The 113258-nt window shown below is 66.4% G+C and carries 113 protein-coding genes, 2 pseudogenes and 1 riboswitch (1 of these 116 running past the window's edge); of the genes and pseudogenes, 64 read left to right on the plus strand and 51 right to left on the minus strand.

Annotated elements, in window-relative coordinates; genetic code table 11:
- The first annotated feature begins 10 nt into the window (after positions 1-10).
- Positions 11-379 carry a VOC family protein gene (locus tag ACEL92_RS12515; RefSeq protein WP_374025852.1) on the plus strand — a complete coding sequence of 123 codons (369 nt, stop codon included), beginning with the start codon at positions 11-13 and terminating at the stop codon, positions 377-379.
- A gap of 74 nt (positions 380-453) precedes the next feature.
- On the opposite strand, the gene ACEL92_RS12520 is transcribed toward ACEL92_RS12515, so the two are convergent.
- The 4 genes from ACEL92_RS12520 to ACEL92_RS12535 form a co-directional block, all read right to left on the minus strand.
- Complete coding sequence (locus ACEL92_RS12520) at positions 454-3369, minus strand: RND family transporter (protein WP_374025853.1); 2916 nt, start codon at positions 3367-3369, stop codon at positions 454-456.
- Complete coding sequence (locus tag ACEL92_RS12525; protein WP_374025854.1) at positions 3366-3800, minus strand: MmpS family transport accessory protein; 435 nt, start codon at positions 3798-3800, stop codon at positions 3366-3368. Before ACEL92_RS12525 ends, ACEL92_RS12520 begins: the two co-directional genes overlap by 4 nt.
- Before the next feature lie 266 nt (positions 3801-4066).
- Entirely contained in the window at positions 4067-4660 is a 594-nt protein-coding gene (locus ACEL92_RS12530; RefSeq protein ID WP_374026193.1) for a TetR/AcrR family transcriptional regulator, read from the minus strand.
- Between the two features lie 164 nt (positions 4661-4824).
- Positions 4825-5754, minus strand: a complete 930-nt coding sequence (locus tag ACEL92_RS12535; protein ID WP_374025855.1) for an alpha/beta hydrolase — start codon at positions 5752-5754, stop codon at positions 4825-4827.
- Positions 5755-5893: 139 nt separating this feature from the next.
- On the opposite strand from ACEL92_RS12535, the gene ACEL92_RS12540 reads away from it, so the two are divergent.
- The 6 genes and pseudogenes from ACEL92_RS12540 (at position 5894) to ACEL92_RS12565 (ending at position 11415) form a co-directional block, all read left to right on the plus strand.
- On the plus strand, positions 5894-7261 hold the full coding sequence (locus tag ACEL92_RS12540) for an aldehyde dehydrogenase (protein WP_374025856.1): 1368 nt from the start codon (positions 5894-5896) through the stop codon (positions 7259-7261).
- A gap of 81 nt (positions 7262-7342) precedes the next feature.
- Complete coding sequence (locus ACEL92_RS12545; protein WP_374025857.1) at positions 7343-8356, plus strand: GTP-binding protein; 1014 nt, start codon at positions 7343-7345, stop codon at positions 8354-8356.
- A gap of 27 nt (positions 8357-8383) precedes the next feature.
- Positions 8384-8795: pseudogene (locus ACEL92_RS12550) on the plus strand (acyl-CoA thioesterase domain-containing protein).
- 276 nt (positions 8796-9071) lie between these two features.
- The gene (locus ACEL92_RS12555; protein WP_374025858.1) at positions 9072-9302 is read left to right on the plus strand and encodes a DUF6400 family protein; all 231 of its coding nucleotides are present in this window, start codon (positions 9072-9074) and stop codon (positions 9300-9302) included.
- A gap of 1098 nt (positions 9303-10400) precedes the next feature.
- Positions 10401-10787 (plus strand): hypothetical protein, encoded by a 387-nt coding sequence (locus ACEL92_RS12560; RefSeq protein ID WP_374025859.1) that lies wholly within the window; start codon positions 10401-10403, stop codon positions 10785-10787.
- Positions 10788-10824: 37 nt separating this feature from the next.
- Positions 10825-11415: a zeta toxin family protein gene (locus tag ACEL92_RS12565; protein ID WP_374025860.1), complete on the plus strand. Its 591-nt coding sequence runs from the start codon at positions 10825-10827 to the stop codon at positions 11413-11415.
- 181 nt (positions 11416-11596) lie between these two features.
- Here ACEL92_RS12565 and ACEL92_RS12570 read toward each other — a convergent pair whose 3' ends face one another.
- A complete protein-coding gene (locus ACEL92_RS12570) occupies positions 11597-12484 on the minus strand; it encodes a class I SAM-dependent methyltransferase (RefSeq protein WP_374025861.1) in 888 nt (295 codons plus the stop codon).
- Positions 12485-12890: 406 nt separating this feature from the next.
- Between ACEL92_RS12570 and ACEL92_RS12575 the strand changes: the two genes are divergently transcribed.
- Complete coding sequence (locus ACEL92_RS12575) at positions 12891-14042, plus strand: diguanylate cyclase domain-containing protein (protein WP_374025862.1); 1152 nt, start codon at positions 12891-12893, stop codon at positions 14040-14042.
- 288 nt (positions 14043-14330) lie between these two features.
- On the opposite strand, the gene ACEL92_RS12580 is transcribed toward ACEL92_RS12575, so the two are convergent.
- The 4 genes from ACEL92_RS12580 to ACEL92_RS12595 form a co-directional block, all read right to left on the minus strand.
- The gene (locus ACEL92_RS12580; protein ID WP_374025863.1) at positions 14331-14831 is read right to left on the minus strand and encodes a DinB family protein; all 501 of its coding nucleotides are present in this window, start codon (positions 14829-14831) and stop codon (positions 14331-14333) included.
- Between the two features lie 308 nt (positions 14832-15139).
- The gene (locus ACEL92_RS12585) at positions 15140-16006 is read right to left on the minus strand and encodes an ABC transporter substrate-binding protein (RefSeq protein WP_374025864.1); all 867 of its coding nucleotides are present in this window, start codon (positions 16004-16006) and stop codon (positions 15140-15142) included.
- A gap of 40 nt (positions 16007-16046) precedes the next feature.
- Positions 16047-16790: an SDR family NAD(P)-dependent oxidoreductase gene (locus ACEL92_RS12590; RefSeq protein ID WP_374025865.1), complete on the minus strand. Its 744-nt coding sequence runs from the start codon at positions 16788-16790 to the stop codon at positions 16047-16049.
- Positions 16791-17024: 234 nt separating this feature from the next.
- Positions 17025-17807 carry a PhzF family phenazine biosynthesis protein gene (locus ACEL92_RS12595; RefSeq protein ID WP_374025866.1) on the minus strand — a complete coding sequence of 261 codons (783 nt, stop codon included), beginning with the start codon at positions 17805-17807 and terminating at the stop codon, positions 17025-17027.
- Positions 17808-18057: 250 nt separating this feature from the next.
- Here ACEL92_RS12595 and ACEL92_RS12600 point away from each other — a divergent pair, with 250 nt between their 5' ends.
- Complete coding sequence (locus ACEL92_RS12600) at positions 18058-18576, plus strand: DinB family protein (RefSeq protein WP_374025867.1); 519 nt, start codon at positions 18058-18060, stop codon at positions 18574-18576.
- Positions 18577-18599: 23 nt separating this feature from the next.
- On the opposite strand, the gene ACEL92_RS12605 is transcribed toward ACEL92_RS12600, so the two are convergent.
- The gene (locus ACEL92_RS12605; RefSeq protein WP_374026194.1) at positions 18600-19292 is read right to left on the minus strand and encodes a pyridoxal 5'-phosphate synthase; all 693 of its coding nucleotides are present in this window, start codon (positions 19290-19292) and stop codon (positions 18600-18602) included.
- 109 nt (positions 19293-19401) lie between these two features.
- A riboswitch (ZMP/ZTP riboswitch) is annotated at positions 19402-19481 on the minus strand.
- A 406-nt stretch (positions 19482-19887) separates the two neighbouring features.
- Here ACEL92_RS12605 and ACEL92_RS12610 point away from each other — a divergent pair.
- From ACEL92_RS12610 to ACEL92_RS12660, 11 genes and pseudogenes are all read left to right on the plus strand, one after another.
- Positions 19888-20343 (plus strand): DUF1942 domain-containing protein, encoded by a 456-nt coding sequence (locus ACEL92_RS12610; RefSeq protein ID WP_374025868.1) that lies wholly within the window; start codon positions 19888-19890, stop codon positions 20341-20343.
- A gap of 510 nt (positions 20344-20853) precedes the next feature.
- Positions 20854-21861, plus strand: coding sequence for a GGDEF domain-containing protein (locus tag ACEL92_RS12615; protein WP_374026195.1), 1008 nt, complete (start codon positions 20854-20856; stop codon positions 21859-21861).
- Positions 21862-22246: 385 nt separating this feature from the next.
- Positions 22247-23065 (plus strand): annotated as a pseudogene (locus tag ACEL92_RS12620) (DUF4436 domain-containing protein); the annotation flags it as partial.
- A 294-nt stretch (positions 23066-23359) separates the two neighbouring features.
- A complete protein-coding gene (locus ACEL92_RS12625) occupies positions 23360-23788 on the plus strand; it encodes a MarR family winged helix-turn-helix transcriptional regulator (RefSeq protein ID WP_374025869.1) in 429 nt (142 codons plus the stop codon).
- Positions 23789-23807: 19 nt separating this feature from the next.
- Positions 23808-24668: an LLM class F420-dependent oxidoreductase gene (locus tag ACEL92_RS12630; RefSeq protein WP_374025870.1), complete on the plus strand. Its 861-nt coding sequence runs from the start codon at positions 23808-23810 to the stop codon at positions 24666-24668.
- An 86-nt stretch (positions 24669-24754) separates the two neighbouring features.
- Positions 24755-25747: an amidohydrolase family protein gene (locus ACEL92_RS12635; protein ID WP_374025871.1), complete on the plus strand. Its 993-nt coding sequence runs from the start codon at positions 24755-24757 to the stop codon at positions 25745-25747.
- A gap of 172 nt (positions 25748-25919) precedes the next feature.
- Positions 25920-26531: a YbhB/YbcL family Raf kinase inhibitor-like protein gene (locus tag ACEL92_RS12640; protein WP_374025872.1), complete on the plus strand. Its 612-nt coding sequence runs from the start codon at positions 25920-25922 to the stop codon at positions 26529-26531.
- Between the two features lie 172 nt (positions 26532-26703).
- Positions 26704-27789, plus strand: a complete 1086-nt coding sequence (locus ACEL92_RS12645) for an IS630 family transposase (RefSeq protein WP_374021365.1) — start codon at positions 26704-26706, stop codon at positions 27787-27789.
- A gap of 170 nt (positions 27790-27959) precedes the next feature.
- Positions 27960-28430, plus strand: a complete 471-nt coding sequence (locus ACEL92_RS12650) for a MarR family winged helix-turn-helix transcriptional regulator (protein ID WP_374025873.1) — start codon at positions 27960-27962, stop codon at positions 28428-28430.
- Positions 28427-29293, plus strand: coding sequence for an alpha/beta fold hydrolase (locus ACEL92_RS12655; protein ID WP_374025874.1), 867 nt, complete (start codon positions 28427-28429; stop codon positions 29291-29293). Before ACEL92_RS12650 ends, ACEL92_RS12655 begins: the two co-directional genes overlap by 4 nt.
- A 95-nt stretch (positions 29294-29388) precedes the next feature.
- Positions 29389-30009, plus strand: coding sequence for a class I SAM-dependent methyltransferase (locus ACEL92_RS12660; protein WP_374025875.1), 621 nt, complete (start codon positions 29389-29391; stop codon positions 30007-30009).
- Between the two features lie 266 nt (positions 30010-30275).
- Here ACEL92_RS12660 and ACEL92_RS12665 read toward each other — a convergent pair whose 3' ends face one another.
- Genes ACEL92_RS12665 through ACEL92_RS12680 form a run of 4 tightly spaced genes read right to left on the minus strand, consistent with a single transcriptional unit; the run spans position 30276 to position 35113 of the window.
- Entirely contained in the window at positions 30276-31439 is a 1164-nt protein-coding gene (locus tag ACEL92_RS12665; RefSeq protein WP_374025876.1) for a cytochrome P450, read from the minus strand.
- A gap of 37 nt (positions 31440-31476) precedes the next feature.
- Positions 31477-33060 carry a bifunctional 3-(3-hydroxy-phenyl)propionate/3-hydroxycinnamic acid hydroxylase gene (locus ACEL92_RS12670; protein ID WP_374025877.1) on the minus strand — a complete coding sequence of 528 codons (1584 nt, stop codon included), beginning with the start codon at positions 33058-33060 and terminating at the stop codon, positions 31477-31479.
- Positions 33057-33995 (minus strand): fumarylacetoacetate hydrolase family protein, encoded by a 939-nt coding sequence (locus tag ACEL92_RS12675; protein WP_374025878.1) that lies wholly within the window; start codon positions 33993-33995, stop codon positions 33057-33059. Before ACEL92_RS12675 ends, ACEL92_RS12670 begins: the two co-directional genes overlap by 4 nt.
- Complete coding sequence (locus ACEL92_RS12680) at positions 33992-35113, minus strand: VOC family protein (RefSeq protein WP_374026196.1); 1122 nt, start codon at positions 35111-35113, stop codon at positions 33992-33994. The genes ACEL92_RS12675 and ACEL92_RS12680 overlap by 4 nt, the downstream gene beginning before the upstream one ends.
- Before the next feature lie 131 nt (positions 35114-35244).
- Here ACEL92_RS12680 and ACEL92_RS12685 point away from each other — a divergent pair, with 131 nt between their 5' ends.
- From ACEL92_RS12685 to arr, 3 genes are all read left to right on the plus strand, one after another.
- The gene (locus ACEL92_RS12685; RefSeq protein ID WP_374025879.1) at positions 35245-35964 is read left to right on the plus strand and encodes a TetR/AcrR family transcriptional regulator; all 720 of its coding nucleotides are present in this window, start codon (positions 35245-35247) and stop codon (positions 35962-35964) included.
- Between the two features lie 89 nt (positions 35965-36053).
- Positions 36054-36227: a hypothetical protein gene (locus ACEL92_RS12690; RefSeq protein ID WP_374025880.1), complete on the plus strand. Its 174-nt coding sequence runs from the start codon at positions 36054-36056 to the stop codon at positions 36225-36227.
- 152 nt (positions 36228-36379) lie between these two features.
- Positions 36380-36817, plus strand: a complete 438-nt coding sequence (arr, locus tag ACEL92_RS12695) for an NAD(+)--rifampin ADP-ribosyltransferase (protein WP_374025881.1) — start codon at positions 36380-36382, stop codon at positions 36815-36817.
- A gap of 27 nt (positions 36818-36844) precedes the next feature.
- Here arr and ACEL92_RS12700 read toward each other — a convergent pair whose 3' ends face one another.
- From ACEL92_RS12700 to ACEL92_RS12710, 3 genes are read right to left on the minus strand one after another with little or no spacing between them, the layout of a single operon-like run.
- Positions 36845-37216: a DUF2255 family protein gene (locus ACEL92_RS12700; RefSeq protein WP_374025882.1), complete on the minus strand. Its 372-nt coding sequence runs from the start codon at positions 37214-37216 to the stop codon at positions 36845-36847.
- A complete protein-coding gene (locus ACEL92_RS12705) occupies positions 37213-37467 on the minus strand; it encodes a hypothetical protein (protein WP_374025883.1) in 255 nt (84 codons plus the stop codon). The genes ACEL92_RS12700 and ACEL92_RS12705 overlap by 4 nt, the downstream gene beginning before the upstream one ends.
- A gap of 60 nt (positions 37468-37527) precedes the next feature.
- Positions 37528-37890: a hypothetical protein gene (locus ACEL92_RS12710; RefSeq protein ID WP_374025884.1), complete on the minus strand. Its 363-nt coding sequence runs from the start codon at positions 37888-37890 to the stop codon at positions 37528-37530.
- Positions 37891-38093: 203 nt separating this feature from the next.
- Here ACEL92_RS12710 and ACEL92_RS12715 point away from each other — a divergent pair, with 203 nt between their 5' ends.
- Both ACEL92_RS12715 and ACEL92_RS12720 read left to right on the plus strand, forming a co-directional pair.
- Complete coding sequence (locus ACEL92_RS12715) at positions 38094-38438, plus strand: hypothetical protein (protein ID WP_374025885.1); 345 nt, start codon at positions 38094-38096, stop codon at positions 38436-38438.
- 115 nt (positions 38439-38553) lie between these two features.
- A complete protein-coding gene (locus tag ACEL92_RS12720; RefSeq protein WP_374025886.1) occupies positions 38554-39006 on the plus strand; it encodes a hypothetical protein in 453 nt (150 codons plus the stop codon).
- 507 nt (positions 39007-39513) lie between these two features.
- Here the strand turns inward: ACEL92_RS12720 and ACEL92_RS12725 are convergent.
- Genes ACEL92_RS12725 through ACEL92_RS12735 form a run of 3 tightly spaced genes read right to left on the minus strand, consistent with a single transcriptional unit; the run spans position 39514 to position 41618 of the window.
- Positions 39514-40872: an FAD-binding oxidoreductase gene (locus ACEL92_RS12725; protein WP_374025887.1), complete on the minus strand. Its 1359-nt coding sequence runs from the start codon at positions 40870-40872 to the stop codon at positions 39514-39516.
- Between the two features lie 33 nt (positions 40873-40905).
- Entirely contained in the window at positions 40906-41286 is a 381-nt protein-coding gene (locus ACEL92_RS12730; protein ID WP_374025888.1) for a DUF4267 domain-containing protein, read from the minus strand.
- A 14-nt stretch (positions 41287-41300) separates the two neighbouring features.
- Positions 41301-41618, minus strand: coding sequence for an NIPSNAP family protein (locus ACEL92_RS12735; protein ID WP_374025889.1), 318 nt, complete (start codon positions 41616-41618; stop codon positions 41301-41303).
- Between the two features lie 98 nt (positions 41619-41716).
- On the opposite strand from ACEL92_RS12735, the gene ACEL92_RS12740 reads away from it, so the two are divergent.
- From ACEL92_RS12740 to ACEL92_RS12750, 3 genes are all read left to right on the plus strand, one after another.
- Positions 41717-42307, plus strand: coding sequence for a TetR/AcrR family transcriptional regulator (locus ACEL92_RS12740; RefSeq protein ID WP_374025890.1), 591 nt, complete (start codon positions 41717-41719; stop codon positions 42305-42307).
- Between the two features lie 207 nt (positions 42308-42514).
- A complete protein-coding gene (locus ACEL92_RS12745; RefSeq protein ID WP_374026198.1) occupies positions 42515-43444 on the plus strand; it encodes a LacI family DNA-binding transcriptional regulator in 930 nt (309 codons plus the stop codon).
- Positions 43445-43514: 70 nt separating this feature from the next.
- Complete coding sequence (locus tag ACEL92_RS12750; protein ID WP_374025891.1) at positions 43515-44951, plus strand: aldehyde dehydrogenase family protein; 1437 nt, start codon at positions 43515-43517, stop codon at positions 44949-44951.
- 440 nt (positions 44952-45391) lie between these two features.
- Here ACEL92_RS12750 and ACEL92_RS12755 read toward each other — a convergent pair whose 3' ends face one another.
- The 3 genes from ACEL92_RS12755 to ACEL92_RS12765 form a co-directional block, all read right to left on the minus strand.
- Entirely contained in the window at positions 45392-46207 is an 816-nt protein-coding gene (locus ACEL92_RS12755) for a PPOX class F420-dependent oxidoreductase (protein ID WP_374025892.1), read from the minus strand.
- Positions 46208-46292: 85 nt separating this feature from the next.
- Positions 46293-46523: a DUF167 domain-containing protein gene (locus tag ACEL92_RS12760; RefSeq protein WP_374025893.1), complete on the minus strand. Its 231-nt coding sequence runs from the start codon at positions 46521-46523 to the stop codon at positions 46293-46295.
- A 57-nt stretch (positions 46524-46580) separates the two neighbouring features.
- Positions 46581-46901, minus strand: a complete 321-nt coding sequence (locus ACEL92_RS12765; protein WP_374025894.1) for a hypothetical protein — start codon at positions 46899-46901, stop codon at positions 46581-46583.
- 157 nt (positions 46902-47058) lie between these two features.
- On the opposite strand from ACEL92_RS12765, the gene ACEL92_RS12770 reads away from it, so the two are divergent.
- From ACEL92_RS12770 to ACEL92_RS12780, 3 genes are all read left to right on the plus strand, one after another.
- The gene (locus ACEL92_RS12770) at positions 47059-47877 is read left to right on the plus strand and encodes an NlpC/P60 family protein (protein ID WP_374025895.1); all 819 of its coding nucleotides are present in this window, start codon (positions 47059-47061) and stop codon (positions 47875-47877) included.
- Between the two features lie 33 nt (positions 47878-47910).
- Positions 47911-48714 carry a HugZ family protein gene (locus tag ACEL92_RS12775; RefSeq protein ID WP_374025896.1) on the plus strand — a complete coding sequence of 268 codons (804 nt, stop codon included), beginning with the start codon at positions 47911-47913 and terminating at the stop codon, positions 48712-48714.
- 105 nt (positions 48715-48819) lie between these two features.
- A complete protein-coding gene (locus tag ACEL92_RS12780) occupies positions 48820-49527 on the plus strand; it encodes a DUF899 domain-containing protein (RefSeq protein ID WP_374025897.1) in 708 nt (235 codons plus the stop codon).
- 174 nt (positions 49528-49701) lie between these two features.
- On the opposite strand, the gene ACEL92_RS12785 is transcribed toward ACEL92_RS12780, so the two are convergent.
- A complete protein-coding gene (locus tag ACEL92_RS12785) occupies positions 49702-50016 on the minus strand; it encodes a DUF732 domain-containing protein (RefSeq protein WP_073873549.1) in 315 nt (104 codons plus the stop codon).
- Between the two features lie 269 nt (positions 50017-50285).
- On the opposite strand from ACEL92_RS12785, the gene ACEL92_RS12790 reads away from it, so the two are divergent.
- Positions 50286-50825, plus strand: coding sequence for an FKBP-type peptidyl-prolyl cis-trans isomerase (locus ACEL92_RS12790; RefSeq protein ID WP_374026200.1), 540 nt, complete (start codon positions 50286-50288; stop codon positions 50823-50825).
- Positions 50826-50982: 157 nt separating this feature from the next.
- Positions 50983-51630: a heme oxygenase (biliverdin-producing) gene (locus ACEL92_RS12795; RefSeq protein WP_374025898.1), complete on the plus strand. Its 648-nt coding sequence runs from the start codon at positions 50983-50985 to the stop codon at positions 51628-51630.
- Positions 51631-51721: 91 nt separating this feature from the next.
- Here ACEL92_RS12795 and ACEL92_RS12800 read toward each other — a convergent pair whose 3' ends face one another.
- Positions 51722-53155 carry an FAD-binding protein gene (locus ACEL92_RS12800; protein WP_374025899.1) on the minus strand — a complete coding sequence of 478 codons (1434 nt, stop codon included), beginning with the start codon at positions 53153-53155 and terminating at the stop codon, positions 51722-51724.
- A 243-nt stretch (positions 53156-53398) separates the two neighbouring features.
- Here ACEL92_RS12800 and ACEL92_RS12805 point away from each other — a divergent pair, with 243 nt between their 5' ends.
- A complete protein-coding gene (locus ACEL92_RS12805; protein ID WP_374025900.1) occupies positions 53399-54079 on the plus strand; it encodes a GAP family protein in 681 nt (226 codons plus the stop codon).
- Between the two features lie 55 nt (positions 54080-54134).
- Positions 54135-54905 carry a class I SAM-dependent methyltransferase gene (locus ACEL92_RS12810; RefSeq protein WP_374025901.1) on the plus strand — a complete coding sequence of 257 codons (771 nt, stop codon included), beginning with the start codon at positions 54135-54137 and terminating at the stop codon, positions 54903-54905.
- An 11-nt stretch (positions 54906-54916) separates the two neighbouring features.
- Here the strand turns inward: ACEL92_RS12810 and ACEL92_RS12815 are convergent, their stop codons facing one another.
- From ACEL92_RS12815 to ACEL92_RS12825, 3 genes are all read right to left on the minus strand, one after another.
- Complete coding sequence (locus ACEL92_RS12815) at positions 54917-56152, minus strand: osmoprotectant NAGGN system M42 family peptidase (RefSeq protein WP_374025902.1); 1236 nt, start codon at positions 56150-56152, stop codon at positions 54917-54919.
- A 221-nt stretch (positions 56153-56373) separates the two neighbouring features.
- Entirely contained in the window at positions 56374-56601 is a 228-nt protein-coding gene (locus ACEL92_RS12820; RefSeq protein WP_374025903.1) for a hypothetical protein, read from the minus strand.
- Positions 56602-57328: 727 nt separating this feature from the next.
- The gene (locus ACEL92_RS12825) at positions 57329-58210 is read right to left on the minus strand and encodes a CoA ester lyase (RefSeq protein WP_374025904.1); all 882 of its coding nucleotides are present in this window, start codon (positions 58208-58210) and stop codon (positions 57329-57331) included.
- Positions 58211-58372: 162 nt separating this feature from the next.
- Here ACEL92_RS12825 and ACEL92_RS12830 point away from each other — a divergent pair, with 162 nt between their 5' ends.
- Positions 58373-59296: a class I SAM-dependent methyltransferase gene (locus ACEL92_RS12830; protein ID WP_374025905.1), complete on the plus strand. Its 924-nt coding sequence runs from the start codon at positions 58373-58375 to the stop codon at positions 59294-59296.
- A 6-nt stretch (positions 59297-59302) separates the two neighbouring features.
- On the opposite strand, the gene zwf is transcribed toward ACEL92_RS12830, so the two are convergent.
- Positions 59303-60808, minus strand: a complete 1506-nt coding sequence (zwf, locus tag ACEL92_RS12835) for a glucose-6-phosphate dehydrogenase (RefSeq protein WP_374025906.1) — start codon at positions 60806-60808, stop codon at positions 59303-59305.
- Between the two features lie 163 nt (positions 60809-60971).
- Between zwf and ACEL92_RS12840 the strand changes: the two genes are divergently transcribed.
- The gene (locus ACEL92_RS12840; RefSeq protein ID WP_374025907.1) at positions 60972-61154 is read left to right on the plus strand and encodes a hypothetical protein; all 183 of its coding nucleotides are present in this window, start codon (positions 60972-60974) and stop codon (positions 61152-61154) included.
- Positions 61155-61258: 104 nt separating this feature from the next.
- On the opposite strand, the gene hrpA is transcribed toward ACEL92_RS12840, so the two are convergent.
- Positions 61259-65173, minus strand: a complete 3915-nt coding sequence (gene hrpA / locus ACEL92_RS12845; RefSeq protein WP_374025908.1) for an ATP-dependent RNA helicase HrpA — start codon at positions 65171-65173, stop codon at positions 61259-61261.
- 89 nt (positions 65174-65262) lie between these two features.
- Here hrpA and ACEL92_RS12850 point away from each other — a divergent pair, with 89 nt between their 5' ends.
- The 4 genes from ACEL92_RS12850 to ACEL92_RS12865 all read left to right on the plus strand — a co-directional run bounded on the left by ACEL92_RS12850 (position 65263) and on the right by ACEL92_RS12865 (position 68603).
- A complete protein-coding gene (locus tag ACEL92_RS12850) occupies positions 65263-66618 on the plus strand; it encodes an alpha/beta hydrolase (RefSeq protein ID WP_374025909.1) in 1356 nt (451 codons plus the stop codon).
- Positions 66619-66705: 87 nt separating this feature from the next.
- Positions 66706-67479 carry an enoyl-CoA hydratase/isomerase family protein gene (locus ACEL92_RS12855; RefSeq protein ID WP_374025910.1) on the plus strand — a complete coding sequence of 258 codons (774 nt, stop codon included), beginning with the start codon at positions 66706-66708 and terminating at the stop codon, positions 67477-67479.
- A 6-nt stretch (positions 67480-67485) separates the two neighbouring features.
- On the plus strand, positions 67486-67845 hold the full coding sequence (locus ACEL92_RS12860; protein WP_374026201.1) for a DUF3253 domain-containing protein: 360 nt from the start codon (positions 67486-67488) through the stop codon (positions 67843-67845).
- A gap of 80 nt (positions 67846-67925) precedes the next feature.
- Entirely contained in the window at positions 67926-68603 is a 678-nt protein-coding gene (locus ACEL92_RS12865; RefSeq protein ID WP_374025911.1) for a cutinase family protein, read from the plus strand.
- A gap of 10 nt (positions 68604-68613) precedes the next feature.
- Here the strand turns inward: ACEL92_RS12865 and ACEL92_RS12870 are convergent, their stop codons facing one another.
- Together ACEL92_RS12870 and ACEL92_RS12875 are read right to left on the minus strand one after the other, a co-directional pair.
- Positions 68614-69288, minus strand: coding sequence for an IF2 family translation initiation factor (locus ACEL92_RS12870; protein ID WP_374025912.1), 675 nt, complete (start codon positions 69286-69288; stop codon positions 68614-68616).
- A 26-nt stretch (positions 69289-69314) separates the two neighbouring features.
- A complete protein-coding gene (locus ACEL92_RS12875; RefSeq protein ID WP_374025913.1) occupies positions 69315-69872 on the minus strand; it encodes a CsbD family protein in 558 nt (185 codons plus the stop codon).
- 224 nt (positions 69873-70096) lie between these two features.
- On the opposite strand from ACEL92_RS12875, the gene ACEL92_RS12880 reads away from it, so the two are divergent.
- The 8 genes from ACEL92_RS12880 (at position 70097) to ACEL92_RS12915 (ending at position 75742) form a co-directional block, all read left to right on the plus strand.
- The gene (locus ACEL92_RS12880; RefSeq protein WP_374025914.1) at positions 70097-70351 is read left to right on the plus strand and encodes a hypothetical protein; all 255 of its coding nucleotides are present in this window, start codon (positions 70097-70099) and stop codon (positions 70349-70351) included.
- Between the two features lie 140 nt (positions 70352-70491).
- Positions 70492-70986, plus strand: a complete 495-nt coding sequence (locus ACEL92_RS12885; RefSeq protein ID WP_374025915.1) for a hypothetical protein — start codon at positions 70492-70494, stop codon at positions 70984-70986.
- Between the two features lie 16 nt (positions 70987-71002).
- A complete protein-coding gene (locus ACEL92_RS12890; protein ID WP_374025916.1) occupies positions 71003-72220 on the plus strand; it encodes a zinc-dependent alcohol dehydrogenase in 1218 nt (405 codons plus the stop codon).
- 17 nt (positions 72221-72237) lie between these two features.
- A complete protein-coding gene (locus ACEL92_RS12895; protein WP_374025917.1) occupies positions 72238-72483 on the plus strand; it encodes a DUF6480 family protein in 246 nt (81 codons plus the stop codon).
- Between the two features lies 1 nt (position 72484).
- The gene (locus ACEL92_RS12900) at positions 72485-72736 is read left to right on the plus strand and encodes a hypothetical protein (RefSeq protein WP_374025918.1); all 252 of its coding nucleotides are present in this window, start codon (positions 72485-72487) and stop codon (positions 72734-72736) included.
- Positions 72737-72845: 109 nt separating this feature from the next.
- Complete coding sequence (locus tag ACEL92_RS12905) at positions 72846-73061, plus strand: ferredoxin (protein WP_374025919.1); 216 nt, start codon at positions 72846-72848, stop codon at positions 73059-73061.
- Positions 73058-74461: an NAD(P)/FAD-dependent oxidoreductase gene (locus ACEL92_RS12910; RefSeq protein WP_374025920.1), complete on the plus strand. Its 1404-nt coding sequence runs from the start codon at positions 73058-73060 to the stop codon at positions 74459-74461. The genes ACEL92_RS12905 and ACEL92_RS12910 overlap by 4 nt, the downstream gene beginning before the upstream one ends.
- Before the next feature lie 12 nt (positions 74462-74473).
- Positions 74474-75742, plus strand: a complete 1269-nt coding sequence (locus tag ACEL92_RS12915) for a cytochrome P450 (protein WP_374025921.1) — start codon at positions 74474-74476, stop codon at positions 75740-75742.
- A 12-nt stretch (positions 75743-75754) separates the two neighbouring features.
- Here ACEL92_RS12915 and ACEL92_RS12920 read toward each other — a convergent pair whose 3' ends face one another.
- From ACEL92_RS12920 to ACEL92_RS12930, 3 genes are all read right to left on the minus strand, one after another.
- Positions 75755-76558: an MOSC domain-containing protein gene (locus tag ACEL92_RS12920; protein ID WP_374026202.1), complete on the minus strand. Its 804-nt coding sequence runs from the start codon at positions 76556-76558 to the stop codon at positions 75755-75757.
- Between the two features lie 131 nt (positions 76559-76689).
- On the minus strand, positions 76690-77013 hold the full coding sequence (locus ACEL92_RS12925) for a DUF732 domain-containing protein (RefSeq protein ID WP_374025922.1): 324 nt from the start codon (positions 77011-77013) through the stop codon (positions 76690-76692).
- 421 nt (positions 77014-77434) lie between these two features.
- Positions 77435-78739, minus strand: coding sequence for a PPE domain-containing protein (locus ACEL92_RS12930; RefSeq protein WP_374025923.1), 1305 nt, complete (start codon positions 78737-78739; stop codon positions 77435-77437).
- Between the two features lie 329 nt (positions 78740-79068).
- Between ACEL92_RS12930 and ACEL92_RS12935 the strand changes: the two genes are divergently transcribed.
- Both ACEL92_RS12935 and ACEL92_RS12940 read left to right on the plus strand, forming a co-directional pair.
- Positions 79069-80241 carry a glycosyltransferase gene (locus tag ACEL92_RS12935; protein WP_374025924.1) on the plus strand — a complete coding sequence of 391 codons (1173 nt, stop codon included), beginning with the start codon at positions 79069-79071 and terminating at the stop codon, positions 80239-80241.
- Between the two features lie 107 nt (positions 80242-80348).
- The gene (locus tag ACEL92_RS12940) at positions 80349-81341 is read left to right on the plus strand and encodes a class I SAM-dependent methyltransferase (RefSeq protein ID WP_374026203.1); all 993 of its coding nucleotides are present in this window, start codon (positions 80349-80351) and stop codon (positions 81339-81341) included.
- A gap of 10 nt (positions 81342-81351) precedes the next feature.
- Here the strand turns inward: ACEL92_RS12940 and ACEL92_RS12945 are convergent, their stop codons facing one another.
- Positions 81352-82857, minus strand: a complete 1506-nt coding sequence (locus tag ACEL92_RS12945; protein ID WP_374025925.1) for an FAD-dependent oxidoreductase — start codon at positions 82855-82857, stop codon at positions 81352-81354.
- A 59-nt stretch (positions 82858-82916) separates the two neighbouring features.
- Positions 82917-83741 carry a hypothetical protein gene (locus tag ACEL92_RS12950; RefSeq protein ID WP_374025926.1) on the minus strand — a complete coding sequence of 275 codons (825 nt, stop codon included), beginning with the start codon at positions 83739-83741 and terminating at the stop codon, positions 82917-82919.
- Between the two features lie 134 nt (positions 83742-83875).
- Here ACEL92_RS12950 and ACEL92_RS12955 point away from each other — a divergent pair, with 134 nt between their 5' ends.
- The 3 genes from ACEL92_RS12955 (at position 83876) to katG (ending at position 87958) form a co-directional block, all read left to right on the plus strand.
- A complete protein-coding gene (locus tag ACEL92_RS12955; protein ID WP_374025927.1) occupies positions 83876-85156 on the plus strand; it encodes an Ig-like domain-containing protein in 1281 nt (426 codons plus the stop codon).
- Positions 85157-85240: 84 nt separating this feature from the next.
- Positions 85241-85681 carry a Fur family transcriptional regulator gene (locus ACEL92_RS12960; protein WP_374025928.1) on the plus strand — a complete coding sequence of 147 codons (441 nt, stop codon included), beginning with the start codon at positions 85241-85243 and terminating at the stop codon, positions 85679-85681.
- Positions 85682-85717: 36 nt separating this feature from the next.
- The gene (gene katG, locus ACEL92_RS12965; protein WP_374025929.1) at positions 85718-87958 is read left to right on the plus strand and encodes a catalase/peroxidase HPI; all 2241 of its coding nucleotides are present in this window, start codon (positions 85718-85720) and stop codon (positions 87956-87958) included.
- Positions 87959-88076: 118 nt separating this feature from the next.
- Here the strand turns inward: katG and ACEL92_RS12970 are convergent, their stop codons facing one another.
- Complete coding sequence (locus tag ACEL92_RS12970; RefSeq protein ID WP_374025930.1) at positions 88077-88883, minus strand: DUF1906 domain-containing protein; 807 nt, start codon at positions 88881-88883, stop codon at positions 88077-88079.
- 557 nt (positions 88884-89440) lie between these two features.
- Between ACEL92_RS12970 and ACEL92_RS12975 the strand changes: the two genes are divergently transcribed.
- The 3 genes from ACEL92_RS12975 to ACEL92_RS12985 are packed head-to-tail and all read left to right on the plus strand — an operon-like array spanning position 89441 to position 92518.
- On the plus strand, positions 89441-90703 hold the full coding sequence (locus ACEL92_RS12975) for a glycosyltransferase family 4 protein (RefSeq protein WP_374025931.1): 1263 nt from the start codon (positions 89441-89443) through the stop codon (positions 90701-90703).
- Positions 90697-91455: a class I SAM-dependent methyltransferase gene (locus ACEL92_RS12980; protein ID WP_374025932.1), complete on the plus strand. Its 759-nt coding sequence runs from the start codon at positions 90697-90699 to the stop codon at positions 91453-91455. The genes ACEL92_RS12975 and ACEL92_RS12980 overlap by 7 nt, the downstream gene beginning before the upstream one ends.
- The gene (locus tag ACEL92_RS12985) at positions 91442-92518 is read left to right on the plus strand and encodes a prenyltransferase (RefSeq protein WP_374025933.1); all 1077 of its coding nucleotides are present in this window, start codon (positions 91442-91444) and stop codon (positions 92516-92518) included. The genes ACEL92_RS12980 and ACEL92_RS12985 overlap by 14 nt, the downstream gene beginning before the upstream one ends.
- 1 nt (position 92519) lies before the next feature.
- Here ACEL92_RS12985 and ACEL92_RS12990 read toward each other — a convergent pair whose 3' ends face one another.
- Complete coding sequence (locus tag ACEL92_RS12990) at positions 92520-93182, minus strand: class I SAM-dependent methyltransferase (RefSeq protein ID WP_374025934.1); 663 nt, start codon at positions 93180-93182, stop codon at positions 92520-92522.
- Between the two features lie 102 nt (positions 93183-93284).
- Between ACEL92_RS12990 and ACEL92_RS12995 the strand changes: the two genes are divergently transcribed.
- Positions 93285-93956, plus strand: coding sequence for a cutinase family protein (locus ACEL92_RS12995; RefSeq protein ID WP_374025935.1), 672 nt, complete (start codon positions 93285-93287; stop codon positions 93954-93956).
- 266 nt (positions 93957-94222) lie between these two features.
- On the opposite strand, the gene ACEL92_RS13000 is transcribed toward ACEL92_RS12995, so the two are convergent.
- Positions 94223-94429, minus strand: coding sequence for a hypothetical protein (locus ACEL92_RS13000; RefSeq protein WP_374025936.1), 207 nt, complete (start codon positions 94427-94429; stop codon positions 94223-94225).
- 259 nt (positions 94430-94688) lie between these two features.
- Here ACEL92_RS13000 and ACEL92_RS13005 point away from each other — a divergent pair, with 259 nt between their 5' ends.
- Entirely contained in the window at positions 94689-95537 is an 849-nt protein-coding gene (locus ACEL92_RS13005; RefSeq protein WP_374025937.1) for a 1,3-beta-glucanase, read from the plus strand.
- A 6-nt stretch (positions 95538-95543) separates the two neighbouring features.
- Here the strand turns inward: ACEL92_RS13005 and ACEL92_RS13010 are convergent, their stop codons facing one another.
- Positions 95544-96389, minus strand: a complete 846-nt coding sequence (locus ACEL92_RS13010; protein ID WP_374025938.1) for a class I SAM-dependent methyltransferase — start codon at positions 96387-96389, stop codon at positions 95544-95546.
- 29 nt (positions 96390-96418) lie between these two features.
- Positions 96419-96757, minus strand: a complete 339-nt coding sequence (locus ACEL92_RS13015) for a hypothetical protein (protein WP_374025939.1) — start codon at positions 96755-96757, stop codon at positions 96419-96421.
- A gap of 7 nt (positions 96758-96764) precedes the next feature.
- Between ACEL92_RS13015 and ACEL92_RS13020 the strand changes: the two genes are divergently transcribed.
- The 3 genes from ACEL92_RS13020 (at position 96765) to ACEL92_RS13030 (ending at position 98618) form a co-directional block, all read left to right on the plus strand.
- The gene (locus ACEL92_RS13020; RefSeq protein WP_374025940.1) at positions 96765-96944 is read left to right on the plus strand and encodes a hypothetical protein; all 180 of its coding nucleotides are present in this window, start codon (positions 96765-96767) and stop codon (positions 96942-96944) included.
- A 201-nt stretch (positions 96945-97145) separates the two neighbouring features.
- Entirely contained in the window at positions 97146-98156 is a 1011-nt protein-coding gene (locus tag ACEL92_RS13025) for an NADP-dependent oxidoreductase (RefSeq protein ID WP_374025941.1), read from the plus strand.
- Between the two features lie 207 nt (positions 98157-98363).
- Positions 98364-98618, plus strand: coding sequence for a hypothetical protein (locus ACEL92_RS13030; RefSeq protein ID WP_374025942.1), 255 nt, complete (start codon positions 98364-98366; stop codon positions 98616-98618).
- Positions 98619-98685: 67 nt separating this feature from the next.
- On the opposite strand, the gene ACEL92_RS13035 is transcribed toward ACEL92_RS13030, so the two are convergent.
- The 4 genes from ACEL92_RS13035 to ACEL92_RS13050 all read right to left on the minus strand — a co-directional run bounded on the left by ACEL92_RS13035 (position 98686) and on the right by ACEL92_RS13050 (position 102061).
- Positions 98686-100140 (minus strand): aldehyde dehydrogenase, encoded by a 1455-nt coding sequence (locus ACEL92_RS13035; protein WP_374025943.1) that lies wholly within the window; start codon positions 100138-100140, stop codon positions 98686-98688.
- 147 nt (positions 100141-100287) lie between these two features.
- Positions 100288-100698, minus strand: a complete 411-nt coding sequence (locus ACEL92_RS13040) for a VOC family protein (protein WP_374025944.1) — start codon at positions 100696-100698, stop codon at positions 100288-100290.
- A 4-nt stretch (positions 100699-100702) separates the two neighbouring features.
- Positions 100703-101149 carry a helix-turn-helix transcriptional regulator gene (locus ACEL92_RS13045; protein ID WP_374025945.1) on the minus strand — a complete coding sequence of 149 codons (447 nt, stop codon included), beginning with the start codon at positions 101147-101149 and terminating at the stop codon, positions 100703-100705.
- Between the two features lie 9 nt (positions 101150-101158).
- Positions 101159-102061, minus strand: coding sequence for an NAD-dependent epimerase/dehydratase family protein (locus ACEL92_RS13050; RefSeq protein ID WP_374025946.1), 903 nt, complete (start codon positions 102059-102061; stop codon positions 101159-101161).
- 89 nt (positions 102062-102150) lie between these two features.
- Between ACEL92_RS13050 and ACEL92_RS13055 the strand changes: the two genes are divergently transcribed.
- Together ACEL92_RS13055 and ACEL92_RS13060 are read left to right on the plus strand one after the other, a co-directional pair.
- Positions 102151-103836 (plus strand): ATP-binding protein, encoded by a 1686-nt coding sequence (locus tag ACEL92_RS13055; RefSeq protein WP_374025947.1) that lies wholly within the window; start codon positions 102151-102153, stop codon positions 103834-103836.
- A complete protein-coding gene (locus ACEL92_RS13060; protein ID WP_374025948.1) occupies positions 103818-104501 on the plus strand; it encodes a response regulator in 684 nt (227 codons plus the stop codon). Before ACEL92_RS13055 ends, ACEL92_RS13060 begins: the two co-directional genes overlap by 19 nt.
- Here ACEL92_RS13060 and ACEL92_RS13065 read toward each other — a convergent pair.
- From ACEL92_RS13065 to ACEL92_RS13085, 5 genes are all read right to left on the minus strand, one after another.
- Positions 104429-107503 carry an RND family transporter gene (locus ACEL92_RS13065; RefSeq protein WP_374025949.1) on the minus strand — a complete coding sequence of 1025 codons (3075 nt, stop codon included), beginning with the start codon at positions 107501-107503 and terminating at the stop codon, positions 104429-104431. The two genes, ACEL92_RS13060 and ACEL92_RS13065, sit on opposite strands and share 73 nt — an antisense overlap.
- Before the next feature lie 122 nt (positions 107504-107625).
- Complete coding sequence (locus ACEL92_RS13070; protein WP_374025950.1) at positions 107626-108966, minus strand: hypothetical protein; 1341 nt, start codon at positions 108964-108966, stop codon at positions 107626-107628.
- A 31-nt stretch (positions 108967-108997) separates the two neighbouring features.
- On the minus strand, positions 108998-110362 hold the full coding sequence (locus ACEL92_RS13075) for a wax ester/triacylglycerol synthase domain-containing protein (RefSeq protein ID WP_374025951.1): 1365 nt from the start codon (positions 110360-110362) through the stop codon (positions 108998-109000).
- A 29-nt stretch (positions 110363-110391) separates the two neighbouring features.
- A complete protein-coding gene (locus tag ACEL92_RS13080; protein ID WP_374025952.1) occupies positions 110392-111762 on the minus strand; it encodes a wax ester/triacylglycerol synthase domain-containing protein in 1371 nt (456 codons plus the stop codon).
- Positions 111763-111952: 190 nt separating this feature from the next.
- On the minus strand, positions 111953-113258 hold the 3' portion of the coding sequence (locus tag ACEL92_RS13085) for a wax ester/triacylglycerol synthase domain-containing protein (RefSeq protein WP_374025953.1). 62 nt of this gene lie beyond the right edge of the window; the window shows 1306 of its 1368 coding nt (coding positions 63-1368); the start codon falls outside the window, past its right edge; the stop codon is at positions 111953-111955.

The following is a 113258-nucleotide window of genomic DNA, read 5'->3' on the forward strand; positions in this document are numbered from 1 at the left end:
AAGGAGCATCATGCCCGTCACCGGCCCCGACTTCATCTCCCTCCAGGCGCGTGACCTCGACGCTTCGCAGGCGTTCTATGAGCGCTACCTCGGCCTCGTCCGCTCGCAGGCCGGGCCTCCGCACGCCGTCGTCTTCGAGACGAAGCCGATTACGTTCGCACTGCGCGACGTCGTCCCCGGCACCGACCTCGCAGCCGTTGCTCAGCCCGGCATCGGCGCCGCGATCTGGCTGCATGCCACCGATGTCCAGGCCATCCACGATGCTCTCGTCGCCGACGGTCACACCATCGTCTCCGCACCGATCGACGGCCCCTTCGGTCGGACGTTCACCTTCGCCGACCCCGACGGCTACCACATCACGCTGCACGACCGCGCCTGATCGGAAAACGCCGCCTTGCGCGAGTCAAATATGGCGGGTTAGCACTTGGTTGTCAGCGGAGCAGTCGGACTGGGTTATCTTGCAGGAGCGAGGGATTCGGCGTCCTCATGGGCGGCATTCTCACTCGGCTTGGGCCACGGCGATGGAACCGGGCGCTGCCGCACCCGTTGCGGCCACCAGAACCACTTGCCCAGCAACGCGGCGATGGACGGCGTCATCAGCGACCGGACGACCAGGGTGTCGAACAGCAGACCCAATCCGATGGTGGTACCGACCTGGCCGATGACCGTCAGCTCACTGACCGCCATCGTCATCATTGTGAACGCGAACACCAGTCCCGCCGAGGTGACGACCGAACCGGTGCCGCCCATCGACCGGATGATCCCGGTGTTGAGGCCGGCGTAGATTTCCTCCTTGAACCGCGCTACCAATAGCAGGTTGTAGTCCGCACCCACGGCAAGCAGGATGATGACCGACATCGCGAGCACCATCCAGTGCAGCTCGATGCCGATGAGATGCTGCCAGATCAACACCGACAGGCCGAACGACGCCCCCAGCGAAAGCAAGACCGTGCCCACGATGACCGCCGACGCCACCACGCCCCGCGTGATGAGCAACATGATGATGAAGATCAAGCACAGGGACGAGATCCCGGCGATCAGCAAGTCATAGGTGTTGCCGTCACTGAGGTCTTTGTAGACCGAGGCGGTGCCCGCGAGATAGATCCTCGAGCCCTCCAGCGGCGTGCCCTTGAGCGCTTCGTAGGCGGCCTTCTTGATGGCAGCGATGTGCGAAATGCCCTCCTGCGACATCGGATCGCCGTCATGGCTGATGATGAAGCGCACGGCATGGCCGTCGGGGGAGATGAAGTTCTTCATCCCCTTCTTGAACTCGGCGTTGTTGAAGGTTTCCGGCGGCAGGTAGAACGAGTCGTCGTTCTTGGACGCGTCGAACGCCTTACCCATGGCGTTGGAGTTCTTCTGCGCCTCGTTCTGCTGATCCTGCAGACCCTTCTGGGTCGAATACATGGTCAGCATCGTCGTTTTCATGGCCTTCATGTTTTCGATCATCGACGGCATCAGCGCCACCATTTGGGGCATCAGCGTGTCCAGGTGGTCCATGATCGGCAGCAGGCTCTGGATGTCGTCGGTCATGATGTCGATGCCGTCCAGGCCGTCGAAGACGGAACGGAGTGACCAGCAGACCGGGATGTCGTAGCAGTGCCGTTCCCAGTACAGGTAGCTGCGGATCGGCCGGAAGAAGTCCTCGAAATCGGCCATGTGCTGGCGTAATTCGTTGATGTCGATGGTCATGTCGTGCATCTTCTTGACCATCTGATGCATGTCGTTGGCCATCTGCGCGGTGATGCTCGACATCTTTTCCATGCTGTCGATGGTCGTCTGCATCATGTCGGCCTGGTGCAGCATGTCGGCCATCTGATCTTCCTGGTACTTCTGGTTCATCTGCTGGGTGACGCCCTGCATGCTGATCTGGAACGGGATCGAGGTGTGCTCGATCGGCGTGCCCTGCGGGCGGGTGATGGCCTGCACGCGGCCGATTCCGGGCACGCGGAAGACCGTCTTGGCGATCTTGTCGATCACCAGGAAGTCGGCGGAGTTGCGCAGATCATGGTCGCTTTCGATCATCAGCACTTCGGGATTCATCCGCGCTTGGGAGAAGTGCCGATCCGCGGCCGCGTAACCCTCGTTGGCGGGCAGGTCGGCCGGCAGGTAGTTGCGGTCGTTGTAGTTGGTGCGGTATCCGGGCAGGGTCAGCAAGCCGACGAGGGCGATCCCGATCGTCACCACCAGGATCGGTCCGGGCCAGCGGACCACGACGGCGCCGATCTTGCGCCACCCGCGAATGCGTTGTGTCCGACGGGGTTCGAGCGTCCTACGGAAGCGAGTCGCCACCGAAATAACCGCGGGCCCAAGAGTGAGCGCCGCGGCCACGACGACCACCATGCCGATGGCCAGCGGGATGCCCAGCGTCTGGAAGTAGGGCAGGTTGGTGAAGTGCAGACAGAAGGTCGCGCCGGCAATGGTCAGGCCCGACCCGAGCACCACGTGAGCGGTGCCCTTGTACATCGTGTAAAACGCGTCTTCGCGTGACTCGCCGACCGCGCGCGCTTCCTGATATCGGCCGATCAGGAAGATCGCGTAGTCGGTGGCAGCCGCGATCGCCAACGTGACCAACAGGTTCGTGGCGAACGTGGACAGCCCAATGATGTTGAAGTAGCCGAGGAAAGCGACCATGCCCCGCGCAGCGGACAGCTCGAGCACCACCATCAACAGCGTCAGCAACACGGTGACGACCGACCGGTAGACCAGCAGCAGCATGCCGATGATGACCGTGAAGGTGGCTGCGGTGATGAGTTGCAGGCTGCGGTCACCGGCCGTGTTCTGATCCGCGGACAGCGCGGCGGGGCCCGTGACGTACGCCTTCACCCCGTGAGGCGGGGTCAGGCTCTTGACGATGTTCTGGACGGACTCGACCGATTCGTTGGCCAGTGCCTCGCCCTGGTTACCGGCCAGGTACACCTGGACGTAAGCCGCCTTGCCGTCGTTACTCTGGGCGCCCGCCCCGGTCAGTGGGTCGCTCCACATATCCTGAACGTGCTCGACGTGTTTGGTGTCCGCGTCGAGCTTCTTGACCATCTGGTCGTAGTACGCGTGAGCGTCGGCGCCGAGGGGATTTTGCCCCTCGAGCACGATCATGACCGAGCTGTTGGACTTGTACTCCTTGAAGATTGCGCCCATGCGCTTGGTCGCGACGACCGACTGCGCGTCATCGGGCGTCATCTCCACCGAGCGCATCTTCCCGACCTCGTCCAGCTGGGGGACGACGGTGTTCAGCACTGCGATCAGCGCGATCCAGCCGATGATGATGGGAACCGCGAAGGTCCGGATGATCCGCGGAATCTTGTCCCGTACCGGTTCGTCGGCTACGGGAAGGGTGTCAGTGCGGGCGTCATCGAAGTGTGCGCTCATGCGGATTTCACCAAGCAGAAGGTCAGGGCGTGCACGCCGTTGGTTTGGTTCTCGGCCTTGACTTCGTCGTCGATGGTGATGCGACAACCCAAAGAATTACCGTCGCTTTGGGCCGAAAGGTTCGGGAAGACCGATGGGGCAGTCGTGCTGAGCACCAGCGTCCACGGCAAAGGCGCGCCGTCGACCCGCTTCGGGTCGGCGGACAAGTCCAAGTAGTTCACGTTGGCTGTGCTGGCCGAGCCGAACACCTCGTACTTGACGACCTTTGGCTTGAACGGCTTGGAATCGTCCAGCCGCGGACTCGTCATGATGCCCGTGTCGTGGGCTCCGAAGAACGACTTGACCCGGGCCACCGCGAAGCCACCGACCACAAGGACCGCGACGATCAGAAGTGGCAACCAAGCGTTGCGCACAACCTTCGAGATCTGCACCTAGGGAATTCCCTTCCTCATCGCCCGATCATGATGTGGTCAGTCGCGCGCGACGGATCACGCTGCGCCGCAACGGTTTCGACGGTCGCATCGGTTCCGTACAGGTTCGATGGTTCGAGCTAGCGATCTTCCGAGAACACCGATTGTCGCCCCCAGTGCGACCCGTGCCTTGGGACGCGAAAGCGTTCTCGAGTACCGCAAGGAGAGCATAGTACATACTGTGCATTTGTTGCACAGCATGCAACGATTGCGATCAGTGTTTCAGATCACTCCGTGAAAATGCTGTTGACCAGCGCGGCGGCGCGCTCGACGTGGGGCATCGGCGTGTCGTCGGCGTCTCCCTCGCCCCTCGACCACCGCTCGATGCCAGAACGCACCGCGGTTAGCGCCAGCGCGGCGATCAACGCAACGATCTCGTCGTCGGGTCGCATGCCCTGGCGGCGGGCGATCACGTCGGTCAGGTGAGTCTGAAACCGTTCCAGATCGGCGAGGAACGCCGCCAACACCGCCGGCGAGGTCTTGGCGAGTTCGAGCATGTGGGCCGCGTGTTCGCGGCGCGGAGGCACGTCGCGGAGATGGTGGGCGGCCAGCGTGATCAGCTCCGCCAGCACAACCGAGTACGGGGCCGGACCCGCGGCGACGAAGTCCGCTACCAGTTCGGGGGGGATGTCCGAGGGGCCGTAGGCGATCGCCGATTCTTTGTTGGGGAAGTAATTGAAGAAGGTGCGCGTCGAGACACCGGCTTCGGCGCAGATCTCGTCGATGGTGACCTTGTCGTAGCCGCGTTCCACCGCGAGGCGCACCGCGGCGTCGCGGATGTCCGCGCTCGTTTGGCGGCGGCGGCGCTCGCGTAGACCCATCTGATTGACGCCCACGGCGTCCATAGTTGCACATACTGCACACTTTGCAGTTAAAAGTGACGGCATTCGCCGACCGACCTTGTTTCGGGAATCACGTCGCCTGAGCTGCGTCGGGGCCAAACACGTTCGTGGGCGGGCCGGTTCGGCCGTTTTGGGCGTGCTGGCTATGCAGCGGACGCGGCGAGCGCGTTCCGAAGGTGATCGCACTGGCTGGCAAAGAATTTCACCGATACGGGCGCCTTGTCCGCTATCTGGTCGAAGGCGTGGAAGGCGCCGGGGGCGATCTCCTCGTGCACGGGGACGCCCGCCTCCCGCAGGCGCCGCGCGTATTGCACGCACTCCTCGTAGAAGAGGTCCAACGTTCCGACCCCGATCCACGCCGGCGGCAGCCCGGACAAATCGACCCGCCGCGCTGGGGCCGCGTCGTTGGCGTCGGCGCCGCTGAGATACCAGCGCCACGCCAATTGGTTGTCGGTTTCGGTCCACATGATGCGCCTCCGACCGCTGCGTTCGGCACCGGTCCGATCGTCGAGCATGGGATAAACCAGCATCTGGAAGGCGAGTTTGACGTCACCGCGGTCGTGAGCCCGGTGTGCAACCGCGGCCGCGAATAGGCCGCCAGCACTGGCTCCACCTACGGCGAGCCGATCGGAGTCAACCCATGGCTGGCGCGCGAGCCAGCGCAGCGCCGCGTAACAGTCCTCGACCGGGATCGGATAGGGATGTTCGGGGGCCACGCGATATTCCACCGCCGCGATCGCGACACCGGTGCGGGTTGACAGCTTGCGCAGGAACTTATCGTCGTGGGCGGCGCGACCCATGATGGTTCCGCCGCCGTGGATCCACAACATGGCCGGGGCGGCGTCGGCAAGATCGACCGGTCGATGCAGACGGACCGTGACGTGCTCGTTGACCGTCGCTTCCGGCACGTCGCGCAACCGCCCCTGGGTCCCCAGGAAGTTCATGATCGCCCGCTGGACTTTGAGCCCACGCTGCAGGGCATACCCACGTGGAAGAAACCGGGCAACCTTGCGCAGTCCGGGGTCCACCGCCTGCGACGAGGTAAAGGCGTTGTCGGGGAACCGTTTTGCCATCGAAGCCCTCAATCCCTTCCGCCGGCGGACACGCTGACCATACCGGACCGGCATCCTGTCCCGAGGCGTCTTTACCGCGCTGACCAGCGATTCTTGACGGTGTCTGATTGGTCGGGCCCGCCGCAGGGTATTCGCTGTCGTGGCTTCGACCCTTACCAAAATCATCAGCGTCCTGGATCCCCGCACCGGCGACACCGTCACCCAGGTGCCGATCACCGAGCCGGCCGACTGTGATGAAGCGGTCAGGCGCGCGGCGGCCAAGGCTAGCGACTGGGCCCGCACCTCGCCGGCCGAACGTGCCGCCGCCGTGGCGGCTGCGGCGGCAGACGTCCGGGCTGCGGCCGACGAACTCGCCGAACTGAACGAGCGGGAGACCGGCAAGCTGGGCGGCGACGCGCGCGGCGGCGTGGACGCGGGCATCGAAACGCTTCTTCAGTACGCCCAACTCGGTCCGCTGCACCGCGGGAGCGCCCTGCAGGGCGGCTGGTCCACAACCGACCTGATGATTCCCCAGCCGCGCGGCGTGGTCGCGGTGATCACGCCGTGGAACGATCCCGTGGCGGTGGCGGCCGGCCTGCTCGGCGCGGCCCTGGTCACCGGGAACACGGTGGTGCACAAGCCCAGCGAGCGCTGCCCCCGGACCGGGCGGCGGTTCGCCGAACTGCTGGCCGCCCGGTTGCCTGACGGTGTCCTCGAGATTGTGGACGGTGACGGCACTGTCGGGGAGCGGTTGGCGGCCGCGGAGCTGGTGGATGTCGTCGCGCACGTCGGCAGCAGCGCGACTGGCCGAGCGATCGCGCGGGCCTGTGCCGAACGAGGCGCCAAGGCCCTGCTGGAGAACGGTGGAAACGATGCTTTGATCGTCGACGCCGATGTGGATCCGGCTTGGGCGGCCGGCCAGGCGGCGCTCGGTGCCTTCGCGAACGCCGGACAGATCTGTGTCTCGGTGGAGCGGGTCTACGTCGTGCAATCGATCGCCGATGCGTTCCTGAACGCTCTGATCGACGAGGCGATCGCGTGGGCCGACCGCATCGGACCGCTGGTCGACGAGCGCCACCGCGAGCATGTGCACTCGCACGTCGAAGACGCCACCCGCGCCGGAGCCCACGTTCTGGTCGGCGGTGAGCCGCGACCCGGGCCAGGTTCGTTCTACCCGCCGACGGTGTTGACCGACTGCACGCCCGACATGCTCATCATGCGCGAGGAAACATTCGGTCCCATCGCGCCGGTCCAGGTGGTGCCGGACTTCGCCGCCGCGTTAGCCGAAGCCGCCGACGACCGGTACGGCTTGGCCGCCACCGTGCTGACCGGCAGCATGGCGCATGCCCAGGAGGCGTGGCGCAGCCTTCCGGTCGGCACCGTCAAGATCAACAACGTCTTCGGCGGGGCCCCGGGGGGAGCCTCCGAACCCCGCCGTGCCAGCGGCACGGGCTTCGGCTTCGGGCCCGAGCTACTCGACGAGATGACCGCCATGAAGGTGGTGCACTGGTCGGCACCCGGCGACTGAACGGGCGGATGGGCTGCAGCAGGGTGTGCATGCCGCGCTGGTTAGCATCGGACGTCCGGGCGTCGATGTGGAGGGTGAGGCGTGACTGCGATACCCGTCATCGCGCTCACTGGTCATCTGGGCGCCGGCAAGACGACGTTGCTCAACCATCTGTTACGTCATCCTGGTACGCGAATCGGTGTGGTGGTTAACGATTTCGGCGACATCAACATCGACGCCAGCCTGGTGGCCGGCCAGGTCGACGAGCCAGCGTCGATTGCGGGAGGGTGCATCTGTTGCCTACCCGACGGCGGTGGGCTCGACGACGCGCTCATCAAGCTCGCCGACCCGGCTCGGCGTCTCGATGCCATCGTCGTCGAGGCCAGCGGTCTAGCCGACCCGGTGGCTGTTGCGCGGCTCATCGGCTTCAGTGAGATCCGCGGGGTTCGCCCGGGCGGGATTGTCGACATCGTCGACGCCGTGAACCACTTCGACACTGTCGATTGCGGCGCCCTGCCGCCTGTGCGCTACGGCGCGGCGTCGCTGATCGTCGTCAACAAGCTCGACCAGGTGCCCGAAAGCGACCGGGTGGCGATGGTCCAACGCGTCACACAGCGTGCGGCGCAACGCAATCCGCGCATACACGTCGTGGCCACAACGGGCGGCAAGATAGCCCCGGAGCTACTCTTCGACGCGTCCGCCACGTCTGGCCAGGTCGGACAGCTCTCGTTCCTGGATCTGGCGCCCGAGCACAACCATGACCATGACCGCGTCCACGCCGACGCCGTCACCGTCCGCAGCTCCGGATGCGTCGACCCCGATGCCTTGTGCGACCTTCTCGAGGATCCGCCGCGGCAGGTGTTCAGGCTGAAAGGGATCGTGGCAGTGCGCCGCCGCGCGACCGTTCATAGCTATGTCGTCAATCTGGTGGGTAGCGCAATCCACATCGGGCCTGCACCGCGGGGAGCCCTGGCCAATCGTCTTGTGGCGATCGGAATGGATCTCGACGTCGACGTTGTGCGTGCGCGAGTCGAAAGCGCGCTGCAGCCTGTCCCTGGGCGGGCGCCGGCACAGGCCCTGCGGCGACTTGACCGCTACCGGCGCCTGAGTGCGTGAACAAACGATCCGGCAATATAAGTCGTGATGTCATCCTCGTTGAACGACGTGCTCGCCACGTTGGAGCTCGATAGAGTCGGCAAGGGCATCTTCGTTGGGCAGCAGCTGGCTGCGCCCGCCAATCATATTCTCGGCGGCCATATCTCGGCCCAGGCTTTGCTGGCGGCAAGCTACACCACACCAGGTCGTGTGCCGCACAGCGTCCACACGTATTTCCTGCGCCCAGGTGATTCGCGTCGGTCGGTGAACTTCGAAGTTGTCGACCTCCAGGAAGGCCGGACTTTTTCGGCGCGCGTTGTCGAATTGGCTTCTCTACGACCGCGCATCACCGAGTAGCGCCGGTTCGCTGGCGTTGGCGAGTGGGACGATGTTCAACCGCGACGGCGGACTGGTGTGCACGGTAACGCAAGAGATTTACTTTCCGCCGCACACCGCCTGAAGTTCGTCAAAAGCGTTGTCCTAGATGAATATTCGTCACAGTGACGTATTACGGGCGATAAGTGGGGCAGGGGTTTTCCGGGGCCGCCTCGGACTTGGGGAGCCTAATGGCGCGTGCCATCGCCGTAGCGTCGCCCCGTGGCCGGGGGTGGTCGGTGCTCGACGCCGAGTGTGACGAACGTCAACGGTAGACAGTGACGTAGCTCATAGCTTGATCGGAGTCAGCTCGGGAATCCTGACGGCTCGTTTGAATATCTATCCAATGGCTGGGAGCGCGATGGCCGACCTCGACTTTGCCTACGACCTGACCCTCGACGAGGCGCGCAGGCGCGGCGCGATGCTCGAAGCGATGGGTGATGACTGGGACCCGATCGCCGTGCTGCGCGACGAGGAGCGGGCGTACGACATGCTGTACTCGAATCTGGATGACGAGCAGCAACGGGTCTACGACGAGTTAGTCCGCGCCGGCATCCTGCCAGAACGGACGGCTGCTCGTGCTACCGATTGATCCGACCGCCGATCGCGGCCGCCGTGCATGGTTGCCCTGCCCGCGCTGCGATCACCGCGCCAGGTGTGGTGATTGTCGAAGCACTCGCAACTGCGATACGCACTGGCAGTACCTCCTGAGCAACAAGGGCACCCTGGTGCACCTGCAGTGCTCGGATTGCGGCCATCTCTGGTCGACCGACACGCACCGCCGCACGCGCCCCAGGCCCTGGGGCCACAGGGCGAGCTAGCACCGGCCGGCGCCGCATCTCAATAACTCGCGCTGCAATAACCCTGCGCCGCAACAGTATTCGTCACAGTGACGTATCGACAGTGATGAGCGGGGAGGGGGCGGGGGCGCCCGAGCCTTCTGGTGTTGGGCATTGGGCCGTCGCCAATGCCCGACGGTCGGCGCCGCACACCACTGGGCGCCCGCCGGGGTGGGTATGGGCGACACCTCAAAAGCGCCTGTGAGCCAGGCCAATGCGTCACAGTGACGTATTGGCCTCTGTGACCGCTAGGAGGCGGGAGTGGTAAGCGGCCACTTGTTGCACGCGTACTTGGGACGCCCGGTGGTCGGTGCCGAACTAGCTACTCGTCATCGCCTCACGGCTACTTGCGCGGCGGCGCGGCAGGTGCGGCTGCACGGAGGCCCGGGCGACTGGATAAAAGACCAGGTCACCGGCCACAATCGGTTGAACTCGGCGTTCGGTGCCGAACTAGCTACTCGTCATCGCCTCACGGCTACTTGCGCGGCGGCGCGGCGCGGCGCGGCAGGCAAGGCTGCACGGAGGCCCGGGCGACTGGATAAAAGGCCAGGTCACCGGCCACAATCGCTTGAACTCGGCATTCATTTGTGCCGATAAGCGACATTATGTCAAGTAAACTCCGCCGTATTGCTCTGTCGTTTCACCACTTTTCGCCACGCTCCCAGCAAACCGATCACGACTGCGCGACGTCATGCGATCAGAGTTCGTCAAGTTCCGGAGCACACTTCGGCTACCTCGTCGTCTGAGCCCCCAGCTTCGGGTGCAACCCTGCCGCCGGCAGCGACGGAGGAACGAGCCCGTCGCGTGTAGCATTCTGCTACGCTTGTTGCAGACTGCTACAGGAGGTCGTCATGAGGGACACCGCTGATCGGGTGACGCGTGTCGCCGCGGACCTCATGGACAGCGCCGCGGTCGAAGGATCCCGCCAGAGCCGCTCGGCGAAGCAGCAGCTCGACCATTGGGCCCGCGTAGGCCGCGCGGTGTCCAGCCAGCACAGCGCCGCCCGACGCAAAGTAGAAGCCGCGCTGGCCGGCGAGATGCCGTTGCGTGATCTGTCGGCCGCGGAGGGCGTGGTGTTCAACGCCGAGATCGCCGCCGCCGTCGAAGAAAGCCTCGCCAACACCCACTACGGCAAGACGCTGGCGGCGCGCGGTATCACCACCGTCGCAGTCAATGACAACGGTGACATTGTCCAGTACCGTCCGGACGGCAGCACGGCACTCCTGAAACAGAAATGACCGGCTCCCCCACGACGTTCGGCCACCTGTTGTTGCCTTGAACCGCCTCGATCTGGTCGTCGGATCCAACGGCGCCGGGAAATCGACCTTCATTGAACTGACCCTGGCCCCGCTGCTGCCCGGCAGCGCCGTCGTCAACGCCGACGAGATCGCCAAACACCGCTGGCCCCAGGCGCCCGCCAAACATTCCTACGAGGCCGCGCGTATCGCCGCTCAGACCCGCGCGCAGCTCATTGAGCTCGGAGAACCTTTCATCGCTGAAACGGTGTTCTCCCATCCGTCCAAGCTGGAGCTCATCGACACCGCCCAGGCCGCCGGCTACACGGTCATCCTGCATGCCGTGCTCATCCCCGAGGACCTGGCTGTGCAGCGTGTCCGCCACCGCGTCGCCGCCGGTGGACACGACGTCCCTAAAGTCAAGATTCGCGAACGCTACCGACGCCTTTGGGGCCTGGTGGCCACCGCCGCGCTGCGTGCCGACGCCGCCACGTTCTACGACAACAGCGCCGCACGCGGTCCGCGCATCGTCGCTCAACTCAGCGGAGGATTCATGGTCGGCTCCCCCGCCTGGCCGACATGGACCCCGACCGCGCTCACCGCGCACTGGCCCGCCGACGCTAACGACTGACCGGACAGCACACCAGATGCGCTGTGGGGCAGGCATTTAACTGCGAGCGCAATCCCGCGGGGCGCCGACGTCGCCATCGCCGATCTACGCGACGAGGCGGCCGTTCGCGACTCGCTTGATTCTTGCGGTTATCGCAATCTGTGTGGCCGCTGTCTAGATCGGATTCTTACAGCCGCGCCGGTCAAGGGCGGCGTTCGGCAGTGAGCACGCCCAGCCAGTCGTCGGTGGAACACCACGGTTGTCCGTTTGGGGCGTATCGCTTGGCGAGTTCGGGGACTCGCGCGTGGTCTCGGACGCTGAAGCCAACCAAGTCGAGTGCCCGTGTTAGTTCGGTCAGCGACAAGGCAGTACGCCAAGGTTCGCCGCGGCGACGTACCAGGCGCGCAGTGCGGCGTGCACCCACGAGTGGGTGTGTCCCGGTAACGATCTCGGGGTCGCCGTAATCGGTGACGAGAAGACTTCCGGGTGTGCAGATGCTATTGAGATCGGCCAGAGTGCGATCAATCGCGGTCCGCGTGAGGTAGACAGATACACCGATCCACACCACGAGGCACGGTCGGGTCGGGTCGAATCCCGCTTGGTGCAGACGCTCGGGCAAACGATCGGATTCGAAATCACATGAAACCCAGTTAATCCGCGGGTCGACAGCTCGGTGTGCACGTTCCAGGAGTCGCCGCTTTTCCTGTTGGGTGGTGGGTGCGTCGACCTCGAAAATGGTGGGCCCGGCATCGTTGATGGGCGTGCGCAAGCTGGTGGTGTCGAATCCCGCGCCCAGCAGGACGATCTGGTCGGTACCCGCCGAGATAGCCTGCCGGAGAACGTCATCCGTGTAGCGGACGCGCAAGACGATGTAGATATGTAAGCCGGGCAGGTAACCGTCCAGGGCACGCAACATCGCGCGCGCAACGGCCGGTCTGGCCAGCAGCGGTGCGTATCGGCCGGTGAACAGCCTCGAGTCTGGGTCGTCGAGCAACCGGCGACGAGGCGGTTGCAGCGACTCTGCGGCTCGCTGGATGGCACACGTCTGGGCGGTCAGGCTAGCTGCTCGATCTAGTCGACGGCGAGGCATAAGCCTCAATCTAACCCGTTCTGACCCAGAAACCGCATGTGCCGTCAGCGCCCGTCTGGCACGTCATCGTAAAGTGCAGACCTGGGCTGATTGGAGAGCGCCATAGTGTCGAGCCCTTGCGCGCTGCGCGCCGACCCCGGAGAAATCGGCCTTCTCCCCCTGTGAAGCTCGCATAAGCGATTCCCCGCGGCCCAGCCAGCAACTAGGTTTGGTCGCGTGGCCGCATACAGTCTTCGCGCACGCAGCGTCGCTGAAGGGTTGCTGGCGATAACGTGCGCGGCGGGAGCGGTGGCGGACCTGGTGGTCGCGTGTCTTATCGATGGTCGGACACAATCGTGTAAGGATCAGGCGCACTGGGTCGGTTCGCTGCTCGATCACCATTCGTTGGGTCAGCGGCCTAGCCACGATGGACCCCGGAACAGGCAACCGTGGTGAGGAAGTCGCAAAGGCGCGCATGGTGAGTACGAATAGTGATCGCGGTGGGCGACCGGCGCGGTTGTTTTTCCTGCGGTGGTGGTACCAACCCGACCAGTTCGACTGGCTCACCGGCTATTTGCGGGCCCGCGGGCTAGGGCCGCCGATGCGGGTTTTGATGACTCTCATCTCGGCGGCGCTGGCACTGATGCCAGTGGGCCTGCTCTTCTCGGCGCCCCGCTCCCCGTTAATTGCGGCTGTCGCCAGCATCATCGCCGTCACCACCGGGCTGACCTATGCCGTGCTGTGGTGTCGCCGCTGGCCTAGCCGAGTGCAGTCACTGTCAATGGCTTTGGTCGGCGGCGGCCTGATTGCGGTCGGATCTTTACTGCATGCCGACCCAGTGATTGCATTGATGGGATGCACGGGATTGGCCGTGACCGGCGGTTATTTGGCGTTCTTTCACAACAGCAAGGCCATTGCGTTGAATGTGGCGCTGGCAGTAATCACCGGCGCGCTGTGCGCGGCACGTATGACCCAAAGCCACACCCTCGCGGTCACGGCGGTGGGTTTGTGGTTGATCCTCGAGCTCAATGTGGCTTTCCCCCTGGCGATCCAGGCGGTGGTGCGCACGCTAGGCGCTGACGTCGTCCGCTCCGATCACGACCCCGTGACTGGGCTGTTAAACCGGCGCGCCTTCTACGAACGGGCCACTACGTTGTTGACCACACCATCCGCCGACTTACACCTGTTGGTGGTGATGATCGACCTCGACAACTTCAAAATGGTGAATGACAACTACGGTCACATCGCCGGTGACCAGGTGTTGGCGTCCGTCGGCTGGGCCCTGCGGCGGGCCAGCGCCACTGCCATCGTCGGTCGGTTCGGTGGCGAAGAGTTCATCGTGATCGACGCACTGCCCAACGACGCGGCTCACGCATTGCCGCCTCGATTGTGCGCGGCTATCGCCGAGTTGCCCCAACCGGTCACCGCCAGCGTGGGCGCTGCTGTCGTGCGCTGGAGCGGTGTTGAGGACCCCGCCTCAGCGATGGAAGCTTTGATTCGTGCCGCCGACACCGCGATGTACACCGCTAAACACGGCGGCGGCAATCAAACCTCCTTCTGCACACCAATTTTGGCCTGAGAAGAGGGTTGCCTCCAGGCATCGGGCGGCGGGATGTTCCATGCAGCACCAGCGAGCGACTACCTGGGAGACCACGAGTTCATCGAGACCTCAGTCCGCCTTGCCCAAGGCCGCTTTCGACTGGGTATGAGACCAGGTCAAGCATTCCTATGACGTCGTCGATCCCCGAGTAAGTCGACCGCAATAGGTATTTGAGCATCGCCGAGCGGTCTCGCGCATCCAGAGCCGGTTTTGGTGATTTCGTTTGCAGCGTAACGGTAGCCTGCGGTCGCAGCACGAGTTGGTGGCTCAAGCAATTTGGCGACGGATGTCATAGAAGTGGTGTTGCACATCGTGGAGAGTGTGGACTGCGAGCCACTTGAGCGAACGTGTGCGGATCTCGGGGTAGTTGTAGACGACGGTGCGGTCCCAGTCCTCAGCCGTCAGCCTTGCTAGAACGTTGGCGAACAGTAAGGCTGCATCGAGGAGCTGGCGCGCGACATCGGCGGGGTTTTGCTCGTTGTACCCGTCGTGCTCAACGCGTTCTTCGCGGCCCATCGGTAAGCACTCTGCGCCGGCGCAGCGGCGGCCAGCGAGGACGCGTTCGCGCTGGACGAGTAGCACATCGCGGATGTGGCATCCGTATTCCAGCGGTGACCACGTTGCGAGATCAGGCCGGCAACGTAGGTTGACCGCATCGCTTTGCAGGATCGCGGCCACCTGGCCGGCAAGCTGTCGAATGCTCTCAGGCGCACTCAAAACCTGGTCGAGCTCATAGGTGAAATCGCAGTCGGCGCAGTATTCCGTCACACTCGACATCCTCTCAGCCGATCACGACGGCCGCCCCAACTCCGGGTCTGCTCCAGCACTCAATCCGGCTGAGCGGCGCCCCAGGATGTGCTCGATGGCTTCAGTAAGCAAAGCACCTCCGATGTCCACTTAGGCTGCGCCGGACAACACATCCGTCGGACCCGATAGTGGTCCGGGCGCTACACGACTCTCGGTTGATGGGTCGTGGCCCACCGTAGAGCGCGGGGATCTGGCCGGTGCCGTTGTTCAGCGGGAACCTGTGCTGGTTGAGGTCGGTTGCGGGGGCCATGGCTGTTGTCCTAATCGGTTCACGGGGATGCAAGGTAGATGGCGTCAGCGCGCGCCGACGCGACGCCGAGTTCGGCGGCGACCGCATCCACCGCGTGCTGCGCGGCCTTGAGATCCACCCGACCGTCGCAGCTGTAGTAGGGGCGGATGTAGTGCTCGTGGTAGTGCTGCACCTCCTGATTTGTCATCCGATCCAGGAACGACGAGATGTAGTCAGCGGTTAGGTCGGGGTGCTCAGCCATCGTCTTCAGGGCCCGCTGGTTGGCTCGCACCAACGCTTGCACCGCCGGGCTCTTGACGGGATTGCGGGTCGGGTCCACCGCGATGCCCACGGTCGGGATCTGGAAGTGGTCGCCCACCCAGGCCAGCACATGGAAACCCTCTTCCTCGGCGACCTGCTCGGGTCCCAGGGTGCTGCCGACGTAGGCGGCGTCGACGGAGCCGTCGCGTAGGTGGCGCAGGTCCATCTGGTAGTCGCCCGGATGCCGTACCACGCACTGCACGTCGCGGTCAGGGTCCAGGCCGTGCCGACGCAGCACGATGCGGGCGAAGCAGCCGGGCGGGCTCTGCGGCGCATGCACGGCCAGCCGGCGGCCGCGCAGGTCCGCCATCGACGTCACGGTCGCGTTGCCGAGGAACCAGAACAGTGGTCGGTCTGTGTTGACACTCAACACGGCCCATTCAAAGCCGTCGGTCAGCCGCGACAGTGCGGCCCGGCCGAGCCCGATCGTCGCGCAGTCGCGGACCCGCGAGATGTCCCAACGGGTTCCGTCTCGAAGGGCGACGTGCAGGCCCTCGTCTTCGAAGTAGCCCTCTTGGTCGGCGACGTAGGCGACCAGCTCCTCATGGATACCGCGGCCGACGTAGGCAAGGTCGATCGTGTGCATCGCTGAAAGGTCCTTCCGGGAGCTGAGTGACCTGTCGCGGTCAATCCATCGTCAGGCCGCCGTCGACGGGAAGATAGTGGCCGGTGGTGAATTGGGACTCTTCGCTCGCCAGAAAGGCGCACGTCTTGGCCACCTCGTCGGGCGTCACGAGTCGTCCCATCGGCGCGGCCGACCCGAGGCTGCGCAACTGCTCCGATGTCAGCTTCTGGTTCATCGCAGTGCCCTGCACGGTTGCCGGCGCGACGAGGTTGGCGGTGATGCCGTGCGGCGCCAGCTCGAGTGCGACGTAGCGAACGAAACTGTTCATCGCCGCCTTGGCGACGCCGAGGTTGATCATGCCGGCGCGCGGATGCCGTGACGGCGCAGCGGTGAGGTAGATCAAACGCCCATATCCGCGCGAAAACATACCTGGGACAACGGCTTTAGTGAGAAGAAAGGCCGCGTGCAGCTCGCGATCCAGCTTCCCGCCCAACTGTTCCCACGTCAGATCGGCGAACGAGGTGATGTCGTAAGGGATCAGCGCGTTATGCACGAGCACATCGACTTGGCCCCAACGCCGCTCGGTATCACCGATCAGCGCGCTGACGTCATCGGATTCGGTGACGTCAGCCTTGACCGACACCGCCTCGCCGCGGGCCGCTTCGATGGCAGCAACCACCTCGTCGGCCTCTGCACCGCTCGACCGGTAATTGACCACCACCCGGAATCCGCGTTCGGCAAGGACCCGTGCGGTGGCTGCGCCGATTCCCCGGCTGGCTCCGGTGATCACCGCGACTCGTGCCATCAGCTTTTAGCTCTTACGGAAAGGCAACAGGGCTTCGGCGAGGTGCTCAACATCTCCGGCCGGTCGGGTTCGCCGCTGCGACATTTCAAGATCGTACGGCCAGATGCCCCGCCGGTACAGTCCGGAAATCGGGAGCGTCTTGCGCAATGAAATTGCAGCGTGGCTGGCCGATTGTGGCCAGATGAGCGCTGAACAGTTACCCCGGCGGTTGACTTGCGAGTGTTCGTTCGCCGTTTAGAGGACTAGCTCTCCGCGCGTGATGGTTACGGCCCGTCCGCTGAGGTCGACACGGCTGTCACGCAGGCGCACGTCGACGCGGCCTCCACGTGTCGAGAGTTGAAGGCCGGTCATGGCGGTCTTGTTCAGTTTCGGTGACCAGTACGCCCCCAAAGTGCAGTGTGCTGAGGCGGTGACTGGGTCCTCGCTGATGCCCGCTGCCGGTGCGAAATAGCGCGATACGAAGTCGCAGTCCGCACCGCCTGGCGCGGTAACGATGAGACCACGTGCATCCAAAGCGGACACCGCAGCGAGATCGGGTGTGAGGTCGCGGACCGCATCAGGTGAGTCCAGTTCGGCCAGAAGGTCTAATCGCCCGCGTGCCGCCGCGAGCGCCTTAGCGCCAACCGCAGCCGAAATGGTGGGCGAAACGGTAACCGGTTTTGGGTCGTCGGCGGGAAAATCCAGGGTGATGCGATGGTCAGGATCTCGGCGTGCGCCGAGCTGGCCAGCGCACGTCGCGAAAGCCATGGTGGTGGAATACGTGCCGAGTTCGTCGAGGACATGGGCGGCGCCCAGAGTCCCGCTGCCACAAAGTTTCAGTTCAGAATGCGGGCTGAACCACCGCAATTCCGGAAGGGGCTCGACCTGGCGGACGAAAGTGGTGGCAGGCAGATTCACCTCCGCGGCTAGCTGCTGGAGCCACTCATCCTGCGGCCACGCCGAACTGAATACGCACACCGCATTAGGATTGCCGGAAAACGGGCGGTCGGTGAAGCAATCGACCGTGAAGATTCGCATCACCCGATCATGCCGCCTGATAGCGTGGATCGTATTCGCCCTCGCGTCCTGTGTTTGATGTCGAGCCGGCCTCGGCCCGACCAGTAGACGTCGCCAAAACCTGACGCGCAATCCCCGTGACCTCCCCCTCCTGGCCCTGTCGCCCCGGTTGTCGTATCCCGATTGCCTCGTCGCGGATCGTCGAGCGTAGCCCGGCACATCCCCTAGCTCGGTCCACCCGGGACCGAGACATCACCCGAAAGAAGGACAGATGACCGCCGCATTGACTCCCGGCCGCCCATTCACCGGTTCCGAACGGCAACTGCTGCAGGACACCTTGCAACTCCAGCGCTCACAGCTCGTCGCCGCGGTCAGCGGTCTATCGGACGCTGAGGCCCGCATGCGCTTGGTGCCATCGCTGACGACACCGCTCTCCTTGGTGAAGCATTGCGCTGCAGCGGAACGGATTTGGTTTCAACGCACCCTGGCCGGCTGGCGCGCTGACGACTGCACCGGCCAAGCCGTCGGGGGTAACGCGAGCTTCCACGTCGGCGATCGTGAAACTTTGCCCGAAGTCGTGGCCGAATACCAAGCCGCATGCGCGATCTCCGATGACATCGCCGCCCGCCACGATCTCGACGATACCGCTAACCACACCCTCGTCGGTGCAGTGAGCCTGCGCTTCATCTACCTCGGTCTCATCGCAGAGATCGCCCGCCACGCAGGCCACGCAGACATCCTGGTCGAGCAGATAAGGGCAACCTCGGGGCGCGCTAACCAGATCAAATAACGTGGTACAACGGAGCGCGGCCTTCATGGCCATAATCGACGGCGATCCCAACGCTCGTCGTTGCGCTCGTAGCGCAGCCGCTGGTGGCGCCGGTCGGCAGCGCCCTGCCAGAACTCCACGTACTCAGCCCGCACAGCGTATGAAATCCATTCGGGTGGGATGATTTTGGGATTCTTGTCCAGCTTGCGGTGAGCGTGGGCGATCTCCGCATCCAGCTCTGCTCCATTGGTCAGTGGTTGACTTTGCTTCATCGTCAATGCCATCGCGCGGGACTCCAGGGGACGGGCCAAGAAGTCTTGCGCGTTGGCTTGAGCCCCGTCATTGATGACCGCGCCGCTTATCCGCACTTGTCGAACCAGCCCGGGCCAGTAGAAGGTCAGAGCCGCGACAGGATTGGCCGACAGTTCACGGCCTTTCTGACTTGACGCGTTGACTGCGAAGTGCCAGCCCCGTTCGTCGACGGCTTTGATAATCAGTACCCGGGCCTGTGGGAAGCCTCGAGAATCAACGGTCGACAGAGTCATCGCATGAGGTTCGGGAAGGGCGGCCTCGACTGCGTCCTGCAACCATTTGATGAACAACGTAACAGGTTCTGCTGGCGTGTCGTCGGTGTCGAAAGCGGGGGCAGTGCCGGTCAATACCGGCAGGCTTCGGAGGTACTCGCGGCCACCATCGCCGTCGGACCATCGCGGCGCCTTGAGGCGGTGCGGGGACATCACGGCGTGGCCGGAATCGTGATCACCCGGTGGCGCAGGCCAACGGTATCAGCGAGGGGCAGCTCGTCGGTGAGCGTCGTCGTGGGCACAGCTTCACTCCTCGAAGATCGAGGAGCACCCAGGCGGTCGATGCGTCCGAACCTTTGGCTTCCCGGTGGTGTCCCACCCGCGCCAGTCGCCAATTCAACAGACTGTACCCGACCATTTTATCGAGACCACCGCCTCGAAAGGCCGATCGCAAGTCGGGATCACTTCCCCTCGACCAGGTCGTTGAGGAACCTAGGCATCCGACCGGCGCCGAAGTCGCAAAAGCGAGGAGTAAGGACATCGATGCTAGATCAAATCCACCACGAGCTCGGCGGCCGAGTTTACGAAATCCCTCGATCTTCGACGCGCGAGATAAGCATGAGCTAAACATCGTCGCTCCCCCAAGCGGTAAGCAAGTCCAGCAAACAATGGTTCTGGCCGCCGGTCAACGAACGGGATTGACAAGCGATAGACGCTGAAACGGGAGGTTTGAAATTCCGGGCTTTGGATAGACATCAATGCAGCCGCCGCTGCTGGATAGCCGGCACCTCATGAAGGGAGCCCCGACGTGGCATTCTCACACATAGCGTCGAAAACGACGGCAGCGACAGCTGCAATCGCTGCGGTCGGAATCTTCGCGGCGACACCGGCATGGGCCGACCCACAAGTGCTGCAGTTCGGCCAGACGGCGGAGATTTCCAGTATGGGCGGCACGATCGACTACACCGTCAGCAACCTGCAGCCTAGCGGCCATAACGACGGCGTCTGGTACTCCGACGTCACGGCCAAAGGGGTGAGTGGAAACGCAACTCCGAACATTGCCGACTTCAACGCTCGCGCCGTCAACAGCTCGACGTTCGCGGTAATGAAGGGCAACCAGACCGACGGCCTTCCCGAGGGACCACTCCCCCTGGGTAGCCCTGTCACCGGGCGCATTTACTTCGACGTTCGCAACGGGACGAACCCGGACAGCGTGGTGTACCGGGACGCCGGCGGTACGGACAAGGTCGTCTGGAAAGGCTAACAATCACCAGGCGCCCGGGGGCTGTCATAAAGTTGATGTGCCTGCGGATAATAATTTCGCAATGTGGACCCATGCGCACCGCCCTTAAGGCTTTTGGGGGTCGCCCAGCATAGGGCTGGAAGGCAGCTGTCCGGCCAGGGCGGGGCGGGGACTGGCAACGGTTGCTGTGCACGCGGTTGGCGACGCACCGATTCACTCCCCGCAAGCTCTCCGGTGCGTAATGGGTTGAAGTGCGACGACGCTAGGACTCGCAATCCCCTGTCGCAAGGGGCCAGGCCGTAACGATTATTTCCTCGAACTGCGTCGTGGCCCGGCGGCGCGCCGACTCGGAAGTTTGCGACTTCCTTCCGCGTGTCGCGGCGTGCTTTAGTACCGTTTCAGATATTCATAAATGCGCGCTCGTCAGAATGCGATGTCAGAATTGGCCGGCGTCAGCACATGACCGGGAGAGTTGACCGGATGGGTCTTAGCCTCCGAGGCCCCTTCGGCCGTCGGGCAGGCCGGAATCGGTTGCGGTTGCGCGCTGACGCCGGCAGCGGCTTTTACGGCAAGCATCAGGTTCGGCTGCTGCGGATCTATTTGGGCGCCACCACGTTTCTTTACACCTGGGGGGTGGTGTTCAGCACCTTCATCCGAATTCACCCCGGGTTGAAGCCAGGGAACCCGACAGGAGGCATCGCGGCGATCGTGCTCGGCGCCGCGGCGTTGGCGTGGCTGGCCATCCGGCCCGCCAAACCCGGGCCGGCGACGGCCGTGGCGATCGTCGCGACACCCCTGGTGATGGCCTTCCACGTCGCGATCGTCGCCGAGTTCGTCTGCCTGATCGCCCCGATGTTTCTGGCGATGTACCTCCGTGGGTTCTACTCGCCGCGCCGGGGCGCCGTGCTGGTCGGCGCGCTCACCGTGGCGTGTGTCGTCGCGCTCGCGCTCGCACCCATGCCCAAGTTGTACATCGACTACCTGATCTTCGTGATCGCGATTGTCGGCGCCGCCGAGTCGTTCGGGCTGTTGACGCGAACCCTGGTCGCCGCGGCGTGTACCGATCCGCTCACGGGGCTGCTCAACCGTGCCGGATGGGAGATTGCCACCGCCGACCTGCTGGCACGAGCCCGTTCGACCGGGACCACCGTCACCGTCGTCGCGCTGGACATCGACAACTTCAAACAGATCAACGACACCGACGGACATGTCGCCGGCGATCGGCACTTGATCAGTCGCGCGGAGTTCTGGCGAGAAGTGGCCCCCACCAACGCCGTCCTGGCCAGGCTCGGCGGCGACGAGTTCGCGGTGTGCATCGCCGACCGTGCGGGCCGCAAGCCGATGGCGGCGGAGCAGTTCGTGGCGGCCGCGCGGCTACATACGCCGGGCACCAGCATCGGGACCGCGTCGGCCGGCGGCAAGAACGCCGATCTCGCTACGCTGCACGCCGCGGCGGACGCCGAGCTCTACATCGCCAAGCAGAAGCGGATTTCCGACGCTCGCGAGACCGATATGCACCGGCGCTACGAGTCCCGCTGAACTGCCTGTGCCGCAGCCGTTTCGTCCGGCCGTGAGGCGGGCGGGTGTCGCGGCGCCCGAGCGCGGCGGCGAATTCGGGTCGCTTGACTGGTCGCGGGTCAGCGTCGACGAAAACACCACTCGTCGGCCCTTCTGCCGTGACAACCGAGACGCGACCACCGCACTGCATCACTTGTCTGGTTGCTGTCGCAGCCGACGGTGACTCAACCGGTAAGGTCCGCGGCCCGCATACCTCGCACCCAACGGTGCTGCCCGCCCGGGCGCGAGGTGATCCGGCAGGCCGTCGACGGTAACCCGAGTTGTTGAGAGTGATTCGCCTGATGAGGTCATAACATTCTCAGCGGAAGACACATTGTGCCCGAAACCCTTGTAAGGACAGTCGCTTATGAAAGTGGTCGTCGGTGGCGTCGTTGCGTTCATTGCCGCATATGTCGTGACCGTTGCGCTATATGCCAGCACCGGGTTAGGTCGCCCCAGTCAAGTTACTGAGGGTGAGCCGGCCGCCGACGGCACTTCGGTGACCATCGACCTCCTCGAGGTTCAGCCAATCAACGGCGTCCTCACGGGCAACCTCATCGTTTCTCCCGGGCCGGAACTGCTGGACCCGCAAACCCACGTCCTCAAGCAAGATCTCGGTGTCACCGTCGCATCCGTTGTGACTCCCACCAAGCGCAGCTGGCCCAGAGGTGAGGCGCCGGGCGTCGTTCCAGTTTCCATGTCCATAACCGGCGATCCCGCGGAATACCCGTTCGATCATTACCGCGCGCGGCCAATTACGGTCGAACTCTTCCGCGGCGCTACACAACGGCCCGAACAGACCTCGGTCACCTTCGTTGACCGCCTGCGCGGATGGAAGGTGGTCGCCAGCAAGTCGGCTGCACCTGCGTCGTATCGCGTGAATGTGCAGCGGTCGCCGAGCACGGGCGCGTTGGCCGCCCTCATCCTCGGTGTTTTGATTTTGATTGCCGGGGTCGGGCTCTTCGTCGCCGTTCAGACGGCACGTGGCAAGCGAAAGTTCCAGCCGCCCATGACAACCTGGTACGCGGCGATGCTCTTTTCGGTGATGCCGCTGCGAAATGGGCTTCCTGACGCTCCCCCAATGGGATGGTGGGTCGACGTCACGGTCGTTGTCTGGGTGATTGTCATCTTGGCGCTCTCGATGCTGCTCTACATCTCTTGCTGGTGGCGGCACCTACGTCCTGAGGACGGCAAGCCGACAGCACCGAGCACGCAATCCACAGCGACGCCCCTACCTGGTCAGATATCTACGAGGAGCACCCGCATCCATCCTGTCCCTAAACCAATTCGTCCTGGGACCCGCCGCGTCGCGGGTCAACACCGGCGCTCAACGACGCTGCCCGATGCCCAACTCGAAGGACGCCGCAGAGCTGCAACGTAGAGCACCGCGGACGTGGATTGCCACTGCCGTGAACGGGCAAGTTGTTCAGGTGTTCAGGGCCAGATAGACAGTCCAGGCTACGTAGCCTAGGCTACGTATATGACCACTGCGTCCGCTACCGTCGCGGCTACCAATCTGCGAGTGTTGTTCAGCAGGTTGCGTAATCGACTTCGAGAAGTCGATACCGCGGCGGACCTGACACCGTCGCAGACGTCGGTGCTCATTCGCCTGTACAAAGACGGGCCCGCATCGACCAGTGAGCTTGCCGGTGCCGAACGTGTGCGTTCCCAGTCGATGACGGCGACCCTTGCCGGGCTCGATCGGCTCGGGTATCTGGCGCGTTCACCCGATCCCCATGACGGGCGACGTCAGGTGATTTCGTTGACAGCGTCGGGCCGTGCCCGGGCCGCGCACCGCCGCCAGGTACGGCAGGAGTGGCTGGCCGAGACCATGCAGGACCGCTACACCGATGCTGAACGTCACATCATCAACGAGGCGCTGGTCTTGCTGGAACGACTCACCGATTGACGAAAGGTATTTGAAAATTATGAAGTTCGGAATTCACTACATCGATTTTCTGCCTGGCCAGCCCGAGAAATTGGCTTCGACACTTGCCGCGACGGTCAAGGCCGCCGAAGACGGCGGTGTCGACATGTTCACTCTCGCTGACCACTTCTTCCAGATGGAGACCTTTGGAAGCGCTACAGATCCGTTTTTGGAGGGCTACACCTCGATGGGGTACCTCGCCGCGCTGACCGAACGGATCACCCTGTCGATGATGGTCACCGGCGTGACCTACCGTTATCCCGGTGTGTTGGCCAAAATCGTCACCACGCTCGACGTGCTGTCAGGCGGCCGTTCGATGTTCGGTATCGGGGCCGCATGGTATGACCGTGAGCACCATGCGCTCGGCATTTCGTATCCGCCGCTCAAGGACCGGTTCGAGATGCTTGAGGAGACGCTGGAAATTTGTCTTCAAATGTGGAGTGAGGACGACGGGGCATATCACGGCAAGCACTACCAGCTCGCCGAAACCATCTGCCAACCTCAGCCGATCCGGCGGCCACCCATCCTCATCGGTGGCACCGGTGAGAAGAAGACACTACGCCTGGTTGCCCAGTACGCCGACGTCTGGAATGGCACCTGCTCGCTAGACGAACTGCCGCATAAGCTCGACGTGCTCCGCCGGCACTGTGACACCGTTGGGCGCGACTTCTCTGAGATCCGGTTGACCGCAGGTAACTTCGATGATCCGTTCACCGCCGTCGACGACTACCTGCGCACACTCGACCAGTACGCCGCCTTGGGAATCGACACGATCAATACGGCACCCTGGCCAGGCAACCCGGACCCGGCAGGATGGGTCAAACGGCTCGGCGACGAGGTAATCCCCCGGGTGACCACCTAGCCGGCCTGGGTCATTATCCCCGTGGTGGCGGCGATGGCCCGGATGTCGCCGACCACCACCACCGCGCCACAACGCTAGGAGATCAGATGCGTGTCATCACCGTCGAAGAACACTTCCACCACCCCGAGGCGGTTGCGCGCGTCTTAGAGCTAAGCGGCCCGGCGTCATCCGTCCGCATCGAATCCGACCATCTACCACATCGCTTCACATATGACACGAACTCAGCCGAACAGCTCGGCGGCAGCCGTCTAGAGCACATGGACCGTGCTGGCATCGACATCCAGGTGGTATCACACGGCGCAAACAGCCCCGGCAACCTCGACCACCCCGACGCAATTGAATTGTGCCGCATGGTCAACGACGCGCTCGCCGCGCAGATCACACAGCATCCTGACCGATTCCGCGGGTTTGCCACCATTCCCTTGCACAACCCCGAGGCGGCAGCCGAGGAGATGCGACGCTGCGTCAACGAACTGGGCTTCGTCGGCACTCTAGTGATGGGAACCTGCGGCGGCCTGTTCCTTGATAACCGACGCTTCTCCTCGGTGCTGGCCGCAGCCGAAGAGGTTGACCTGCCCATCTACCTCCACCCAGGACCACCGTCCAAACAGGTCACCACCGCCTACTACACCGGAAATTGGCCCGCTACCGTGCAATTCATCTTCTCGAGGGGGGCGTTCGGGTGGCACGCCGAAGCCGGGATCCACGTATTGCGGCTCATCTTGTCCGGAGCGCTCGACCGCCACCCAAACCTCAAACTGCTCAGCGGGCACTGGGGCGAATTGATGGCCTTCTGGCTTAACAGGCTCGACTCATCATTCGGCTACACCGACCATCTGGACCGCCCGATCAGCGACTACTACCGCAACCACGTATGGGTAACGCCGTCAGGAATGTACAACCGCAACCAACTGAACTTCATCCTCGCCGAACTCGGCGCCGAACGCATCATCCACTCCGAGGATTTCCCCTACGCCGTACGCGAAGAGGTATCGATATTCCTCGAACAAGCCGACCTGACCGATGACCAGCACCACGCGATCGCCCACCGCAACGCCGAGCAGGTGATGCGCATCTAAAGCACCACGCGCCTCTCCGCGCTACCGACCAGCCGTCGCGGTACGCCTCCCAGGCCGCGATTCTGAATCGCTTATACCGCAGCGGATTCGGTCGCGGGTGAAAACCTCGCCGCTGTCCTTGCGCGGTGTCCGCGCCCAATGAACGAAAAGGCGCCGCCTAGCAGTTCACGGTGTGAGCCCTCATCATCCCACCAGTCACAACCCGGAGCCACGAACCACCATGCCGCCGAATCCTCTTGGCCTCGCACTGCGCAACAAGCGTGTAGGACACGCCAGCTTGGTCTGGGCCCGCCCCGACCTGCAAGCGCCCGAGACGTTCGCCCTCACCAGCCCCGCTTTCAGCCACAAGGGCCCTATACCGAAGCAGTACCGCGGCCGACTCTTCGGTCACAACACCTCCCCAGCCCTTCGCTGGACACCGCCACCTCAGGCCACCGTCGAACTGGTACTCATCGTCGAAGACGCCGACTCGCCCTTCGGAAGGCCCAACACCCACGGACTGGCGGCCGGCATCGACCCAGCCCTCGGCGGCATTCCGACAGACGGCCTCACCGACTCCCGCGCGAGTGGCGCAGCCAAGCTCGGCAAGGCCGGCCCTCGCCGAGGCTGGTTCGGTGCCATGCCCATCCGATCCCACGGCCCGCACAGCTACGTCTTCCAAATCTTCGCACTCGACAGAAGACTCGACCTCCCCCCAAAGTTCACACTCACCCAGACACTCCATGCCATGAGTGGGCGCGTGATCGCACGTGCCAAGCTGGAAGGCACCGCCGAAAAGGATTGACGACCCCGTACACGGCGTCAACCTCTCACTCTCATTCGCCGTGGATCACCTCAGGGGGTCCGGCCAGGTGGTGAGGTACTCAGGCAGAAGTTTCACCGCGTCGTAGATGTGCTGCGGGGTTTCTCCTAGTGTCGTGAGTCGTTAATTCATCATTAGCGTTTAAGCTTGGTGGGTGCCGAATCCTGTCGCACCCGTGGTGGATCTGACCGAAGACGAGCGGTCTGAGTTGTTGTCGTGGTCGAGGCGATCCAACAGTGCCAATGCGTTGGCAATGCGGTCGCGGATCGTGCTGGCCGCTGCCGATGGGCTGAGCAATACCGCGATCGCTGACAAGCTCGATATCAACATTTCCAGTGCTCGTAAGTGGCGGACGCGGTTTGTGACCGACCGGCTTGACGGGTTGCTCGATGAGCCGCGTCCTGGCCGGCCACGGCTGGTGGGCGATGAGCAGATCGAAGCGTTGATCACTGCGACGTTGGAGACCACCCCAGCGGATGCCACGCACTGGTCGACCCGATCGATGGCCGAGCATCTCGGGCTGAGCCAGTCGATGGTCTCGCGGGTATGGCGAGCGTTCGGATTGGCTCCGCACAAACAGGATTCGTGGAAACTGTCCAAGGACCCGTTGTTCGTGGCCAAGGTCCGCGACGTCGTCGGGCTGTATCTAAATCCACCCGAGCGGGCCCTGGTGCTGTGCGTGGATGAAAAGACTCAGATCCAAGCCTTGAACCGGACCCAGCCAGTGTTCCCGATGCTGCCGGGCACCCCCGCGCGCGCCAGCCACGACTACGTTCGTCACGGCACCTCCAGCCTGTATGCCGCACTCGACCTCACCACCGGAAAGGTCATCGGAGCCCTTCATTCGCGGCACCGGGCCACCGAGTTCTTGGCGTTTCTCCGCAAGATCGACGCCGAAGTACCCACCGATCTCGACGTGCACCTGGTCTTGGATAACGCCTCCACGCACAAGACCCCAGCGGTGAAGCGTTGGCTCACAGCACATCCGCGATTCGTCCTGCACTTCACCCCGACCAGCTCATCGTGGCTGAACCTGGTCGAACGGTGGTTCGCCGAACTGACCACCAAGAAACTGCGCCGCGGCACCCACACCTCGGTGCGCCAACTCAACACCGACATCCGTGCCTGGATCCAAACCTGGAACGACAACCCCCGCCCCTACGTCTGGACCAAAACCGCCGACCAAATCCTCGAATCCGTCGCCAACTACTGCCGACGAATTAATGACTCAGGACACTAGTTCGGACGTCACTTTGCGGAGTTCGTGGTTGTGGGTGGTTCGGATCATTGCTTCCCTTGCCTTGCATATCGCTCGATTTATCGCTTAGTATCTAAGCGATCGGTCCGAGAGATGAGAGAGGGTGCTCGATGGCGTCGGCGTCAAAGCAGAGCCGAGTCAGTCTCATTAACGTGCTGCTCGACTCGCTTGCGCGTCGATACAGCACAGCGGCAGTTCTTTTCCACCATGCGGTCGCCGAGCACCTCGGTCTGGGCCCCACTGACACAAAGTGCCTCGACCTCCTACGCGAGCGGCCGGCGATGACGGGAAGCGAACTGGCCGCAGTGACGGGACTGACGACTGGAGCGGTGACGGGGGTGGTGGCTCGGTTAGAGAACGCGGGTTATGTTCATCGGGAGCCGCACCCGCTGGATCGACGCAAACAAATCCTGCACCCTGTCGAAGCGCGCGTTCAGCAGGTCCACGATGTTTTTGAGCCGCTTCGTGACGACCTGAGGACACTGTTGGCGGAGTTCGACGCACACCAGCTTGAGGCGATCGCACGATTCCTCGCCGAGGGCACCCAAGTCACGTTCAAACATGCGGCGCTGCTACGCGCTCACCCGTTCGTTGCCGACGGCCACTCAGCGACACCGGTATGAGCACATTGGATGTGGCGGGGGCGCAGCTTTATTACGAAACGCACGGCGCGGGGCCTTTGATATTGCTGATTCCGGGTGCCAATGGTGATGCGACCGTATTCGAGTTACTCGCGGAGAGGTTGTCCACCCACTACATGGTGGTGATCTACGATCGCCGCGGTTTTTCTCGCAGTCGGCTCGACGGTCCGCAGGACTACTCGCGGCGGCTGCAAACTGATGCCGCCGATGCGCGAGACCTGATCGAGCTCGTTGGTGGTGGCAAGGCGGCCAACGTCTTTGGCACCAGTTCTGGAGCTGTGGTTGCGCTGCGCCTCTTACTTGATCATCCCCACCTCATCGACACCGTCGTGCCGTTTGAGCCTTGCGCCATGCGTCTTCAGCCTGACGGCCAGCGCTGGATCGACTTCTTTCACCACGTCTACGACCTCTATCGAAGCCAGGGAGTCGATCCCGCATTGACAAGGTTCCGTGAATCCACTTTCCCGCCCGTCGATCATGCGGCCATGCAACGGGCAAGGAGCTCGGGGGCACCGCACCTTCTGGCTAACGCGATCTATTGGTTCGAGCACGAGCTTCGCCAATACACCTCGGTTGATTTCGACGCCGGCGCGCTGCAGCGATGGGCGGAGCGCATCATCCCCGCGTTCGCCCGAGAATGCCGCGGCTATCCCAATTATTCGGTCAGCCAGCGGCTGAGCCACCTACTCCGGCGCGATGCACTCGAACTACCCGGAGGGCATGTCGGATTCGTCACCGACTGTGACGCGTTCGCCGGGGCCTTGCTTGCCCGGCTGCGCCAGGAAAATTCAATGCGGCTCGAACAGGGCCCAGCACAAGGCAATTGGCAGCTAGATGCGGAATGAGGGTAGCTGATATGGATGTAGGGTTCACGCGAAGATATGGGATAGAAGCACCCTACTGGCCGGCAGGATATGGTCTAGCCAGTGCGCTGCTGCTGATGCTCGCTCGCTGGTTCAGTCGATGGTGGCTTGTAGCGGCAGCGGCGTTCTTCGGTCAAGCAGCGCTGTACCTGCACACCACGTTGCGCGGAAAACACGTCGTCTGGCGCCGCGAGTTGGACCGACTCGAATTGACCGGCGATGAGCACCTTCTCGACGTTGGGTGCGGTAGCGGGGCAGTACTCATCGCCGCCGCCCAACGGCTCCCGCGCGGGGCGGCTGTAGGTGTCGACCTGTGGCGCAGTATCGACCAATCCGGTAACGATCCGGCACGCACATTGGCGAACGCACGCATCTGCGGGGTTGCCGACCGGATACGGCTCCACACCGCCGACATGACCGAATTGCCGTTTCCGAACGAATCCTTCGACGTCGTCACCTCGGCGCTGGCGGTACACAACATCCCCGATGCTCGTCGCCGCGAGCAAGCGGTAGCCGAGATGGTCCGTGTGCTCAAGCCCGGTGGCCAACTCGTATTGGTCGACATCATGCATACGGACCACTATGCAAAGGTGCTCAGGGATGCGATCGCCAACCTTGAGTGCCGGGGCCTCGGCTTCAACTACTGGTACGGCGGTCCGTGGGTGTCGGCTCGCGCACTTACCGGCACACGGAAATAACGGCCGCCCGGCGGACAAATGCCAAATTCGGGTCACGCCGGCACCGCCACAAATTTGCAATAGTGTTGGCGGTACTGGTGCTAATCCACGAGGACCATTGCGTTCGGCAGCAGACGGCTTCACCGGACGAATCATTTTGCTATATCACGACTCCGCGGCACGGACATGTTAGGCATGAGTGGCACTCCCCCGCCTGGCATCCCAGTACACCGGGGTACTAGCGTCCCGTACGATGGAATGGCCGCGCGGGCGGCGCGGCCGCCGAGTCAGGCCGCGATCAGCCGCACCGGCAGGTGTTCGTGGCGATGGATGATGTTGTTGATTGCCCAGGTGGGCTCCGCGGCTACCTCAATGCGCTCAACGGTTTCCGTCAGGGCTTTGAGCATTGCGGTGGTCTCGAGCCGCGCGAGGGCTTGGCCGGCGCAGGCGTGGGCGCCGTTGCCGAACCCGACGTGGCGTCCGGCGTCTTTGCGGATGTCGAAGACGTCGGGAGCATCCCACTCGCGTTCGTCACGGTTGGCAGAGGCGTAAATGACCAGCAGCCGGGCGCCAGCAGCGATGGGAAAGCCCTCGATCTCGGTGCTGTGCAATGCCTTTCGGGTGAACGCGCGGAGCGGGGATTCGTAGCGTATGACTTCGTTGACCGCATTGGGGATCAATGAGGGATCGCTCTTGAGCATTTCCCACTGGTCGGGGTGTCGGGCAAACAGGTAGATGGCGTTCGAGATGGCGCTGATGGTGGTGTCCAGGGACGGGGCGATGTAATCGATCATCAGCGGCGGCACTTCCTCGACGGCGAGCTTGCCCTCGTCGACCGCAGTCAGGAGTTCGTGGGCCATGCTGCCGGGTAGCACGTTGCGGTCGCGTACGACGCGACGGGCGAAGCGCAGCATTTGTAGGCTGCGCGGTAGCGCCCTGAGCGCCTGCAGGTTCGCCGGTCCGAGGATGTCGAATGTGGCCGCGCCCCAGTCGAGTAGGCGGGCCCGTTGATCGCGCGGCCACCCCACCAGATCGGGCACTACAGCCAGCGGCAGGGCCGTGGCGAGATCGGCGACCGCGTCCACGTGTTCCCGCCGCACGGCGTCCTCGACGATGGAGCGGGCTTGGGCGTCGACGCCGTCGCCGAGCGCGCGCAGGGCACGAGGCAACATGCGGTGTGCCAGGAGCTTTCGGCGCCGGTCATGGTCGGCGCCGTCGCTGTTGAGGGTGGTGCCGCGCGACAGTCGGTTGGTCAGCGGGTTGGCTGCTACTCCGTGCCCGGACAGGAATAGGCCGTCGTCGCGCAAGGTCGCCTTGCATGCGGCGTAGCGCGGCAGGGCGTAGAGGCGTTGGCGGGCCAGCCACACGACGGGCCCCAAATCGCGTAGGGCACGGTAGTGCGGGTGGGGGTCGAGAATGGCTGAGCGGGTGTAGATGTCGGGCCTGTACACCGGCACAGCCGAGGGGCGACGAAACACGGGATGATTCCTATTCGTAGTGGTCCGGGCCGGTACGCGATGAGGACTCCGACGCCTGGTCCACCAGGAACAGTGGGACGGCGCAGCACAGAGTGGTGAGATTGCGGCCGGCGATCATCACGGTGCGGTCGGGTCGGATCACTGCGGCCTTGACGTGATGGCGGTTCAGCCAGTGCGCCAACTCCGACCCTGCGGGGGCGTGGACCGCGCGGCCACCGCGTGCCGCCAAGATGTCCTGCTGCGGCGGGGTCAGCTCGACGGTGGTGATCACTCCGAAGCCTGAACCCAACGCCTCGTCGAGCCGCAAGCCGTTGTCCAGCAATGCGTTTGGGCAGAGCCGCCCGGTGATACGGCGGGTCGTCGGTGTGCGCTGGACCAGCGCCGAGGATCGTAGCGGCGGGGTCTGCGAATCGGTGACCTTAGCCCGGAGCCCGGGCACCAGGTGCACGCGGGGCAGCACGACGCTGCGCACAGCCGCACCGAGTCGGCCGCCGAAGGTCATGGCACGTCCGATGTTGAGCGCCAGGGCGATCATGGCCCGGGCGTGCGGCCGTCGTTCGCCTTCGTAGCTGTCGAGCACGCTGGGAGCAAGATCTCGGTGGTGGACGGCGGCGATCTTCCACGCCAAGTTCATCGCGTCGCGCAGTCCGGCACCCATGCCCTGGCCGATGAACGGCGGGGTGAGGTGGGCGGCGTCGCCGAGTAGGAAGATGTTCCCGCGCCGCCAGCGGTCGGCGATCTGAGCGCGGAAGGTGTACTCGGCGGCCCGCATGACGTGCAGGTCCGCGTCGGCAACGTGACGCGTCCACGGTGCGATCAGCGGCCGCAGGGTAGCCAGGGTGGCGTAGTCGTTGACCGATTCGTGATCGAGGAGCGCGAATTCCCAGCGGTACCTCGAGGGGCCGATCCGCATGTAGGTTCCCGCCCGCTCCCCGTCGCAGACCTGATGCACGCCGTCCCATTGCCGCAGGTCGGCAGCGGTGGTGATGTCAACGACCAGCCAGCGCTGGTCGAATTTCAGGTTGCGCATCGACGCGCCGATGGCGCCGCGCACCGTGCTGTTGGCACCATCGCAGCCCAGCACGTAGTCGGCGCTGATCACCGACTCGAGGTTGGTGATGCGGTCGCGGATCCGAAGGTGTAGCGGACCCGCCGCCGCGCTTGCGGTAACCCCGAGGACCTCGACGTCACCGCGGAACCGGGCGTGCGGATAACCGGCGAGGTTGCGGCGGAGCAACTCCTCGAGTTCGGGTTGGTCGAACATGCTTGCCGCTGGAAAGCCGTTCTGCGTCACGGGGGTGTCGCGCCGGAATTCGGCCAGTACCGTCAGGTTTCGGTCCACCAAACGCAGACCGCGGGCTGGACGGGAGATCGCGGCGAAGTCTTCGGCGATGCCGAGCCGGGCCAAGATGCGGTAGACCTCGTCATCGAGGTGCACGGCGCGCGGCTGCGGATAGACCTGCGGCCACCGGTCCAGCACCAGGGTGTCCACCCCGTACTGCGCGAGCAAGGTCGCCGCGGTAATACCGGTGGGTCCGCCGCCCACAATAGCCACCGAGATGTGCTCGGTGGGCGCGCCATCGGGGGTGTTCATGTGTGACGCACCGCCAACCGTTGGGCACCGAGATCGATGGCGCCGTCGTCGGTAGCAATCGAGGCCTTGACGACGTCGCCGTGCCGCAAATACTTCGGGTTCTTCGCCTGACGAGAGAAGAAAGCTTTCCACTTGACGGCCGGCGGTAGCAGGTTGCCGATGATCTCGATCGGCTTGGGCGGAGCGGTCAGCGCGGTGCCGGCCGGGGTGCCGGTGAGGATCAGATCGCCGGGCGCGAGGTCCTGGAATCGTGTCAGCGATTGCAGCGCTTGTAGCGGCCGGTAGAGCATGTCGCCGTCGACAACCGAATTCTGGCGTTCCTCACCATTGACGCTCAGCCGCAGCCGCAGGTCTCCGAATCGGGCCAACTCGGACGGGTCGACGAGCACCAGCGCCGGCCCCACCGGGGTGAACGTCGGGTACGACTTCGCCTCGTAGAACTGCGTTTGCGGGAGTTGGATGTCGCGAGCGGACACATCGTTGGTGATGGTCAGACCGGCGATGTACTCGGCCAGGTTCGCGTCGGTGATGGCGGTACCCACCGGGATGTCGCGCCCGATCACGAGTCCGATTTCGACCTCGTAGTCCAACAGCTGCACATGTGGCGGCCGGACGATCTCGCCGAAGGGTCCGGTGATGGAGGCCGACGACTTCCGAAAAAAGGTCAGCGGCACCGTCTTTGGGTCCATGCCGGCGTCGACGACGTGAGATTCGAAGTTGGTCATCTGGGCGACGACGCGGCACGGAGTGGTCACCGGTGATAACAGGTGCAGTTCGTCGAGGGCGACGGTGCCTGCGGTGGCGGCGGCCGCGTCGATGGCGGCTCTGTCGGCGAGGAGTTCGGCTGTGGTGGCGGCGCTGGTGTCGATGCGGGCGGCGCCGGTGGGGCTTTGCACCCACCAGCCGTCGGTGGTGCGGAGGACGGAAATGGTCACGAGATAGCTACTTTCAGTAAACCGATAAGACGGTTGAGGTCGAATTCGTTGTTCCCGCGCAGGGCGGTGAGCACCGAGGCCACCTGATGACGGGCCGCGCGGGGGTCGGTGTCGAGGAAGTCTTTGGTCGCCGGTGGCCCCCACTGCGCCAGGCCGGATGCGGTGAACGGGGCCCAGCCAGGTTCGAGGGTGTTGTCGAACATGTCCCCGTCGGTGAAGTGTTCGACGAGGAAGCCGTCCGGGTCGCGCCAGTAGTCGAACAGCTGGCTGCCCTGGATGTGGCGACCGATACCCCAGGACCGGTAGTAGCCGCGTTCACGCAGATACTCGCCACCGGCTGCCAGTGCATCGAGATCGCTGACTTCGTAGGCGGAGTGGATGTAGCGGTTCGCCGGACCGAGCGCCAGGGCGAGGGTGTGATGGTCGGCGGGGGTGGTGCCGCGGTCGCAGCGGACGAAGCTCATTGCCGGCCCGCGGGCGCGCTGGCCGGGGAAGAACAGAAAGTCGCTGACGATCATCCCGAAGGTGTCCAGATACCAGTTGAGTGTGCGCAGGTAGGTGGTGGACTGCAGCACGACGTGACCGAGGCGTTGCACGCGAGCGGGGACGCGAGGCGGCCGCACGGTGGCATTGATCCGCGCGTCATTGGGCCTGGTGTTGAAGACCTGCGGGGCCTGAGCGGGTAGGGCCGGCAACTCGTGAAGACCGGCGACGACCTTGACCGCCATGCCGCTGGGATCGGTCAGATGCACCGCCACGCCGCCGATCGATTCCGGAAGCGGCTGCAGCGAGGCGCCGGTTTTGTCCGCTAGCCGCAGCAGGTCGACCTCGTCGGCCGCGCGCAAGGTGAGCCCGGCGAAACGGGAGCGCGGCCCACGACGCAGCACGACGCACGCCGAACCGGCGTTGGTGCCGCGCAGATGCAGCTGCTGGGGATCACGCAGGGCGACGCCGAACCCGAAGGCCCGGGCGAACGCCTCCGCGCGGACCAGGTCGGGCTTGTCGAACTCCAGCCAGGCGATGTCGGCCACCCGAATGATCGGATCCGGCGACCGGCCGGGATGCTCGCCGCGCAACGCACCCTGATCGCTGTGCAGACCCGTGTGCCCGTCGCTCATCGGCGTCACTGTCTGTGCCACGCCCTGCCTCCTCCACTTCGAGCTGACGAAATCGTCACATACGTACAAAGGCTCAGTCAAGTATTCTGACGATATCCTCAGAAATGAGTCGAACTGATAACCTGTGGACCATGGATATGCTCGAGCGCGATGCCACCGAGTCGTCGAACACGCCGGTCAACCGCCTGGAACGGCGCAAGATGCGCACCCGCAATGCCCTGGTGCGGGCCGCGAAAGGGTTTATCGCGCAAGGTAAACTCAGCGTTCCCATCCTGGAGATCACCCAGGCCGCCGACGTCGGTATGGGGTCCTTCTACAACCACTTCTCGAGCAAGGAGGAGCTGTTCGCCGCGGCCGTGACCGACGCCCTCGATGATCTCGGCGCCCTGCTCGACGGCTTCACCGGGTCGATCTCGGACCCAGCCGAAGCCTTTGCCGCCAACTATCGCCTGAGCGGGCGACTGTTCCGCTACCGCCCTCTGGAGGCCGCGCTGCTGCTGGCGCACGCAGACTCGCTCATCCTGTCCGACCGCGGACTGTCTCCGCGGGCGCTACGCGACATCGCCGCAGCGATCGACCAGGGCCGGTTCACGATCGGCGATCCCGAACTGGGCTTGGCCATCGCCGGGGGCATGTTCATCGGCCTGACCACGCTGCTGCGTGAGCGTCCCGAACGTGACACCGACGCCACCGTCGACGCGGTCACCGAACGCCTCCTGAGGACGCTCGGCATGACGCCCAAGCAAGCCAGCACGTTGTGCCGCAAGCCGCTGCCCGACATCTCGTCACTGCGCGAATCGCCCGTCGACTGGCCCACCCCCATTGCACCCGACGCCGTCGACCCCACGTGAGATCCTTCCGGTACCGCCAAGGAGTCTGCGGGCAATCGCGTCGCACGTTGGAGTTCAACGGATTTCGGCATGACTGAGGAGACTTCGGCGTGGTCGGGCTGCTGCCTTACCTACCACTGCCCACCAAACGCATCACCGCGGTGATGCCCGAAATGATTGCCGGTGCGGAGGAGTCCCCAGATGTCTTCGCTGAGCGCGCCCGGCCAGCCATGCAGGCTCGGCTCGACGCCTTGACAGCACGGCGCACACCGCTCCTCGGATGAACGGTCCTCTGGTTCTGGCGTCACGCGCTGTGCCGCACCACGGATTGCTGCGCGTGTATCCATTCTCATCTTATGGCGGAGAGGGGGTCTTGCGGCAAGGCCCCCACCGGGGTGCAGAATCGCTCCGCAACTCACTCGACGGGAGGTTGTTGATGACGGAGATGGCGGACACACCGGAACGGTTCATAGCGCATGAGTCCGGGGCGTACTTCCACGGCACCAAGGCTGATCTTCGGGTCGGGGATTTTCTGATGCCCGGATACCCGTCGAATTATCGGCCGGGACACGTCGCGAACCACGTCTATATGACCAAGGTGCTCGACGGTGCAGTCCTGGCGGCGGAGATGGCTGCCGGGGACGGCCGGTGTCGCGTCTACATCGTGGAGCCGCAGGACCACGTCGAGGATGACCCGAACGTGACTGACAAGAAGTTTCCCGGCAACCCCACGCACTCTTACCGCAGCCGAAACCCCGTGAAGATCGTCGGCGAGATCACCGACTGGGTCGGGCATTCTCCTGAATACCTGCAGAAGTTCCGCGCCGGCCTAGAAGAACTCAGACGCAATGGAAATGCCGTGCTCTACGACTAAGCACTTACCCAGGCGGCTGTATGAGCATCACGTGGGCAGCAAGCGAAGAGTCGTCGCCGCGGCTTGGTCGCAGACCATGGATCTAGCTGGATGACTTCCGTACTTGTCGCGGTAGGCGTCGTCAACCTGAGCTCTCAGGATGGGCGGCCCAGCGCCGACGTCCTCGACACGCACGTCGACTTCCACGCCCGGGACGCGGACCCGTGCTCGCTTCGTCCGCACGATCAGGCCGAACCATCCGGTGTCTCGGCGGTACCACGAACGGACATACACGTCATTGGCGTTGCGTACCACCCAGATCGGTGTCCAAGGACCGAGTGTCCCGTCGTCGCGGCGGACGGCAATCTCGAGTTCGGGGGCACCCTCAAATCCGCGAAGCTGCTCCGTCGTCCAGGTCATGACGTCAAGGTTCGGCCGGCCTCTACGGGAACGCGATCGGCCCGTTCGGCACTGCTGCGAATGAGGCTGAGGATCGCGCGGGCCACGTTATCCGCCGTGTCAGAGGTTAACCCGCTGCTTGCTTCCAGGTGCTGGGCGCCGGCCACATCACCACGGACGGAGATGACGAGTTCAGTGCGGATGGTCGACGGGAACATCAGCGACAAGGAAGTGGCGTCGGCGAGTTCTGTGGGGGCGATGCTGGTGAGCACCAGGTTATGCCGGAACTGACGTTGACGATTGCCCCCGACCTTTGCGTCCGTTACCCGCTACTAGCCCATGGTCAAGATCGCGCCCGCGGCGACGCTGATCACCGCCACGAGGGCTACCAAAATGACTGTGATAGCCGCGCGCACGACTTCTTCTTCTGTGGGGCGCCAGCGCAACCTCATTTCTGCGGGAACGGTGTCCCCTAGCCAGGGCAGAGCGTTCATCCTTGCGACCGCCGAAATCACGTCGTCGTGCGCGTCAGACGCGGGTTTCTTGACTGGCTCGTGCGCAGCGATTGCGATGGTCATAAAAGCCCCCAGGCTCGCGGACGCCGATCGGCGTGAGGTCGAAAGCGTCGGGATTTTCCCAAAGTCGATGATAAGAGCGCGAATATCACGATTGCGGTAACTATCCTTAACGGTCACAGCACGGAGTCGTGCCTCGCGTCCGTCATGCTCGGCCGACGACGCCCGGTTACCGGCAGTGACGACGCCGGCCTCCCGCGCGCCAAGTCGCGCAGCCGGCCCAGCTACCCCCGACCAAGTTTGGGATTGGTAGCGGTGGGCGCACAGTTGACTTCGACTCCAGAGCGCCCCACCAGGGGGCCGCCCGACGGAATAGGAAAAGCATGATGCGACGGATCGCGCAGTTGGCGACCACCGCCCTGGTGGCCGGCGGATTGGGAGTCGCGGGTCTTGGGCTCGGCGCGGGCACCGCCAATGCCGATGGCGGGCCGCACCGCTGGTGTCCAGGCGAACCCTTGCCGCCGACGGGTAACCACGTCACCAATCCGGTCATTTGGGACAACAACATCTGCCACACCTACTACTACGTCTACTTCGGGCAGGGCAATGTCGCCCAAAACATTTGGGACGGCGACAACCCGCCGGCACCTCCGCCCCCACCGCCGCCGGCGCTCATCAACCGCGACAACTGCCAACAGATCCTGGGAATTTTCTGCCCCCACGCGTGATGGGCGCCGACTGCTGGGTGCTGTAATGGGCCCGATCGTCGATTAGGTTGATCGCGTGGCCGCGAACAGTCTTCGTACACGCAGGACCGCCCGATGGTTGCTGACGGTATGGTGCGTGGCCGCGTCCGCCGCGGGTCTGTTCGTCGCGTGGCGCATCGATGAGCGGGCGCAACCGTGTCGGAGTGTGCGGCAATTCATCGAATTCAACCGCGACATCCAGGACTCGTTGAAGGCCAAGACGCGGTTTGCACCGCCGGGCTCCTACGAACAAAGCTCGGTGCCCACTACCGCCGACTATCAGGCCTGGCTCGATGGCCTGCAGCGGCGAGCCGACGAGGTAACCAAGCCTGGCCTCTCGGCCCACGCGCAGCGAGCGGCGGCGTTGGCCCGTGAATTCATGAACGACGCCAACCAGATGAACGACGACATAGGCAGGCAAGACCCGCTGAAATCGGAACTGCCACCGTCGGCGAAAGCACTGGCCCGGGTTAACCAGGAGTTCGGCGCCGAGATGGCCACCCTGGCACGCGCCTGCCCCACCGATTCGGCAGAGACCTTGTGGCATTGACTCCGAGTTTCGCTGCAGCGCAGTACTTTCCGGCTCTCCATTCTCAGTCCAGTTGGCTGTAGCGCAGTCCTGATTGCGGTGTCTTAGAGTTGCCGGACTCGATCGCCGGAGCACCTGCGAGAGTCGACTGCGAGAGGAACGGCCGTCCTACCACTACTACTTCGGACGGCGTCGAGATCCCTTCACCTCAGCGCTCGTCTGCGATCCATCGAAGCCGCATAGAAACTATGCTCGGAACCGGCATATATTTCAACACTGATTGAAATAGTGGGTTGGTCGACTTATAGTCCTGACAGGGGGTCGGATGAGCGGAGGCCGTCATGTCACGTCTAGTCACGAAGGTCGTCGTTGCGGCGATCCTCGCATTCACCGCGGTTACAGCGACCGGATGCGTCCCGGCAGTCACGGTAGGACCACCGCTGGGTGTCGCAGCGGGGTAACGCCGCACGGCTCAGGGGCTCCCCGTCACGCGGGCGTGTGCTGAACGATGGCGAAACTTACTTTGTCTCACCGGCGCTGTCGCACATCATTCGCGCCAGCGAGCAGTCGCGACGGTACCAGTCGCCGATCGGGGTCCACGGCGCTGTGAATCCGGATCAGACGCTGCAACCCCGACTGGTCCAGCCCATCAGCGACCGCGGCACGGCCGTCAGCGAATGACGCTGCGGCAAGACCGATGTCCGCCGGCATCGCGGTGGCGCGAACCTGTGCCAACCCGTGCTCGGTGCGAGAGCCTGAGGCGTCGTCGGTAGCGAGACCGACCGCGTGCAGCAGGAAGGGTCCGGGCACCGCGGTCATCGCTCCCTCGCGAGTGGGCGCGTCGTTGCCCAGATTCCGTAACTCGACCACCGCTACCGGAGAATCGGCTGCGGCCGCGGTGGTCAGCGCATCGGTGGCGACGTCCACTGCGCGAGGTCCCAGCCACCGCCCGATTCCAAGCGCCGGAACCGGATTGGGCGGATCGAGGTGGATTTGGGCAAGCCGGGCCGCATCGGCGCGCGCCCAGCGGCTGTCCACTGCGGGCGCCGGCGCCCCTTCTAGAGCCCGCAGGAGTGGCGCGGCCGCGTCGTGGCCCTGCGGTGAGGCGAACGCCAGATGCACGACCGGAACGCCTTGCAGCGCAGGAGGGAACGCCGGTGCACCCGCCGGGGTGCGCAGCACGCTGAGGCTGGTCGAGAGTGCATCACCGATCTGGCTCATGGCGCTGACCCAGGCATCGGCGACCGGTCCAAGCGCGTCAATGCCCCACAGGCGGTAGCCAGCCCACGGATCTTGGGGTGCAACAAGTTCGACCGTCAACGCAGTGGCCACGCCGACTCCGCCCCCACCGCGAAACGCCCACAGCGCCTCGCGATCGACAGCGTCAGGTGCGTCCTCCGCCGCCCGTCGGATCCGCCCGTTGCCGTCGACATAGTCGACGGCCAGCAGCGCCGAACTGGCCATCCCGTACGGGCGGGTCAAAAACCCGACTCCTCCCCCGAACGTGTAACCGGCGACGGCCACCGTGGGCGAGGTGCCGGCCAGTCCGAACAGCCCGTCGCGTTCGGCAATCGCGTTGACTGCTGCCCAGGTTGCGCCGGCACCGACTCTGGCCACCCGGGCTTGCGCATCCACGCGCACCGCGTTCAACCCGGAGGTGTCCACCAACAACCGGTCGGGCTCGATCGGCGCGCCCGCCCCGTGCCCACTGGCCTGGACCGCGACCCCGAAATTGCGCTCTGCGGCCCACTGCACGGCCTGGGCGGCCTCTTCGGCGCTGCGCGGGTGAGCCACCGCCGCCGGGCGCTGTACCACCGTTGCGTTGTGCGGATTGGTCGCGGCCCGATACCCGGCGCTCCCCGGGTGTGACAACAGCTCGGCTCTCATCGGGGTTCCGTCCTTGTTCGATGTGGTGAGCTTCTAGGAAACGAGCAAGAGCGCGGTCGTAACGAGCATGACGGCGGCGGTGCCGCCGTGAATACCCCAGGCGATCGACTTGGAGCCGCCATTGCGCAACACAATGGCCGCATCGGCGCAGGGAATGATGGTGGCCGCCAACATAACCCAGCCAACCAGATGGGTCGCGCCCGCCACCATCAGGATGCTGACGATCAGCCCCATCGCAATGTCGCGAATACCCTTGACGCTCAAGTAGGCGCCCGCGCCCGGCTGGTCGAGATCGGGCAGGACCCCGTAACCGGCGGCGGCGACCCGCGGTGCGAGCAGAAAGCGCGCCCCGATGAAGACGATGGCTGCGGCGAGCAGTCCGGCGAGCGTATAGCCGATGATGGTGACAGTCATGTCGAGTACCCCTTCTAGTGGATTGGTGAAAATCTCGTTGCATCAAGCAATTTCGTCTCGACGTCGACGATTTCACCGACGTCGAAGCCGGCCATGTCGGCGACGAATTCCGGGCTGCTCATGATGCGTTGCGCGAGCTGCTCGGGGTCGGTGCCCGCTGGGTAGCGGATCAGCGCGACGAGCCGGTTAGCGGTACCGCTCCGCTCGGTCCACACACCGTGGGTGCGGACCCCGAATGTCTGGAACGTCGCCAGATGGCGGGCCCAGTGGACCGTTGCGTAGCGCTGCAGCGCACCCGGTGATCGCAGGGTGTAGATCCTGAGCTGGAACATGCCTTAACTCCCTCCGCGACGACTGCTAGCAACGCTAACCCTCGCCGCATCGCATGTCAATAGCGCCGCTAGATTTTCTAGTCGTGCTACCATAAGGTATGGCTTTTGAGGATCGCCGCCAGCGGGAGCGGGCCGCCCGGAGGGCGCTGATCGTGACAACGGCTCGCAGGTTGGCCGAAGCCGAGGGGTGGGATGCCGTCACCACTCGTCGACTGTCGACCGAAATCGAGTACAGCCAGCCGGTGCTGTACAAGCACTTCGCCGGCATGGAACAAATCGCCGACGCCGTCGCCGTGGACGGGTTCGGCGAGCTCGCCGACGCGATTCGGGCCGCCCGGTCGGGCGCCGGCGCGCCTCGCGACGTTCTCACCCGAATTGCGCAGGCATACCTCGACTTCGCCCGCGACAACCCGGCGGTATACGACGCCATGTTCACCCGCGCGACCGCCTTGCGCTTCGCCGACCACGAGACTCCCCCGGAGCTGACCGCAGGCTTCGCCGAACTACGGGAATCGGTGCGCCTGGTCGCCGACGAACAGGATGCGGACTCGCTCACGGAAGTGTTGTGGGCTGCGCTGCACGGACTCGTCACCCTCACCCGTACCGGACGACTGCGCCCCGGCCACGCCGCGGAACGTCTCGAACTGCTCGTCAAGCAATTCACCGGCAAAGGGAAACCGTCGCGCTGAGTCGCGGAGCTGGAGCTGTAACTCGCATTGACGTTCGCGGGCAGAACGTCTCGGGCTACCGGCCACCGTCCGCCGGGCACGGCCACCGCGGTCCGCCCTCAGCCGCGGCCTACTGCAAGTAAAGTGACCCGGATCTAGTGGTCGCAGGCTGCGCGGGAGGTCGATCTGAGCGTGAAGGGCAGGCCCACCAAGGCCGACGTCGCGCGGATGGCGAACGTCTCGACGGCGACGGTCAGCTACGTCCTCAATAACTCTGCCGGACGCACCATCTCGGCCCAGACCCGTGCCGCGGTTCACAATGCGGCCGCCGAACTGGGATACCGCCCTAATCTTGCAGCTCGCAACCTGGCCCGCGGGAAGAGCGGCGTGATCTTGTACATCGTGCCGCGGCTGGCCGGCGGTGAGATGCCCATGCAGGTGGGCACACACATGACCACAGAACTGACTCGACGCGGCATCATGCAGGTTCAGCTCTTCGAGACCGCGCACGACGATACTGTCGCCGACGCCATCAACCTACTTCAGCCGATCGCGGTGACAAGTTTATTTCCCCTGGGCCGCAAGGCGTCTCGTGCGATACGGGCCGCTGCCATCCCCCACATCTGTGTCCACACGCTACCGGGGCTGGGGAATCCGCAGTATTCGGTCGGACAGATGCGCGTCGATCATCTCGTCGCGCGGGGTCACCGCAATTTGGCGTTCGCGTACTCGGGCGATCGCCGCTGGAAGGCCCTTGGCGATTACTGGATCGACGGCGTCCGGCGCGCGGCGCGCCAGCACGGGCTGCCCGACGTCGCTGTCGCGGCGCCAAAGCCAGACGACAGCGCCGCGGTCGCCCGCGACCTGCACGCGGCGGGCGTAACCGCGGTCTGCGCGCAGAGCGACGACGTGGCCTTTATGGTGCTCGACGGGATCCGACGAGCCGGGCTGCGTTGCCCCGAGGATCTCGCGGTCATCGGCGTGGACGCAACGCCGTTGTCCCCCTTCAGCGTTCCCGCGCTGACGACTGTGGAGTTCGACCGCGCGGCGATCGCCGAAGTGGCGCTGGCCGCCGTGCTGACGGAATTGGGCGTCACCGACGCGCCGAGCCCGCCCGCTGGCGACATTGCGACGTTGATCGTCCGCCAGTCGGCCTAAGTCCTACCGAGAGGCCCCACCCCGATACTGGACACCCATCAGTTACGCGCGTAACCTCCGACGCGCAACGATGCATTCTGGCGACGAAGGGCCCACCTTGACGAGCACCATGATTCCGGTCTTCAACCCGTCCACCGAGGAGCTGATCGCGGAGGTTCCCGATTCTGACCAGGCCACCGTCGACGCGGCGGTTGCCCGCGCCCGCGAGACCTTTGAATCGGGGGTGTGGCGCAAGGCGCCCGCGTCACACCGGGCGAATGTGCTGTTCCGGGCGGCGCGCATCATCGAGGAACGCAAAGACGAGCTGGCCGCGCTCGAGTCCCAGGACAACGGCATGAACCTGACGGCCGCCGGCCACATCATCCCAGTATCGGTCGAGATGCTGAAGTACTACGCCGGCTGGGTCGGCAAGATCCACGGCGAGTCCGCCAACCTGGTCTCCGACGGCTTGCTGGGCACCTGGGAGACCTACCACACCTTCACGCAGCTGGAACCGGTCGGCGTCGTCGGCCTGATCATCCCGTGGAACGGGCCCTTCTTCGTCGCGATGCTCAAGGTGGCGCCCGCCCTGGCCGCGGGTTGCAGCGCGGTGCTCAAGCCTGCCGAGGAGACGCCCCTGACCGCGCTGAAGCTGGAAGAGATCTTCCGCGAGGCGGGCCTGCCCGACGGCGTGCTGAATGTCATCACCGGCTACGGCGAGACCACCGGCGCCGCACTGACCGCCCACCCGGACGTCGACAAGATCTCGTTCACCGGGTCGACGGAGGTCGGGCGCCTGATCGTCAAAGCGGCGGCGGGCAACCTCAAGCGGCTCACCCTCGAGCTGGGCGGAAAGTCGCCGCTGATCATGTTCGACGACGCCAACCTGGACAAAGCGATCCTGGGTGCGGGCATGGGCCTGCTGGCCGGCTCGGGGCAGAACTGCTCGTGCACCTCGCGCATCTACGTACAGCGCGGCATCTACGACAAGGTGGTCGAGGGCCTCGCCGGGTTCGCGCAGATGCTGCCGATGGGCGGCAGCGACGACCCGGATTCGGTGCTGGGACCTTTGATCAGCGACAAGCAACGCAAACGCGTGGAGGGCATCGTCAACGACGGCGTGGCCGCCGGCGCGCGGGTGATCACCGGCGGCAAGCCGATAGACCGCAAGGGCTACTTCTACGAGGCCACGATCGTCACCAACACCACGCCCGACATGCGGCTCATCAAGGAGGAGATTTTCGGCCCGGTTGGCTCGGTGATCCCGTTCGACGACGAGGACGAGGTCATCGCCGCCGCCAACGACACGCATTACGGGCTGGCCGGTTCCATCTGGACCGAAAACCTGTCACGCGCACACCGCATGGTGAACGAGCTTCGCGCGGGCCAGATTTGGGTGAACTCCGCGCTCGCGGCCGACCCGTCGATGCCGATCAGCGGACACAAGCAGTCGGGTTGGGGCGGCGAGCGGGGCCGCAAGGGTATCGAGGCCTACTTCAACACCAAGGCGGTCTACATCGGGCTGTGAGTTCGGCTCACACGGCGAGATTCCGCGCAATTTTTCGCCGTGGCGTTACGCCCGCGGACGTCCCGAATCACCACCACGTCGACTATGACCAGCCCGAATTGAGCGGGTAGCGTCTCGGGTTGCTTGCCGACCCGGAATACCCTGGCCGCGGCGTGCACGGCGATCGCAAGGCAACCGATCAGGAGCAACAGTTGCGCACGCCAGTGCCTGGTCACGCCGACAGGAATTGCGGTGAACATTCCCGCGACCACGCCAAGCCTCAGGACCGACACAATCCGCAACGATCGAATTTGGTATGACCGGCGCACGGAGTCCAGTTGCCTGCCACACGTTTACGCCTGTGACAGAGGCGGACCCGCGGACATCGGACGCCGCCCCCGGCAGGTCCCTGCGGCGCTAAGAGGTTTCCCGCTGAGCCGTGCTCAGGGTGACACTCGAACTCATTGGCCGGCAGCGGGATCGGAAATCGGAGTCAACTCTGCGTGGATCGTTCGGCCGAACTTGGACCGCATCAGTCGGTGCGCCGAGGGCACCAGCACGCCATGCAGGAACGGATATTTCCGCCGGAGCAGACGTGCCGCCCGCCGGTATTCGGCCCCTTCCAGCAGACGCACGTGGCCAGGCAGTGCGGATCCCGTCGGCGTGCCCGACGCAGTCGCCGGGCCGAATTCGACACTCGGGTTACGGCGAATGCGGTGCACTTTGACCGCCCGTTCGAAACTGCGAAAGTAAGCGCGATCCCCGTCCACCACAATGCTGACGGGGCTGGACCCCGGCCTACCGTCCTTGCGAAAGGTGGTGAGGCTGATCGTCTTTTGGCGCACAAAAGGCGCCAGCCTCGGACTGGTTGCCGTGCCCACGGAGCCCAGCACGTAGCCGAGTTGGCGCAACCTCAGCACGAACGCCGCGACCAGGGCGACCGACGCCCCGCCCAGCACCCACGCTTGCGTGGCGGAACCACCGACGTCGAGGTCGACGACGTGGTTGACCGTGTGCACGGTGTTCGCCACGAGAAATCCGGCGAGCGCCGTCGCCAGGGCGTCCGCCCAGACCAGCGCGAGTAGCAGTGTGACGCCCAGGCCCAGCTGGAACGCACCCACGTCATGCAAGAAGTGGCGGTGCGGAGCAAAACCAACGGAATCCGCGAAGGACGTCGGATCGACGAGGCACCAGATCCCGATCCCGGCCACGACCGACCCCACGGCCGCCGTCACCGCGATCAGGTATACCCCCGCAGGCCTACTCAAGCGATTCATCGTGCCGTCCTCCCGACGTTCCGTCCTAACTCTCTGGTGGCTAGACGGGACAGGACAGCGATATGTGACGCGCGGCCGAACGGCCTCAGGGATTCACGCGGAAGCGTTTGAGTCGCGAGGTCGTTCCGGAAACCAATTCGACCCGGCTCCTGTGCAATTCAAGATGGGCCGCCAGCAGCCGAACGACCGCGTCGTTTGCCTTGCCGCCAACGGCCGGCTCACGGACGAAAATCGTGAGCTCACCGTTGGGACCCACCTCCACCAGGGGTCCCTTGCGACTGCCCGGCTTGACCCGCACAACAACGGCGTCGTCCATGCCGCAAAAATTACCCGCCGCATACCCGCGTTCGTTGCAAAAGGCGCGAGGGCGGCGCTAGCCGGCGGGCGGTACCACCGGTGGGCGGCATTCGTTGGCGCCAGGATCCCACCACCACCCGTTGTCGCAGGCGAGCGGTTGTGGCCCGACCCCGAGTGGCCTGCACACGTTAGCCGTCGGGTCCCACCACTGGCCGGGGTCGCATGCCAGCGGTTGTGGCCCGACCCCCAGGGGCCGGCAGACCTTACCCGTCGGGTCCCACCATTCACCGTCCGCGCAGTCGGCCGAACTCACGGCAGGCGTCGCGATCGTCACGGCCGCCATCGACGCGAACGTCATCATGGCGATGACCACAAGATGGCGAAAGACCGTCCTCATCGTGGGCCTCCTCTCGTGATAAGTGCATTATCGAACGACGCCGGGGTTGAAGGTCAATACCCGCTATGGCCGCAAGCCGGATCGCTTCGGTCGGTAACGCGCTGCCACGCACGCCGGAAGGGAAAACTTCCCGGCTGCGCTGTTGTAGCGTGACTGCGTGAGGTACGCCCGGGCGCTGCTGTTCGTGCTCTGCATCGCGGTTCCAGCGCTCGCTAATCCTTTGGCGGACGGACGATCTCGCGCCGACGACGGTGAGTTTTCCTACCCGTTCTCATGCGACCGGGCTGCTCTGACAGCGGATTTCGCCAGTCGCGACGAGCTGCCGCAAACCCAGGATCCCCCGGGCGACTGGTACCGCACGGATGCCGAGGGGCATTACCTCAACCGGGGATGGGGCCCGGGGTCCGTCGCCCTGCCACCGCCGGACATCCCGCAAGGCGCGCATTGCGATGCCACCACCTGGAGACAGGAACGCATCCTCGCCGTGGCCATGCGCTACGTCTACTCCCCCGGCAACCCGCTCGGCCTGCAATACCGCCACCATCACATCCCCGGCTGGCAGCCGCCGACTTCGACCTATGCCGGCGCGCTCGGAGAGAATCCCGACCCCGACGGCCAACAGGGGCTGACCGCCTGGGATCCCGGACGCGGTCTGGACTGTTCGAATTTCACCGCCTGGGTCTACAACTACGGTCTGGGCATCAAGTTCGGCGGCGACGTCCACGAGCAGGCCGACGGCACCGCAGGGCCGATGGGCCGCCGCATCCCCCAAGAAGGTCCTTTCCGGCCCGGCGATCTGATCTATCTGCACCCCAATGGAAATGCGAGCCGCGCCTCGCACGTCGTCATCTATGTCGACGACGGCCACGTCATCGACAGCCGAGTCAACGCCCAGAACCGCCTCGGGGTCCAGGTCCGCAATCGATTGGGCTGGTATCGCGACGCCGTCGTCGGCGGTTGGCGGCCCATCGACTGATTCGCCCACGCGTCGGCGGGTAGCCTCGCGGGCGTGTCACTGCGCGACCATGGCGACCCCGGCGGCGCGCCCTCCGCGCCACCGCCGCTCCGGCCACCGGCCAATTCCACGCGCCCATCCGCCGCGGAACAGGCCCGCACCATTGCGGCGGCCACGAACACCGCCACGCTGGCCTCCTTGACCCCCGACGGCGACCCCTGGGCCTCGCTGGTCGCGTATGGATTGCTGGGCGGGGCCCCGGTGCTGTGCGTGTCCAACCTGGCCGAGCATGGTCGCAACCTGGCCGCCGACCCGCGGGCGAGCCTTTCCATCGTTGCGGGCGCCACCGAGCCTGACCCGCTGGCGGGCGCGCGGATCACGTTGGCGGGCATGGTCGATCACCCACTGGCCGACGAGCGGGACCGGGCGCGGGCCGCGTACCTCGACGCACTGCCCGAAGCCCGTCATTACGTCGACTTCACCGACTTCACCCTCTGGGTGCTGAACGTGCACAGGGTGCGCTGGGTGGGTGGATACGGTCGGATGGACTCGGCCACAGGCGACGAATACGCGGCCGCCTCGCCGGATCCGGTCGCGCCGGCCGCGCCCAGGGCCCTGGCGCACCTCAACGCCGACCACAGCGATGCCCTGACCGCGATGGCCCGCGCGTTCGGCGGCTATCCGGACGCCGACGCCGCGGTGTGTACCGATATCGACCGATACGGGATGGACCTGCGGGTGCACACGCCACGGGGGGTGGCCTACACCCGCGTCGGATTTCCGGAACCGCTGCAGTCCGCCGATCAATTACGTTCGGCGACAGCCAATTTGGCGCGGAATGCGGGCCGACCCGGATAACGGACGGAGCGGGTGGGCCGAACTCCGCCACGTGCGGCGATGAATTTTGCGCGCTCGACCAGTCAGACCTGTCGGACCAACGAATTTCGAGCAAAGGTGGATCCCATGTCCGCATACACGGCCCTGCCGCCCGTCGTCGATCACCCAACGTGGCGCGCGGCGCTGGACGAACTGCGCAAACGGGAGAAGGCCGCCACCCGCGAGTTGGATGCGATCGCCGCCCAACGCCGCCGGTTGCCGATGGTCGAGTTGCCTGACTACACCCTAATGGGCGCCGACGGGCCCATCCGCCTGGCGGAGGTGTTCGACGGCCGCTCGCAGTTGATCGTCTACCACCACATGTGGTCCGACGGCGCGGAGTGGCAGTGCAGCGGGTGCACAGGTTTCACATCGCAATTCACCCGCCTGGAATTCCTGGGCAACTACGACGCCCGGTTCGTCATCGTGACCAACGGACCGATCGACGAGGCGCTCGCCTACAAGCGCAAGGTCGGCAACCGCATGGACTGGTATTCGTCGTCCCAGAGCCCGTTCGCGGCCGACATGGACGCGCCCCCCGGCGGCGGGTTCGGCGTCAACGTGTTCCTGCGCGACGGCGAGACCGTCTACCGCACCTGGCATACCAACGGCCGAGGAACCGAGCAACTGAGCCACACATTCGGCCTCATCGACATCCTGCCGTGGGGCCGCCAAGAGGACTGGCTCGATTCGCCCGAAGGCTGGCCCGCACGGCCGATGTACTCGGGGTGGCTGGACTCCCCCGCCATCGCGGCCGCCTACGGCCCAACAAGCGGAGTCAACCATGAACGGTGAACGATACTCTGAGGATTACTCGTCCACTCGCTGCCTCGCTCAAGCGATCGGTCGTGAGCTGAACACCTAGGGCGCCACCCCTACTGTGCGGCAAGTGCCGAATTCGCAGCGACGCAGTGGATTTCGGAAGAGGGCACCGGGCCGCGGAAGAAATTGGGCCAGGGGTGCGTAGAGTCACGTGCACAGGGATGGGGCGTCGCACACGTTGCCTGGGCAATAGATGGAGTGGGCCGCATCCACCATGGTTCCGACGTCCAACAGGGTGACTCCCCGCGCGTTCAAATGGGCGTGCACGTCGTCGGCGATCTGTTGTGGCGTCCAACCCCACGTGAGGTCGTAACAAATCAGGTGGGCTTCCCCGATCAGCGCCTCCTCCGTCTGCGGAGGCCAACTGAGTCCTACGGCGCGCAGCTGCGCGAGGTAGGCGTCGTCTTGGGGGGTGTTCGCAGTCGCAATGGCGGTGCTGGTCACGAGGGCAGCCCCAGCCATCAGGGGAATGCTCAGTGCGGCAAGCCAGGGGGGTGAGGGCATGCGATTCATCCCTTTCTGCTGGGCGCCAGGGTTCGCGGGGCTCAAAGCAGCACGGATGAAGAATAACGAAAGTGTGGATACCGGGCTCGGTGTAGTTCGTATCAGCTTTGGCACCGGCATCCGTGCCTGCCTGTCTTGCGATCAGTTCTTTGCCCGGCGGCCCGAATTCGGGCCACTCGCTAACCGACGGTTAAGGGGTCTGTAGCGTCACGGCGGTGAAGTCCTCCCTGGTGAATTCCTCCGTCGCGGTCTGCGTCGCCGCGACCGTGCTGGCGATCGTCACGCCGGGCAACGCGGCGGCGGCCGGCTCATGCCCGACGGCGCCACCGCAAAGCGGCGGAACGCCCGACTGGACGCTGACCGGGACCACCGGCAGCGTCGCGGTCACCGGATCCACCGATACGACGGCGCCGCGCGTGGACGTGACCGCACCGTTCGCCGTGACCCAGACCCAGGTGCATACGCTGCACAGCGGAGATGGACCGGTGGTCCCGCCCACGGCCACGGTCTCCGTCTGCTACATGGGCGTCAATGGACGCGACGGGTCGGTGTTCGACAGCAGCTATCAACGCGGCACCTCCATCGACTTCCCGCTCAACGGCGTTGTGCCCGGCTTCCAGAAGGCCATTGCGGGACAGAAGGTGGGGTCCACGGTCGCCGTCGCGATGACCTCGGCGGACGGCTACCCGAACGGTCAGCCCAGCGCCGGCATCCGGCCGGGCGACTCGCTGGTCTTCGCGATCAAGATCCTGAGCGCGTCGGGCTAGCTCCGTCGAAAGTGTGTTGTGTTTTTCGAGTTCCGCGCGCGCCGCGTCGCGTCCGCGAACGACCGGTGTCCGGGGCCAGCGGGTGAGGGTGCTCGGCGCGGTACGGTTCCCTCGATCACCATCTCGCCGGCGATCGCCAATGTAATCTGAGCGGGACATGCGCCCGATCGACAGTCCCATACGCGGCCGTTTGTCGATCGCGATGAAGGAAGGCTCGGCGGCAGAACACGTCGCCGCCGAGCAGAGCCCCTTCATTTCCGAACTGTTGGCCGGCCGGGTGACCGCTCGCGGCTATTCGGAATACCTGCTTCGGCTACGTGGGGTGTACGCCGCCCTCGAGGACGCCATCCGGGCCCGCCGCACTGACCCCCTGGTCGCCGCCGTGTACGACCCGGCGTTGGAGCGCCTTCCGGCCATCGACGCCGATCTGATGCACTGGCGCACCGACGGCACGCGCGAGGTCGACTCCCCTGCGGTGACGGCATACCGCGAGCGGATCGAAACGCTGACCTGGGGTGGCTCGCTGGTGGCCCATCACTACACGCGCTATCTCGGGGACCTCTCCGGGGGCCGGGTCATCCACAATGCCCTCGATCGCACGTTTGATCTTCGCGGCATCGGGCTCGCATTCTACGAATTCCCCGTGCGGCCCAAGCCGTACAAAGACTCCTATCGCGCCCGCCTTGACGCGCTCCGCCCGAGCACGCGCGACATCGGCCGCGTCGTCGACGAGGTCAAATTGGCATTCGGGTTGAATCACGCCTTACTCGACGAACTCGCCGACTACATCCCCAGCCGGCCTTGACGTTCGGTCGCTCGAGCGGCAGGCATACATGGGGCCGCGCGGCTCGCCGCGGCCGCACAACTCCGCGCGGACCGAGCCGGCCCGCCATGCACTAAAAGTTGAGCCCCGAGAACATGATTCGGCCAGGATCGTACTTCTGCCGCACGGCGGCCAGCTTGGACAGGTTCGAGCTGAAATACCGCGATGGCTGTTGATTCGCCTCGATGTAGTTCACGTATCCACCGACCGAGTGCGGTTGCACCGCTTGGTGCGCGGTGTTGAGCCAGTTCGTCGCCGCCGCCGCGTCGCCGGTCTCGACGTACCACTGGACCAGCGCATACTGCCGGCGCCACGGGAAGGCGGTCGCCCCCGGCGCCACATCGGCGAGGGCGCCGTCAAGCGCGTGCATGATGGCCAACATGCGCCCGGCTCCACGGGGAAAGGCGTTGACGGCCTGGGCGATTCCCTGCGCAGTGGCCGCGTCGACGACGGGCAGCACGTCGGATCCACCGACGTACCCCAACGGTGCCGGGTTGAGGTTCCCGACGGCCAGGTACCGCACCAGGTCCAGGTAGTTGAACGTGTGGTTCTCGGTCCCCGTCGGTTGCAGGCCAACGATTTTGGTGATGTTGGCCCCGACCGCGGCGCCGGAACCGACCGGGCACGTCGCCATGATGCGGCAATGGGTTCCCATCGGGTCGACGGTGGCGTCCGCCAACGCCCAGCTGTTCCGGTCGGCGGTGCGCAGCCAGTTCTGCCAGCCGACCAACACCTGCGCAAACGCCTCCGCCGGGAAGTTGAGGTTGACCACGTCGAGATCGGTGGTCGGAAACGTCGCGAAGGTCAGCGACGTCGTCACGCCGAAGTTGCCGCCGCCGCCACCGCGCAACGCCCAAAACAGGTCGGGGTTGCTCGCGTTGGACGCGGTCACCGCCTGGCCGCCGGGCAGCACCACCGACGCCGACACCAGCTGGTCGCACAGCAGGCCCGCGTGCCGGGAGTTGGCGCCCAACCCCCCGCCCAGGGTGTGGCCTGAGGCGCCGACCGACGGGCACGTGCCCGTGGGGATGCCCCGGCCGGCGCCGGCCAGCGTCTGGTGCATCGCATACAGGCTCGTCGCGGGAGTCACCGTCACCTGCCCGGTGGCGGCGTCGTAGTTGACTCCCCCGGGCAGCTGACGCAAGTCGAGCACCATGACACCATTCGCCGTGGACGCCCCGATGTACGAATGCCCCCCGCTGCGCGGAGCGACCTTCAAATTGTGGGCTGCGGCGAACGCCATGGCCTTCTGCACGTCCGCCGGAGACGTCGGGGTGACGATAGCGGCTGGCGTCGAGCCGTTGTAGTTGGTGTTGAACACCTGCTTGGCCGAGCCGAAAGCGCCGTTGTCCGGTAACAGCACCTGCCCGCCGATGGCGGTGGACAGGCCCTCCCAGCCGGTCGGATTCGGCGCGGCGGTGGCGCGGGCCGGCCCGAGTACCGTGCCAGCAACCAACGCTCCGGCGGCTCCCCGCAGAAACGTCTGGCGCGATATTTCACGCGCCATTGCCGGGCTCCCGCGTCAGGCTCATGTCCCGCATTGTCAAACGTGCACTGGCCAAAGCCGCGGTGCCCCATGCCGTGTGACCGGATCGAGATCGATACGAGCCGCCCCGGTGATGCACCCACCAGCCTGGGTTGACGCCGCCTCAACCAGACACGCCGGTCTCCGGCTCGTATTCTCGGCAGCATGATCGCCGCCTCGATGTCCACGCCCGGCAAGTTCGCGCGGTAGGCCGGGTTCGACCACGTGGGTGCTCTTGTGGTGGCGCTTGCGGGCCTGGCGCTTCTCGATTCGTTGAACGTCCTCAACGTGGGTGTGGTCTCGGCGGTGGTCTTTGACAGCCGGTTGAGCCGCCGCTCGCCGGTTCCGGGCGCCCTGAGCTTCATTGCGGGCGTGTTCGCCGTGACAACCACATTCGGACTGTGCACGGTTCTGGGTCTCAGCTTCTTGACCCGTGTCGTCGGCTTCCACCTGACGCCGGCCGTCCGGTTCGGCGGCGAGCTGGCGCTCGGCCTGGTGCTGACCGGCCTGGCGTATTTTCCGTTGACGGCCCAATCGTCGGCTCCGGGTTGGGCGCTGGCGGCGATGCGTGAGCGTCCCTGGCTGCTCGGGTTCCTCGGGCTGGCGGTCGGGAGTGGCCAAGCGCCAACCGCCATTCCCTATCTCACCGGCCTGGCCATGCTCGCGGCCTTGCACCCGAGACCGGCGCTCTGGCCCTTGGCCATCATCGTCTACTGGGCGATCGCGCTGTCGCCGCCGTTGCTGATCCTTGGCCTGTCGATGAGAAAAACCATGCGGGCCAAGCGCATTCAGCGGCGCCTCGTACGTGTCCTCACCCGCTACGGCCCGATGTCGGTGCGGCTGTTGTTCCTGGTCTTCGGAATCGGGTTGGTGGCCGACGCGCTCGTCAATCACAGCGCGCTGTAGTGACCCACAACTCTTTCTCATCTCTTGCCCAGCGAGCTGGATTACCTTGGCGGTTGTGACCGATCGCCAAGAACGCGCCATGTCCTTCGGCTCGATCGCCGAGGACTACGACGGCTTTCGCCCGCGACCTCCGGACGAAGCGGTGGACTGGCTGGTGCCGTCCCGGTGCGAGGTCGCGGTCGACGTGGGTGCGGGTACCGGTCTGTTCACCCGGGCGCTGCGGAGCAGGGCGGCAGAGGTCATCGCCGTGGAGCCCGACGCGCGTATGCGGGCGGTGCTCACCGGGCGGTCGCCCGAGGTGCGGGCCGTCGAAGGCACGGGTGAGAACATTCCGCTTCCCGATGCGACCGTCGACGCGGTGTTCGTCTCTTCGGCGTGGCACTGGATGGATCCTCAGCGCGCCGTTCCCGAGATCGGCCGGGTGCTGCGCGACAACGGGCGATTCGGCCTGATCTGGACCAGTCGGGATCGTGAGGTGGACTGGGTTCGCGACCTGGACCTGCTTCCGGGCGAGGACACGCCCGAGTCGGAATCCCCCGACCGCTTCCGCCGGCGCCACGAAAACGTCGTGCTCCCCGATCCGCAGATCTTCCACAACGCGTGCCGCGAGACGTTCACATTCGTGCGGACCATGACCATCGACGATGTCGTCGCGATGGTCGGCACATACAGCAGGGTGATCATCGCACCTGAAGCTGAGCGCGCCGCGCGACTGGCCAATGCCCGCGCCGCCTTGACCGAGCGCTTCTCCGGCGCCGAAGCGATCGACGTCCCGATGAAGTCGCGCTGCTGGCGCGCGGACCGCATTGCCCGCGCCGGCCGATAGGGGTCAGCGCCTCAGGCCTGGGGGCCCTCCGACGGGGGCCAGTGCGATCCCGGCCACGCCTCGCCGGGCGGATCATGTTCCCCACGGGCGAGCGGCACCCACCGCTCGCTGGGGGCAGGCTGCTTGGACGAGGGGAAGTCCCGCAGCTTGCCCGAGGGCTTGGCGTCCCATTTGGCGAAGGTCAGTGGTGTCTGCAGCCAGGAGTGCAACAGGCAGTAGACCGCCTGTAACGAATCCAGGTGGGTGCGCTCCCAACCGTGGCTTCCGTCGAGCCCGAAGCCGACGAGGGCCGCGCGGGTGCCCGCTCCCGCCTCGATCGCCGCCGCGGCGTCGGAGCGATAGAACCGGAACACGTCTCGCGCGCAACGGATGTCCTGCTCTTGGGCCAGCCGGCACAGCTTGCGCGTCAGGTGGTAGTCAAACGGACCGTGCAGGTCGGCCATCGGTATCGTCACGCCGTCCTCGATGGAGTGCTGACCCGGCGCGCACACCGCGTTGTCCACCGAGACCAGTTCGGCGACGTCGGCCGGCAAGCCGTGGCTCGCCCCGTGGCCGACTTCCTCGGTGATGGTGATCATGACCATCGTGCGGTGCGGGAGCACCACCTTGTTCTCCGCGAAATTCTTCGCCAACGCCAGCGCGATCGCGACGCCCGCCTTGCCATCAAGGTGGCGGGAGACGATGTAGCCGTCGGCGGTCAGTTCCGGGCTGGCGATCAGCGCGACGAAATCACCGATCTGCAGGCCGAGACGGACCAGGTCCTCCCGCGAGTGCACCTGGCGGTCGACGCGGACCTCGACGTGTTCCCAGTCCGTGGGCTGCAGGTCGATCTCGTCACCGAACGCGTGCCCGCTGGCCTTGAGCGGCAGGATCGTGCCGGTGATGAACTCGTCGGGGTCGTCGGAAAAGATCCGCACCCGCGCGCCGGCCGCGAACCGGGCCGAAAAGGTGCCGACCGGAATCACCTCGAGACGCCCGTTGTCCTTGAGCCGACGGACCATGCACCCGATGGTGTCGGCGTGGACCACCAGCGCGCGGTCCGTCGTCGCCGACTTGCCAGGGAGTTCGGCGGTCAGCGCCCCACGCCGCGTCAGCGAAAACGGCACGCCGAAATCATCGAAGATGTCACCGATGAGCTGCATCACCGCGTCCGTCCGGCCCGCCGGACTTGGCGTCTGCAGCAGCGCGAGCAGCGTGTCGACCATCCACGTGCGGTCGGCCTCGGCCATGGCCGTGGTTTGGCGCACGGTATCTCCTCTCGAATCACTCGGGACCGGATTAACCTACCGCGTGGCCACCGTTGACCCGCTGGCCCGGGCTGCGGGACTCGCGCCGCAAGACGGCGCCCGTCCTCCGCTGCCATCACGGTAGAGCACTTCGGATCCAGGCGCCCGTTGGCGCAACCGGGTTCGGCCCGGCAAAAGGCGCAGGGCTTAGCCGATCGAGGGCTAGGCAGACGCGGTCGCCGTCACGGGTTCACGTTGGGGCAGGCCTGTTTGATCCAGTTGGTGATCAGGTCCCTGTTGCTGTTGAGATCGGCATCGTTGGGCTGTGCGCCGCCCGTGGTGACGAAGTGCTCGATCGCGGCCTTCACGGTGTCGGGTGGGCCGTAGTTCTCGAGCGTGTCGGCGTACTTGCGCGCTTTCTCGGGGTTGTTGGCCACCATCAGGTTGTCCTTGGCGAACGAGATATCCAAGCAGGTGGATTGGTCGAAGGACTGGGCTTGCGCGGGAGACGACGCCGGCGGCGTCGGCGACGGTGACGGGGCGGGCGGCTGCGAGCTCGAGGTCGGCGATTGGCCGGATGAAGACGCCGACGGCGACGAGTCGTTCGAGCATCCCGCCGTGATTATCGCGATGGCGACCAGTCCTGCGCAGGTAGTTCGGGCTCGCCGCATCGGACACTCCTTTGTCCCCCGACGGTCGTGTTTGCTGTATGCACCCTACCGGTCGCGGATATTGGATTGAAGCGGTTTGTACGCCTTATTTCGCCTCGCCGCCACACCGTGCGGGAAAGGGGCCGGGTGATGACCGCCCATTTGTTGACCTGGGAAACCCTTGACCTGCGAACGGTTTTGTTACACCCGTGGCCGACAACTCCGATTTGCGACGTGAAATGTCGCGGTGTTCGGATGCCCCCAGCGCGGAACACCGCGGTTGGATGGTTGAACCGATGACTACTTTGCGATGAACTCCGCAATTTGCTGTGGGATGGGCCCGCTCGACGGCTCGGTGCGACCCAGAAGGGTGGGCAACACAGGCGCCAACTATGCGATGTCCGCCGCCCGCCATCGGAATCCTGGTTGCCGCGTGCGGCGGCAGCAACGTCAGCGGACCTCGACCGCGCCCTAAGGGCCACCGGATCGAAGAGCAAGGAAACGAACGACAAGCTCGGCAAGGCCGACGAGCAATGAGCCAGGACGCCTAAGAGGCGGATGTCAGTTCCTCGATGATCTCGGCGAGGCCGAGGATCCGTTCGGCGTTGCGGACGTGCAGGCTCTCGATCATGCGACCGTCCACCGTGATCACACTCGTCCCCGCGGCCCGCGCCTCCCGGTAGGCGGCCACCACCTTGCGCGCGTCGGTGAGTTCCCGCTCCGAGGGACCGAACAGGTCGTTCGCGGGCCCGATCTGGGACGGGTGGATCAAACTCTTGCCGTCGAAACCCATTTCGCGGCCCTGGCGCGCCTCGGCCCGAAAGCCGTCCTCATCGGTGATGTCGTTGAATACGCCGTCCAGGATCACCTTCCCGGCCGCCCTGGCTCCCAGAACAGCCAAGGACAACGCGGGTACGACGGGCGCCCGACCCGGCACGTGCAAGGCGTGCAGGTCGTTCACCAGGTCGTTGGTGCCGATCACCAGCGCGGCCAATCGGTCACTGGCCGAGGCGATCTCTTCGGCCCGTAGGAAGGATCTCGGCGTCTCGATCATCACCCACAGCTGCAACGACTCCGGCGCGCCCAGCTTGCCCAACGTGGCGGCCAGCGCCCGGACCTGCTCGCCCGACTCGACTTTGGGCACCAGCACGCCGTCTGCGGTCGAACCGGCAACGGCCGCCAGGTCATCGTCATGCCACTCGGTGTCCAATCCGTTGATGCGCACCACGACCTCGCGGGGCGCGTAGCCGTCCGACGAGATCGCTTCGCACACCGTCGCCCTCGAATCGGCTTTGGCGTCGGGCCCGACGGCGTCCTCGAGGTCGAAGACGACCACGTCCGCGGGCAGCGATTTCCCCTTCTCCAGGGCCCGCGGCTTGTTGCCGGGCAGGTACAACGCGGAGCGGCGCGGGCGCAGGGTTGGTGCCATCGAGTGATTCGCTTCCTGTCGTCGGGCTCAGCGGGTGCGTGGTGAGCGCGGCATAGGCAGAAAGTACCCTTTGGCAAGGGTGTGGTCGCACGGCCCGTCGGCGGCGAACACCTGTTGGCGAAGTGGCCGCCGCGGCGGCCGAATTCCAGAAGGGAGCGGCGAGTGTCATCACTTGGTTCGGCGCGCACCGAGGGCGACAGCTGGGACTTGGCTTCCAGCGTCGGGGCGACCGCGACGATGGTCGCCGCCTCCCGGGCGCTGGCCTCACGCGAACCGGATCCACTGCTCGACGACCGCTTCGCCGAGCCGCTGGTACGCGCGGTCGGGCATCCCTTCTTCGTGCGCATGCTGGACGGGGAAGTCCCGCTCGACAGCGACGATATGCCCTTCACCCTGCAGCAGCGTCGCGAGCAAATCGCCGTGCGCACCAGGTTTTTCGACGATTTCCTCATGGCGGCGAGCGGGGCCGGGATACGTCAGGCCGTCATCCTGGCCGCCGGGCTGGACGCCCGCGCCTACCGGTTGGCCTGGTCCCCGGGCACGGTGGTTTACGAGGTCGATCAGCCCGAGGTCATCGCCTTCAAGCGCGAAACGCTGGCCCGGATCGGCGCCGAACCGACCGCCGAACGCCGGACCGTGGGTATCGATCTACGCGAAGATTGGCCGAAGGCGCTGTGCGGCAGTGGCTTTGACACGTCGGCGCCCACCGCTTGGATCGCCGAAGGTCTGCTCCCCTACCTGCCGCCGCAGGCGCAGGACCGGTTGTTGGACAGCATCACCGCGCTGAGCGCGCCGGGCAGTCGGCTGGCCACCGAGAACATCACCGACATGGCCGTGTTCAGCGACGAGCGAGCCCGGGCGATGCGGGCTGCCTGGCGCAAGCACGGACTGGACATCGACGTCGCCGATCTGGTGTGGCACGGGGAGCGCCAGCCCGCCGGGGACCACCTGGCGGCCACCGGCTGGGTGGTCACCCTCTACCCCAATGAGCAGCTATACGCCGAGCACGGCTTCGTCGTTCCGGACAACGAGATCATCAAGCGGTTCCGGCACGCCATCACCTACATCAGCGCCGAGCTGGGCTGAGCGCTGCTAGCGGTCGGGTTTGCGATCGCGCCATTCCCGCTCGAACGGTAGCCGCCACGCGTTCGGCGCGATCAATTGGTGAATGGCGTTGGGGCCCCACGTGCCCGGCTGGTACATCTTGGCCGGCGGTGGGTCGTCGAGCAGCTCCTGCGAACGCTCCCACAGCGATTCGATGCCCTCGGCGGTGGTGAACAGCGTGTGGTCACCGCGCATCGCGTCCAGGATCAGCCGTTCGTACGCCTCGAGCACATCGACGGCGGTTTCGATCTCCTGGGAGGAGAACTGCATGGACACCTTGTCCAGCTTCATGCCGGGGCCCGGCCGCTTGCCGTAGAACGACAGCGACACCTTGGAGTTGTCGGCGAGGTCGAACGTGAGGTGGTCGGGGCCTTGAGTGCCCACCCCCGAGCCCGGCGGGAACATCGTCCGCGGAGCTTCTCTGAACGCGATCGAGATGATGCGGATGCCCTCGGCCATCTTCTTGCCGGTGCGCAGATAGATGGGCACGCCGGCCCAGCGCCAATTGTCGATGCCGACCTTGAGCGCGATGAACGTCTCGGTGTCGGAATCCTTTGCCACGCCTTTCTCGTCGCGGTATCCGCCGTATTGGCCGCGCACCACGTTTGAAGGCTTGACCGGCAGCATCGACCGGAACACCTTGTTCTTTTCCTCACTGATGGCGAAGGGCTCGAGCGCCGTCGGCGGCTCCATCACCACGAACGCCATCACCTGGAAGAGGTGGGTCACCACCATGTCCTTGTACGCGCCGGTTTCCTCGTAGAAGTTGGCCCGCTGATCCAGCCCCAGCGCCTCGGGGATGTCGATCTGAATATGGTCGATGAAGTTGCGGTTCCAGATCGGCTCGAACAGACCGTTGGCGAAGCGGAACGCCAGGATGTTCTGGGCCGCCTCCTTGCCCAGGAAGTGGTCGATCCGAAAGATCTGGGATTCCTCGAACGTCTTGTGCACGAAATCGTTGAGCGCGACCGCGCTGGCCAGATCGGTCCCGAACGGCTTCTCCATCACCACTCGCGAGCGGTCGACGAGCTTCGCCTCGCGCAACATGGAGATGACTTCCCGCGCGGCCTTCGGCGGCACCGACAGGTAGTGCAACCGCCTGACATTGGAACCCAGGTTGGCTTCGGCTTGGGCAACGGCCTCGGCCAGCGCTTCCGGCCCCCGCCCCTGCGGAACGTAGGTGATGATCTTCGCGAAGTTGGCCCACTGTTCGTCCGAGAGCTGGCGGGTAGCGAACGAATCGATCGCCTCTTTTGCGATCTCCCGGAACTCGTCGTCACTGATGTCTTCCAACGACGTTGCGACGATCTGAATGTCCGGTGCGAGCTCGGACTGGTCCAGGTAGGCCAGCCCGGGGATCAGCTTGCGTTTCGCCAGATCCCCAGTCGCGCCGAAAAGGACGATGACGTGCGGGTCGAGCGGCTCGGTTTCGTGGCGGCGCGGACGCCCGCCGGCCGCCGGGTACGAGATGGTCTGCGGTTTCTTGTCGGCCACTCTTGCGATGATTCCATCGCCGGGGCGTTATGTCGCGTCCGTCACTCTTTGGCGCGTTCGACGCGGCGTTTGCGGGCCCGGAACGGAAGTATCACACTTACCTACCGGTTACCCCCCGGCTAACGGGGTATTGGGTACCGGCGGGCGGTACCCAGCACAGTCGATGGAAAGCGATATGACGAAACCGGACAAGGACCTACGGGGTCACTCGGAGGAGCTGGAAGACATCGTTGACCAGCTGGAGGAGAAGGTCGCCGACGATCGTGAGGCCGAAGGCGTCGCCGGCAAGCCCAGCGACCGCGAGCGCGCCCCCACTCGAGGCTCCAAGGAGGAGCCACCCGACTGACGCCTAGAAAGCAGGCGGGGCGCCGAACCAGGCGACATGTCCGTCCGGCCGTATCAACACCGGGTCGGGCGCCGCGATCACACCGAGCGCGGGCCTCAGCAGCGTCAGTCGCGCAGGGCGTCGATGGCGCGGTAGATCCGCTGTTCGCTCACCGGCCGTGGCGTACCCAGCTGCTGCGCCCACAGGCTCACCCGCAGTTCCTCGATCTGCCGCGCAACGTCGCGCACGTCGTCCGCCGCGCGCCGCGCGGGTGAAAGTGCCTGTGCCAATTCCTCGTAGGCGCGCTGCACGGCGTGCACCCGCTGCATCCGATCGCGGTCCGCCTCGATCCCGTAGGGCAGCCGCTCGAGGCGCCGGCGGATTGCGGTCAAGTAGCGCGCGAGGTCGGCCAGGTGGGCGCGACCCGTGGCGGTGACGAACCCCGGCGGCAAGAGTCGATCCAGCTGAGCGCGGACGTCGGCGATCGCGTCGGTCTGCGTAGGTGGGGGGCGGCCGGGCAGCAGCAGCCGCACTTCCTGCGCGGCGGCCAGCACCTGCTCCACGCGGGTCACGACGTCGGCGGTCGTCGGCACCAGGGCCGCGGCCACGCGGTCGCGCAGCGCGGCGAACTCGTCCCGGTTCCACACCGGCCCGGGCAGCAGCGCGTCCGTCGCGGCGTCGGCGCAGTCCTCGAGCAGCGCGGTCAGGGAACCGTCCGGGTTCGCGCCGAGCGAGAGCCGAGTCCGTGGACTCAATTGCCGCTCAACGGCTTTGACCGGAGACGGCACGCTCAGCCGTACCAACCGGCGCATGCCGGGCCCGATGGCGCCGTCCCGCTCCGCCGGGGTCGCGAACACCCGCAGGTCGACGGCGCCGCCCGCGTCGACGAAACCGGGAAAGCCACGCACGGCGCGTCCGTCGACCGTTCGCTCGACGACCTGCGGCAGGGCGTCGAGGTCGTCAGGCCAGGCGCGCAGCCCGGTTCGTTCCAGCTCGCCGGCGACCGCGCGGGCGACGGCCCGGCGCGCCGGCGCGGCCAGCCGTTGCTGCAACGCCGCCAAATCCTTTCCGCGGGCGACCTCGGTGCCGTCACCAGACTCGACGGCGAACGTCACCCGCAGGTGCGCCGGAAGCTTATCCAGGTCGAAGGCGTCGACGGGAATCAAAATGCCGGTCCGACGGCGCAATTCGCGCTGCAACGCCTCCAGCAGCGGCTCCCCCGCCGGGTCGATCCCGGCCAGCACGGCGCGCGCAGTGTCGGGAGCGGGAACGAAGTTGCGGCGCAGGTCCTTTGGCAGTGAGCGGATGAGCGCGGTCACCAGCTCCTCGCGCAGCGCCGGCACCTGCCAGGCGAACTCGTCACCGCCCAGCCGGGCGAGCACGTCGATCGGCACATGCACCGTGACGCCGTCGTCGGCGGCGCCCGGCTCGAACCGGTAGGTCAGGGGCAGCGTGACATCGCCGGAATGCCAGGCGGTCGGCCGCTCGGCGTCGGCCGTTCCGCCGGTGCGCAACAGGTCTTCGCGGGTGAAGGTGAGCAGCTCCGGTGTCTTGTGGCGTTGCTTGCGCCACCACGCGTCGAAGTGGCGCGCCGAGACGACATTCGCGGGCACGCGTGCGTCGTAGAACGCGTAGACCTCGTCGTCGCCGACCACCAGGTCGCGGCGGCGGGCCCGCTCCTCGAGCTCCTCGAGCTCGGCGCGTAGCCGCGCGTTGTCGCGGAAGAAGTGATGGCGGGTCTGCCAGTCCGCCTCCACCAGCGCGTGCCGGATGAACAGTTCCCGCGCCACCGCCGGCTCCACCCGGGCGTACCCCACGCGGCGGCGCGCGATCAGCGGCAGGCCATACAGCGTCACCCGCTCGTAGGCCATCACCTCGCCCCGTTTGGCGTCCCAATGCGGCTCACTGTAGGTGCGCTGCACCAGGTCGCCCGCGACGCGCTCGACCACCTCGGGCTGGATCCGCGCGGCGGTACGCCCGTAGAGGCGGCTGGTTTCGACCAGCTCCGCCACGACCACCCAGCGCGGCGGCCGCTTGGCGAGCGCGGATCCCGGCGCGAGGACGAAGCGGGAGTTTCGCGCGCCCAGATACTCACGCCCGTCCTCTCGGCGCATGCCCACATGCGACAGCAAGCCGGCCAGCAACGCCGCATGCACCCGCGCCGGGTCGGCCGGCTCCGCGGATTCGGCGTCTTCGACGATGCCCAGGTCGCGGGCGATGCTGCGCAGTTGCCCGACCAGGTCCTGCCACTCGCGGATGCGCAGGTAATGCAGGAATTCGTCTCGGCACATCCGGCGAAAGCCATTGCCGGTGAGCGCTTTTCGTCGCTCCCGCAAGTAGCGCCAGAGGTTGAGGTAGGACAGGAAGTCCGAATGGTCGTCGGTGAAGCGGGCGTGCTTTGCGCGCGCCGCCTCCTCGCGGTCAGTGGGACGCTCCCGCGGGTCGGGAATGGTCAGCGCGGCGGCCAGCACCAGCACCTCCCGCACGCATCCCTCGGTCTGCGCCTGCAGGATCATCCTGCCGAGCCGGGGGTCGACGGGCAGCCGCGCCAGCCGACGGCCGGTTTCAGTGATGGCGCCGTGGGCGTCGAACGCCCCCAACTCCTGCAGCAACTGCACACCGTCGCGGACGCTGCGCCGGTCCGGCGGATCGAGGAACGGAAAGTTCTCCACATAGCCAGGCGGCGGGCCGAGCCGCAGCGCGGCCATCTGTAGCAGCACCGCGGCGAGGTTGGTCCGCAGGATCTCGGGCTCGGTGTAGCGCGGACGGGCCGCGAAATCGTCCTCGGAATACAGGCGGATGCATACGCCGGCCGCGACGCGGCCGCAGCGGCCCGCCCGTTGCGCGGCGGACGCCTGCGAGATGGGTTCGATCGGCAGCCGCTGCACCTTCAGGCGGCGGCTGTACCGCGAGATGCGCGCGTTGCCGGGGTCGACGACGTAGCGGATGCCGGGCACGGTCAGCGACGTCTCGGCCACGTTGGTCGCCAGCACGACCCGGCGCCCGGTGTGGGGCGCGAAGACCTTCTGCTGCTCGGCGGTGGGCAGCCGGGCGTACAGGGGAAGCACCTCGGTGTCCTTCAGTCCGCCCAAAGCCTCTGCGGTGTCCCGGATTTCGCGTTCACCCGAGAGGAACACCAGGACGTCCCCGGGAGGCTCGGCCTCCAGTTCCCCGACCGCGTCGACGATCGCCTCGACCTCGTCGCGGGTCTCGGTGCGCACGATCTCATGGTCGGGGTCGTCCGGGTCGTCGTCTGGGCCGCTCGACACCGGCACTTCCAACGGCCGGTAGCGGATCTCGACCGGATACGTCCGCCCGGAGACCTCGACGATCGGCGCGCCGCCGAAGTGGTCCGCGAACCGTCGCGGCTCGATGGTCGCCGAGGTGACGATCACCTTCAGGTCGGGACGGCGCGGCAGCAGCTCGCGCAGGTACCCCAGCAGGAAGTCGATGTTCAGGCTGCGCTCGTGGGCCTCGTCGAGGATCAGCGTGTCGTAGCGCAACAGCCGGCGGTCGCGCTGGATCTCGGCGAGCAGGATGCCGTCGGTCATCAACTTGATCAGGGTGCGGTCGCTGACCTGGTCGGTGAATCGGACGGTGTAGCCGACGGTTTCGCCGAGCGGGCTGCCCAGTTCGTCAGCGATGCGCTGCGCGACGGTGCGCGCGGCCAGCCGCCGGGGCTGGGTGTGGCCGATGGTTCCCAGGATTCCCCGGCCCGCGTCCAGGCAGATTTTGGGCAGCTGGGTGGTCTTGCCCGAACCGGTTTCGCCGGCGACGACGACGACCTGGTTCGCGCGCACCGCGTCGGCGATCTCCTGCCGCCGCTCGCTGACCGGCAAGTCGGGGTAGGCGATCGCCGGCACCGCGGCCCGCCGGGTCATGACGAGCGCCTCGGCCCGCGTGATCTGCTCGGCGAGCTGCCGCAGGGTCTCGGGTTTCGCGCCGCGCAGATTCCGCAGACGCCCGCCCAGGCGCGCGGCGTCGCGAGTGGTCAGACCGTCGAGGCGGGCGTGCAGTTCCGCGACGGACAATTCGGACACTGTGGCCAGGATAGGCGCGCGGCTCGTCGACGGTCGGGCGAGGTCACACGGGATTCGCCCCCGAGCGGCGGGGGTAGTCCAGAGCGGCTATGCACTATCCGATCGCGGCCGCCGTGCGGGCGGCCGAATACACCAACCCCCTGTGGCGGACATCGCTGATGCGGGGCGTCGTTCCGATGGCCGTCGAGGTGATCACGGTGCTGGCGCTGGTGTACGCAATCGGATGGCGGGGCCGCCGCTGGCGGTGGTTGTGGGTACCGACGGCGGCGGCCGCGGGCGTGCTGTTCGGTGTCGTCGCGCACTGGTATTACGAAATGCTGGGGCTGGCCAGCGAACCGGCTCCGTGGCCGATGTGGCTGTGGGTGTCGGCCACCGGGTTCGCCGCGGTGATCGCCGTGGCCGGCTGGGGCGGCGCCAGCTGGTGGCGGCGCAACGCGTCGGTGTTCACGGTGTCGTTTTGCCTGCTGAGTGCGGGGCTGACCATCAACGGCTGGCTGGGTTACTTCCCGACCGTCTACACCGCGTGGGGCCAACTGACCAATGCGCCGCTGCCCGGCCAAGCCTCCTGGAGCGACGTTCAGGCGCTGCAGCGCCAAGCGATCAGGCCCTCGCGCGGTGTCGTCGTCGCAGTGGATTCGGGCGACGAGGCGTCGGGCTTCCGGCACCGGAAAGAATGGGTGTACCTGCCGCCGGCCTGGTTCAGCACCCCGCCTCCCCGGTTGCCGGCGTTGCTCATGCTCGGTGGCGAGTTCAACACTCCGGCCGACTGGATTCGCGCCGGCGACGCGATCAGCACCCTCGACGCCTTTGCCGCGGCGCACGCCGGCAACGCGCCGATAGCCGTTTTCGCGGACGCGACCGGCGGGTTCGCCGTGGACACCGAGTGCGTCAACGGGCCGCGCGGCAATGCCGCCGACCATCTCACCGCCGACGTCGTCCCCGCCGTCACCGCCCAATTCGCGGCCGCGAAATGGGGGGTCGTCGGCTTCTCCTCCGGCGGCACGTGCGCGGTCGACCTGGCGGTCATGCATCCCGGTACGTTCGGCGCCTTCGTCGACATCGGGGGTGACATCGCGCCCAACGCGGGCACGCATTCTCAAACCGTGGACCGGTTGTTCGGCGGTGATGCGCAGGCCTGGTCGTCGTTCGATCCCAGCTCGGTCATCACTCGCCACGGCACGTACTCCGGTGTGTCCGGTCTCTTCGCGGTTCCGGGCGGTGCCGGGGGCCCGGACGGAACAAGGGGTGGGCGTTCGCGGGCTGTCGGACAGGCGGCCGCGGAGTCGCTCTGCGGTCTCGGCGCCGCCCACGGCCTCGAGTGCACCATCGTCGAACTGCCCGGCAAGCACGATTGGCCCTCTGCCACAACCGCTTTCGCCGTGACGCTGCCATGGCTCGCGGGCCGGCTGGAAACTCCCGGCGTCCCCGCCACCGCCATGCCCTGACCGGGTGCGTTGAACGCCGGGCCCCGTCGACGAGTGCACCCGTGTTGTGCTGCGTCAGGCCCGCGATCGGCGCCCTAGGGTGAACCCATGAGCCTCGTCACCTATGAGCTGGCCGACCACATCGCAACCATCACCCTGAACCGACCCGAGGCTCGCAACGCCATCAACGGCGCCCTTCGCCAGGACTTGAACGCGGCGTGGGAGCGGTTCCGCGACGACCTGGACGCGTGGGTCGCGATCCTGACCGCCAACGGCAGCGTCTACTGCGCGGGCGGCGACCTCAAGGACGGGGAAGGTTCGGTCGGTACCTTCGGCGGCACCTTTTGGGAGAAGCCGACGATCAACTCCTTCGAATCCGGGATGGAGCTGTTCAAACCCACCATCGCGGCGGTGCACGGGCCCTGCATCGGCTACGGCGTGACCGGGGTCCTGTTCTGCGACTTCGTCATCGCCAGCACCGAGGCCAGCTTCTGCTTCCCCGAGGTATCGATCGGCGTGCCGACCATCGTCGGGGCCATCCGGCTGCCCCAGCGGATCGGCTGGGCCAATGCCATGGAGCTGCTGCTGACCGGCAAGCCGATGAGCGCGGCGCGGGCCAAGGAGGTCGGTCTGGTCTGGAAACTCGTGGACCCCGACGACCTGCAGGCCGAAGCCCGGGCGTGGGCGCGGACGCTCACCGAGGCCGCTCCCCTCGCTCAACGCGCCACCAAGGAGGTCGCGTGGCGAACGACGGACATGGGCTGGATCGAGGCGGTGCGCTTCGGCGAGACCATGCGCAAGGTCGCCGGAGCGACGGAGGACGTCGCCGAGGGGCTTCGGGCGTGGGCAGAGAAGCGCAAGCCGCAGTGGCGCGGCCGTTAGCCGGTGATGTCCCGATTGCGCGCCGAACTCGGCCGCGTCCGTGATGGTGGCGGACCCGGTGCCGACCACGCCGAGATCGCTCTCGGGGATGGGCCGATCGGCCAACGGCTGGAATCGTCGATCCGCGCGTTGACCGAGCATCGCGGCCCGCGGAGCAGCATCTGCCCGTCGGACGCCGCCCGGGCCGTGGGCGGCGAGAACTGGCGCGACTTGATGGCCGACGCCCGGGACGCCGCGCGGAAGCTGGCGAAATCGGGCGACGTGCAGATCACGCAGCGCGGCGAGGTCGTAGATGCCGACGACGAGTGGACGGGGCCCATTCGCATCCGGCTGCCACCGGCGGACAAGCCCTCCGACGCAGGATGATTCGGCGTGCCGAGGCCGGGTCGGCGCCGCGGCGCCAACCGCCGGGACCGCGGTGACCCGCGGTGTGAAAGGATTTCGCCATGAGTGCACGCAGATTTGGTCGCATTGTCGGTGTCTCGGTGGCGACGACCTGGGCAGCGCTGAGCGTCCCCGTCTGGGAACCATCGGCCCTCCCCACCGCCGCGGCGGACGCTTGCTCCGACGTCTCGGTGGTCTTCGCCCGCGGCACTCACCAGGAGCCAGGTCTGGGCAACATCGGGCAGGCGTTCGTGGATTCCCTGACATCGCAACTCGGCGGCAAGTCCGTCGATGTCTACGCGGTGAACTACCCGGCCAACGACGACTACCACAACAGCGCGAACGCCGGGTCCAACGACGCGAGCACACACATCCAGGACACCGTCGCCAGCTGCCCGAACTCGAGGATCGTGCTGGGCGGATACTCGCAGGGCTCCACGGTGATCGATCTGGCCACCAACGCGATGCCGCCCTCGGTCGCCGATCATGTCGCCGCCGTCGCGCTCTTCGGGGAGCCCACCAGCGGGTTTTCGTCCATGCTGTGGGGCGGCCAGCCGCTTCCGACGATCAATCCGGCGTATGGATCCAAGACCCTCAGCCTGTGTGCCCCCGACGATCCCATCTGTTCCGGCGGCGGCAACATCATGGCGCACGTCTCCTACATCGAGGCCGGGATGACCAACCAGGCCGCGACGTTCGCCGCCAACAAGATCAATCAGGGCACGCCGGCGCGCACCTGAGTTGCGGGAGTCAGTCTTTCGCCCGCTCCTCTTGGCGCTTCTGCTTCTCTGCGTCCGCCAGCTCGGCGACGCGGTCCGCCTCGGCGCGCTTGGCGGCGGCGTCGCCCAGCTTGTCCTCGGCCTCGTCGATTTTCGCTGCGGCGGCCTTCGACACGGCCTTCTCGGTGGCCTGGGTCCGGGTCTCCACCTGGCGTTTGGCCGACTCGACCGTCCGCTTCTGCCGGTCAGCCGCCTCGTCGGCGCGACGTTTGGCCGCCGCGCTCTGCTGCTGGGCCGACTGCGTTGCCGCGCGTTTGCGTTGTTCGGCGGTCTCGCGCGCCTCTTTGATCTCCTGCTGGGTGGCCGCCTGGGCTTCTTGGCGCTCGGCGATCGCCTCGTCGCGGGCGCCCTTCAGCTTCGCGTCGGCCTGTTCCTTCCTGGCCGCGGCCTTCGCGTCCAACTGCGCGGCACGGCCCAGCGCGTCGCTGCGTTCGACGAGCGCCGTCCCTCGCTCGACCAGGTTCGGGTCGGCCAGCGCGTTACCGACGGTGGCGTCGAGCATGCCCAGCGAGCGCTCGAACAGCAGGCGCGCGGGCGCTTCGGACGGAATTCGGGTGACGACTCGGTCCTCGATCACCTGCAACGGGAAGCGGGCCAGTTGGTAGTGAAACCGTAGAACTGCCAACGGAACTTCGGATATCTTCATCGACTTCTCCTATGTCTGGCCCGCCGTCAGGGCAGGTCGGCTTCGTCGGTCACGTCCTGAGCTTGGCGCCGCAGGCGGTCGGCCTCCGACTCTTCGTTGCGGGCCACCTGCACCGACGTCTGGTGCTCGGCGACGGCGTCGACAACCTCCTCGGACGCTTCCCGGATCTCGGTGCGTTCTTCGGCCTTCGCCCGTTGCGCTTCTTGCTGTGCGTCCAGTTCGGCCTGGGTGATCTCGGCGGTCGCCCGCTGCCGCGCGGCTTCCTCGGCCGCCCGCTTCTGAGCCGCCTCTTGGGCCTCGATCGACTCCTTGGCCGCGACGGCCTGGGCGTTCGCGGCGACCCGCTGTTGAGCCCCTTCCACCTTGGCTTCGGCCGCGGCGTCCTGTGCCCGCTGGGCCTGGGCCTCGGCGACGGCCTCCGCCGCGTTGGCCTCCTTGCGCTCGTGCGCCTGGGTCTGCTCGAGCTGTCCCTCGGCAGTCAGCGATTCGTTGCCAGTCACGGCGCCGACGACCTCTTTGGCTTTGCCTTTGACCGAATCGATCAGGCCCCTGCGCGCTTCGTCGGCTTTGTTGTGCTCGCTCATCGAAACTCTCCTTGCGGCGTTAGCCAAGAATTGCGTTCGTTCCTGTCACGCCCAGTGATTCCACAGATACGGCCGCCCAAACACGCCTGTGATCTGGGTCACCGCGTGGGGTGGTCCGCCTTGACGTCGTCGAATACATGAATTACTCAGCGCTTCAAAGGAAGTCGGGCTCGGGATGGGGATCGCCCCGCGCTGCGAGTTGGTGATCGGCTACCGTCGAAGGCATGTCCAAGGTCTCCGGTAACGACCCCATCGACGACGTCACCCCTGGCGACATCATCGCCGTCGACCGCGGCTCTGGCGAAAAGCCCTACAAAGTGGTGTTCAAGGACGCCACCGAAGGCGGCTACCTCGTGACGTTCGAGGCCGGCGACGGGGAAACCTTCCAACTCGACATGGCCGCAGGCACGACGGTGACCAGGTCACTCGAGGCGAAATGGGAATCGGCGCAGAGCCCCACTCCGCGCACCGAAGCCTAGACAACGGCCCCGTTGGGCCTCAATACCACTCACCCGCAACGCGATCGCGGCGGGATGTGCCGCCAATCGGCGCGGTAACCCCGGCACCTTGTTTGGGCCCGTTCTGGGCGGGAATGCAACGGCCCAACGAAGGGAGCGGCGTGAGCTATCTGGATTTCGCCAAGGAACAGGTGTTGGGAGCGGTCAAGACGGTCACCGCGGCGCGGCCCCGCCACGCCACCGGGCAGACGGTCACCATCGCGTGCCCCGTCGAGCGGATCGAACAGTTTTGGCGAGACCCCGAGCAGATGTCGGTGGTGCTGGGTGATATTGCCGAGGTCAAGCGCAGCGGGCCCGCGCGCTACAGCTGGCGGTCACTGACCGGGCCGAAAGTGGTGTGGGAGTCGGAGTTGATCCCGGAACCCGAGGGGCTTCGGTTCGTCGGCACCCGGGACAAGAACCAGATAACGGTCACCTACCGGCCCGCCACGGGCAAGTTGGGCACCGAGGTGACCCTGCGCGTCAGCGCACCGGCACCCAGCTTGCTGGCGGGCGCGGCGACCTACACGGTCCTGTACCGGCTGCGCGCGCTGATGCAAACCGGTGAGGTGCCGACCCTCCGCGTCAACCCGAGCGCGCGGAAGTCCGCGCGGTAAGCGAAAGGCAGCGAGCATGCGCGCACTGTGCTGGAACGGCGTCAACGATCTCTCGGTGGAGACGGTCGACGACTCCAAGATCCTCAATCCGCACGACGCTATCGTCGAAGTCCGGCTCACCACCACGTGCGGATCGGATCTGCACTTCATTGACGGTTATCTGCCCGGGATGCGCGAAGGCGACGTCTTCGGACACGAATTCATGGGTGTCGTGGTGGAGACGGGACCGGAGGTGCGCGAGACCAAGGTCCGCGACCGGGTGGTGGTGCCGTCATTCATCGCCTGTAACCAGTGCTGGTATTGCGAACACGAGCTGTATTCGTGCTGCGACACCACAAACCCCAACGCAGAACTGCAGCAGCCCCTGCTGGGTTATCCCTCGGGCGGAATCTACGGCTACACCCATCCGTTCGGCGGGTACGCGGGCTCGCACGCGCAGTACGTTCGCGTACCGTTCGCCGACGCGAATTGCTTTGCCATTCCGGGAGATATCAGCGACGAACAGGCGCTCTTCCTCTCCGACGCGGCGCCGACCGGGTTCATGGGCGCCGACTTCTGCGACATCGCCGGAGGAGACACCGTCGCGGTCTGGGGTTCCGGTGGCGTGGGCTTGATGGCCGCGCGCAGCGCGCTGCTGCTCGGGGCGGAACGCGCGATTGTCGTCGACCGAATCCCCGAGCGACTGGCCTTGGCGCAGAACGAATTCGGATTGGAGACGATCGACTACACGGCGGTCGAGAGCGTGCATGAGACGCTACGCGAGATGACCGGCGGGAGAGGCCCGGACGCCTGCATCGATGCGGTCGGCATGGAAGGCCACGGCACCGGCGTGCAGCAGCTCTATGACCGTGCCAAGCAATTCCTGCGGATGGAGACCGACCGTGCCAACGCGCTGCGGCAGGCGATCCTGGCTTGCCGCAAGGGCGGGGTCGTCTCAGTCCTCGGTGTCTACGGGCTGACCGACAAATTCCCGACAGGCGTGCTGACCAACAAGGGACTGACGCTCAAGACGGCCCAACAGCACGGTCAGCGCTACATGTCCCGGCTGTTCGACTACGTCGAGCAGGGCGACCTGAATCCCGCCAAGCTGATCAGCCATGTCATGCCGCTTGAGGACGGGGTGCGCGCCTACGACCTGTTCAAGAACAAGAAGGACGACTGCGTCCGGGTGGCGCTGCGGCCCGGTATGAAAGCCGGCGCATCCGACGGTGAAAGCCACAGTGAAAGTCCATGAAAGGACGGGTGTCAGCGATGACCGCGCAACCCCCAAACCCCGACCCGGTGCAAACCCCCGGCTTGGAGCCCGGTGGGGGCGTCCCGCCGGGAACCACTCCCCCCGCCGCCCCGCAAACCGCGGGCGTGGGCGAACACCAACCCCCCGCGACCCGGCGGTTCACCCCCAGCTCCGTACTCACGGTGATCGGCGTCTGCGTTTTCGCCGTGGTGTTCCTTGCGGTTGCGGTGCTGCTCGTGATGAAACTGGTTGGGGCGTCTTGACATGAGCGTCAGCGCCGAGGATGTCCAGCGGCTGCTGGACCGCCAGGACGAGGACGCCGTGCTCGTCGCCATCGAGGGCCGCATCGACGTCGCGTCGGCGGCGGAACTGGAATCACCGGATTACCGTGGCGCCCTGCAGATCGCGACGCGCCAGGAGGTGCTGGAGCGCGCCGGGGGTTCGCAGCTCTCCGAGCGTGAGCTGACCGAGCAGGCCGAGGAGCTCGACACGGCGTTCCGCAACCTGGGTGCCTGACTGACGCACGCACGGGGGGCGAATCTTTCGTCAACCCTGTGATGGACACCCGCGGCGAAGTAGTCTGCCCTCAGGCAAGGGTGGTAGCCGACGGGCGGAAGGTCGGGGCATGCGGCTGGTCGTCGATCTCAACAAATGCCAGGGCTACGCGCAGTGCGTCCCGCTGGCGCCCGACGTACTGCAACTCGTCGGTGAGGAAGCGCTCGCCTACGACCCCAATCCCGATGATTCCGCGCGACAGCGGGTATTGCGCGCGGCGGCTTCCTGCCCGGTGCAGGCGATCATCCTCGAAGTGGAGCCCCCGGCGGACCGGGACACCGAATGAGCACGGGTTCGCTGGTCAGCCAGCTGGTCGACACCTTCAGGGCGGAGGGCCGGATCGTCATCGTGGGCGCCTCCCTGGCCGGCTTGCGCGCTGCGGAAGCGCTGCGGGAAAAGGGCTTTCGGGGCCAACTGACGATCATCGGCGACGAGCCCCATGAACCCTACGACCGACCGCCGCTGTCCAAACAGGTGCTGAAGGGCTGGGTGCCCGCCGACCACACCAAGCTGCCCCGCCTGCGGCCCGTCGACGCGCACTGGCGGCTCGGCGTGGCGGCGGTGGGGCTGGACCGGTCCAACCGCCAGGTGTTGCTGGCCAACGGCGAAAGGGTCGACTACGACCGGCTGCTGATCGCCACCGGCACCAGGGCGCGTCCCTGGTTCAACCCCGAGGAGGCAGCGCTGGAGGGGCTGTTCGCCGTCCGCACCTGCGACGACGCGGCGAAGCTGGCCGCCGCGCTGCAGGGGCGGCCGCGCCGGGTGCTCATCGTCGGCTCGGGTTTCGTGGGATCGGAGATCGCGTCGGTGTGCCGCGACCTCGACCTTCCGGTCACCGTCGCCGAGCGCGGCAAGGCGCCGCTAACCGGCGCGCTGGGCGGCGTGATCGGCGACATCGCCGCGCAGATGCAGATCGAGGCGGGAGTCGACCTGCGCACCGGTGTCGCGGTCGACGGCCTCGACGGCGACGCCGACGGCCACGTCCGCGCGGCCCGCCTGTCCGACGGCACGGTCCTCGAGGTCGACGTCGTGGTGGCCTCGCTCGGCTCGATCCGCAACGTGGAATGGCTCGACGGGGCGCAACTCGCGAGTGGGTTCTGGGGAGTTGCGTGCGACGCCGGCTGTCGCGCGTTCGACATCAACGGCGTAGTGACCGACAACATCTTCGTTGCCGGCGACGTGGCGCGTGCCCCGCATGTGCTCTACGAGTACCAGTTCATGTCGCAAGAGCATTGGGACAACGCCGTTTTCGGTGCCGAGGTAGCCGCCAACAACATGATCAGCGTGGAGACGGGTCGGCGACCGCACCTGCCACTGCCCTCGTTCTGGTCCGGACAGTTCGGCGTCAACATCAAGAGCGTCGGCGTGTGCTCTTTCGGTGACGAGATCGTCTTCACCCAAGGGTCGGTCGAGCAACGCCGCTTCGCGGCAGCCTACGGCCACCGCGGCCGCGTCGTCGGCGCGGTGACGTTCAACCACGGCAAGTGGCTGCCGTATTACGCCTCGCTCATCGAGCGATCCGCACCGTTTCCGCCACCGGCGCCGGGCTACGACCGGCCCGCCATCTTCGAGCCGATGCCAGCCCGATTCCCCGATCCCCGCGAACGCACGGACATCCCCGACGTGGTGCTCACCGGGCACGACCCGACCTCGCGGGGCGCCGAATTCCGGCCCCGGATCCGCTGACGGGAGACGACATTGGACGCCGCGACCGCCTGGGCCGAAGCGATGAAGTTCGAGAACCGGCCGGACCCCTACCCGTATTTCGAGCAACTGCGCAAGACTCCGGTGGCCAAGGTCGCCGACAAGACCTACGTGGTCACCGGCTACCCCGAGTTGCTCACCCTGGCCCACGATCCGCGAATCAGCTCCGACATTCGCCGCAGCCCAGCGGATTTCGGCGTTGAAAAGCCCAACCCCGAACCCGGCAGCGGACACATGCAGGCCTACGGCCGCGAGCCGAGCATCATCGTCTCCGACCCGCCCGATCACGACCGGGCCCGGCGCCAGGTCATGCGCCACTTCGGCCCGCCGCACTCCCCCGACGTGATCCCCGACATGGAACCGCTTGTCGTGCGGCTGGCCAACGACCTCCTCGACAAGGCGAACGCCCGCGGAGCCACCCGCATGGACGTGGTGGAGGAATTCGCCTACCCCATCCCCGTCGCCGCCATCTGCAAAATCCTTGGTGTCCCCGTCGAAGACGAGCCGATGTTTCACGCCTGGATCTTCGACTTCATGATGGGCCTCGACCTGGGGCCCCAGGGCGCCACCGAGGAAGGGCGCGCCCTGGCGGAGCGAGGCCGCGCAGGCACCGCCGCCTTGCTGGCGTATCTGGGCGACCTAGTGCAGAAGTATGCGGCGTCCCCGGGTGAGGGCTTGCTGTCCAAGCTGTTACACGACGACGGGCCGGACGGCCCGATGCCGTTGAAGGAGGCGACGTCCAACGCGATGCTGCTGCTCGTGGCCGGTCACGACTCCACGGTCAACACCATCAGCAATTGCGTGATGACGCTGCTGCGCAACCCCGGCTCGTGGGATCTGGTTCGGCAACGCCCCGAGCTCATTCCGCGCGTCATCGAGGAGGTGCAACGGCTGCAGTCGGCGGTGCAGTTCTTTCCCAGCCGCAGTGCCACCGCCGACATCGAGGTCGGCGAAACCGTGATCCCCGCGGGTTCGGCGGTGTACTTGATCTATGCCGCGGCCAACCGCGACCCGCGCCGCTTCGACAACCCGGATCGCTTTGATCCGCTGCGGTCCGACAATGAGCATTTCGGTTGGGGCAGCGGCATTCACACCTGCATGGGCGGCCCGCTGGCGCGGCTGGAGGTAAACCTGGCGCTGGAGACCTTCGTGCGGCGCGTCGACTCTCCGAAGCTTGTGGTCGACCCGCCGCCATACCGGCACAATCAGGTGTTCCGCGGGCCACGCCATCTCTGGGTGGACTTTGTGGCGGTCGCCGATTGAACGGCTAACGCCTTACCGGTCGATTGTCACGCGGTCGCCGACGTGGATGACGCCGTCGGTCACCACCGCCAGATATGCACCCGCGCACGGCTGAGCGCCGTGACCGCCCGTATCCCAGCGGTTTTCAGCGGCGGGTGTGCGGAGAGCCTGCGGAGCGCGTGGCAGTGGGCCGTGCTCGAGCGTGGGTACGACGCAGCGCGACGTGGCGGTCAAGACGCGCAGCCGCACCTCGCCGGCTGTGATCTCGCCGCCAACCCAGTCGTTCTCGACATAGGGCGGGCAACCGGGCGGCGTCGCGAACACGAGGTTCGGGCGATACCGCAGGGCCTCGACGCCGATGTGTTCGAGGGTGGCCGTCGTGATCGCGTGCAGCGGTGCTTCGTCGGTGAAAGACTCGCCGGGCGTCGCCTGCGCGATCTCCAAGATGCGCCCGCCGACTTCGGCGTCCAGGCCCAGCTCTAGCAGCTGCTCGGGGTCCGGGCGCACCAACGTCGCGCCGTCAGGGCGCTGGGTGACCAGGCGGACGGATCGCCCCAACAGCTGCGAAAGCCGATCATCGATCCCTGGGTCGTCGGCCGCCACACTCGTCCCGTCGGGCAGTTCGATGTTCACCCCGCCGGCGTGGCGATTGGCGGTGCACGTCAGCAGCCCGCGCCAGAGCCGGGCATTCTTGGCGCTGGCCACATGCCCGGTGGCGGCGTCGAGCAGTGCCAGCCGCCGGTCCCCTTCGGCGCCGTGCTCGTCGACGAACATGCTCTGTACGGTTTCGCCGAGCATCGACTTCACGGGGTAGCGGAGCAGGTTCTGGACCCGCATCTCGCCCACGGCTTGGCCTGAAAAGGCCGTCGGCTGCTCCACTGGCCATCCCCACTCAGCGATCCTGCCGGCACTGTCTGATTCAGACTATGCGGGCAGGACGCGAAACCCAGGGGGAGGTAGGAAACCGATCAGCCGGGGCAGTAAGTCGACTCCGCCGCGCTGACCCAGCCGGTCATGTCAGCGAACGAGAAGCCCTTCGAGCTCATACCGGAATGCAGGTCGGCGGCAATCGCATCCGGCGTCTTACCGGCCATCCGATCGGAGCACACCGCGTGCCCCAGCGCGATCATGTCGGAATCGCTCGACGATGGCCACGTGAACCCGAGGTTGTGCAATTTCGCCAAGTAGGCGTCGTCGGTGCTGTCGGCCGAGGCGATCGCGGCGCTCGCGGTCAGGGCAGCGCCAACCAGCACGGGAATTGTCAGTTTGGCCAGCCAACGCTGTGGAAGCATTTCGCGCCCTTCTTTTCGTCGGTGTTGAGGTGGGGTCAGTATATGAGCGAGCGGTACGGACCAGTATTAAAACTAAAAAAATTACTATGCCCTCGCTCGGCCGGCCGCGGGGCCACTTTTTCGGCGCACTGAATGCGCCTTTCGATGGCAGTGCCCCGCAGGTGAACCCAGTCGCTGAGTGTTTCAAAGCCAAAGGCATTGGTACGCCTGGAAAGGTCAGAACTTCGGCGCCGTTATAGCCAAAGGATGCCGTATGGGTGACGCTGGCGTTATCGGCTGAATAATTGGCAACCGAGGGTCATCGATGCCGAAATGACGCACCGGTATACAAAAAATATGCGAAACAATTGCCCGTGGCATCTGTCGATTGGGCGCCGTTGTGTCATCCTGAAAAAAGCGCACTCGATCGGTGCGCGACGCCTCAGTGCGGGAGCAGCCGCTGTTTCTGCTCGACGAATTCGTCCTCCGTGATGATCCCCGCGTCCCGCAGGGAGGCCAGCTCGCGCAGCTCGGCGGCGATGCTGGTGATCGGGCCACCGGCCGGGACTTGCGGCGCCGCGGCCCCGCCCTGACCTCCCTTCTGCGGGGATGTCTTGAGCCGCTCCGCGCGACCCGCGCCGCCCGTGCCGGCAATGGCGCGCCCGGCCATGCTCGCCGCGGCCATCTCGCCGAACAAGCTCCCGGTACCCGCGGACGCGGCCGGAGCGGCCGCGCCGACGGTGGTGGCGGGTAGGGCCAGAGCGGCCGGGCGTACGGCGGGGGCGGCCGCCGCCCAGCCCGGCGGCACCGACAATGCGCCGACCGTGTTGGCCTCGCCCAGGGCAGCCGTCGCCGAGCCTCCCGCGAGGTTGGTGATGACCGGGAAAGGCGTCGGGGGAACGGGCGCCGAGCCGGGCCAAGACTGAACCCCGGCCCAGCCGCTGACGATGTCGTCGGTGTGGAAACCGGTCAACGCACCGGCAATGTCGTAGGGCAGAGCGATCACCGCCGACGGCGAATCGACGCCCAGCCCGGCCAAGCCGGCGGGTGCGTCGATGAAGACGGTGATCAGGTCGGCCGCCAGGCCCAATGCGTCCGGCGGGTCCGCAGCAGCGGCCGCTGGGAGCGCAGCCGGTGCCAACGACAGGCCGCTCTGAACCTGGCCGGCCGAGGTGCCGGCGGCTTGGGTGAGTGCGCCGGCTTGCCGCTCCGGCGCGCCCGGATCGGTGCTCGCGTCTGGCGGGGTGAACGGCGTCAGCCTCGTTGCCGACGCCGACGCCGCCGCATAGGCGTACATGGCCCCGGCGTCTTGGGCCCACATCTCCGAATACTGCGCCTCCGTGGTCGCGATCGCCGGCGTGTTCTGACCGAGGATGTTCGTCGCGATCAGGGACATGAGCAGGCTGCGGTTGGCCGCGATCACCGGCGGCGGGACCGTTTCGGCGAACGCCGCCTCGTAAGCCGCCGCCGCGGCTTTGGCCTGGTTGGCGGTCTGTTCGGCCCGCGCCGCGGCGGTGCGCGTCCAGGTCACGTACGGGGCCGCCGCGGCCGCCATCGCCTGCGCCGATGGCCCCAGCCACGGTCCGCCCGCCAGCGCCGTGACCTCCGACTGGTACGAAGCCGCCGCGGAATGCAGCGCGGCGGCCAGCGCGTCCCAGGCCATCGCGGCGGTCAGCAGTGGCGCGGCTCCGGGACCGGTGTACATCCGCGCGGAGTTGATCTCCGGAGGCAGTGCTGCGAAGTCCATGTCGTCGCTCCCTCCGGACGAATTAATAGGCGGCCACCGCGTTAACGGCTGGTTGCAGGCGATAGGGGGATTGCCCAACGGCCAGCAAACAAATCTTGTTCTTTACTAGTAGTACAGGTCCGGTGCAGGCGGACAACCGAGTGTCGCCCCTCACCCCGCCGTGTCGGCCCCCAAGAACACCGATAAATTACCTTCGCAGCGCAACGGAGCCTGCTAACGCCACGGAGCGGCCCCGGGGCTTTCCGTGCCAGCTCAGCCAGTCGGCGCGGACCGGTCCGACGTCCCTTGGTCTGCTTGGATCGCCTTCATCACCGCGAGTTAGGTCGTTCATGAAATTTGTGCTGGCAGCTTACGGAAGCCGGGGCGACGTGGAACCCTGTGTCGCCGTCGGCCGCGAGCTGCTCCGCCGAGGTCACGACGCGCACCTGGCCGTCCCTCCTGACAGGTGCCGATTCGTCGAATCGGCCGGACTCAAAGCTGCCGCCTACGGCCCGGACACGCGAGAGCAAATACACGACGCCACGGAGTTCGTTCGCCGCGTCCAGAATCCGATGAGCGCGCTGCCACAACTCACGGAGCGATTCACCCAGGTGTGGGCGGAGAAGAGCGCTGCGCTGGCGGCGTTGGCAGCGGGCGCCGACCTGCTGGTGGCCGGCATGAACGAACAGCGGCTGGCGGCCAATGTCGCGGAGTCCTTCGGCACGCCGTTGGCCGCGCTGCATTTCTTTCCCGCGCGTGCGTTGGACCTCGGCGTGTCCCAGGCGCACGTCACGAGCGTGGCCGAGGGCGCGCAACGCTTGGCGCTCGGCTTGCCGGAAGCCGGTCGGGCGCCGACGAGGCCAGTGCTGGAAATTCAGGCTTACGAAGAGTTCTGCGTGCCCGGGCTGGCGGGCGATTGGGTGGGATCGGGGTACCGACGGCCCTTCGTCGGTTCGCTCACGCTGGAAATGCCGACCGACGTCGACGACGAGGTGCTGTCGTGGATCGCCGACGGACCGCCGCCCATCTATTTCGGGTTCGGCAGCACTCCGATCACCTCGCCCCCCGAGACCGTCGCGGTGATCAGCGGGGCGTGCGAGCAGTTGGGCGAACGAGCCCTTATCTGCAGCGGGCCGAACGATTTCGCCCGCCTGACCCGGTCGGGTCATACCAAGATCGTGGAGGCGGTCAATCACGCCGCCGTCTTCCCGGCATGCCGCGCGGTCGTGCACCACGGCGGCGCGGGCACGACCGCCGCGGGCATGCGAGCCGGAGTCCCCACGCTGGTGCTCTGGCTCTGGCTCGATCAGCCGATCTGGGCATCCGCGGTAAGCCAGTTGGGAGTCGGCATCGCGAGGGCCTTCTCGGAATCGACCTATGACTCACTGGTCGCGGATCTGCGCGCCCTGCTCGCCGCCGAGTACGCCACGGCTGCCGCAGAGGTGGCCGCTCGGATGACCAAACCCGCCGAAAGCGTTGCCAAGGCCGCCGATCTCCTCGAGGACGCCGCCCGCTCAGGATGATCGACGAGTGGTTTCGATCGGTGGTGCAAATCCGCCGGGTCGTGTAGAAGGTTCTGGTGCAGGGTCCGCCTTCTGAGCCTCTCGATCCGTCGAACCTCTACGAGGCGATGATCAGGCGCTGGTATCGCCGGACGTCGGCCGAGGGGCACATCAGAGTGCCGGCCGTCCCGGGCCTGATCGACGAGTACCTCCAGTTGTGCGGCAACATCTGCGCCACCTTGGGCGTCTGGCACACGCCCGAACAGTCCGCTCAGCTGCGGAGCTCGCTCGCGACGGAGCTGGCGAAGGGCTTCAAGGCCTCCCCCCGCTCGGACATCGTCATCTCGTTCGGCGCCCCCTTCGGGACGAGCGTCAACATCCGCGTCAAAGCCGAGTGGCGGACGCTCGAAGCCGACTACGACGAATGGGTGGACGTGCGGCCGGCGCCGCTGTTCGGCACCGAGCCCGACGCGCGGGTATTGGCGTTGGCTGCGGAAGCCGCCGACCCGACGACGTACCACGTGCTGGATGTCGGGGCTGGAACCGGGCGCAACGCCCTGGCGCTGGCCCGCCGCGGCCACCCGGTGGATGCGGTCGAGATGGCCGCGAAACTGGCCGACATCATGCGCGCGGAGGCGCGGAACGAATCACTGGCCGTGCGGGTGATTCAGAGCGACGTCTTCACCGCGATGGAAAGCGTCCACGACGAATACCAGCTGATTGTGCTGTCCGAGGTGGTGCCCGACTTCCGCACGGCCCAGGAGCTGCGAGGCGTGTTCGAACTGGCCGCCGAATGCCTGGCTCCCGCGGGACAATTGCTGTTCAACACCTTCCTGCCCCGGGACGGTTATGTGCCCGACGAATCCGCGCTGCAATTCGGTCAGCAGTGCAACACCATGATCTACACCCGTGACCAGATGGCGGGTGCGGTGGCGGGACTCCCCCTGGAACTCGTCGCCGACGACTCCGCCTACGAATATGAAAAGGCCCACCTGCCCGCGGGCGCCTGGCCGCCCACCGGTTGGTTCGAGGGGTGGGCCAGTGGCCTCGACGTGTTCGACGTCGACCGCGAGCACTCGCCGATCGAGTTGCGCTGGCTCGTCTACCGCAAGACGGTCTGAGCCTTCGTTTCTAGGCGGACAGGTCGCGGGTGGCCGGCCCCTCCAGCAGGGTGCCGTCCGGGGCGAAGCGCGACCCGTGCAACGGGCATTCCCACGCCTTGTCGGCGTCGTTCCAGTTCACGATCCCGCCGAGGTGGGGGCACACCGGTGAAACCCGATGCTCCGTGCCGTCGACGCGGCAACGCGCCTGAAGATGCCACGGCGGTCCGCTGACCACGCCGCCCTCGTCCGCTTCGGGGCTTCGTCGGCTCGTGCGCAACAGCGGGGTGATCCAGCCCTTGGCCAGATCGAATCCCACTTCGGCGTTGAACTGCACGGCGGTCGGCAGCCCGGACAGCTCGTGCGGGCTCCAGCTGGCGAACGCTTTGGCCCAATCCATCCGCCCGCCCAGGATGCGGCTCGACAGCGCCAACGCCGCGGCGGCGCCGTTGGTCATGCCCCATTTGTTGAATCCGGTTGCGACAAAAATAGTTTGGGTGTTCGGCAGGATGGGCCCGACGTAGGGCAGCTGATCGATGGGGGTGTAATCCTGCGCCGACCAGAAATGGGTCTGCTGGGCACCCGGGTAGTGCGTGCGGGCCCACGACGCCAGTTCCTCGAGCGCCTGCGTGGGGCTCTTCTTGCGGCCCACCGTGTGGCCGCCCCCGCCCACGATCAGCAACTCGCCGTCCGCGACCGGCGCGTAGCGCACGGAGCGGGTCGGCGAGTCGCTCGAGATCATCATCGGCCGGGTGATGTTGCCGGGGACCTTGAACGCGAAGCAGTAGGACCGGCTCGGCTTCACGCGCGCGAAATATCCCCCGCGGTCCAGGATCGGGATGCCGGTGGCGAGCACCAACTGCTGGGCCTCGAGTTGCACGTCTCGTTGGGCGGCGTCGTTGACGTAGACGCGCACGCGGTCGCCGCGGCTGGACACCCGCCGGACCCGGGTGTGCTCGACGAGCCGGCCGCCGCGGCCGAGCAGCTCGGTCGCCAGCGCGTCAAGGAACGGCATGGGATCGAACTGCGCCTGATCGGGCAACCGAACTCCGCCGTGGTAGGGGAACGGCACGTCGGCGTCGTCGTCCCAGACCGCGGGGAGACCAACCGCCTGGCAGGCCTTGAGCTCCAGTCGCGCGGACGGCACGCCCTTGGCGGACTGGGCGTAGGTGTAGGCGTCCTCACGCTGCACCGCGATGCCATGCGACTCGCAGTAATCGACCACCCAGTCCTGGCCTTCGCGGTTCCCGTCCACGTATGCGCGCGTCAGGTCCCCGCCATGCCTGGGCAGGATCTTTGACAGGTGGGTACCTTGCAGCAGGCTGATTTTCGCGGTGGTATTTCCGGTGGCGCACGCCCCGACCGTGCGAGCCTCGAGCACCAGCACATTCTTGCCGGCGCGGGCCAACAGCACCGCGGTCATCAGCCCGGTGATGCCGGCACCTACGACAATGACATCCGCGGAGCGGGGGACCTGGTCAAGCTGGCTTGCGGCCCAAGGCTGTTCGCCTCGGTTGGTGAACCATAACGACGTCACGGGTGGGCTAATACCCCTGCCGACCCCGGGGAAACACCGACGCGGCCCGGCGGGCGGCGTCACGCCCGCCTCAGCTGCGCTTTCGCCTCCCTGAGCGAATCTTCCGCGGCGCGGCTGCTTCGCTTGGCCCGGCCGTAGCCCGCTTCGGCGCGCTCGAGTTCGCGCTCGGCGGTCCGCAACGCCGCCAGCGCCTCGTCGCGACGCGCCCGGGCCGCGTCGCGCTCGGCGCGGCGCTCGGACAGCGCGGCGTCGGCGTCGGCCCCCTTGCGCTCGGCGGCCGTCACGGCCGCCCTCAGTTTCTCGAGACGCCGCCGCTCGGCGGTGTCGGACGCCGCGGATCGCTTGGCGGGCTGTTGCCGGCGCTTCGCCCGCTCCTTCGCCGTTGCGGTGCGGGCGGAGGCTGTCGATACCGTGGTCGCGGCGCCGAAGTCGCCAAAACCCGACCACTGCTCGGGACGGGCCAACCGGCCGAGCCGCTGCCTGACCTCGGGCTCGGCGATCGCGGCTTGCAGTGTGCTGGTGATGTCGTCGCGCACGGTCGAGGACGGCTGTACGACGTCGGCCGCTTGGAACGCGGCCCGCGTGAGCTCGTCGATGAGGCGGTGTTGCCGGGCCGACAAGTCCCGGATGCGCGCGCCGTCCATGGCGGCATGCGCGGCGCGCAGCTCATCGCCCAGCTCCGCCAGGCGCTGCCCGGTATCTCGGTGCCGCAGCGCGAGCCGGTTGACGATCCACGCCGCCGTAGTTGGCTTGTTGCAGGCGGAAATTCGCTTGGCCGCCGCGTCGTCCCCGCGACGTTTGGCCGCCGCGGTCAACCTGGCGCGCTCCGCCGTGAATTCCTTCGGCGGCGCCCAATAAAGACTGTCGAGTTCGTCGTCGGCCATGACGCCATGATCCCTGGCGCGCGGCGCCGTCGGTTTAAAAACCGCACCTCCGTGGCACTTGAAGGAACAACATCGTCGCGCCGGGCAGCGACTTCGACCCGGCACCAACAGAAGCGCAAGGATCCTTCAGCTCAATGATGTCCAAGACCAGTGGTCGGCCCGTTCAGCGGATTCTGCGGGATCGCCGGTTACAGCTCGCCGTGGTGGTGGTCGTCGCGCTCGTCGGTGCCGCCCTGATCGCGGCGTCCCTCGGTTGCTTCGGCGATGGGTGCGGCCACCGCGGCGCCTCGTCCAAAACCTCGGGCCCGGCGCAGGTGACGATCACGCCGGGGCTCGGCGCCCACGATGTCGATCCGGTCGCCCCCGTGATGGTCAAGGCCGACTCCGGAACGCTGACCGACGTCCGGATGGTCAACGAAAGCGGCAAGTCGGTGCAGGGCGTGATGACGCCCGACAACACGGTATGGAAGCCCACCGTCCCCCTGGGCTACGGTCGCACCTATACCCTGACGGTCACCAGCCGTGGGCCCAATGGTGTTGCATCAAACCAGGTTTCGTCCTTTTCGACGGTGAAGCCGTCCAACCAGACCAAGGTGTCGTTCACCACCACGTCGGAGGCCGCACTCAAAGATGGCGGCACCTACGGGGTCGGGACGGTGATCGTCGCGCACTTCGACGAACAGATCGCCGATCGCGCCGCCGCCGAGCGTCAGCTGGCGGTGAGCACCAACCCCAAAGTGGAGGGTTCGTGGTACTGGGTCGACGACCAGAACGCCCACTGGCGCCCCGAGCACTACTATGCACCGGGCACGACTGTCACGGCCGAGGCCAAGATCTACGGAATCTCGTTGGGTGACGGCCTATTCGGCCAGGACGACACCAAGGTGTCGTTCCGGGTCGGCGACTCCCACGTCTCCATCGCCGACGACGCGACCCATCAGGTCAGCGTCTTCGACAACGGGGCCTTGGTCCGCACCATGCCCACCTCGATGGGGATGGGCGGGACCGAAAACGTCGGCGGCAAGAGCATCTCGCTCTGGACTCCCCCAGGCATCTACACCGTGCTCGACAAGGGCAACCCCGTCGTCATGGACTCCTCCACGTTCGGGCTGCCGAAGAACTCCCGCCTGGGCTACCGCGAGACCATCAATTGGGCCACCAAGATCAGCACGGACGGCATCTACTTGCACGAGCTGGACGCCACGGTGTGGGCTCAGGGGCATCAGGACACCTCCCACGGATGCCTGAACCTCAACGCCGACAACGCGAAATGGTTCTACGACTTCTCCGTACCCGGCGACGTGGTCGAGGTCCGCAACAGCGGCGGCCCGCCGTTGACGCTGGCGCAGAACGGCGACTGGACGCTCAGCTGGGACGACTGGCGGAAGGGCAGCGCGCTGAAGCCGCAGACGTGACGCAGCTCATTCGTCACCGTCGGTTGTGCCTTACTTCACAGTAAAGTCTTGACTCGTTCCAGATAAGTGCGTCATATTGGTGCGGTGTCATCGACGGCCGATTACGCGGAACGACTGCGCATGGCCGATCTCCGGGTGACCCGGCCCAGGATCGCGGTGCTCGAGGCGGTGGACGCCCATCCGCATTCCGACACCGAGACGATCTTCTCCGCGGTCCGCATGGGCCTGCCCGAGGTGTCCCGCCAGGCGGTATACGACGTCCTGAACGCGCTGAGCACGGTCGGATTGGTGCGCAGGATCCAGCCCTCGGGGTCGGTGGCCCGCTACGAGTCCCGCGTCGGCGACAACCACCACCACGTGGTGTGCCGCGTTTGCGGCGTGATCGCCGACGTCGACTGCGCGGTCGGTGAGGCGCCCTGCCTCAGCCCATCCGACGCCAATGACGTTCTGGATGGCTTCGTCCTGGACGAGGCCGAGGTCATCTACTGGGGCGTGTGCCCCAGCTGTTCGACCGCAGATTCCTAACGATCGCAGCCCAATCACCCCTAAGAAAGGAATGCTGTGTCATCCGATATCTCCCAAAGCAGGCCGCCCCACGAGGACAGCAAGACGGCCAGCGCCAGCGAGAGCGAAAACCCCGCAATCCCCTCCCCCAAGCCGAAATCGAATGCGCCGCTGACCAACCGGGACTGGTGGCCGGATCAGGTCGACCCGTCGAAGCTGCAGCCGCACAATCCGAAATCGACCCCCTATGGCGAAGACTGGAACTACGCCGAAGAGTTCGCCAAGCTCGACGTCGAGGCGCTGAAGCGCGACGTGATCTCGGTGATGACCACCTCCCAGGACTGGTGGCCCGCCGACTACGGCCACTACGGCGGCCTATTCATCCGGATGAGCTGGCACGCCGCGGGGACCTACCGCATCTTCGACGGCCGCGGCGGTGGCGGCCAGGGCATGCAGCGGTTCGCCCCACTCAACAGCTGGCCCGACAACGTCAGCCTGGACAAGGCCCGCCGGCTGCTGTGGCCGGTCAAGAAGAAGTACGGCAACAAGATCTCCTGGGCCGACCTGATCATCTTCGCCGGTAACTGCGCCCTGGAGTCGATGGGCTTCAAGACCTTCGGCTTCGCCTTCGGCCGCGAGGACGTCTGGGAACCAGAGGAGATCCTCTGGGGCGAGGAGGACACCTGGCTGGGCACCGACAAGCGGTACTCCGGCGAGCGGGACCTCGCCCAGCCCTATGGGGCGACCACGATGGGTCTGATCTACGTCAATCCTGAAGGCCCCGAGGGCAAGCCGGATCCCATCGCGGCGGCCATCGACATCCGCGAGACGTTCGGCCGCATGGCGATGAACGACGAGGAGACCGCGGCGCTCATCGTCGGCGGCCACAGCTTCGGCAAGACGCACGGCGCGGGTCCCGGCGACCTGGTCGGTCCCGAGCCGGAGGCCGCCCCGATCGAACAGCAGGGACTGGGCTGGAAGAGCTCGTATGGCACCGGCGTGGGCAAGGACGCCATCACCAGCGGCCTCGAGGTGGTGTGGACGCCGACGCCGACCAAGTGGGACAACACCTTCCTGGAGACGCTGTACGGCTACGAATGGGAGCTGACCAAGAGCCCCGGCGATGCCTGGCAATTCGTCGCCAAGGACGGCGCCGGTGCAGGAACCATCCCCGACCCCTTCGGTGGGCCGGGACGCGCTCCGACGATGCTGGTCACCGACATCTCGATGCGGGAGTCCCCGATCTACCGGGACATCACGCGCCGTTGGCTGGACCATCCCGAAGAGCTGACCGAGGCGTTCGCCAAGGCCTGGTACAAGCTGCTGCATCGCGACATGGGACCGATCAGCCGCTACCTCGGGCCGTGGGTTCCCGAACCGCAGCTTTGGCAGGACCCGGTTCCGCGCGTCGACCACGAGTTGGTGGACGACAATGACGTCGCGGCCCTGAAGAGCAAGGTTCTCGAGTCGGGCCTGTCGGTTCCCCAGCTGGTCAAGACCGCCTGGTCGGCAGCCGGCAGCTACCGCAACACGGACAAGCGGGGCGGCGCCAACGGCGCCCGCCTGCGTTTGGAGCCGCAGCGGAACTGGGAGTGCAACGAACCCTCGGAGCTCGACCAGGTGTTGCCCGTGCTGGAAAAGATCCAGCAGGAGTTCAACGGCTCGGCCTCGGGCGGCAAGAAGATCTCGTTGGCCGACCTGATCGTGCTGGCGGGGTCCGCGGCGGTCGAGAAGGCGGCCAAGGATGCCGGCTACGAGATCTCCGTGCACTTCGCGCCGGGACGCACCGACGCCTCCCAGGAGAACACCGATGTGGAGTCGTTCGCGGTGCTCGAACCGCGGGCCGACGGCTTCCGCAACTACATCCGGCCGGGTGAGAAGGCTCCGTTGGAACACCTGCTGATCGAGCGGGCGTACCTACTGGGCGTGACCGCGCCGGAGATGACGGTGCTCATCGGCGGCCTGCGTGCCCTCGGCGCCAACCACGGCGGCACCAAGCACGGGGTGTTCACCGACCGGACCGGCGCGTTGACCAACGACTTCTTCGTCAACCTGCTCGACATGGGCACGGAGTGGAAGCCGTCGGAGACCGCCGAGAACGTCTACGAGGGCCGCGACCGGGCCTCGGGGGCGGTCAAGTGGACGGCGACTGCGAATGACCTTGTGTTCGGGTCGAATTCGGTGTTGCGCGGGCTGGCCGAGGTTTACGCCCAGGATGACAACCAGGGGAAGTTCGTGGAGGACTTCGTCGCGGCGTGGGTCAAGGTCATGAACAGCGACCGGTTCGATCTGAAGTAAGATCGGGATTTCAAGCGGCGCCCCGCGGGCCAGCGGCTCGCGGGGCGCCGTGCTTCAAACAGAAACCTGCACGGTGCGTACGCGTAGGCCGCGATCAGCCATCAGCCGCCCGCGCGGCTCACCGATCCAGGCTCCACTGGCCGTAGTCGGCGGCCAACACCTCGTCGATGTCCACGTTGATGCCGCCGAGAAGCGGGCTGGGGTTGGCCGGGCTGTTGACCACGGACTGATAGAGCACCGCCGCGGGTTCGCGCGCGCCGTGCGACCACGACTTCGTCTGCCACGCCCATCGGTGCCCGGGCGTGGTCGAGTTGCCGACGACGCCGTCTCGGATCGCCCAGCCGCACGCGTTGGCATGCCCGTAGATGCCGGTGCGGCCTACGCCCAGTGCGGAGTTGATGCCCCGAAACCATTGCACCGCAATGCTGTTCCAGGTGTTCTCGTCGATGTCGTCGTCGACGCTGAAGAATATCGGTGCCGACGCCGGGCCCCCGGCCGCGGCGTGCAACCGTTGCGCCGTCTGGGCATCGGCCACCCCGCCGTCATGGCCGCGGGTGTAGTCCGACGGGTCCGGCCAGCCGGGTTTGCCGTATTGGAAATTGCTGACGATCTGCAAGCCGGCGGCTCGCAGCGCGTCCGCGTACTCGCGGGTGATCGGCTTCGCCTCGAAATTCGCGCCCGGCCGAGACTCCGAAACGTAATTCACCACCCCGGCATAGCCCGCCGATTTGATGTCGTCCGGGGAAATCCTGCGCTCGGCGAAATCGATCAGCCGGATGTCGGCGGCGAATGCCGTTGGCGCGACGGAGTTGGCGGCCGACGTCACGAAACTGAGAAAAGCCGGCGCGATGGCGAGTTTGAGGACGTCGCGTCGCGACGCCGATCGCCGCCCGCGGCATTCGCCTGATGCGGCCGAACCCTGCACCGCGCGATGGTAACAAACAGCTCAGCACCGGTGTCCGGCTTGGATCAACCGGGGCGCTGCGCCACGGCGGTCGGCGCTTCGGCCGCTCCGGCGGCCGACCGGCGGGTACGGAAAGACGCACTCCCCGCTCCGGCGCATTTGCCGTCACGTGCGCGTGCGAACCCCTGGTCGGCGGGATGGGGGTGGATCCGCACCGCCGGTGCGAGCGCACGCGAGTCGGCGACCTGCCCGGCAAAACCCGGCCTTGACGTCGGGGTTATGCCCCAGCCCGGCGGCGCCGACCGCCCCGGCGACCCGCCGCACAACCGGTCGCACAGCTCGGTGGGCCGAACGGTTCAACCCGCTCTCGTACCAGGGTGGCATGATCTTTGGGTGCCGGATTTCCGTGAGACCGTTTACGCGGCATGCGGTGATGTCCGAGCTCGTTGCGCTCGATTAGGCGATCGAACTATAGTCTGGACACATGTCCAGTTTGCTGTCACGGAGTTCGGGAGTCCGTTGACCGCGATGGATTCGGCGCTATTCCGCGGTCATTCACCAGCAAAGAAGAGTTGAGTATGCGAATTGCCCTGCTGTCCTACCGTAGTAAAACCCATTGCGGCGGACAGGGCGTATACGTGCGCCATCTCAGCCACGGGCTGGTGGAACTCGGACACGACGTCGAGGTGTTCTCCGGCCAGCCCTACCCCGACCTGCTCGACCCGCGGGTGCGGCTGACCAAGGTGCCCAGCCTGGACCTCTATCGCGAGCCCGATCCGTTCCGCGTGCCGCGGCCCAGCGAGATTCGCGACTCGATCGACCTGTTGGAACTGCTCACCACGTGGACCGCGGGGTTCCCGGAACCGAAGACGTTCACCATGCGCGCGGCTCGGTTGCTGGCGGCCCGCACCGGCGATTTCGACGTCGTCCACGACAACCAGAGCCTGGGCACCGGACTCCTCACGATCGCGGGCGCGGGCCTGCCGGTGGTGGCCACGGTGCACCACCCCATCACCCGTGACCGCGTGCTCGACCTGGCCGCCGCGCGGTGGTGGCGAAAACCGTTGGTGCAGCGATGGTATGGATTCCTCGACATGCAGCAGCAGGTGGCGCGCGAGATTCCCGACCTGCTGACGGTCTCCTCCTCGTCGGCCGCGGACATCGTTAGCGACTTCGGCGTCTCCCCAGAGCAGCTGCACGTCGTGCCGCTGGGCGTGAACACCGAGCTGTTCAAGCCCGGGTCGCCCCGGCGGGCCGGACGGATCATCGCGATCGCCAGCGCCGACACCCCGCTGAAAGGTGTGCGCACCTTGCTGCACGCGGTGGCCCGGCTGCGCATGAGCAGGGATCTCGAGCTGCGCCTCGTCGCCAAGGTGGAGCCCAACGGTCCCACCCATAAACTCATCGCCGAGCTCGGCATCTCCGACATCGTCCACATCACCAGTGGGCTCTCCGACGGCGAGCTCGCGGCCCTGTTCGCTTCGGCCGAAGTCGCCTGCATTCCGTCGCTCTACGAAGGGTTTTCGCTACCCGCGGTCGAGGCCATGGCCAGTGGGACGCCGATCGTGGCCAGCCGGGTGGGCGCGCTGCCCGAAGTGCTGGGTACCGACGGCGCGTGTGCCGAGCTGGTGCCGCCCGCCGACGTCGACGCGCTGACCCGCGCGCTCGGGGATCTGCTGGATTCGCCGGAGAAGCGGCGGAGCCTGGGCACGGCGGGGCGCACCCGTGCGGTCAACGTCTTCAGCTGGGAGGCCGTGGCGGCTCAAACGGTTCGAGTGTATGAGCGCGCGATCGCCCGTACCGCCGCTTCGCCGGCGGCCGAGGGAGAAGCCCGATGCTGACGGTGGATTTCGACCGGCTGCGGATCGGGCCGGCCACCAAGGTGATCGACGTCGGTTGCGGGGCCGGCCGGCACGCCTTCGAGGCGTATCGGCGCGGCGCCGACGTGGTCGCGTTCGACCGGGACGAGGCCGAATTGCGTTCGGTGGACACGATTTTGCGCGCGATGGCGGAAACCGGTGAGGCGCCCGTCGGGGCGTCGGCGAAGGTGGTGGTCGGTGACGCGCTGAAGTTGCCGTACGCCGACGAGACGTTCGACTGCGTGATCGCGTCCGAAATCCTGGAGCACATCCCGCGCGACGACGACGCCATCGCCGAACTGATCCGGGTGCTCAAGGTGGGCGGCACCTTGGCGGTCAGTGTGCCGCGTTGGCTTCCGGAGCGGGTGTGTTGGTTGCTGTCCGACGAATACCACAGCAACGAGGGCGGTCACGTGCGCATCTACCGCGCCAATGAATTGCGCGCCAAGATCCTCGACGGCGGGATGGAAATGACGCACGCCCACTACGCGCATGCGTTGCACTCCCCCTTCTGGTGGTTGAAATGCGCCGTTGGAGTGTCGAACACCGAGCACCGAGCGGTGTCCGCCTACCACAAGCTCCTGGTGTGGGACCTGATGCGGCGACCGAAGATCACCCAGCTGGCCGAATCGCTGCTCAATCCGCTGGTCGGCAAGAGCGTGGCCATGTACTTCGTCAAGCACCCGGCGGCCGAAAGCCGGGCGACGGTCGGATATTCAGTTGCGTCGGTCTAATCCACCCTCGGTCGCGGGCGTCCTTTCCGCCGAGCAATGCCGTCAAACCGCCATGTCCATCGCGGCCGTCCAGGAACCGTCGGGAGCCATTCCGTGGTCCGAGGGCGGCCATACCGACCCGTGGGACCACGTCGAGTGCGCGATGGCGCTCACCGCCGCCGGCCTGCTGGAGCCGGCGCGCGCCGCGTTCGACTGGAGCCGCCGGACCCAGCGGGCCGACGGCTCCTGGCCGATCCAGCTCCGCGCCGGTGTCGTCGAAGACGGCAACAGCGACAGCAACTTCTGCGCCTACATCGCCACCGGTGTGTGGCACCACGTGCTCGTCACCGGTGACCGGCGCTTCGCCGCTCGGATGTGGCCGGTGGTGTGCAAGGCGATCGACTTCGTCATCGACTTGCAGGTCGGGTATGGCGAGATCTGTTGGGCCCGAAGCGAAGCCGGCCCGCTGCCGGAAGCGCTGCTGACCGGTTGCGCGAGCGTGTTTCACAGCATCAGATGCGCCCTGGCGCTCGCCGCCCTGGTTGGCGAGCCGCAGCCGGAGTGGGAACTGGCGCTGGGCCGGCTCGCCCATGCGATAGCCGCACACCCCGAGGCCTTCACCGAGAAGGATCGCTACTCGATGGACTGGTACTACCCCATCCTCGGCAGCGCGCTGCGCGGACCCGAGGCGGCCGCGAGAATCCAACAGCGGTGGGACGACTTCGTGGTCGGCGGGCTTGGCATTCGCTGCGTCGCCGACCGGCCATGGGTGACCGGCGCGGAGACGTGCGAGTTGGTGATGGCGCTGGACGCCATCGGTCAGCGGTCGGCCGCCCATCGGCAGTTCGGCGCGATGCAGCATCTCCGTGAGGGGGACGGCTCGTACTGGACCGGATTGGTGTTCGCGGACGGGAAGCGGTGGCCCGAGGAGCGCACCACGTGGACGGGCGCGGCGATGATCCTGGCCGCGGACGCGCTGTCGAACACCACCGCGGGCGCCGGGATCTTCCGCGGTGAGGGTCTACCGATGGGCCTGCAGACGGACTTCGACTGCGAATGCGTTGCCACCGGCCCCGGCTGGTGACTTAGACCAGCGCGCCCGATTCACCGCTGACGCGTTCGAGCACCCTCAGGGATCCGGTCGCCGCGACCTCCCGGAACTGACCGGAATCGATGGCCCGGCAGTAGATGTAGTACGGGGGCCGCCCCCCGTCCCGGGGATCCGGGAACACGTCATGGATGGCGAGCGCCCCACCGACGGCGACCCACTTCGCCCAGCCGTCGAAATCCTGGTTCGCCGCGGCCTCGCTGTGGCCGCCGTCGATGAACAGGAACCGCAGCGGCGTTTGCCATCCGGCGGCCACGACCGGCGACTTGCCGACGATGGCGACGACGTGGTCGTCCAGCCCCGCGGCGTCGAGCGTGCGGCGGAACGTCGGCAGGGTGTCGAACAAACCCGTGACCTCGTCGACCAGCGAGGCGTCGTGGTACTCCCAGCCGGCCTGGTGTTCCTCGGAGCCGTGGTGGTGGTCGACGGTGTAGAGCACGCTTGCGGTTCGTTGCGCGGCCGCACCGAGCAACAGCGTGGATTTGCCGCAATACGTGCCGATCTCGACCCCGATGCCGCCGCCGAGATACCGCAGCGCGGCGTCGTAGAGCGCGCGCCCCTCGTCGGCCGGCAGGAAACCCGGCACCTGCTCCGCCAATGCAAACAGGCGCTCGGTTGAACCGACGTCGGTGCGACTCACACCGAAGAACCTATCGGTCCCCGGCCACGGCCGATCGGGGTGGTCCGTCGGCGGCCGGCACATTGACCAGCGGCCGAGTCGGGATCGCTCTACGATCATGCTGTGTTCGCCCGCAAACTCGGTGACATCGGCCTGGCGGCGGTTCTGACCGCGGCCGCGCTGGCGCTGCCCGCGGTGCTGCCATCGCCCACGATTCCTCACGCGGCGGCCGCCAACTGTCCCCCGGTGCAGGTCGTGTTCGCCCGCGGCCGACTGGAATCGCCGGGGCCGGGAGCGCTGGGCAACGCGTTCATCAGCGCGCTGCGGTCCAAGGTCAACAAGACCATCGGTGTCTATGCCGTCAACTACCCCGCCGACACCGAGGTCGCTCAGGGCGCCAACGACATGAGCCGCCACGTTCAGGACATGATCACCGATTGCCCGAACACCCGGCTGGTGCTGGGCGGCTACTCGCTCGGCGCCGCGGTGACCGACGTGGTGCTCGCCGCGCCGATCGGCGCGTTCGGCTTCGACAGCCCCCTCCCGCCGGGAGCCGACCAGCACATTGCCGCCGTGGCGTTGTTCGGCAACGGCAGCCAGTGGGTGGGCCCGATCACCAACTTCAGCCCGGTCTACAACGACCGGACCATCGAGCTGTGCCACGGCGCCGATCCGATCTGCAACCCGGCGGACCCGAACACCTGGAAGGCCAACTGGCCCCAACACCTGGCCGGGGCGTACATCGATGCCGGAATGGCCAACCAGGCCGCCGACTTCGTCGCCGGCAAGCTCTGATCCGTTAGGCGACACACCGGCGCGCGGCCGGTGTGCGGGGCGGAACCAATTGTTGCCCATCGCTTCTCGCGACCGACTCGGCTTCGGTACCCGGAAAAGGCGGCGGCCGGAATGCCAAAAAACCACGGACGTGGCGGGCTCGAGCCGACCCGATAGGTCGGGCTTCGGGACACGGGCAGTTATCGGCTCGTTTTGCGGGACGATTAGCACCGGCGCGTGAGTAAAGTCTGCACAGCACTATTCGCGCAATTTGCGCCCGGGAATTCTCAGGCCGGGGTGTTTGTGCTCGAGTACATCTTGAAGTCGCGGACGAGCGGGACGACCTCGCCGCCGGACACCGCGGCGCGCTGACGGGCGCGGAAAGCGGGATGGCGGCGCATCGCCTCCCGGCGCTCGCGTTCGTGGCGCTGGGCCGCGGCCCATCGCGGGTGGGACTGAAGGAAAATAACCGTCGCTCCCGGTGTATTAGCCACGATCGTTAACTCCTCTCAGCGCAACCCGCAAAAAGCTCTACGACTTGTGGTTATCGGCTTGTGATCCCAGAATGCCCGGACGATCCTGAGACCAAACCACCCACAAAGTTGAGAATTAGCCATGAATTCTGACTAATCCTTCAGCCGCTTCACGCCGCCGTCCGCGCTGGCCCGCCGGCGATTCGAAACGTTAGCGGCAGCCACCGACAACAATTCCCGCTTCGGCCCGAGGGCGCGCGGCTGCTATGGTCCCTTGCGTATGCCCAAGATGGATCGCCGCCGCATGATGTTGACAACCGGGATCGGCGTGCTGGCAGCCGCGCTGCCTGCGCCGGAAGCCCGGGCCCGCCCCTCGGGGCAGGGCCTGTCGGCGGATCGTCCGCCGGCTCCCGAGGCGCCCAGCGGCCAAACCGGCACCTACATTTTCCAAGACGAATTCGACGGCCCCGCCGGCTCGGCGCCCGACGCCTCGAAGTGGACGGTGGCCAAGGCCCGCGAGACGATCAAAGACCCGACGTACTGGGAGCAGCCCGAGCGCATCGGGCAGTACCGTGACGATCGCCGCAATGTCTTCGTCGACGGCAACTCCAACCTGGTGCTCCGGGCGGCCAAGGACGGACCCACCTACTACAGCGGCAAGGTTCAAAGCCTCTGGCGGGGCGGCGTCGGCCACACCTGGGAGGCCCGCATCAAGCTCAACTGCCTGACCGCGGGCGCTTGGCCGGCCTACTGGCTGGGCAACGACGACCAGGGCGAGATCGACGTCATGGAGTGGTACGGCAACGGCAGCTGGCCCTCGGCCACCACGGTCCACGCCAAAGCCAACGGTGGAGAGTGGAAGACCCACAACATCGCGATGGACGGCGGGTGGCACACCTGGCGCACCCAGTGGGACGACACGGGCATCCGGTTCTGGAAGGACTACGCCGACGGCGCGCAGCCCTACTTCGACGTGCCGGCCAGTTCCCTGCCCGATTGGCCGTTCAACGGGCCCGGCTACACGGTCTACCCGGTGTTCAACCTGGCGGTGGCGGGTTCCGGTGGCGGCGATCCCGGGCCGGGGACCTATCCCGCCGACATGCTTGTCGACTGGATCCGCGTCTGGTAACCGCGCTCAGCGCGTGAGCAGGGCGGTGGCACTCCACACCCTGCGGCCCGGGTGCCGTGGGTTCGGCTGGGGCAGCCAGGTGAGTGGGCGCATCCACACCGGCAGGCGATGGAGCCGGTGAGCGGCGAGATAGAGCGCCTGCACGTCGACGGTGCGCCAGCCCAGGTTTTCGAAGTACGCCAACCCGTCCTCGGGTGCAAACTTGAACGGCGCGTTCTGCAGCATGCCGGCCATCTTCTTGTTCATCATCTTCTTGAGTCCGGGGCCGGCGAAGTCGAGCATCCACCACCTGACCTCGGGTCGCGTGATCGCCGCTGAAAGCGCGACGACGTCGCTGTCCTCCAGGTACATCAACAGGCCCTCAGTCAGCACCAGCGCCTTGGTTGCGCCGGCCAGGGCCTCGTCGAGGAAGCCCTCGCGGGCCGCGGGGTCGGCCAGGTCGACGGCCATGCGGGTCAGCCGGCACCGCGGCGTCTCGTCGGCCAGCAGTTGCGTCTTCTCCGCGAGGAGTTTCGGCAGGTCCGCTTCGACCCAGGTGAAGTCGGCCGGGAGGTCGAGTCGGTAGGGGCGCGTGTCCAGGCCGGCGGCCAGGTTCAGCACCCGGTCACAACCGGCGGCGATCGCTTCGGCGACGGCGTCGTCGATGATCTTGGTGCGCGCAACGAGCCACCAGCCGTTGCGGGTGGACCGCGGCACGTTGGCGACGATCTCACGGCCGTGTTCGCCCGCCAGGCGCTCGGCCAGCGGGTCGCTGAAAAGCGCGTCCGGGCGCGCGGTTTCGGTCGCCCGGTGCAGCGCGGTCCAGCGGGCGGTGTCGGAAACGTGGGTGATCGTGTGTCTGGGGGCCGACATATGTGGGTTATAGCAGCAGCCGCGCCGGCCTATTGACCGGCCTTGCCTCCCGCGAACCACGCTTCCGACACCGTCCGGGTTTGGGGCGGCGGCAGGCCTGCCTCCCCCGTGCTGAGCTGACCGAGCTTGACGGTCCACGCCGCCGAGGAGCGGTCGATGCAGCTCCCGGCGCCCTGGCTGGGCAGCCACAGCACGGACAGGTTTGCGTGCGGGTCGCCGCACCAGTACACGCCCTCATAGCCGTCGGCGCGCCAGCCCCAGGCCCCGCCGTTGCGGAGCCGGCAACGGGTGCCGTCGTCGAGCGTCAGCGCGAACGGGTCCGGCGTTGCCGGCGCGGTCACGGGTCCAAGCGGGCGGTCATACGTCACGCGATGCATGCTCCTGTCCCAGGGGTTGTCCACGCACAACAGCGATCCGGGCGTCGAGGGCCAACAGGTGCCGGCACCGGCCGCGCTCGGCGAGCAGGAGTACACGTTGTCGGCCACCGCCGACGGCGACGGGGTGCTGCAGTCGCTGGCCTGGCCAACGTTGCCCGGCCCGGACGCGACCTGGTAACCGTTTATCGGTTCGCCATCGGGGCCAACCGCCACGACGGTGATCTGCTGGGTGGGCGGCGGGTCCCCGTCGGCCGACCAGGGCGGCGATAGGGCCGCGACCGTGAGCGCGGTGATAGGGACAGCGACTATTCGCGACATCACGTTCACCGCGCAAAACCCTTCGTTCGGGCGGCCCCTTGTTGAAGAGTACGGTGCGCCTATGGCCGATCGAAACCGTCGTTTCCTGCTTCGCGAACGCCCCACCGGCCGCATCGGCCCCGACACATTCGAACTGAGCGAAGAGGCGATCCCCGAGCTCGGCGACGGCGAGGCGCTGGTGCGCGTCGACTGGATTTCGCTCGACCCGACCAACCGCACGTGGATCAACGACACCCCGACCTACCTCCCCCCCGTCGGGATCGGTGAGGTCATGCGCGCCGCCGGGATAGGCGAGGTGGTCGCGTCCAAGAGCCCTACCTACGCGGTCGGGCAGCAGGTGCAGGGCCTGCTCGGCTGGCAGGAGTACGCGGTCCTCACGGACACGTCGATGGTGAACCCGGTGGACGTGGCACCCGGTATCGCGCCGAGCGCCTACCTGGGCGCGCTCGGGATGACCGGGCTGACCGCGTGGGTCGGGATCCGCGACATCGGCAAGCCCAGGCCCGGTGAGACCGTCGTCGTCTCGGCCGCGGCCGGCGCGGTCGGTTCGGTCGCGGGGCAACTCGCCAAGGCGGCCGGCGCTCGTGTCGTCGGGATCGCCGGAGGCCCCGAGAAGTGCGCGCTGCTCACCGACCGGCTGGGCTTCGACGCGGCGGTCGACCACCGCGCCGACGATTGGGCCGCCCAGCTGGCTGCGGCGACGCCCAACGGCATCGACGTCGACTTCGAGAACGTCGGCGGCGTCCTGATGGACGCCATCTTCGCGCGCCTCAACATCGGCGCCCGCGTCGCGCTCTGCGGCCTGATCTCCGGCTACAACGCGGAAGATCCCCCACCGGGTCCGCGCGCATTCGGGAACCTGCTCATCCAGCGCGCCACGGTGCAGGGCTTCATCGTCCTCGACCACTTCGGGCGCGCGCCGGAAGCGATCGGCGAGATCGCCGGCCTGATCGAGTCGGGAAAGCTCACGCTGCTCGAGACCGTCGTCGAGGGGTTCGAGCAGCTGCCGACGGCGATCAACATGCTGTTCGACGGCAAGAACGTCGGCAAGCTGGTGGTCAAGATCGGCTGATCGGCCGAATTCCAGGAGGGCGTAGCTCGGCGCCCTGAGACTACGCGGTGCCACCCGACATCGTCTTTTACCGCGACATTTCGGGTGACGCCATGCCTTCGTCCCCTTCGTGGTGGGACAACGTTGGGATCGGTAGCCCGTGCCGCGGTTTGTACTTGGCGCAACGACGACGCCAATCCGGCGGCGCCACACGAAAGGAAGTCAAAAATGAAGATCGTCCCGGCCAGCATCGAAGACCAGATCAATGGGGTCGATCGGCAGCACAGCCTGTACATCGGGCTCAGCACCGGCGCGGTCGCGCTGTGGAGCGCGTACCGGCTGATCTGGGCCCTCTACATCGGGATGACGTTCGGCTGGCTGTTCGGGTCGATGGTCTTCCAGTTGGTGCTGTGGGGCGTGATCGGCGCCGTCTCGGCGCTGGCTGCCTTCGCGTTCCTGACCCGCTACGCCAAGGGATCATGAACGCGGCCCTGAGCTGACGAAAGCCCCGAATCCGGTTGCGATTCGGGGCTTTCCGCGTCAGGGGGCGTCAGAGCTGGGCCCAGACCGACTTCGTCTTCAGGTATATCTCGATGCCCTCGCGGCCGAATTCGTGTCCCCAGCCGGATTGCTTGTGACCGCCGAAGGGCACGTCGTGGTCGAACACCAACTGGCAGTTCACCTGGACGCTGCCCGCTTGCAGCCGCTTGACGATCCGGTGGGCGCGGCCGACGTTCTCGGTCCAGGCGGTGGCGGCCAGGCCGTAAGCGGTGTCGTTGGCCATCGCCACCGCTTCGTCTTCGTCGTCGAAGGGCAGGATGCTGACCACCGGACCGAAGATCTCCTGTTGGTAGAGCCGCATCGCGGGGTCGACGTTGGTCAGCACCGTCGGGTGAACGAAGTAGCCCTTGCGGTCGAGGCGGTGGCCGCCGGTGACGACCTCGACGCCGTCGCGCTTGCCCTCCTCGATGAAGCCCATGACACGGGTGAGCTGCTTCTGGCTGATCAGCGGACCGCTGACGCAGCCCTCCTCGCTCGGGGCGCCGAGCTTGAACGTATTTGCCATCGTGGCAATGCCTTCCACCACCCGGTCGTAGACGCCGCGCTGCGCGAAGATTCGGGAACCGCATACGCAGCCCTGTCCGGAGTGCACGAAGATGCCCAGCGACGCCATCAGGATGGCCTTGTCCAGGTCCGCGTCGTCGAAGATCAGCACCGGCGACTTTCCGCCGAGTTCGAGCGTCACCTTCTTCAAATTGCCCGCCGACGCCCGCACGATCTCCTTGCCGACTTCGGTCGACCCGGTGAAGGCGACCTTCTCGACGCCCGCATGCGCCGTGATCGCCGCACCCGCGGTGTGGCCGTAACCGGTCAGCAGGTTGACCACGCCCTCGGGCACGCCCGCCTCATGGACCAGCCTGTCGAGCAAGAGCGCCGACAAGGGCGTTTCCTCGGCGGGCTTGACGAGCATGCTGCAGCCCGCGGCCAGCGCGGGCGCCAGCTTCGCGCTCGCGTTGAAGATCGGGCCGTTCCACGGAAAGATCAGCCCGACCACGCCGTACGGCTCCTTCAGCGTGTAGGCGTGCATGTCGACGAAGGCGTCCGTCGCGATGCCGTCGGTCTTCACGTCGTACGCGACGCCGTTGATCTTGGAACACCAGCCGGCGTAGTACCGGAAGAATTCCGAGCAGGTGGACATCTGCAACTGCGCCTGTAGCAACGGCATGCCGGTGTTGAGCGAGTCGAGCCGGGCGAAGTCTTCGGCGTGTTCGTCGATCAAGTCCGCGATGCGCCACATGATCTTCGCGCGTTCGCGGCCCGGGAGTTGAGACCAGACGCCCGACTCGAAGGAATCCCTGGCCCGCCCGACGGCGTCATCGACCGCCGCCTCGCCGCAGTCGGTGAATTCGGTGATCGTCTCCTCCGTGGCCGGGTCGATGACCGTGATGACCTCCCCCTTTCCCGGCCGTTTGCGGATGTCATCCAATACCGTCTGCAGCGTCATCTGATCCCTTCCGTGTCGCGGGGGCCATCCGGCCCGAACCCCCCAATGCTGAGCACTTGCTTAGCACTGACGGCGCGGCGCGGTCAAGGCTGCGTTCACGGCTCAGTCCGCCCCGGCGGCCCGAAAAAACGGTCAGTATCCGACTGCCTAGGGCAGCTGTTGGATGCGGATCAGGTTGCCGGCGGGGTCCCGGACCGCGCAGTCACGCAGTCCATAGGGCTGGTCCGTCGGCTCTTGGACGATGTCGACGTCATCGGCCTGCAACCGCTCGAAGGTGCGGTCGAGATCTTTGGTGGCCAACAGCAACGTGGCGTAGCTGCCCTTGGCCATCATCTCGGCGATGGTGCGCCGCTCCTCGTCGGTGATGCCCGGGTTGGCCGCCGGCGGGTTGAGGACGATCGAGGTATCGGGCTGGTTCGGCGGGCCCACGGTGATCCAGCGCATCTTGCCCTTTCCGACATCGAGGCGAACCTCGAAGCCGAGCGTGTCGCGATAGAACGCGAGCGAGGATTCGGGGTCGTCGTGCGGCAGGAAGCTCGAGTGAATCGTGATGTCCATGGGGTCAGGCTAGGTGCGGCCCGGTGACCGGTGCTTCTCGATTCCTGATCGGTCTGGTCACCTGCTTGGCCATGCACGGCGGCATTCCGGCCAGCGCGTCCACCGCCTGGCGGCGGTAGGTGCTCGGCGGCACCCCGACCAATTCCGTGAAGCGCGTACTGAAGGTGCCCAACGAGGAGCAACCGACGGCGAAGCACACCTCGGTGACGCTCAAGTCGCCACGGCGCAGCAGCGCCATCGCGCGCTCGATGCGCCGGGTCATCAGATAGGAGTAGGGCGACTCGCCGTAAGCACGGCGGAACTCGCGACTGAGGTGGCCGGCGGACATGTGCACCTCGCGGGCGAGCGCCTCCACGTCGAGAGGTCGCGCGTACTCCCGATCGATCCGGTCACGCACGCGTCTGAGCAGCGCGAGCGTGCGCAGCCGCGCCTGATCGCATCCTGGGCCCATTCGTACGCCCTACGCGCCGAACAACTCCGGGTGGAACTTGGCGGCCATGCGGCGCAGCCCGTCACGCCAGTCGACCGTCGTGCCGCCGATCAGTTCGTGCATCCGTTCGCTGGCTGTGGGATTGCCGCGCAGCGCCTGCGCGCTCACCTCGAAAACCGGCTCCTTGCCGACCAGTGAACCGAGATACCCACACCACTCCTGGATGCTGACCGTCTGGTCGCCGCACCAGTTGACCGTTGTGGCCGGAACCGACGCCACCTCGAGCAACTTCGGGATGGTCGCGATGATGTCGTCCTCGTGAATCGGGTTGTACGGGGCCGATTCACCCGGTGGAACTGGGATCGGGATGCCCGCCAGCATCATCTCCATGTGATAGAACGGCCACCCGCCGTTGTCGCCATAGGGGACATTGAGCCGGGCGATGGTGGTGGGAACCCCAAGAACCCGTGCCACCGACCGGGCGACTACCTCCCCGGCGATCTTCGAGATCGAATACGTGGGAAAGAGGCACTTGTGGTTGTCGCCCAGCGCGGCGCTTTCGGTACGGGGCTGGTCATCCGGCGGGTCGTATACGGCCGCGGACGAACAGTGCAGAAAGGCCTTCGCGCCGCGGCAGTGCGCCATCAGCAGCCCGACCGATTCCGCGTTGGCCGCGAGATCCTTATCCCAGTTGCCGCTCTTGGCCACCGCCAGGTTGAGGACGTATTCGAAATCGCTTGGGAGAGCGCTGAAGTCGCCGGCCGCCAAGTTGACCGTCTGGCAATGAACGCCCGCTTTCTCCAGGCCCTCGCGCGCGGCGGGATCGGTGAAGCGTGCGATGCCCCACACCTCATTGTCGGCCGCGAGCGCCCGCGCAATGGGGGTTGCGATTTGTCCGGTCGGGCCGGTGATCAGGATCTTCGAACCGCGCATGCGCTGATGGTAGGCCCACGGCGGCGCGCGCGGACAGACCCTACCGCGGTTTCGCGCATTCTGCTCACGAAGCGCGGTAGGGTCTCCCCATGGCCGCAAGGGGCCGCATCGACCTGCGACTCGCCACGCAGATAGTCGTGTTGCAACTCGTCATCGTGACGCTGACGTTGGTCGTCGCTTTCGGGCTTTTCGCTCTGTTCAACCGCCAGCGTCTGGACAGCCAATTCCACCTGCACGCCATAGACATCGCGCGGGTCGTCGCCTCATCCCCCACGGTGGTCACCAACATCGCTCGCTACGACAGTGCCCCGTTGGAGCCGACCCCGGAACTGGTCGACGAACTTGCCACGGGCCCGATCCAGGGCGTGGCGTCACGGGTCCAACTACGCACCCACGTGATGTTCGTCGTCATCGCGAACGCACAGGGCATCAGAGTCGCGGATCCCCAACGCGACAGATTGGGTCGTCGTATCAGCGCCGACATCGCGGCACCGTTGGCCGGACGGGAGCTGACATCGCATGACGACACGGTTCTCGGGCGAGCGATCGTTGCGAAAGTCCCGGTGTTCTACCCGGGTTCCAATCGGGTGTTGGGGGTGGTCATCGTCGGCCTCTCCACACACGTATTCGATGAGCAGTTTTCGAAGAACCTGCGCGTAATGGCCGGGATCGCGGGAGTTCTCCTGTTGCTGAGTGTGGCTGGCTCACTTGCCCTCTCCCGCAGATGGCACGGGCAGACGCTGGGACTGCGGCCCGCCGAGATCGCGGAGCTGGTGCGCACCCAGGCCGCCGTGTTGCAGGGCATCGGCGAAGGTGTGCTGGCGGTCGACACGTCCGGAAACACGACGTTCGTCAATGACGAGGCGTGCCGGCTGCTCGAGATCGCCAACGAAATGGGCCGGCCCGTCGACCAGATCGGCCTGACCCCGCGGGTGCTCGACGTGCTCGAAACAGCGGATTCGACCCCCACATTGGCCACCGTGGGCGAGCGCATCGTGGTGGTGTCGGCGCGGCCGGTGTCGCGTGAGGGGCGGGCACTGGGAACCGTTCTGGTGGTGCGGGACCGCACCGATGTCGAATCGTTGACGCGACAGCTGGACGCGGTGCAGGTGATGAGCACGGTGCTGCGCGCGCAGCGCCACGAGTTCGCCAACCGGCTGCACCTGCTGAACGGGCTGCTGCAAGCCGGTCATGTGGAAGAGGGTTTGCAATATCTGGGAGAAGTTCTCGGGTCGGGTCCGCTGGGATCCGCGCTGCCGGGAATCGACACCATCCGCGACGCCTATCTGCAGGCATTCCTGGCAGCCAAGGGCGCGGCCGCACGCGAGGCGGGGGTCACCCTGAAGATCGGCGAGAACACCTGGGTCTCCGGCCGGCTCGTGCTGCCCGTCGACGTCACCACGGTGGTGGGCAACCTGCTCGACAATGCCATCGACGCGGCCCGCACGGGTGACAACCGGGCTAAAGAGGTGGAAGTCGAACTGCTGCAAGAGGGTACGACGCTGCATGTCACCGTGGCCGACAGCGGGAACGGTGTCGCGCCGGGCTTCGTCGACGATCTCTTCACCGAGGGCACTACGACCAAGCCGGACTCGGGAATACCGGGCGGCCGCGGAATCGGGCTCGCGCTGTCCCGTCAGATCAGTCGTGCGCTCGGCGGTGACCTTGTGTTGGGCAGCGCCGGCAACCCCGAATTGCGGCTGTCCGGCGCGGAATTCATCGCACGGTTGCCCGGGGTGATGGTAGAGGAGGAACAATGGGTGACGCAGACTTGACGGTGCTGGTGGTCGACGACGATTTCCGGGTGGCCAACCTGCATGCCGAGGTGGTCAACACGCTTCCGGGCTTCGCGGTGAACGGGACGGCGAACACGCTCGAGGCGGCGCGGAAAGCCGATCCCGTGGACCTGGCCCTTGTCGACGTCTACCTGCCCGACGGCTCGGGAATCGACTTCGTCCGCGAACGAGAAGGCGACAGCATGGTGCTGAGTGCGGCCACCGAAGCGGCGACGATCCGGGCCGCGATGTCCGCCGGGGCGGTCAGCTACCTCGTCAAGCCGTTCGTGCCCACCGAGCTGGCCGCGCGGTTGGCGGGTTACGCGCGCTACCGCAAGATCTTGTCCGCGCCGAATCTGACGTCCAGCGACGTGGACGCGGCCCTGGACGCGCTCCGCCCCAGGATCGCCCCCGTGCCCACTGCCACCGTCGCCGCGTCCTCCACCAAACAGCTTGTGCTGCAGGCACTGCGGGCGGCGCAGAAACCGATGTCCGCGGCGGAGGTTTCGGCGGCGATCGGCATCTCGAGGGCGACCGCGCAACGGTATCTGGCGGTGTTGGCCACCGCCCGCGACGTCACGGTCGGGCTGCGCTACGGCACGACCGGACGTCCCGAACAGGAATTCGCGGCGGTCAGCAAGCGGCCGCCCGGTTCCCCGCGCTGAGTTCCGGCGACCAAAGGACGGCGGCCCCGCTTACCCTGCGCGACCAGGGTGCGCCGCCGGTGGGCCGCGCAACGACCGACATTGGTGGTGGACGGCCGAGGCCGGGCAGCCTCGGTAATGTCGGCGCTGGACGCGACTTCGCGGGCCGGCGCGTGAGGAGCTCGAGTGGCGCGAATTTTCTTGGACGGCCACCAGTTGGCCTTCCCGACCATCGCCGCCATAGCCGGCACCGTCACGGTGCGAACGACAAAGGTGTCGATCAACAGGCCCATGCCGATGATGAGCCCGGTTTGCACCATGGTCGACAGGCTGCCGAACACCAGGCCGAACATCGAGGCGGCGAAGATAACGCCGGCCGAGGTGATGACGCCACCCGTGGAGCGGACGGCGCGGATTATGCCGGAACGAATGCCCGTGCGGGACTCTTCACGAATTCGCGTAATCAGCAACAGGTTATAGTCCGCCCCGACGGCCACCAGCACGATGAACGCCGTCGCCTGCACGTTCCATGACATCGCCTGATGCAACACGAACTGGAACAGAACGACTCCCAGCCCGACCGCCGATAGGTACGAGATCACGACGGACGCAATGAGATACAGCGGTGCCACGATCGCGCGGAGTAGGATGACCAGGATGGCGAAGACGATGAGCAAGGTCATGATGACGATCAGCCGGAAGTCGTCGTTGTAGTAGCTGCGCAGCGTGCTGTACATCGCGTTGAGTCCGACCATGGAGATCGATGCGTCAGCCAGTGCGGTGTTTGGCTGGGCGCCGCGCGCGGTGTCCAGGATCGATGAAACCTGGTCCATCGCGGCCGAACTGAAGGGGTCGAATGTCGTTTCGACCAAATAACGTACCGAATGGCCGTCGGGCGAGAAGAACAACTTCGCGGCGTTCTTGAATTGGTCCGAGGTGAGCACCTGGGACGGGATGTACATGCCCGACATCGAGGGCTGTGTGGCGTCGCGCTTCATCGACAGCAGCAGGTCGGCCGCCTGATTCATGCCGAGACCCATCTGCTTGACCTTGTCGACGAGTGTCCGCACACCGTCGGCCAGACGCCGGCTGCCATTGGCGAGCTGATCAGCCGCCGCCTGTATGCCCGCGATCTTGCGCTGCATCCCGGCGGCGTCTCCGCCCACCGTGCGTAGACCGTTGCTCGTGGTTGCCAGTAGCGCGGTGAGATTCTGCACCGTGGCCTGCGCCCCCTGTAGCGCCGGCTGTGCGGTCACACCGTCGAACATCGGCCCCGCCGCCGCGGCGACACTGTTGGCGAGTGCGGAGACCGACCCGTTCGTGAGCCCACGGACGTTGTCCAGCAGGTTCGCTGCGGCGGCCAGCTGCTGCTGCACCTGGCTCAGTGTCGCGGTGACGTTGGTCATCGGCCCACTGGCGCTGCGGATCTGGTCGCGCGCTTGCGCCAGGGCAGCGGCCAGTTGGTCCGCGCCGGTGGTCAGCGCGTCGAGGTCACTCGTCCTGTCGTTGATCTGGGTTGAGGCGTCTTCGAGCTTGCCGCCGACCTCCCCGGCTTGAAAACTGATCTTGGCCTGATCCAGAGGCCGGCCGTTTGGCCGCGTGATACCGCGCACCGCAGCGATGTTGGGGAGTTGAGACACCCGCTGAGCCATCTGATCCAGGTCGGCGAGCGCGCGCGACGTCCGCAAGTCATGCGGTGACCGAATGTAGATGTACTGCGGCAGCAGCATGCTCGTCGAGAAGTGCTCTGCCATGGTCGAAAAGCCGGTATTGCTCGGCGCCGACCGCGGCAGCTGCAGGCGGTCGTCGAAGGTGGGCCGCAGGAACGCCGCACAACCGGCCAGCGTGATCAACACCGCGAGACTCCCCAGCAGATGTGCTTTGGGCCGACGAACGAGCTGAACGGCGGAGCGCCGCCACAGCCGGCCGGTGAGCTCCGCCCGCGGCTTCACCCATCCGCGCCGGCCGGCGAGAAGGAGTATGGCGGGCAAAAGCGTTATCGCGGCAAGGAACGCGATCGCGATGGAGATCGCCAGCGCCGGACCGATGCTCGTGAACGCGGGTAGGCGGGCGAAGATCATGCCGAAAAAGGTGACGGCGACGGTGGCCGCCGACGCCGCGATCACCTCACCGATGGAGGTCAGTGCCTTTTGCACGGCCAGGTCGGAATCGATGCCGGACCGGAGATATTCGTGGTAGCGGCTGATCAGGAAGACGGCATAGTCGGTGCCTGCGCCGAAGATCATCGCCGTCATCAATGCGATTGTCATCGAGGACACCCCGAGTCCGAGCTGAACCAGCCCGGACACCAGGCCCTGGGTCGACGCGATCGAAACGCCAATGGTGATCAACGGCAGCAACACGGTCACCGGTCGCCGGTAGATCACCAGCAGGATGATCAGCACGAACAATGCGGTAACCATCTCGATCGTCTGCATGTCGTGAGCGGTGACGATCGCCAGGTCGCCGGCCATGGCACCCTGTCCCGTCACCTGTGCGGTCAGCGCCGTGCCCGCGGTGGAGCGTTTGGCGATCTCCGTGATCCGCTGGTAGGCCTGCGAAGATTCGGGAGACCCGACGGGCGCCCGCAGGATCACCGCCATGTAGAACGCCTTGTTGTCCGCGCTGACCATCAATGACCGCAGTGCGGGTGTGGCAACGATGTCCTGCACGGCGGCCACATCCTTGGTCTCGCCACGAAACGTCGCGGCCAGCTTGCGGTAGGCGTCCTCGTCCGCCGGTTGCAGGCCCCGGTTGTCGGTGAGGACGACGATGAGAATGTTCTGCCCGGATTCACCGAAATCCTTGGCCATCTGCTCGGTCGCGGCCATCGCCTTGGGCGGCAGCGGTTGTACGGTCTGGCCTTCGACCACCTTCGTCAGCGGCGGGAAGGCTACGCTCAGCACGGCTACCGCGGCGACCCAGGCGGCGATGATGAGCCAGGGCGCACGCGCGACGAATCGACCCAGCACCGAGAACACGCCGCGAGTCGAGGTGTCAGGGGCATCGGGGTTTGTGGTCATGGTGAACCCTTCATCGGTGTACCGCGTGTTGCTTGTCGAGACCGAACTTATGGAAGTGCTGGCACCCGTGTCGCGCTTGTCAGCGATAGTCGGATTTACCGACGATCTGGCGGTTTTGCGCGTTATGCTCGCGCCGGTGGGCGGCATGGCCAGCCGATCGAGGCGGTGAGCGAGAAGTCTCGTAGAACGCTCGAAATATGCTGACGTAAAACATCATTGGAATCCGTGCGACCCGCCCCGTACGCAACGACCGAGACGAAAACTCGTCCGTGCGCCCTTCCGGAGAGCAGCCCCAGCAGTCCGCCGGTCTGATGCACCGTCGCCTTGGTCACTCCCGGGACGAGCAGCCTGACGGCGAAGCAGTCGGCATCCGTGCCGTCGGGCCGATTGGCGGCGGGGTTGACCGCACCGAGGTTGGACGACCCGCTGGTCGTCGCGTCGCCGAGGGCCACGCCGGCCATGCGCCTGACGAGCCACCGCGGCATCAGCGGAGCCAGCGGCAACAGCGCCAGTCGTTCGTCGGGAACCTCTTGATGGCGGACCAGCGCTTGCTTGATCGCGGTGCGAATCTCGCGCAGATCCGCTGGCGCACCCGCAGGGTCGACCCTGATGTCGACACTGGTGATGGCGTTGGCGCGCGTATCGCCGTCGGTGCGATTATTGACGGGAATCGCTAACGTGGCCAGGCCGTCCCCGGCGACTCGTCCCAGCCGCTGGGCCAGGCCACCTGCCAACCCCGCCAGGAGCGCGTTGCTGGTCCCCCCGAGTGCGTGCGCACGGCCATCCCATTCGTCGGCGTCGACGAAGAACGTCGCCTTCGGGAGATCAACGCGTTCGTCCGGTCCGGTGAACGGCGCACGCGGCGCGCTGGGCGCCTGGGTGCCACGCGTCGCGTATGCTGCGGCTGCGGCGACGGCGCGGCCGATGGCGGGGATGTCGCGGGCGGTTTGGCGGGCGTCCTCACCCAGGGCGTGCCACCGTCGGCGAGACCCGGCGGCCGGCCAGGTGATCGGGTCGTGGCGCCCGGTTGCCGCGTCCGCCAACGCCTCGCACAATCCGACGCCGTCGATGAGGCTGTGTGAGATGACGAAGCTCACCCCGGCGCCGCCGTCGGTGAACGGCACCACCGCGAGGTGCCATCCGGGACCGTGCTCCGCATCCAGGCCGGTGTTGGCCTGCTCACTGGCCCAGGCGTCGAATTCTTCGCGTGCGCGCGGTGTTTCAATGATTTCCAGCGCGGACTGGTCCCTGGGCGCGACCCAGCGGTGGCGGCCGAACGGCAATCGTGACCGCTCGATGCGGCGGGACAACCGTCCGCGCTGCAGGTGCCGATGGAACCGGCGCAGCCCGTCGAGGTCGATCCCGTGGTTGTAGATCCACACGCTCTGCAACAGATTGATGGTTCCGGTCGCTCGCTCGCCGAGAAACGCGGTCTGGTCGACCAGGTCGATGACGTTGTCCATTTTCCTCAGGCTCCTTTTCTTTGTCGCTGCCCTACGCCGTCAGGCCGGCCGCTGACACCGGGCGTGGCCAGCCGATCGTGGCGGTGAGCGCGAAGTCGCGCAGCGTTGTCGAAAGGTCCTGTCCCAAAGTGTCATTCGAGTTGGGACGGCCCGGCTGATAGGCAAGGACCGAGACGAAGACCCGTCCGTTCGTTCTTCCCGACAGCAACACCAGCAAGCCGCCCAGCCGGTGCATGACGGACTTGGTCACGCCCGGGCCGAGGGGCTTCATGACGAAGTGGTCGGCGTCTGTCCCGTCCGGCCGGCGGGAGGCCGGGTCGACCACACCGAGGTTGGATGAGATGACGCTGGCCGCGCCGTTGGCGGAGATGCCGACGCATCGCCTGACCAGCCACTGCGGCAACAGAGGAGCCAGGTGCAGCAACTGCCACCGCACGTTGGTTTCGTCGGCGGAGCGGATCAGCGCTTGCTTGATGGCGGCCCGGATCTCGCTCAGATCCGTGGTCGCGGGTGCCGGGTCGACGGTGAAGTCAACATTGGTGATGGCGTTGGCGCGGGTGTCGCCCTGGGTGCGTTCGTTGACCGGCATTGTCACGTCGACCGAGCCGTCTGCCGCGACGCGTCCGATTCGCTGAGCGAGCTGAGCAGCCAGCCCGGCGAGCATCGTGTTGCTGGTCCCTCCCAATGACGCTGCGCGCGCCTCCCATTCGTCGGCGTCGACGAAGATGGTCGCCGTTGGTAGCGTGATGCGTTCGTCGGTTCGGGCTGTGCCGGCTGGCGCCTGGGAGACGGGCGCCGCGGCGGCGTTGGCGCTGTTACGGCGCGCCATTCGCGCCGCGGCCGCGACGGCGCGGCCGATTCCGGGGAGGTCGCGCGCGGTTTGGCGGGCGTCCTCACGCACAGCTCGCCACCACCCACGTGACCCGGCTGCCGGCCAGGTGATCGGGTCGTGGCGTCCGGTTGCCGCGTCCGCCAACGCCTCGCACAACCCGACGCCGTCGGTGAGACAGTGCGAGATGACCAAGCTCACCGCCGCGCCGCCGTCGATGAACTGCAACACCGCGAGGTGCCATCCGGGTCCGCGCTCGGCGTCAACAGGAGTGTCGGCCTGCTCCTGAAGCCAGGCGTCCAGTTCGTCGCGCGAACGCGGCGACGCGACGATCTCCAGGTCGGATTGGCCCGTGGGCGCGATCCAGCGGTGCCGACCGAACGGCAAGGGCGACGGCTCGATTCGGCGGGATAACCGGCTCTGCGCCAGGTGGCGGTGGAACCGGCGCAGCCCGTCGAGGTCGATCGCGCGGTTGTAGATCCACACGCACTGCAGCAGGTTGGTGGCTCCGGTGGCCCGCTCGCCGAGAAACACCGTCTGGTCGAACAGATCGAGTACGTTGTCCATTTCCTGAGCTCCTTTTCTTCCTGGCTTGCCTACGCCGACTGCGCGAATGGTGCCGGTCCCGGCCAGCCGATCGTGGCGGTGAGCGAGAAGTCGCTCAGAATGCTTGAGATGTCCTGGCGCAGCGCATCAGTCGAGTTCGGACGCTCCGGCTGGTAGGCAAGGAACGAAACGAAGACCTGTCGATGCACTCGTCCTGAGAGCAACGCCAATACCCCGCCTGTGCGGCGCATCACCGCCGTTGTCACGCCCGGGTAGAGCGACTTCATGGCGAAGTAGTCGGCGTTCGTGCCGTCCGGCCGGGTGGCGGCAGGGTCGAGGACGCCGAGGTTTGATGAGACGACGTTGGTGGTACCGCCGGTGGCTACGCCGACCAATTGCCGCACCAGCCGCTGAGGCAGCAGTGGAACGAGGGGCAACAGTGCCCACCGCTCGTCGGGCACGTCCCGATGGCGAATCAGCGCTTGCTTGGTTGCGGCCCGGATCCCGCGCAGGTCCGTCGCCGCGAGCCCGGGGTCGACCGTGATGTCGACGTTGGTGATGGCGTTGGCGCGGGTATCCCCGGCGGTGCGTTCGTTGACGGGTATCGACGGGGTGGCCCAGCCGTCCGCCGTGAGCCGTCCCACCCGCTGGGCGAGACGGGCCGCCAGGCCCGTGATCAGGGTGTTGCTGGTTCCGCCGAGCGCCCGCGCGCGGGCGTCCCACTGATCGGCATCCAGGAAAATCGTTGTCGTTGAGAGGGCGGCGTTTTCGTCGGGGGCCGGCGCGGCCGGCTTGACCGGATCCCCGATGGCCGCCGAGGCGGCCGCGGCAGTGCGGCGGTGACGTCGAGCGAATTGCACTGCGGCGACGACGGCGCGGCCGATGCCAGGGAGATCGCGTCCGGTCTGGCGGACGTCCTCGCGCAGCGCCTGAGACCACGGGCGTGCTGCGGCGGCGGGCCACTTGTTCGGGTTGTGTTGTCCGGAGACCGCCTCGGTCAATGCCTCGCACAACCCGACGCCGTCGATGAGGCAATGCGAGACAAGCAGGCTCACCCCGGCGCCGCCGTCGGTGAACGGCAGCACCGCGAGGTGCCATCCGGGTCCGTGCTCGGCGTCGAGCGGGGTGTTGGCCTGCTCGCCCAGCCAGCCGTCGAATTCGTCGCGTGCGCGAGGTATTTCGACGATCTCGAGGTCGGGCTGGCTGCCGGAGGCGACCCAGCGATGGCGGCCGAACGGCAACGGGGAGCGCTCGATGCGCCTCGACAACCGTCCGCGCTGCAGCCGGTGATGGAACCGCCGCAGTCCGTCGATGTCGATCTCGCGGTCGTACACCCAGACGCATTGCAACGCGCAGGTGGCTCCGACCGCCCGCTCGAAGGTGACGTAGGCCTGGTCGTACAGATCGAGTACATTACTCATTTTTGTTCGGATCCTTTCCGCTTGTCGCAGTGCCGAATTCGCTGGGGCGAAAGCGCTTTTGTCTCGTGTGAATTCACCGTATGGCGCCGAGTGCTCCCCTGTCGCGCTTGTACTCGATTGTCGGACTTAGCCACGATTCCCCGGTTTCGCGCATTGTGCTCGCCCGCGGATGCGGGCGCGTGTCGTCCGCCTACCGCGCGTCCGCCGGCTGGCTCATCGCGCTCCAGCCCGTGGTGGCGGTGAGCGAGAAGTCGTTCAGGGCACCCGAAACATGCTGTCGCAAATCCTCATTCGAGGTCAGTCGGCCCGGCTGGTACGCGAGAACCGAGATGAAGACCTGCCGGTGCACCGTTGCGGAATGCACCACCATGAGCCCGTCGAACTGGTCCACCATCGCCCGGGTCAGGCCCGGGTAGCGGGACAGCAGGGCGACGTAGTCGGCGTCTGTGCCGTCCGGCCGGTTGGCCGCCGGGGGCGCCACGCCGATGTTGGATGCGACAACGACGTTGCTCGCGCCGCCGGTGGCCACGCCGACCATCCGCTTGATCAGCCGCTGCGGGAGCAGGGGTACAAGCGGCAGCAGTGTGCGCCGTTCGTCGGGCATCTCCCGGTGGCGGATCAGCGCTCGCTTGGTTGCGCCGCGGATCTCGCGCAAGTCCGTTGTCGCGGTCGCCGGGTCGATGGTGATGTCGACCATCGTGACGGCGTTGGCGCGGGTATCGTCGGCGGTTCGCTCACTCACCGGTAGCGCCAACGCGACCGAACCATCCGCGCCCACTCGGCCCACTCGCTGGGCGAGCCGGGACGCCACTCCCGCAAGCAGTGTGTTGCTGGTCCCGCCAAGCGATTGTGCGCGGGCGTCCCACTCGTCCGCGTCGAGAAAGAACGCCGCCGTTGGGAGCGTGATGGTTTCGTCGGCCCCGGCGATCGGTGCGGGCGGAGTTGCAGGGGCCGCAACGGCCGACCCGGCGCTGCGGCGGTCACGACGGGCCGATCGCGCCGTGGCGACCGCGGCGGCCAGGGCCCGCCGGATGGCGGGGATGTCGTGGGCGGCCTGCCGGGCGTCCTCGCGCAGTGCCCGACCCCGGGGGCGTGACCCGGCGGCTGGCAAGTCGACCGGGTGGTCGTAGCCGCAAGCCGCTTCCACCAGGGCCAGGCACCCCCCGATGCCGTCGGTGAGGCAATGGGTGACGACGAAGCTCACCGCCGCGCCGCCGTCGATGAATGGCAGCACCGCGAGGTGCCATGCGGGTCCGCGCTCGACATCCAGCGGGATGTTGGCCTGCTCGCACAGCCAGGCATCGAGATCTTCGCGGGGCCGAGGGGTCGCGATCTCGAGCTCGTTGCGATCGCTCGGCGTGACCCAGCGATGCCGGCCGAACCGCAGGGGTGAGCGTTCGATGCGACGCGCTAACCGACCCTGCTGAAGATGCTGATGGAACCGGCGCAGACCATCGATATCGATCGCGCGGTTGTACACCCAGACGTTCTGACCG

The organism is Mycobacterium hainanense, assembly GCF_041890355.1.
GTDB classification, from domain to species: domain Bacteria; phylum Actinomycetota; class Actinomycetes; order Mycobacteriales; family Mycobacteriaceae; genus Mycobacterium; species Mycobacterium hainanense.

Coding starts and splice junctions, on each gene's coding strand:
- ACEL92_RS12920 (WP_374026202.1), bottom strand. CDS start 76,558: ATGCGGGTCCAGAACCTGCTCCGCTACCCCGTGAAGTCGATGCTCGGC.
- ACEL92_RS13055 (WP_374025947.1), top strand. CDS start 102,151: ATGGCCGCAAGGGGCCGCATCGACCTGCGACTCGCCACGCAGATAGTC.
- ACEL92_RS12840 (WP_374025907.1), top strand. CDS start 60,972: ATGGAAAGCGATATGACGAAACCGGACAAGGACCTACGGGGTCACTCG.
- ACEL92_RS12570 (WP_374025861.1), bottom strand. CDS start 12,484: ATGCCTCGCCGTCGACTAGATCGAGCAGCTAGCCTGACCGCCCAGACG.
- ACEL92_RS12655 (WP_374025874.1), top strand. CDS start 28,427: ATGAGCACATTGGATGTGGCGGGGGCGCAGCTTTATTACGAAACGCAC.
- ACEL92_RS12725 (WP_374025887.1), bottom strand. CDS start 40,872: ATGAGAGCCGAGCTGTTGTCACACCCGGGGAGCGCCGGGTATCGGGCC.
- ACEL92_RS12530 (WP_374026193.1), bottom strand. CDS start 4,660: ATGGGTCTACGCGAGCGCCGCCGCCGCCAAACGAGCGCGGACATCCGC.
- ACEL92_RS12670 (WP_374025877.1), bottom strand. CDS start 33,060: ATGAACACCCCCGATGGCGCGCCCACCGAGCACATCTCGGTGGCTATT.
- ACEL92_RS12890 (WP_374025916.1), top strand. CDS start 71,003: ATGCGCGCACTGTGCTGGAACGGCGTCAACGATCTCTCGGTGGAGACG.
- ACEL92_RS12740 (WP_374025890.1), top strand. CDS start 41,717: ATGGCTTTTGAGGATCGCCGCCAGCGGGAGCGGGCCGCCCGGAGGGCG.
- ACEL92_RS12900 (WP_374025918.1), top strand. CDS start 72,485: ATGAGCGTCAGCGCCGAGGATGTCCAGCGGCTGCTGGACCGCCAGGAC.
- ACEL92_RS12585 (WP_374025864.1), bottom strand. CDS start 16,006: ATGCACACGATCGACCTTGCCTACGTCGGCCGCGGTATCCATGAGGAG.
- ACEL92_RS12605 (WP_374026194.1), bottom strand. CDS start 19,292: ATGTCCCCGCACCGCCTCAAGGCGCCGCGATGGTCCGACGGCGATGGT.
- ACEL92_RS12800 (WP_374025899.1), bottom strand. CDS start 53,155: ATGGCGCGTGAAATATCGCGCCAGACGTTTCTGCGGGGAGCCGCCGGA.
- ACEL92_RS12880 (WP_374025914.1), top strand. CDS start 70,097: ATGTCCAAGGTCTCCGGTAACGACCCCATCGACGACGTCACCCCTGGC.
- ACEL92_RS13080 (WP_374025952.1), bottom strand. CDS start 111,762: ATGAGTAATGTACTCGATCTGTACGACCAGGCCTACGTCACCTTCGAG.
- ACEL92_RS12555 (WP_374025858.1), top strand. CDS start 9,072: ATGGCCGACCTCGACTTTGCCTACGACCTGACCCTCGACGAGGCGCGC.
- ACEL92_RS13050 (WP_374025946.1), bottom strand. CDS start 102,061: ATGCGCGGTTCGAAGATCCTGATCACCGGCCCGACCGGACAAATCGCA.
- ACEL92_RS12910 (WP_374025920.1), top strand. CDS start 73,058: ATGAGCACGGGTTCGCTGGTCAGCCAGCTGGTCGACACCTTCAGGGCG.
- ACEL92_RS13005 (WP_374025937.1), top strand. CDS start 94,689: ATGCCCAAGATGGATCGCCGCCGCATGATGTTGACAACCGGGATCGGC.
- ACEL92_RS12730 (WP_374025888.1), bottom strand. CDS start 41,286: ATGACTGTCACCATCATCGGCTATACGCTCGCCGGACTGCTCGCCGCA.
- ACEL92_RS12625 (WP_374025869.1), top strand. CDS start 23,360: ATGACCACTGCGTCCGCTACCGTCGCGGCTACCAATCTGCGAGTGTTG.
- ACEL92_RS12905 (WP_374025919.1), top strand. CDS start 72,846: ATGCGGCTGGTCGTCGATCTCAACAAATGCCAGGGCTACGCGCAGTGC.
- ACEL92_RS12950 (WP_374025926.1), bottom strand. CDS start 83,741: ATGGCCGACGACGAACTCGACAGTCTTTATTGGGCGCCGCCGAAGGAA.
- ACEL92_RS12680 (WP_374026196.1), bottom strand. CDS start 35,113: ATGAGCGACGGGCACACGGGTCTGCACAGCGATCAGGGTGCGTTGCGC.
- ACEL92_RS12980 (WP_374025932.1), top strand. CDS start 90,697: ATGCTGACGGTGGATTTCGACCGGCTGCGGATCGGGCCGGCCACCAAG.
- ACEL92_RS12935 (WP_374025924.1), top strand. CDS start 79,069: ATGAAATTTGTGCTGGCAGCTTACGGAAGCCGGGGCGACGTGGAACCC.
- ACEL92_RS12515 (WP_374025852.1), top strand. CDS start 11: ATGCCCGTCACCGGCCCCGACTTCATCTCCCTCCAGGCGCGTGACCTC.
- ACEL92_RS13075 (WP_374025951.1), bottom strand. CDS start 110,362: ATGGACAACGTACTCGATCTGTTCGACCAGACGGTGTTTCTCGGCGAG.
- ACEL92_RS13070 (WP_374025950.1), bottom strand. CDS start 108,966: ATGGACAACGTCATCGACCTGGTCGACCAGACCGCGTTTCTCGGCGAG.
- ACEL92_RS12785 (WP_073873549.1), bottom strand. CDS start 50,016: ATGGCTGGGGCTGCCCTCGTGACCAGCACCGCCATTGCGACTGCGAAC.
- ACEL92_RS12560 (WP_374025859.1), top strand. CDS start 10,401: ATGAGGGACACCGCTGATCGGGTGACGCGTGTCGCCGCGGACCTCATG.
- ACEL92_RS13010 (WP_374025938.1), bottom strand. CDS start 96,389: ATGTCGGCCCCCAGACACACGATCACCCACGTTTCCGACACCGCCCGC.
- ACEL92_RS12595 (WP_374025866.1), bottom strand. CDS start 17,807: ATGCGAATCTTCACGGTCGATTGCTTCACCGACCGCCCGTTTTCCGGC.
- ACEL92_RS12955 (WP_374025927.1), top strand. CDS start 83,876: ATGATGTCCAAGACCAGTGGTCGGCCCGTTCAGCGGATTCTGCGGGAT.
- ACEL92_RS12600 (WP_374025867.1), top strand. CDS start 18,058: ATGACCGCCGCATTGACTCCCGGCCGCCCATTCACCGGTTCCGAACGG.
- ACEL92_RS12940 (WP_374026203.1), top strand. CDS start 80,349: ATGATCAGGCGCTGGTATCGCCGGACGTCGGCCGAGGGGCACATCAGA.
- ACEL92_RS12755 (WP_374025892.1), bottom strand. CDS start 46,207: ATGAATCGCTTGAGTAGGCCTGCGGGGGTATACCTGATCGCGGTGACG.
- ACEL92_RS13040 (WP_374025944.1), bottom strand. CDS start 100,698: ATGGACATCACGATTCACTCGAGCTTCCTGCCGCACGACGACCCCGAA.
- ACEL92_RS12855 (WP_374025910.1), top strand. CDS start 66,706: ATGAGCCTCGTCACCTATGAGCTGGCCGACCACATCGCAACCATCACC.
- ACEL92_RS12865 (WP_374025911.1), top strand. CDS start 67,926: ATGAGTGCACGCAGATTTGGTCGCATTGTCGGTGTCTCGGTGGCGACG.
- ACEL92_RS12765 (WP_374025894.1), bottom strand. CDS start 46,901: ATGAGGACGGTCTTTCGCCATCTTGTGGTCATCGCCATGATGACGTTC.
- ACEL92_RS13045 (WP_374025945.1), bottom strand. CDS start 101,149: ATGGGCCCAGGATGCGATCAGGCGCGGCTGCGCACGCTCGCGCTGCTC.
- ACEL92_RS12930 (WP_374025923.1), bottom strand. CDS start 78,739: ATGGACTTCGCAGCACTGCCTCCGGAGATCAACTCCGCGCGGATGTAC.
- ACEL92_RS12590 (WP_374025865.1), bottom strand. CDS start 16,790: ATGGCACGAGTCGCGGTGATCACCGGAGCCAGCCGGGGAATCGGCGCA.
- ACEL92_RS12660 (WP_374025875.1), top strand. CDS start 29,389: ATGCTCGCTCGCTGGTTCAGTCGATGGTGGCTTGTAGCGGCAGCGGCG.
- ACEL92_RS12875 (WP_374025913.1), bottom strand. CDS start 69,872: ATGAGCGAGCACAACAAAGCCGACGAAGCGCGCAGGGGCCTGATCGAT.
- ACEL92_RS13020 (WP_374025940.1), top strand. CDS start 96,765: ATGCTCCTGTCCCAGGGGTTGTCCACGCACAACAGCGATCCGGGCGTC.
- ACEL92_RS12780 (WP_374025897.1), top strand. CDS start 48,820: ATGTCCGCATACACGGCCCTGCCGCCCGTCGTCGATCACCCAACGTGG.
- ACEL92_RS12895 (WP_374025917.1), top strand. CDS start 72,238: ATGACCGCGCAACCCCCAAACCCCGACCCGGTGCAAACCCCCGGCTTG.
- arr (WP_374025881.1), top strand. CDS start 36,380: ATGACGGAGATGGCGGACACACCGGAACGGTTCATAGCGCATGAGTCC.
- ACEL92_RS12520 (WP_374025853.1), bottom strand. CDS start 3,369: ATGAGCGCACACTTCGATGACGCCCGCACTGACACCCTTCCCGTAGCC.
- ACEL92_RS12975 (WP_374025931.1), top strand. CDS start 89,441: ATGCGAATTGCCCTGCTGTCCTACCGTAGTAAAACCCATTGCGGCGGA.
- ACEL92_RS12715 (WP_374025885.1), top strand. CDS start 38,094: ATGATGCGACGGATCGCGCAGTTGGCGACCACCGCCCTGGTGGCCGGC.
- ACEL92_RS12575 (WP_374025862.1), top strand. CDS start 12,891: ATGGACCCCGGAACAGGCAACCGTGGTGAGGAAGTCGCAAAGGCGCGC.
- ACEL92_RS12825 (WP_374025904.1), bottom strand. CDS start 58,210: ATGGCACCAACCCTGCGCCCGCGCCGCTCCGCGTTGTACCTGCCCGGC.
- ACEL92_RS12850 (WP_374025909.1), top strand. CDS start 65,263: ATGCACTATCCGATCGCGGCCGCCGTGCGGGCGGCCGAATACACCAAC.
- ACEL92_RS12925 (WP_374025922.1), bottom strand. CDS start 77,013: ATGCTTCCACAGCGTTGGCTGGCCAAACTGACAATTCCCGTGCTGGTT.
- ACEL92_RS12870 (WP_374025912.1), bottom strand. CDS start 69,288: ATGAAGATATCCGAAGTTCCGTTGGCAGTTCTACGGTTTCACTACCAA.
- ACEL92_RS12630 (WP_374025870.1), top strand. CDS start 23,808: ATGAAGTTCGGAATTCACTACATCGATTTTCTGCCTGGCCAGCCCGAG.
- ACEL92_RS13025 (WP_374025941.1), top strand. CDS start 97,146: ATGGCCGATCGAAACCGTCGTTTCCTGCTTCGCGAACGCCCCACCGGC.
- ACEL92_RS12795 (WP_374025898.1), top strand. CDS start 50,983: ATGCGCCCGATCGACAGTCCCATACGCGGCCGTTTGTCGATCGCGATG.
- ACEL92_RS12700 (WP_374025882.1), bottom strand. CDS start 37,216: ATGACCTGGACGACGGAGCAGCTTCGCGGATTTGAGGGTGCCCCCGAA.
- ACEL92_RS12735 (WP_374025889.1), bottom strand. CDS start 41,618: ATGTTCCAGCTCAGGATCTACACCCTGCGATCACCGGGTGCGCTGCAG.
- ACEL92_RS12685 (WP_374025879.1), top strand. CDS start 35,245: ATGGATATGCTCGAGCGCGATGCCACCGAGTCGTCGAACACGCCGGTC.
- ACEL92_RS12745 (WP_374026198.1), top strand. CDS start 42,515: ATGGCGAACGTCTCGACGGCGACGGTCAGCTACGTCCTCAATAACTCT.
- ACEL92_RS13065 (WP_374025949.1), bottom strand. CDS start 107,503: ATGACCACAAACCCCGATGCCCCTGACACCTCGACTCGCGGCGTGTTC.
- ACEL92_RS13030 (WP_374025942.1), top strand. CDS start 98,364: ATGAAGATCGTCCCGGCCAGCATCGAAGACCAGATCAATGGGGTCGAT.
- ACEL92_RS12860 (WP_374026201.1), top strand. CDS start 67,486: ATGTCCCGATTGCGCGCCGAACTCGGCCGCGTCCGTGATGGTGGCGGA.
- ACEL92_RS13035 (WP_374025943.1), bottom strand. CDS start 100,140: ATGACGCTGCAGACGGTATTGGATGACATCCGCAAACGGCCGGGAAAG.
- ACEL92_RS12760 (WP_374025893.1), bottom strand. CDS start 46,523: ATGGACGACGCCGTTGTTGTGCGGGTCAAGCCGGGCAGTCGCAAGGGA.
- ACEL92_RS13060 (WP_374025948.1), top strand. CDS start 103,818: ATGGGTGACGCAGACTTGACGGTGCTGGTGGTCGACGACGATTTCCGG.
- ACEL92_RS12750 (WP_374025891.1), top strand. CDS start 43,515: ATGCATTCTGGCGACGAAGGGCCCACCTTGACGAGCACCATGATTCCG.
- ACEL92_RS12535 (WP_374025855.1), bottom strand. CDS start 5,754: ATGGCAAAACGGTTCCCCGACAACGCCTTTACCTCGTCGCAGGCGGTG.
- ACEL92_RS12635 (WP_374025871.1), top strand. CDS start 24,755: ATGCGTGTCATCACCGTCGAAGAACACTTCCACCACCCCGAGGCGGTT.